Here is a 115,343-nt window from a genome sequence, read left to right as displayed (position 1 = left end):
AAATTTTTGAACGAAATAATACCTATAGAAATAAAAACTAAAAACGGTACCGCAATTTTGAACGATGATGAGGATATTTATAAAATAATACCCGAAAAAATCGAAAAACTAGCACCTTCCTTTGATAAAAATGGAACTATTACCGCTGCGAATGCCAGCAATCTCAACGATGGAGCCAGTGCCCTTTTGTTAGTATCGGATGAAATAGTTGAGAAATACCAACTTAATCCTTTAGCCCGAATAGTTGGATATGCAGATGCTGCCCAAGCGTCAGAGTGGTTCACCACTTCCCCATCGATAGCTATTCCAAAAGCTTTAGAACAAGCTAAGCTAACACTTGATGCAATTGACTACTTTGAGATTAACGAAGCCTATTCAGCCGTTATTCTTGCTAATCAGAAAATATTAGGATTAGATCCCAATAAGATTAACGTTTATGGTGGTGCAGTTGCTTTAGGACATCCTATAGGTTCATCTGGTTCCCGAATAATAACTACCCTTATATCTGTTTTGAAACAAGAAGGTGGAAAATATGGGGTGGCGGCTATTTGTAACGGGGGTGGCTGTGCTTCGGCGGTTGTAATCGAAAATATCTAAATAATTTTAAATAAAAATTAAACGCAATGAAAACAACAAAAAATACAGTACTTATTACCGGAGGGGGATCGGGAATTGGATTTGAAATGGCCAAATTATTTTCAAAAAATCACAACAAAGTAATCATAATAGGACGTAATGAAGAGCGTCTGAAACAAGCAGTATCGGAGTTAAACAATACCTATTACCTTGTCGCTGACATCACTAATGAATTCGATACTAACGTATTAGTTGAAAAAATAAAAGAAGAATATCCAGATCTGAATTTACTCGTAAATAATGCAGGAAGAGCAATCTTGCACCATTTCGCAACTGAAAATGCTAACGCTTTTGAGAATGCATCTGAAGAAATAGCGACTAATTATCTTTCTGTTATAAGACTAACTGAAAAATTACTACCTGTTTTAAAGAACAAACCTGAATCTGCAATCGTAAATGTTTCATCGGTGGTATCGTATGTAGCAAGTTATATATTACCGACTTATTCGGCAAGTAAGGCCGCATTGCATTCCTACACGCTTTCACTGAGAAATCATTTAAAAAATACTACAGTAAAAATATTTGAAATTATGCCGCCATTGGTGGATACCCCTTTTTCAAAAGAAATTGGAGGTGAAAATGGGATACATCCTGAGATCGTAGCCAATGATTTGCTCTATGGATTGTATGAGAATAAATTTGAAATACACGTAGGCAACACCGCTAATATTTACCAATTGTTTCTCTCATCACCGAACGACGCTTTAGATCTTTTAAATGCTTAATATAAAAACCATAGATTCTCAAGCCTTGAATTTTTTTATTCATCATACAAATAAAATGGTTACAAATTCGCCTTCCCCATTCATAAAGAAAATGATAGCATCAAAACGGAGACTTCAATTGAAATCTGGGATGATGATAAATACAAACTTTTAGCAAAAGGATATACCAACTTACTTAAAAAAAATCGGAAGGCTTTCAAATATGAAAAAAATAATTCTTTTCGCAGTCATAATAGCTATAATAAGCTCATTTATTTTATGTTTTTTACTTATTATTTTTCTTAACTCGGGGTTCACTGCTTGGTTAATGTCTTATGCACTCGCCATACCTTTCCTATTATTAACTGCGCCACAAGTTAAAAAAATATTAAATAAATATTTTTAAAATATTAAAAAAAGTACCCCCAAGGGTATACTATTTACATTTCAACAAATCTATTATTTTACAATCATTTTTCAATAGATTAACTACACAAGGAGTTAATCTATTGAAAAAAAGTACTAAACATGATGCTTTTCTTCCAATTACTTTTTTTAAATATACAGTACCGTATTAATAACTAAACCTACTGCAATAACACTTATCTTTTTCCACTGCATTTTTAAATATCTATGAGCTACCCGTTTTATATTCGCGAATAGGATTTTCGAAAAAGGACTAATTTTATTATTCGCACTCTTTTCTCAGACGCAAAAAAATCGCTCCCCTTCCAATTTTCAACTTACCGCTATTCTATTTTAGCATTAAAAATTTACTTTATATCGTTATTGAATTGCTGCTAAATTTTGACATATCGCTATTAATAAATCAACAAAAACACTTAACTGGCTAAAAATCAGAACATTAAAAATTAGGCATGAATTTCGTTTTAATCAGTCAAATTACAAATCAATAATTGTTTTTAAACTGACTTAATCCTTTTTTTATTGTTTAATATTTTTGCCTATATAAAATGAAAAATCTGTTTACAACGGTATTAATTGCTTTTTTAACTTCAGCACTTTATTCACAGAATTATTCTTCTGCTGAAGTTTTGACCTTGGAAAAGGCTTTTGATCTAGCTGTAAAAAACAGTGTACAGCTTAAAATTGCTTCACAATATACAGAACTCGCACATCAAAAAATCCAAATAAATAAATTATACCAGCTACCTAGTATTTCAACAGGATTAAATTATGGTTATTTGAGTAATTCTGAAGTTTGGAATCCCTCTTTCTCTCGACATACAACAAGAGAATTACCGCACCAGTTTACAGAATTATCTCTAACTGCCGCTGAAGTGGTTTTTAAAGGAGGTGAAATAAATACCAATATTCAGAAAACAAAATTAGAAGAACAGGTCGCGATTTTAAGTCAGGAAAAGAATGTACAAGATATAAAATTCCTCGTTGTGGCAAAATACCTTGACATCTTCAGGCTTATAAATTTAAAACAGGTATATCTCAACAATACTAACCTCTCACAACAGCGTCTGAAGAATATTATAACAATGCAAAAACAAGGTATGCTGACCCAGAATGATGTACTGCGAACCGAACTTATAATTTCTGATTTAGAGTTAGCCACAAGAAAAACAGACAATTCAATAATCATCCTGAATCAACAGCTTAATATGGTGATTGGGTTTCCAGATTCAAAACGACTTATGCCAGATAGTACTTTATTAAAATCTGTAAAATCAATCGAGGGTTTTGATTATTTTAAAGAAAAAGGCTATGAAGAAAATCATGAACTAAAAATTGCCGCAGTCGAGAATATGATAGCCGTAACAAATATAAAACTGCTTGGCACAGATAGGTTTCCAGAAATTAGTCTGTTTGCAAAAAATTACTTGCAGCGCCCTTTTTTAAGTGCCGTTCCTGCTGTAGATATTTATACAAATGTATGGCAGGCAGGTATCAATATTCGTTATAATATTTCATCTATTTATCAATCTACAACAAAAATAGCAGCAGGAAAAATGCAGTGGGAGCTTTCAAAACAAAAAGAAATTCTAACAACGCAAAATATGGAACTTTCAATAAACAACTATTTTATAAAGTATGAGGAAGCCAAAGATGAATTGGCAACTTTAAAAAAGGATTTAAAATCGGCTGAAGAAAATTACCGCATTGTCGAAAAAAAATATTTTAATCAGCTGGCTTTAGTGACAGATATGACCGATGCAACCAATATTAAATTAGAATCGGAAATAAAAGTAGCAAATGCTGAAATAAATGTAGTATACACTTATTATCAGTTATTAAAATCAGCAGGTATACTCTTTTAAACCACTAACTATTATGAGTACTATTAATTCTGAAAAAAGGAAATTAAGCAAAAAATTAAGTATTATTATAATTAATATTTTGCTTGTTATTTGCGGTGTATCTGCAATTGTTTGGGGTATTTCTACCTATTTTGATTTAGACAATGATCTCTACACAAACGATGCACAGATAGAAGAATATATCAATCCAGTCAATACTCGAATTCCCGGCTATGTTAAAGAAGTCCGTTTCAAAGAACACGAACATGTCAAAAAAGGAGATACACTTATCCTGATTGACGACGCCGAATACAAAATACAAACAGAACAAGCTGAAGCTAATTATTTGTCGGCAAAAGCATCGAAAAATGTAACAGCTTCTGCTATAAATACAGTAAAAAGCAATTTAAATGTTGTCGATGCTACTATTAAAGCTGCAGAGGCCAGAATGTGGAATGCGAAACAAAATTACCGTCGATATGAAAACCTCCTAAAAGAGGGAGCGGCAACACAACAGCAATTTGATCAAATTAAATCAGAATACAATTCATTAGCATCCCAGACTAAAGCATTAATTCAACAAAGACAGACGACTATCCTTTCCACAGAGGAAACTTCTAAAAAAGTTTATATCAATGAAGCAGAAATTAAGCGCGCAAATGCCGCACTTTCAATGGCTAAACTCAACCAGTCCTATACTGTTATTACTGCTCCTTATGATGGTGTCACCGGCAGAAGAACTATTCAAGAGGGACAACTGGTACAAGGGGGACAAACCTTATTGTCTTTGGTAAGAAACGACAATAAATGGGTCGTCGCTAATTATAAAGAAACCCAAATAGCGAAATTATATATTGGACAAAAAATGAAATTAAAAGTAGACGGTATAACGCAAAATGAATTTTTAGGCAAAATTACTGCGATATCTCAAGCTACCGGGGCAAAGTATTCTGCAATTCCTGTAGATAATTCAACCGGCAATTTTATAAAAGTGCAACAACGAATCCCTGTTAAAATTGAATTTACAAATAATAAAAACACTAAAATAGCTGTAGAACAATTGAGAGCAGGAATGAATGTCGAAGTTTGGATTGCTCATTAAAAATATTCTAAAAACTCTTTCATATGGAATTAAATGACTTGTTTTATAAATGGGTACCGGTCTATGTAAGATTGCCTATGCTATTCTTGTTGCTTTTTGTCATTTTAGTAGGCAATGGTGTTTTTTTAGGCAATACCACTGATATGTTCAGTAGTCTTGGTGAGTATCCTGAGCCCTATATACAGGCTTCCAACGCACTTTACATTGGAATGGGATTGGGACTAATGTTTGAAATGAGACTGAAACAACGCTTTTCAAATAAAGAGTTACTTCTTTACGGCCTGTCCATGATGCTTCTGATGAATATTCTTTGTGCCACAACCGATAACCCTACCTTAACAGTTGTAGCCTGCCTATTTCTTGGGCTTTCAAAAATAGCGGCGCTAGTGGAAGTGTATGTCATTTGGTTATATATCTGGAGTAAAAAACTGGACAGCAGTCGATTTTATCCTTTTGTCTACTGTACAGCACTTTGCGGTTTGTTTTTAATAACTTGGTTTACAACCAAACTTGCTTATAACTATAATTGGCGGTATGCCTACATATGGATTTTGATTCTGATTCTAATATGCTTATTAGTCACGCTGGTGTTAGTAGAAAATCATAAATTAAAAAAGAAAATCCCTTTATATCAAGTGGACTGGATTGGATTGCTATTGCTCACCAGTAGTTTGATGCTCTATGATTATGCCTTAGTCTATGGAAAAGTAGAAAACTGGTTTGACTCTAAAAAAATAATTGCCTCCTTGTTTGCAACAGTACTAACACTTTTACTTTTTGTCAAATTAGAATTGTCCATAAAACGTCCGCTTTTTGATTTAAACCTTTTTAAAATCAACAGTTTTCGTCATGGCCTATTTTATTTTTTATTACTTGGAATATTTGTTCCCTCCACCTTTCAATCTGCCTTTTCAGTTAGCATACTTCATTATGAAATGATCTTAAATACAGCATTAAATCTTTACATGATACCTGGAATTATTGTAGGCTCAGTACTCTGTTATTTTTGGTATTGGAAAAAATACGACGCTGAACTATTGATATTTACAGGTTTTCTTGCCTTTGTTATTTATCATGGCATAATGTATAACAGTTTTTCAGTTGATTTTAATAGCAAGGATTTTATACTTCCTTTATTTATAAAAGGATTTGCCATGGCAATACTTTATATAGCTATCGGTTTGTATGCAACAAATAAGTTAGGAATTGGTGTTACATTAAGTGCCGGAGGTATCATGATATTAATTCGATCTTTTTTAGGAAGTGGTACTTTTTCAGCCATTTACAATTATTTGTTATACGCGGACAGAATTAAGCACTTTAGTTATATCGCCAGTCATACCGAAGCTAATGACTTTCTAATAAAGCAGCAGGGAAATACTTTAGATTTTTATAAAAACCTTCAGGGACAAGCTCTTTTATCGGCATCAAAAGAGATCTCAGGCTATATTATTATAACTGGTATTCTATTATTGATTTTTATATTGACAACCTATATCCATCAAAAAATTAAAAATAAGATTAATGCGTATTAATCTTACCGATCTGGTTCATTTTTCATAATTCTTTTCGCTTTATATCGTATTCCACTTCTTAAAAACCTCGATATTTCGCTAAAAAATAAATTTAAAAAATATTAAAAATACCTGATAATCAACTAATTACAAGTTAGGTGTGATTCTTGTTTCCTTTAATGCAAAATCTAAAAAGATATTTATAATCAACAATAGAAAATAATATAAAGTATTTAAATAACCCGTTTGATTTACTCACAAGCTAAAAATAAAATTTTATTAAATAAGATAACAAACTGCAATCTCAAACAGTGCTCCACTATACTTATGGAAAAGCAAAAAAATAATTTGTGACTTCAAAATATAGTAACTAAAAAGGATAATTGGGCACCATTAAAAAGTAATTATTAACTAATCTATAAAAATCAGAAAAAATGAAAAAGCAAATTAATTTAAGAAAAAGTAAAGGCCCAATAAAACTAACCATTGCTGCCTTTTTACTGTTATTTATGGTGTCAAACACCGTCTTTTCACAAAAACAAGTGAAAAATATAGTATTAGTCCATGGCGCATTTGCAGATGGTTCCGGATGGGAGGGTGTATACACAATACTGAAAAATAAAGGGTACAATATAAGTGTAGTTGCTAATCCAAATACATCACTTTCCGATGACGTTACTGCTACAAACCGCGTGTTGGATCATATTGATGGGCCAGTAATACTTGTTGGGCATTCCTATGGCGGGGCTATAATTACAGAAGCCGGAAATTCAGAAAAGGTAGTCGGGCTAGTATACATTTCAGCTTTTGTGCCGGATTCGGGAGAGTCATTGTTAAAATTACTGCAATCAGGTCCCCCTTCACCTAATTCAGGTATACTTCCTCCGTCAAAAGATGGTTTTGTATGGTACGACAAAACGAAATATCATTCTGGTTTTTGCGCCGATTTAAGTAAAGAAAAAGCTGATTTTATGGCTGATTCCCAAGTTCCTGTTTCAGCATCTGTTTTTGGAAGCACAATCACAAATGCTGCCTGGAAAACTAAACCAAGCTGGTATGTTGTTGCAACCGAAGACCAAACTATCCCTGCAGATGCAGAACGTTTTATGGCAAAAAGAGCCAATGCAAAAGTAACCGAAATTAAGGGAAGTCATGTTGTATTTATCTCACAACCAAAAGCAGTAGCCGCAGTCATTGTATCTGCTGCAAACGGTTCCTTAAAATAAAACCCTTGAAACATAAACTGCTCAAAGGATTTTTTAATATGCAGTAACAATCTTGAAACGAGATAAAGTGTCTACCCCAGATTATCCAATTTATATGGGGTAGACTTTTTCAAAATTTACAGTGAAATTAATATCCAGACTTAACAGAAGCATTCGGATATTTTTAACGCCATCTTACGCTACTATATCGCTTCCTACATAGGAATTCAAGGGCTTTCCTTAAGTCGAATCCGCAAGAATGACCCGTGAATAACGATTTTAACTCCGGCTAAAATTATTGAGGTTTACAATTTTGAAACTTTATCCTGCCAAATTAAACAACAATTAAAAATGAAAACTAAATTAATTTTTTTTAAAACCATAGCAAGTATTGTTATACTCCTTTTTAACTTGAGTATGTTCTCACAAACTCAAAAATCGAACTCGGAAATGAAAACCAAAACGGTGGTATTCATTACTGGAGCATTTGTTGGCAGCAACTGCTGGGATGAATGGAAAACGTATTTTGAAAGCAAAGGATATAAGGTAATTGTTCCTGACTATCCTTATAAAGATGCAGATCCTGCCACTTTGCGCAGCAGAAAACCAAACTCAGCCTTAGCGGGTTTAACACTGGAACAATTAACGGCCTATTATGAAAAAATTGTACGTGAACAACCGGAAAAACCTATTCTGATTGGTCATTCACTTGGGGGACTGCTTACTCAAATACTAGTACACAAAAATATCGCTGCAGCAGGAATTGCAATTCATTCAGCTCCCCCAAAAGGTATATTGCTGTCAAAAAGGTCGTCAATTAAATCCGTCTGGAGTGCACTTTCATTATTTGGAACTTCAAAAGAGACTTATATGATGTCTTTTAAAGATTGGCAATATGCTTTTACAAATGGGATGACTGAATTGGAACAGAAAACTGCCTACGAAAAATATGCAACTCCAGAATCTGTGCACTTAATAAGAGGTGGTTTAACAAATGCCGCAAAAGTCGATTTTAAAAAACACCACGATCCCTTACTGATTGTATCTGGAGATAAAGATCACTTTTTCCCCTCATCAATCAATTACAAAAATTATAAAAAATATAAAAAGAATTCTAATTCGATAACTGATTATAAAGAATTCAAAGGTCGTAATCACAATGTTTTAGGTTTGCCAACCTGGAAAGAAAATGCCGATTATATTTTAAACTGGATGAGTAACTATTAATCATTATGATTTTTTTCTTGTTCCAGTTCAATGTGGAACTTTTAATTCAGCTGCAACTTTGCACTGTAAATTAAATGAAGCCATTAAGCAGCTTTAAAAATAACATTAAAAGAATAAATTATGTCAACAACAAAATGGGTTATCGACCCGACACATTCAGAAATTGGATTTAAAGTAAAACACATGATGTTTACCAACGTATCTGGAAAATTTCAAAAATTTGATGCCGCTATCGAAACTAATGATGATGATTTCGAAAACGCTAAAATTGATTTCAATGGTGACATTGATTCAATAACTACAGGAAATGCAGATAGGGATGCACATTTATTAAGCCCAGATTTTTTTGATGCCGCTCAATTTCCTAAAATCAATTTTATAGCTACTTCTTTAAAAAAAATAAACGAAGGAGAATATGAGCTAATTGGAGATTTAACGCTTCATGGTGTTACAAAATCAGTAAAATTAGATGTAGAGTTTAGTGGATTAATGAAAGATCCATGGGGAAATATAAAAACAGCTTTCACTATCAACGGTAAAATCAACCGTAAAGATTGGGATTTAAACTGGAACTCAGCTTTGGAAACTGGAGGCGTTTTAGTGAGCGAAGAAGTTCGTCTCTATATTGAATTACAATTTATTAAACAATAAATTAGAGCAAGGATTGTCAGTGAAAATGTTGCCGTTAACTCCTTTGTAAATAAAGATAAGAAAAACATTCGTCATGCTTTGTTTATGGACAAAAGTGGTTAAATACGGTGCATTATATGGTATTGGATTGCAATTCCGATGCAGTAATAAATACTGAAATAATTATAAAAGTGGGTAGTATTCATACCCACTTTTTTAAACAAATTTTGCATCATGGAAAAAAACACATTCAATATTCTGTTACTCATTTTATTTTTTCAGTGCCTCTTTTTGCTCAAAATGCCCTGGTGATTACTTAAATGACGCTAAATCACAAGCGATAGCATGAAATATAGCATAGAAACTTTCAATCCTCTTTATCCGCGCGCGCCTATTTTGAAGCCGTGGGCTTAATTGGTCCTTCTAATTTAATGGATATTCATCTTTCAATAAATATAGAATTCAGATCAAAATTAAGTTTTGCATTAGACTATGATGTTTTCTGGAGAGCCAGTATAAAAGACGGCATATATAACCCAAATCAACGATTAATTTATGCAGGGAAAACAGTTTTAAAAAGTTTATCGGAACGCAATTGAGTAACGAAATAATTTATCAAACATAAAATTCGCTTTTAAATGTGGCGCTGCTTTGTTTAATGCTGGTTCATTTATAAAGGATTCGGTGGCAGAAAAAGACATTTTTTTTGGAAGTACAACAACCCAATATAAATTTGAAAACATACAGATTTAGCAAAACATCAAAATTGATACTGATGACAAAAATAAATATTCTTTATATAAGCCCCAATAAATATAATTCAAATGAAGTACTTGAATTAATAAATGCAAATGAAAGTTGGCATGGATTTGTTGCTAATAATGAGGAAGAGGCAGTATTGCTGTTTTTAGAATTCAATATGGCAATGATTCTTTTTGGCTGTGATGTTAATAAAAAAACAGAAATCAAGTTGTGTCATTATTTTAAAGAAATAAATCCAACTATAATTATTTTAGAACCTTATGGTGGTGGCACAGGATTATTAACACACGAAATTATTTCTGCTTTCAATAAGGACGAAAGTTTATGATTTTTGATGTTTCAGATACAGATTTTTTTTTGCAAACTAATTTTATACTAATTAATAAATAAAATAGACTATGGAAAATAAAATATTAGGTATTCATCACATTACCGCAATTGCCGGAGATGCCAAAGGTAATTTTAATTTTTATTCGAAAATTTTAGGACTGCGATTCATAAAAAAAACAGTCAACTTTGATGACCCGGGAACCTATCATTTTTATTTCGGAGATGAAATTGGAAGTGCGGGAACAATCTTGACTTTTTTCCCGTGGGGAGGAGGAATTCAGCAAGGCAGAAAAGGTTCCGGAATGGCGACTGAAATTGGCTATTCTGTTCCTGCGGGAAGTTTAGATTTTTGGATTAAACGCTTTGAAGAACACAATGTGATTTATAACAAACCTGCTATAAAATTTGGAGAAAAATACCTGACTTTTTTAGATCCAGATGGATTGAAATTGGAATTGATAGAATCAAAAACAACTGATGAGCGAAAAGCTTGGGAAACAGAAGACATAAAAAAAACGGTAGCCACGAAAGGATTTCACAATATTACCTTAACATTGAACGATATTAAAGCTACAGCAACTATTCTCACTGAAGTATTTGGATACAAATTAATCGATCGGGAAGTTAATCGTTACCGTTATGCAACAAATGAAGTGGAGAATGCAGCCATAGTAGATTTAGCGGAACTACCGGAAGAAAAACGAGGTCATGTAGCCAATGGATCTGTACATCATGTAGCTTTCAGAGTTAAAAATGATGAAATCCTAATGCATTTTCGTAAAATAATTGATGCGTTGGGATTAGGCGTAACACCACAAATTGATCGTCAATATTTTCATTCACTCTATTTTCGTGAACCAGGAGGGGTTCTTTTTGAAATCGCAACTGAAAATCCTGGATTTACAATTGATGAAACGATAGAAAATTTAGGTAAAGAATTAAAATTACCACCACAATATGAAACGCGTCGCGAACAAATTGAATCTAGTTTAGTAATAATCAATTAAGTAAAAAAAATGGACTTTCAACCACTACAGTATATTTTTATAGGCACAGGAAATCCTAGTGCAAAGACCCTTTTACTTTTACATGGAACAGGTGGTAATGAACATGACCTATTGCCATTAGCTAAAGATTTTGGTACTGGTTTAAATATTTTAAGTCTTCGGGGTAATGTATTGGAAAATGGACTGCCCCGATTTTTTAAAAGACTGGGGATGGGTGTTTTTGATGAACGAGATTTAGAATTTCGAACAGAAGAAATGATTTACTTTATAAAAGCCCTTGCTGTTAAAGAAGGCATTGATTTGACAAAAATTATTGCATTAGGGTACTCTAACGGTGCAAATATTGCAGGAGCCACTTTAATTCTTCATCCTGATTTTTTTGCTGGCGCTATACTATATCGTCCCATGCAACCTTTTAGATATATTCCAAATTTTAAAAGTAAAAAGAACATCCCATTATTTTTATCTACAGGGAAAAATGATCTAATGGTGAGCATTGGTGAAACAAACGAGTATCTCAAAATATTAAAAAACGGGAACTTTAATATTTCCCATTATGACATAAATACCAGCCATAACTTGAACCAAGAAGATATAGAGCTGTCTGTTGAGTGGTTTAAAAATAATTTTTAAAGCTAAGTAAATTATTTTTGGGGGCAGTCTACATACATAGATCACTATAATTATGATTATTATCGGGTCCCAGCACGACAATATATTATATTACAAAAAAAGGACTATTGAAATTGAAACCTCTTTAGGAGAAAAGAGAATTTTTGAATCTGGAAACGTTTTATTGGTGGAAGATACTTTTGGTAAAGGACATCGAACCCGAAATCTGACGAGAGCCATTAGATCTTCTATTTTTGTTACTCTAAAATAAAACCAATTTTTAGTATCTTTTAAAATAACCAACCGACACTTGGTTAACTTAAACTTTTGTGTAATGGAGTATTCAAATCCTATCATTGAAGGCATATTTCACAAATTTAAACCAATCCTAGGTGAGGATTGCAATCGATACAAGAACCACGTATATCGTGTATTTTTGAATTGTCTTTTAATGGATTCCAATGAAAATAATATAGAAAAATATGCTATCGCAGCTGTATTCCACGATATTGGAATTTGGACTGCTCATACCATTGACTACCTATATCCTTCCATTGAACAGGCTAATCTTTACTTGACAGAATCGGGAAAACAGGAATGGATTGAGGAAATCACACTTATGATTTATTGGCATCACAGAATGAGTCACTATCAAGGAAAACACAAAATAACTGTTGAATATTTTAGGAAAGCCGATTGGATGGATGTGTCTTTAGGATTAATAAATTTTGGTTTTGATCGTCAAAAAATTAAAGCATTCAGAAAAAAATTACCTAACCTGGGTTTTCATCTTTTTCTTCTAAATCCAATTTTTAAAAATTTCTTCAACCATCCTTTCAACCCACTTCCCATGTTTAAAAATTAACTATTTTAAGTTCAATTCTTAATTTAAAATTGATTATTCTTTAAAATATAAGCAACCCTTTCTTATTAAAAACCGCTGTTTTTTATACCCAATTTTTTGATTTTAGAATTCAATGTTGAAGCTGGAATATTTAAAATTTCTGCAGCCCCTCCCAAACCTGAAACTTTTCCTTTACACTTTTTCAAAATGTAGGTGATGTAATCGCGTTCATTATCATGAATTGTTTTTATGGAAAATTCCTGTTGTATTTCCCCCAGTTCATTTTTATTCGAAAAAGGAAGGTGTATTTCTTTAATCATGCTGCTTTCACTCATTAAAATACTACGTTCTATAACATGCTCCAACTCCCTAATATTACCCGGCCAGTCATAGGATAACATTTGTTGAAGTACTTCTTCTGCAAGGACAGGAGCTTTAATTCCTATTTTCTTACTGTATAAATTAATAAAATGAGCAGCCAAAGCTGGAATATCTTCCTTTCGTTCTCTTAAAGAAGGTATATTTATAGGAAAAACATAAAGTCTGTAGTATAAGTCCAGTCGAAATCGTCCCGCAGCCAATTCTTCTTCTAAATTTCTGTTAGTTGCAGCAATAATGCGTACATCAATATTTATTGAGGAACGTCCTCCTACCCTTTCTATTTCCTTTTCCTGTAATACACGTAATAATTTCACCTGAAGATCAATGGGCATTTCACCAATTTCATCTAAAAAGATAGTTCCGCCATCCGCCATTTCAAATTTCCCTATACGCTTGTCCAGTGCTCCCGTAAAAGCACCTTTTTCATGTCCAAAGAGTAGTGATTCTGCTAAGTTATCAGGAATAGCTCCACAATTAATAATAACCAAGGGTTTGTCTCTTCTTGAAGAAAGATTATGGATTCCTTTCACTACTTTTTCTTTTCCGGTTCCGCTTTCTCCCAAAATCAGTACTGAAGTTTCAAAAGGAGCTACTTTCTTTATACAATCAAAAACAGTGATCATCTTTTTGCTGTTTCCAATCATTGATTCAAAATCCTGAGGCGAATTTCCTGAAATATCTAAAATTTCTTTGCTCTCATTAAATACCTTTTTCCTGGCAATATGCATATTATTCACAAACTTTGTTAATATATTCTCAAGTTTGGTCAACAACATGATATGTTCTCTTGTATAGGTATCAAAATGTCTGCTGTAAAATAAAAAATTGAAAACATTACCTTCAATATTCAATGGAATAACTACAAAAGATTTAATTCCGAAAGTATGAACAATCAATCTTTTAATAGCCGAATTTTGGCACATTTTTATAAAAGAATCACCCTCATAAATTTGAGCTATATCATGTTTCAGAGATTTGGATTGCATATCAATCAATTCTTCTTTTTTTATAGCTGTTATTTTTGAAAATCTCTCAATATTAATTATTTCATAACTATCAAAATTTCTTCGAAGAAGTCCAATGGTATTGTATTCATCATTAATAAATCCGCCTTCCATATAATCAAATGGAATATAGGTTTGTAATACCTTTCCTAATTGCAATAAAGCCTGCTCCCATTTTACGGAAGAATACATTATTTCATTAATACTTTTTTGCAAAATACTTTCTTGCAATAGCTGGGTTTCTGCACTATGCTTATGCCTATAACAAGCAATTTCTAAAGTAATTAAAATGTCTTGTTCACGAAATGGTTTTACAATGAAACCGTAGGGTTGCGTCTTTTTGGCATCCTCTAATATCGTTTTACTGGAATTAGCGGACAGGAATATAAAACCAATATGTTTTTCTTTCAATTTTTTTGCTAAATCAATACCTGTTTCATTCCCTTTAAGAAAAATATCCACAAAAACTAAATCAGGAGTATCGTTCGCTATGAATTCAAGCGCCTGCAATACAGACCGTACTATTCCTATAACTTCATAACCTGCTTTTTCAAGGATTAACTGCAAATCATGCGCTTCAATAAATTGATCTTCAACTATTAGTATTTTCATTTTTAATGATTTCTTTTCATCATTAGCGTCCCTTTTCATAAAATTATTTGTTATTGTACATCAAAAAATTAAACCATAAAGGCTATTTCTCGTTGCTTAATTGTTAAAATTGCAATTCAAAAAATCACTCTGAATTACTACTATAAAATTAGTTAATATTTATGTATTAAAAAACAAAGTGCTCTTTTTAAATAAATGAAATTAACAGTACTTTGATCCTATTAATAACTACTAACTTACATCTATTATTTAAAATTTATTTGCCTATTTTTATTTCTATATTTGTAAATATCTAACGTTCGTACCAATAAAATAGAGTAAAACATGAAAGTCTTATGCGTTTTTAGTTTTATTATAACTATCACACTTCAGGGTTTTGGGCAAATCAAATCTTCAGAATATAATTATGACGTTAAAAAAGTCAGATTATTACTTAAAACCACGGGGAATTATATACAAGCTGCCAGCCAAGGAACCATAGATATAGATAGTGCTATGGTTTTGGCTTGCACCGCCAATAAAGTTCCAATATCACTAGCCTACGACGAGGGATATAACGACGGAAGCTATTTACCTGGAAGTAAGCTAGTTGATCAAAACAATATAAATGGTGCACTAAAAGTACTTGCTAATTTAGAGAAGACTGATAGGATCAAGTTATTACTGCAATTAGGCATTCACTATCTCTTTAAACCCTTTGAAAAAAAAGAAGATCTTCAAAAAGCTTTACAGTATATTAAACAAGCCATGCAATTAAGTGATTTGCTTGGTATACCAAAATGGCAACTGCAGAGTAATCTATTGTTGGGAAAGTACTATGCTAAAGCAAATAACCTTGCTGCAAGTAAAAAAACATTTTTACAAGTTGTAACCGAAAGTAAGAAATTAAAGGATAAAAAAGCAATTGCTGATGCTTTAGAGAACGAAGGAACTTATCTGCCCTTCAGTGACTCCGATAAAGAAAAAACACTTTCGCAGGCAGCTATAGTATATAGATCAATTAACGAAAAAGAAAAAGAAGCGGAAGCACTTATGAAATTAATTAATGTTTATTTCATGAATGGCCGTCTTGATATCGCCGAAAAAAAGTGTTTGGAAAGTATCGCTTTTCAAAAAAAAATGGGGTTTAAACATACTCACTATTTTGCAACAACCCTATCTTATATTTACTTAGTAAAAAGAAATAATATTGAAAAAGCATTATTTTATGCGATTAATAGCATCCAAACAATGGAAGCAACCAATGATATGATTTGTGCAGATAATTTTTATTTGCGATTAGGAAATGTTTATGATTTTATGGGTCACTATGATGAAGCCATTCAAACATACAAAAAGAGTATTGATGCAGGTACCAAAAATATTAATAGTGGTAGTTGGTATACCAGTTTTATAACGATTGTTAAGTCACTTTATCAAAATAAAAAGTACAAAGAAGCAATCAATTACATAAAAAAAATAGCTGATAACTACCCTCCAAAAAATCAATTCGATAAATTTAATCTTGCGCTTATAAAAGCGTCAGCTTATCAAAAAATGGGTAATGTTTCAGCAGCTGAAAAATTTTATCTTGAAATGGAAGGCCACTCTAAAAACCTAATCACATCAGAAACAGCTGTAACCATGACATCTGCCTTTTCAGATATGTCATTGTTTTATGCAAATAAAGGAAATGCATATAAAGCAAAATTTTATGCTGACAAAGTATTAAGCATAAACAAGGAGACCAACCAAAACTTTAATTTTCAAGAGCTGGAACTTTCCTTATTCAAAATTGATTCACTCACAGGAAATTACCTTTCTTCAATAGTGCATTATCAAAAATACAATCAAATTAAAGATTCTATATATAATACCGATAAAAATAAACAGATTGAAGAATTAAAAATTCAATATGAAACGTTACAAAAAGAACAAAATATTAAAACATTAAAGGTTCAAACGAAATTACAGCAAAGTAAATTAGACAAATCAAACCTTTTAATAAATTTATCTATTTGGTCAATCATATTACTTCTTATAATTATTAGTTTATTATACAATCGTTACCAATTAAAACAAAGGAACAATGTAAAACTTGAGATAAAAGAAAAAGAGATTGATCAAAAAAATAGTAATCTTCAGCATTTACTTGACGAAAAAGAATGGCTTGTAAAAGAAATTCACCACAGAGTAAAAAATAACCTTCAAATGGTCATCAGTTTATTAAATACCCAATCAGCTTATCTTGATGATGAAATGGCCTTATCTACTATAAAAAGTAGTCAACATAGGATACACGCCATGTCACTAATTCATCAAAAATTATACATGACAGAAAACATTTCAACAATAAACATGCCTATTTACATTAAAGAATTGGTTCAATATTTGAAAGACTCATTCAATTTGAGACAACGAATTAGATTCCAAGTAAACGTCGATAATCTTGAATTGGATGTGGCTCAAGCAGTTCCTTTAGGCTTGATTATAAACGAAGCTGTAGCTAATTGTATAAAATATGCATTCCCAAATAATCAAGATGGAATAATAACCATAACACTTGTTGCCAATGCAATGGATTTTTATTTACTTACAATACAAGATAATGGAATTGGTATTCATATCCAGGACAAAAAAAATAGTAATACATTCGGCATGAGTTTAATCAAAGGGTTAAGCGATGATTTAGATGGTACTTTTTCTATTGAAAATAATAATGGCACTTTGTTAAAATTATCATTTAAAAAAGATCGTTTAAGTAAAAAAAACACTTAAACTGATACTTTATGATGGATTCAAAATATCAATCTAACAGTCTTCATTACTTTCAAAAGCTGGATTAAATTGCTGATGAGGCTCATTTAAAACTGCAGCTTTTATTTTCATCTTATAATTGTTTTAGAAATCTCGCTGTTGGCAAAGATCAAGCAACAACAGATTTCAACATTTCTAATTTTTCATCTGTATATGGAGAATATTTTACATCCGGGTCTGGTGTTACTTCTTTATCAAGTATACTTTTGTAATGTGAAAATGCCCTAAAACCTGCTTCGCCATGATAATTGCCTATACCACTTTCACCAACGCCTCCAAACGGAAGTTCACCGTTCGAAATATGCATCACCGCCTCGTTTATGCATCCTCCTCCGAAAGATACCTCACTAAGTACCTTCTGCTTTATGTTTTCATCCTGAGTAAACAGGTAAAGTGCAAGAGGTTTTGGCCTTTGCTTAATTTCTTTGATCACATCATCCAAATTATCAAACGTTAAAATAGGCAGAACAGGTCCAAATATCTCTTCCTGCATTACTTTATCACTCCAAGTAACATTGGTAAGAATAGTGGGCTCAACAAAGCGTTCAACAATATTGTAGTTACCTCCAATGTAAACTTTTTGCTTATCGATTAATGATGCTACCCGTGAAGTATTTCTTTCATTGATAATGTGCACATAATTGTCATTTTTCAATTTATAATCCATCACTTGCATCTCTTCTGAAACTTTTTGAAGAAATTTTTCTTCAATACTTTTATGAACATATACATAATCTGGCGCTATACAAGTTTGCCCCGAATTCAGGAACTTAGCCCAAAGCATTCTTTTAACAGTGATGTCTAAATTACTGTCCTGCATAAAAATTGTCGGACTTTTACCCCCTAGTTCTAAAATTACCGGCGTTAGATGCTTTGCTGCCGCCTGATAGACTATCTTTCCTACCGATACGCTTCCCGTAAAAAATATAACATCAAATTTTTGCTCCAGTAAAGCAGTAGTTTCAGGTATTGCTCCTTCTACTGCGGTAAAATATTCACTGTCAAAATTCTCATTTATCAGCTTTGTGATTAAACTACTACTATGAACCGTAAGCTCACTAGGTTTAAGAATAACTGTACATCCTGCAGCCAGGGCTCCTACAACAGGGCCTAGAGTAAGCTGATAAGGATAATTCCAAGGGCCTATTACTAGGCTTACTCCTAATGGTTCCGGCATAATATAGCTCTTTGCTGGCGCGTTTAAAAGATTGGTTTCAATAGGCTTGATCTTGGTCCACTCTTCCAAATTCTTGAGAGCGACTTTAATTTCATCGTAAACCACATAGAGTTCTGTCAGAAAAGTTTCAAATTTGCCCTTGCCATAATCCTTGCGTAGCGCCTCATTCAGTAATTCTTCATTGGATTTTATAAGGCTTTCGAGTTTCTTTAATTGTGTAATACGAAAACTGACTGGTTTGGTAGCATTAGTGTTAAAATAATTTAGCTGAAGTTTTACTAGTTCTTCCATAATGTTTGTTTATAAAATAAAAATAATCTTGATTTTTTCAGGTAAAAAGCGACGCTGTCAGGTTACCTTTTTCAACAGGAGGACAAGTACAATGACCCTCCTGTTAAAAGGCATACTATATTTAGGGCATTGGTGTATTCAAAAATTCTTCAGTCGATAACATCGCATGTCCATAATTTGGAAAAGTAGTTTCTACTGTAACCCTAATTTCTTCCCAATTAAATGCTCCAATACCATCTTTAATCAGCGTCACATGGTATCCTAATTCTACACCATATCTGGCTGTTGAATCGATACATGTATTAGCTCTCATACCTGCAAGCACGATTCGCTCTATATTATGCATCTTGAGCAGAAAATCAAGATCAGTATTGGCAAAGCCACTGCCCGTCCAATGGTTCGAGGCTATAAGATCGCCCTTAGCTGCCAAAAGTTCCGGATGAAACTCAGCACCCCAACTATTTTTTTCAAATAAAACAACGTTTTTACTTCCTTGGTGCGAAGGCGAGAGAAATCTCCAATTTAAATAATCTCCTTCCGCCGTGTGATGGTGTGGAGCATAAATAATTTGTATTTTTCGCTCCCTGGCTCCTGCAATTAGCTTCTTAAGATTTTGCACCAAATGAATACCTTCCACTGTTTCTTTCGTTAAAGGATAAAATTTACCTCCTTCAGAAAGAAAATCATTGAAAGGGTCAACCAGTATTAAAGCTGTTTTTGAATAAGTACTTGCATCCATTTTTTTAATTTTTAATTAATTAGTAATTTTAAAGAATAAATTTAGTTTTCCAAAAGTAATTCAACAGTTGTAAGGCATTGAGCACTTTGTTAGTAAGCATTTTTTTTTGCATTTTTAACAGCACAATCAAATCATTTTTGAGTAATCCCTGCAATTTTTGTTTTTAAAATCAAATGGGATTCTGTAATAGTTATCTCATCAGAAGAGTCAGCTAGTTAAAATTCCGATACTCAGTATTTAATAAAATCCAAAATATCTGAATTGATAATTTGTGCATCTGTCGTCGGCATTCCATGACATAAACCTGGATATGTAATCAGTTTTCCATTTTTCAAAAGCGGAATAGCCCTTAGAGCAGTAGTGGAATAAGGAACTATTTGGTCATCTTCGCCATGCAATACAAGTACGGGTATATCAACACTTTTTAAATCTTCGGTAAAATCGGTTTCAGAAAATGCCTTTATACAGTCAAAATGAGCCTTAATACCGCCCATCATTCCCTGACGCCACCAATTATCTTGAATTCCTTTTCTTATATTAGCCCCTTCTCTATTGTACCCGTAAAACGGAAAAGTTATGTCATGGTAAAACTGTTGTCTATTATTGCCCGTGTTAAAACGGATATCATCAAACACTGCTAATGGAACTCCATTTGGATTGTTTTCGTTTTCAATCATATAAGGTGTTACTGCACTTATAAGCACTACTTTTGCTACCCTATTTTTGCCATATTTTGCGACATATCGGATAGCTTCACCGCCGCCGGTTGAATGTCCTATGTGTATGGCGTTTTTTAAGTCTAAGAAAGCTGTAAGTTCTGCAACATCTGCTGCATAAGTATCCATTTCATTTCCTGTATAGGTTTGTGTAGATCTTCCATGTCCGCGTCTGTCATGGGCAATTACTCTAAATCCCTGATCCAAGAAAAACATCATTTGTGCATCCCAATCGTCAGCAGACAATGGCCAACCATGATGAAAAAAAATAGGTTGTCCCGTTCCCCAATCTTTGTAATAAATTTCTGTTCCGTCTTTTACTATAATCTTGTTCATTTTATTTCTTTTAATTGTTTAGTAATGATTTTAAAATTGAATTCGCTATACTATTTGATCGTAAAAACCAATCATTTTTTTTTTATGAACTTGCATCAAAACTGTAATAAAGTTATTTGGCTAAATCACCAAAGTAGCTTGCAGTTTATAGTTTCTCATACCACTCTAAAATATAGTCTGCCACCGTTTCCCATCCTTTTTCTCCACAAATGAAGTGACTTTTGCCCTGAAAAATCTTCAAATCGACATGACTTCTTTTGTCTTTATATTTATGTGCCAAAGTTGTTGTAAGAGATGGTGGGAAAATATTGTCGCTACCACCACCAATAAATAAAATCGGTTCGTGCGGTTTACCAAAATCAATGTTAGAAAAAGAGTTCAATACTAATTCACGACTTACTTTAAAGCTTTCAGGCACTGCAAAATTGTCATAAGCATTCGCTCTTTCTCCTGCTGGCAATGTGTTGAAAAAGCATTTATTATACCACTCGCGACTGCCCATAAAATAATCTTTGGAAGAAAAAAATCCAAATCCAGGCAGTACTGCTTTTAATGTTGCAAAAGGGGGAAATACATTCTTTGGCGGTGCACCGTCTACACTTACCGCTGCTGCTACCTTACCCATTTCCAACAATTTCATTGCTGCCATACCCGCCATTGAATGTCCGATAACTAATGGTTTTTCAGGTAAGCTGTCAATCAGTCGCAAAATGTTGTCAACCACGTCTATGAACCCTGTTTTAGTAAGGGCAGGGTGAACTTGATTTCTTAAATCGACTGGTGTCCCTTCGTGACCCGGGTTATCCGGTGTGTAAACGGTATAACCCTTTTGTTCATAACGGTTTTTCCACTTTGCCCAACTTGCGCTGTTTACAAAGTTTCCGTGTATGAGAATAATGGATTTTGATTTTGTCATAATATTAAATATTTAATGAGTAATTGGGGTTTATAATTAGTGCACACAACTTCTAAATTAGTGGCAATACGTGATCAAAGTAACTTGTATCAGATTCAAAATATAATTTTCCAATTGTCCTTAGCATAATGATTTACAAAGGCGGCAATTACAAATACGATTGTTTTTGAATTTATAGTTTTCATTTACTTTTTTTTAAATTAATGTTTTAGATTTCTACTATAGCATAACAATTGTCATATTCAAAATTCCTACAGTGTTTGTCAAAAATATATTTGTCTTCATTCCTATGTCTTTTATATCTATTGATCGTATTTAATTTTTTGAATAAAATTATCAATATAACTGACTACCATATCGGGGTATTGATGATGAGGACCATGACCGGTTTGAGGAATAATTATAAGCTGTGTGGTTGGCAATTTTTGATTCAATTCAAACCAGTTTTCCGGTGGAAAACATATTTCATGATGAGCAGAGATTACCAATATAGGAATTTTTGTAGTCATCAATTTTTGTCTTGCACCATACGGATCCTTTTCATAATCGTCATGACACTTACCATAAAACTCCCATAATTCTGGTTTTACTTTAGGATCTTTATCCTTTCTTTGGGCTATTCGTTCATGACTTTTTATTGCCGCCTCTCTACTTATTTTTGATGTGGGATCAAAAAACAAGATTGTCTCATGTTCCACTGTATAATCAGGTATATAAGCTGTATTTAAGAATATTTCTTCTAAAGGATAATTAACTTTTCCAGGTGGTTTTGTTCCTATAAGAATAGCATGCGAAACCCTTTCCGGAAATTCCGTTGTCACAATCTGTGCTACCCAGCCTCCCAATGACCATCCCCCAACAATAAACTTTTTAATTTTTAAGGCATCGGCTAAATCCGTTACATCCTTGGCAAAACCTAAAATATCACTGTGTGGATGACCTGTTGAGGATGCCAATCCTTTATAATTAAAAGTTATCACTTTATACTTCTTCGCCAGTGCATCCAAAAAAGCAGGATCCCAATCATCAAGATTAGCCCTGAAGCGACTGCAAAGAATTAACGGATCCCCTGTGCCTACAGAACGATAGGCTATTTTATGGTCTCCAACTTCTGCAAATTGCGTTTTAGACTCACTGGCGCTTAGATCAACTGCGCCTGCACTTAAAGAACTGAATAGTAATAATAAATTGCGATTTTTCATGATAGATCATTTTTAAATAAAACATTATTGGAGTTAAGAATACTGCTTATTGGGATAAGGTCATTATTAATTTATACCTAAAACATTTAAACTAGCAGATGAAAAAATGGCTGTGACCTTTTCGATTGTATTAAAAATTACATCATTTAGTCGGATTCATCATTGCCAATGCTTTTTCTGGTGATGAAAGATAAAGTTGATAAAAATCTGCCGTTTGACCAACATGTACTTCATATACATTATTTTGAAATGCGTCCAAAACATTTTCAGCTACTATTGTTGGACTTATTCCCGTACTTCCTCCAATGTCTGCCGAAAAACTAGTATTGACTAAAGGGGGCATTACTTCAAAAACTTTGATTGAAGTAGATTTTTCTAAGGTAATCCGTAAAACCTGTGTATAAGAATGTAAAGCCGCTTTACTTACTGAATAACTTGGTACACTAATTCCTGGCGAAAAAGCAGTTATAGAAGAAACGTTTACAAAAGCGGCTTCTTTTTGTTTTCTCAAAAGCGGTAATAATTTCTCCGTCAATCTTACAATCGAAAGATAATTCGTCAAAATTTCTTCACTAGCTTTTTGAAAAGCATTTGTATTTTCATCTGTTAATTTATAATAATGGGCCAATCCCGCATTGTTAATTACAATATTCAAGTCAGGAAAATCCTCGTTCAGTTTTTTGATTAAATTACTAACATCGTTCTCGTTGTTAATGTCTGAAACCAATGGAGTCGTATTTTCAATTTTTGCGGCAGCAAGGTTTAGTTTCTCTGCATTTCGACCAGTAATGATGACTTTATTATTCTTTGAAAATAATTTTGCCATTTCGAATCCAATTCCGGAACCTCCTCCTGTAATAAGGATCGTGTTGTTAGTAGTTTTCATAGTAATTTATTTTTGATGGAAAATTTAAATATTTAATGCTCCTTGTCCAGATGCAATAAGATAAGCTTCTTTCAAAGCCTCAGAATAAGTCGGGTGTGCATACGAAATTCGAAACATATCTTCATCAGTCACTTCATATTCCATCCCAATTACACCTTGAGCAATCATATCGGCAGCTCTAGGACCCATAATGTGAATCCCTAAAATTTCACCGTACTTAGGTTCTGAAATTACTTTTACAAAACCATCTTTTTCCATCGCAGCTCTCGCTTTAGCATTGGCGGAAAAAGGAAATTTGCCAACACGGTATTCTTTATTCTCGCTTTTCAATTCTTCTTCTGTATATCCAACCGAGGCTACTTCGGGCCAGGTATATACCACTCCAGGAATTAATTTATAATTGATATGAGGTTTTTGTCCATTAATTGTTTCTACAACAAAAACACCTTCCTCTTCTGCTTTATGAGCCAACATAGCGCCAACAATCACATCTCCAATAGCATAGATATTGTTTTCTTTAGTTTGCAATTTATCGTTGGTCACTATTCTTCCTTTATCATCCAATTCTATTGCTGTATTTTCCAATCCTAATTCTTTAGTGTAGGGGCTTCTTCCAACTGCGACCAAACAGTAATCAGCAGTAATTTCCTGAACAGCATTTGATTGATCTAAATAATGGACTGTTACATTCTTACCATTATTAACTGTCGATTGCACCTTATGGTTGAGCAGAATTTTTATCTCGTTTTTAGAAAATATTTTTTTGAGCTCCTTACCTAATTCTTTATCCATAGTTGGAATCAAACTGTCCGCATATTCAATAATGGTGACTTTTACTCCAATACGAGCATAAATAGAAGCCATTTCAACTCCAATTACGCCACCGCCGATTACAATAATACTTTGCGGTTTTTCAGTTAGTGAAAGTGCTTCAGTTGATGTAATGATTCTTTTTTTATCAATTACAACTCCAGGAATAGTAGCGGGTTTTGAGCCCGTAGCTATTATAAAATAAGTAGCACTAATAGTCGTTTTCTCGCCATTTTTCGTAACCTGAATTTCTTTATCGTTTAAAAAGGAGGCTGTTCCTTCAATAACATGAATTTTATTTTTGTCCATCAGGTAATTCAGTCCGGAAATATTCTGTTGCACTACTTCATTTTTGCGCTTCATTAATTGTGTAAAATCTAATCGAAGTCCGTCTACTTCAATTCCAAAACTCTTGAATTTAGTTGTTGCTGTATGAAAATGTTCGGTACTGTCTAATAATGCTTTAGAAGGAATACAACCAACATTTGTACATGTTCCTCCTAAAGTGTTATATTTTTCAACAAGAGCCGTTTTATAACCTAATTGCGCCGCTCTCACTGCAGCAATATATCCGCCGGGGCCGGAACCAATAACTACTATGTCAAAATTTATTTCCATTTTTAGAATTTTTAATATTTATTAATTCTTTATGACAAAAAATACAATAAATTGCAGGTGTATTTTCTCATCGTAAAATCAAAAAAATAGCTCTTTATAATAATTACTTACCTTTTATCATTTTTTTTAAGAAGAACCAAGTACTATACCAAATACATAACTTCTTGTAAAACAATATGTTAAAGATTATAGATAGTGTTATCCATTAGCTATATTTCGCTAATTACTATCGTTGTCGTGATATATAGAAAAACGAATTCGACTTAATGCTATTTAAATAAGCAGAAGTCTATTATTTTTTGATAAAAAAATCACCTATTGATGAACATATGGGAATACGAAATATTACAGAAAGGCTATTATTTCCAAAATGGGTTGTGTCATTATTTAAAGAGTTAGATCTTGTAAAAAAATATAAACGATTATAATCCAAATTGTTAACTGATCTGCTTATTTGAAAAAATCATCCTAAATTTAGAAAGTTCCTCCATAGACCGTACCTGACAACAGTAATCGACCTGTTCGACAGGAAGGTCATCGACTGGGCACTGTCCTCTGTTATCACAGCAAAGAATACCAGTGTCAGTGCTTTCAGAATGACTCTTGTCTACAGGCCAATTATTAATAATTCTCCCCTTATTTTCCACTCCGACCGGGGAATACAATACGCCTGCGGGGAATTTGTCCGAGAAATAGACAACTACAAATCGATTACCCGAAGCATGTCTGGAAAGGGAAACTGCTGGGACAATGCAGTTGCAGAGAGTTTCTTCAAAACATTGAAGACAGAACTGATCTACCACAATCGCTTTCGAAACAAGCACGAAGCTGAGTCCTCAATTTCTGAATACATTGAAAAATTTTACAACACCGATAGAAGGCACGGGCATTTGGACAACCTGAATATTCTTGAATATCGAAAATTGATGAGTCGAAATTGAAAAAGAATGGGTAAAAACCAGAATTTCACCCAAGATAAAACGAGAGTAAAATACAGACGAATTCACTCTAATTTGATTGTGTATTTCAATTGTGCTTTGCTGCGCAATATGTTGTAAAAGACAAATAAAAAGAGAAGATGTAGAAGATAATAAACCAATAATTCTTAAAAATAGTAATTATAACAAATAGTCCTAAAAGATCGAACATCCCTAACTTTTAAAGATGAAAAAACACAAAAATGTTTGTTATTATGAACATAAATACTATTTTTGTTCATAATAATGAACATTTTAAATAATGAACAGAAAGAAACAAACCGTTTTTCCTAAGCACCAAATGACATTAGAACAGATGGGAGAAAACATAAAACTAGCGAGGAAAAGAAGAAAGCTAACAGCTGTCCAAGTAGCAGAAAGAGCAGATATTGTTAGGACTACTTTATATCAAATAGAAAAAGGTAATCCGAGCGTTGCTATTGGTGCTTATTTTAATGTGCTAAGAGTATTAGGACTTCAGGATGATTTTCTAAAACTCGCTGCAGATGATGAGCTGGGAAGAAAACTCCAGGATCTTGAACTCTTAAAATAATAGTGTCATACCGAGCACAGTCAATTAAACTCTAACCATCAAAAAACAAAACCATTCCTAATGTCCACCAACAAAACCGACATATACGTTTACGCACATTGGAAAGAAATGTCTGAACCAAAAATCATTGGTATCCTATCGGCACAACAAGCCAAAGGTAAAAAAACATTCAGCTTTAAATACGATAACGAGTGGCTTAAATCAGAACAAAAATTTATACTCGACCCAGATATTCAATTATACGGTGGTCCACAATACCCAAACCAGAAAGAAAACTTTGGCATATTCCTAGACAGTATGCCCGACACTTGGGGACGTACATTAATGAAACGAAGAGAAGCTCAGTTAGCAAGAGAAAATAATGAAAAACCTAAAACGCTGTACGATATTGATTTTCTTTTAGGAGTATACGATGAAAGCCGTATGGGAGCATTGCGTTTTAAAACAAACCCCGAAGGAGATTTTCTGGACAACAATAAGACAGCTTCTACTCCACCATGGTCATCCATTGGTGAATTGCAAAACGCAGCGGCTAATTTTGAAAATGACGATGATAGTGATGAAGTAAAAAAATGGTTATCCGTTTTAATGGCTCCAGGTTCCTCATTGGGCGGAGCAAGACCAAAAGCCAATGTCTTAGATGCTGATAAAAGTCTTTGGATTGCCAAATTCCCATCTAAAACAGATACAACCGATAAAGCAGCTTGGGAATTCTTAGCTTATCAACTGGCAATCAATGCCGGAATAGAAATGGCTCCCTGTCGTATAGAAAAAATAACGGGAAACTACCACACATTTTTTACAAAACGCTTCGATCGGAAAAATGGTGAAAGAATACACTTTGCATCCGCCATGACAATGACCAGAAATAATGAAGATACTATCCGGGACAATCCAGCAAGTTATTTAGATGTCGCTGAATTCATTAGCAACTACGGAGCAAACATTGAAGCTAATTTACACCAACTATGGCGCAGAATAATCTTCAATATTGCCATTTCCAATACAGACGATCATTTAAGAAACCACGGTTTCATACTAACAAAAGAAGGTTGGATACTTTCACCTGCATATGACCTTAATCCATCTATTGACAAAGACGGTTTAGCTTTAAACATTGATACCAATAATAATGATCTTGATTTTGAATTGGCAAAAAGCGTTGGCGAATATTTCCGTTTAAACAAACAACAAATGGAAACCATTATACAGGAAGTGCTACAGGTAATAAGCAACTGGAAAACGATTGCTAAAGAAATAGGAATTTCAAGAAGTGAGCAGGAATTGATGATAAAAGCATTCCATTTTTAGTAATCGCACCATACAATTCAATAAAGCGTCATAATATTCCTGAATTTTCAAAAGAAAAATTTAGGAATATAGCTAAAAAAGATATTGAAGGTTTTATAAAGGAATCACAGTAAACTTATAGCAACAAAATAAGAACCACAATAAAATAAGTTATTGTGGTTTGAATCCAGTCAAGGTCACCTCAAAATACAATTAAACCAGCTTTTCAATCAAATATATTTTATACATTTGTTTCAACTATTGGATTAATGTGTTCTTAGAAAAGATATTATTACAGATTAACAGAATTCTATATTTCAATTGAAATAATGAATAAAAGTTTGTTTGTTTTTATTTCGTGATGTTTTGTTCAGATTAGTACCTTATTTGTACCTCAAAATCTGTAAACCCCAATAAACACGGGGCTATTAATTTCTGCATCGGAAAGTAAAACACAAAATTGCAACAAAGAAAATAACTCACACAAATACCCTATCAAACCAAAAGCGAAATCAATATTTAAAATTCGATTCTCGTCAATCATCAGGTATTAAAAAAAAGCTTTAACACTGTAAACCAAACATTAACACTTATTTCATTATTATTTTTGTAATTTTGAATTAATCACTTAATTGAAGTTTGAGCTTCCAAAATCCCCAATTTCTTAAGTGAATAAACTTGGTTATCAAAACTCTTTGAACAAGTTTATAAAAATTACAACTCGGAACGAGAATGGATACGTTTCAAAAAAACACCTTGAGGATAATATAAGACTAGAACCAAGTTATGAAGTAAAAATACCTAAACGCCTTTTTATCACTCCATAAAAAGGATACTTATTTTATTATAATTTATAAAATAAAACTATGCGAGTTCCAGTAATCCGAAAAAATATAATATTCACACCTGATTCAAGAAGAGTTGTAGCTCGATATTTTATGAATGGCGATCAGCGAACCCAACAGATGGTGAGCCGCATAATGATGTTGGACGAAAAACAAGTCATAGACACCCTAGAACATACACTTCGGGAATTTGCCAGAAGGCATCGAAATATTTCACGCATATTCTTCACGCATTGCGAAAAAATTAGAGGCATAATTGAAGGGATGCAAATCAATTATGACGGTCTGTCAGAGGAACGAAAAATGCTCATTGGTTCTTACTGTACAATGGAGTATGCTATAGAATCCGCAGCTTTTTTTAACCCTTCTATTGTGGAAGATTTTGATCAATCGGATCTCGAAGAGGGAGACAAACGAGTCATCATTTCTTTCCGAGCTACTGGAGAAGGTCATATCTCATCAATTGTTTTTAGAAGGGGAATATTGGATAAAAATAATGATCTCCATATCATGAAAATTGGCAATAACATTGATAAAGCAGAAATTGTTCACAAATCGTTATACAACAAAGAACGCTTTCTGATGAAATTAGCAGAAATGCATACTTCGGATAAATACTCAACCCGTATTATGCAAGATCTACCTGATGAATTTGAATATGCCGCATTAAAAAATGTGGTAAATAAGGCATTAAGCGATCCAATAATTCGCCAGGAGAGGAGAACTGCACTCGAAGAAGTGATGTGGTTGGCGGATTCATTTTATGATTTACAATTCAAACACGATTCCGATATTACCGAACGTGTTATTTTCCCGATATCAGATTCTGAAAGTCGCGGTATTGAAGATGCTCGTTTTGTGCGCTTTGTGGATGATGATAAATCACAGAAAGTAATAGCTACTTATACAGCTTATAATGGCCATGTCATTCTTCCAAAACTTATTTCTACTGAAGACTTTTATACGTTTCGCGTAATGCCCTTGTATGGAGCCGGTGCGCAAAATAAAAATCTGGCATTATTCCCTAGAAAAATCAAGGGCAAGTATGCAATGCTATCCAGAATTGATGGTGTCAACAATTACCTTATGTATTCCGAAAGAGCTACGCAATGGAATAATCCCGTAATCCTCCAAGAGCCGCGATATACATGGGAGTTTACACAAATTGGAAATTGTGGTTCGCCACTTTGGACCAAAGAAGGCTGGTTGGTAATTACTCATGGTGTAGGTGCCATGAGACGATATTGCATAGGCGCTTCGCTGTTTGATCTTGATGATCCTTCCAAGGAAATTGGAAGACTTAAAGAACCCCTGCTTTCACCACGGGAAGATGAACGCGAAGGATATGTCCCTAATGTAGTCTACTCGTGCGGTTCGATTATTCACAACAACAGCCTTATATTGCCTTATGCCGTATCAGACTATTCGTCTACTTACGGAGTGGTAGATTTGGTAGAATTAATCGAGGCTTTGAAGAAAAGTAAATGATGATTTTCTCTTCGTCAATAACTTTCAATTTTCTATAACCACCCCATTCTGCATTAAAATATAAGAATTATATTGAAAGATTTATTTTAACGAATAAAAAATAGAGAACTTACTAATTAGGACACCATAACTTTGTAAACTCAACTATAATAATAATAATAATAATAATAATAAGATACAATCCTTTTTGTGTTATTATGCTGTCCGAGCAAGCTATTCACTACAAGTCCGCAGGAAGTTGCCCATAAAACATAACCCCGAAACGAGCTTCCTTTGGTCGCTGTTTCGGAGTTTGTTTTATAAAAGGCCTCTTCCTTTGCGTGCTTTTCGTTGCTATCCTTGACAGGGAATTCGTTTCCATAACCAACAAATTACTATACTATCTCAAATACTAAATCAAGAAAAAATAGTACCTTTAATATATGAAAAAGCATCACAATATTATTATAGCTGGAGCCGGTGGAATTGCCGAAGCTGTTGGTTTGTTATTGATGGAATGGAGTGAAGTACCCCCTACTCTTTTTATAGGTGACAGAACCCATTCAAAAGCAAAAAAAGTAGCACATTGGATTCAAGACGGAACAACAAAATCGGGTTTTATTAAGGACTTCCACCTTGCCGAAAATGGCTTAACGGATGAAATGACCGCAATTTTGCGCCAAGGAGATATCATCCTCGACTGCTTACCGGGTAGCCAAGCACCAAGAATCGCCCAGTTTGCCAAAGATTTTAATCTACATTACGCCAACCTTACAGAATATGTTTCAGAAACCGAACAAATAATGGCTTTGGCAAAAGATGCCAAAACTGGTTTTATACTTCAAACTGGTCTCGCTCCCGGCTACATCGACTTGCTGGCCAATGGGCTTTTTCAACAGTTTTGTACTGACTTTGAAATAGATCAAGTAGATAAACTGGAAATGAAAGTTGGCGCTCTGACCAATCATGCAGTTGCTCCGCATTATTACGGATTTACTTGGAGTCCGGTGGGAGTGGCTACAGAATATTTGAAAGAAACCATAGTCTTAAGGGATTTTAAAAAAACTACACTACCATCATTATCAGAAAGAGCAACTATCATTATTGATGGCATTGCTTATGAAGACGATCTAACCTCTGGTGGTGCAGCGGATTTGCCTGATGCGTTATTAGGAAAGGTGCGTTCACTTGACTACAAAACCTTGCGACATCCAGGTCATTATGCTTGGATTCAAGAGCAACTTAGTAATTTAGGAAACACATCTGACGCAATTAAAAGCCTTCAAGAAAAAATGGAAGCTATAATTCCTCATATTGAAGATGACAAAATTGTTTTGTATGCAGCGGTAGAAGGCAAAGATGCAGCTGGAATGTTGCGTAGAAAAGAGATTGCAAAATGTATACTTCCGCAAAAAGTAGGAAAACATCAATTGAGAGCCATCCAAACCACTACAGCAGCACCATTAGTACAAGCAGCCCAATTATTGCTCGAAACCCCTCATAGCGGAGTTGTCTTACAAAGCCAAATTGATCCAAAACAATTTTTAAACGGAAATTATATCGTACGAGTTTACGGCAAAGTGTAAACTCAGTTACCAAATTCAATGATATATCTTCATTACACAATTAGTTAATGAAGATGTATCGTTTGGGCATCTTTAAATTGTCTGTGAGATTACAATTAAAACTATCGCTACCAAAGCTAAAAAAAGACCTGCAAAATTCATTTTAGTCAATTTTTCCTTAAAAATTATAATCCCAAAAAGGCTTCCAATAATGATTACACCCATATTCATTCCTGCAAAAACAGTTGACGGATTTTGAACAAATGCTTGATGTGCTTTTAGATAGAAAAGAATATTTCCAAAGTTGAAAATACCAACCAAACCGCCAAAAAGAATATTTCTGATATTTAATGATACTTTACTGAATGCTACTTCATAAATAACAGCCCCAACCATGATTAGCAGCGCGATTCCAAAAACAACAAATAATGAAGTAGTGTATGGTAAACTTGTATAAAGGGCAATTTGTTTAAAAAGAATATCTATAACTCCAAAGCCCAGCAAAACAACTGCTGGGTAGATCCATTTATTTTCGGTGTTTTGAGAAGGCTTAGCGAGAATGAGTAATAGTGCCGGAAGTCCTACCACAAGCGCAGCAATTTTTAACATATTAAAATCCTCTTTGAAGAGTAGCCAGGCCGCCAAAATAGGGATAAACAACGAAAGTCGTTGAGCAGCATCCGTTTTTACGATACCCATGTGTTTTATAGATGCAGCCAGAAAAAGAAATATAGATGGCAACAAAATACCAATAACTATATAAATACCCCAAGGTGCCGAAATTCCTACATCATTAAATTCTGGACTAAAGAACAAATAACAAAGAATGAGAGCAAATACATAATTCGAAGCTACAATTTGAGTATTACTTACATTATACTTGCGTGAAAATTTAAATAGTACACCAACAGTTACACTGCATATAATACTTAGAAGAAGAAATAACATAGACAATATTTTTGTTGCAAAACTACTATTTTATGTTTCTATATTGTCTTTTTATTAAAGCAAAGAAAAGCTTTAAAAATAATCCTATTTGTAAACTAAAAAATATGGATTAAAAGAAATGCAATCTCTAGATTTATAAAATCTTCACAAGGTTCCAATAGCTATTTCTTTACTTTTGCAGAAAGCATAAATATTAAAATTATGGAAAAGGATTATTCTGTTGCGATATATCCTTCCGAGGCTATTATTTCATTGGTTAAATCTATGAAAGAACAATTGGCCAAGGAAGTAGGGTGGTTTCACAGTAAAAATTCTATTGGACATATTACCATTTGTGAATTTAAGGCCACTGATAAACAAATTGAAATTATTAAAAATCAGCTGAATCGATTGTGTGACACTTTACATCCAGTTGAAGTATGTTTAAATGAATTCAGCTCCTATCCAAATGGCGCCTTTTTTATTTCGCCCAATAACGATTCTAAAAGTATTTTGAAACCCATAATGAAACGAATTCAGGAATCACTTCATATTCAAAATATGAAAAAAAGTAACGATCCACATCTATCCATTGCGCGAAGATTAACTCTGGAAAATCTTGAAAGAGCTAAAACTTTATTTACTGTAATAGACATCCATTTTTTGTGTGACAGTATTGTTTTGCGAAAATTTGATGACACTATAAAACAGTTTTTCGTAACCGATACCTATAAATTCAACAGCAATCCACAACCAGAGTGTATACAGGGAACACTTTTTTAGGATTTAATCACTCTTCAACCATCCCGTAATGCTCATTCTGGTATTTTGGGTAACCAAAACTTCATGAACTAATTCATCACTCTTGAAGAAAACGGTTTTCCCTTGAGTGGGCGAAATTTTCTGATTGTTATTCAATTGATGAATGAGCAATTCGCCACCATCACTTTCTTTCCAATTACTGTTTAAATAACTGATCATGGAGTATTTTCGACTGGGATTATTCTTGAACTGATCCAAATGTTTTAAATAAAAATCACCCGATTCATACAGCGAATAATGAAATTCATAACCTGTTATTCCTGCATAACAACTTTGATTCAGATAAAGAATAAATGCTTCAATTTGAGCAAAAAATTCATTTTCGAATGCATTGTTGTGTTTTTTATCTAACCAATAAATAGAATCGCTACGAATCGCGCCATCATAAGAAAGTTTCTCAGAATTCCCGATTCCTGCAGCCATCAATAGGCTGTCCTGATTCAAAGTAAGTAGGTTTTGTTTTAAATTGTTAGCCAAAGTGGCACTTAAAAAATGTTCGGATATACCTACCTTATTTTCAATATAAGTAGCAATCAAAGCCTCAAAGCTATTTTCCATGTCTGTTTTCATTGACTGCATAGACTGCCAACGGGACAAGGTAGACTAATAAAAACCGTTAGAGACTGATTATGAAATAAATAAAATTATTAATTCATAATTCCTCCTTTTTATTGTAATAACCAATAAGAAAAAAGGGTTCAGAAATGAATCTAAACCCTTTTTGTTATTTATAGTTTACTGATAAAACTTCCGTAAATATCCTTGAACTGATACCCCTCAGAGAAGCGGTCTTTGCTCAGTTTTTTGTATTCTACCAATCCCCAAAGAATAAATTCTTTCATGAAGAATTTATCTTCTTTTTCCAGTTGCGGTTGGTATTTCTTGATTAAAACTTCAAGCGGGACAATACTTCCTAAGATTCTTTCATATTCTTCATCAGAACAATCGTCCAATAATTCAAAACCACTTTCGGCAAAAAACCATTCGATGATATCAGTATAAGGCGTTTTCTCGTCTAGCTTTTCCAGTTTTTCAATTTTTGGAAAATAGGCTGGGAAAAAAGTATGAATCGCATCACCTAATAAATGCTGTGCCACAACGGCCGCTCCCTCCTGCTCTCCTTCATAAACTAATTCCACTTTTCCGGTAATGGCAGGAATGATTCCCATAAAATCAGACAGACGCAAAGTCGTTTTATCATCTCCCGATTTCAATGCTCTTCTTTCTGCTGTACTCAATAAATTCTCTAAAGCAGTAATACTTAATCTGGCACTCACACCACTTTTATTATCAATATATTCGCTATCTCTTGCTTCAAAACTGATTTGTTCCAATAAATCCCTCGCCAACGAAGGCACATAAACCATATCGCTTTGCGCTGCATCCAGTTTTGCTTCCTGTTCTGTAATGGTTCGAGCAATTTTAATAGTTTCTGGGTAATGCGTCAAGATTTGGGAACCAATTCTGTCTTTTAATGGCGTTACAATACTGCCACGATTGGTATAATCCTCGGGATTTGCGGTGAAAACAAATTGCATGTCGAGTGGCATTCGCAACTTAAAACCACGAATCTGAATATCCCCTTCTTGTAGAATATTAAACAGCGCTACTTGAATTCGAGCCTGTAAATCGGGTAATTCGTTGATGACGAAAATACAACGATTCGCTCTTGGAATCATCCCAAAATGTATTACCCGATCATCTGCATAAGACAGTTTTAAATTGGCTGCTTTTATTGGATCTACATCTCCTATTAAATCAGCAACAGTAACATCTGGCGTGGCTAGTTTTTCGAAAAAACGGTCGCTTCTGTGTAGCCATGAAATTGGAGTTTCATCTCCCTTGATTTCAATTATATCTTTGGCAAAACGAGAAATTGGATGCAAAGGATCGTCATTAATTTCTGAACCAGTCACAAACGGAATGTATTCATCGAGTAATTCGATCATTTTGCGTGCCAGTCTCGTTTTGGCTTGACCACGAAGACCCAATAAATTGATATTGTGACGCGATAAAATAGCGCGTTCTAATTCTGGAATTACGGTGTTTTCAAAACCGTGAACGCCTTCAAATGTTGGCTTTCCTGACTTTATTTTTTCTCTGAGATTAGAACGTAATTCATCTTTAATACTTTTGCTTTCGTAACCTGATTTTTTTAGTTCTCCGAGTGTTTTTATATTATTCATTTATTATTTTTTATTGATATTACAATTGACCTTTATTTTATTCTTTTTTTACGATTGGTTTCATAATCTTCAAAAATCATTTCTCCAAGTCCTTTTAATCCGGTGTAAAATGCTTTTCCTTGATTAGCTTCGGTAAACCGATTTACAAATTGCTGCAAATACGGATCATTGGCAATCATAAAAGTGGTTATTGGAATGTGTAATTTTCGAGCCTGTTGTGCCTGATTGTAGCATTTATCAACAATATATTCGTCGAGTCCATTACTGTTCATATAATAAGAACCGTCTTTTTCGCGAACACAACTTGGTTTTCCATCGGTTATCATGAAAATTTGTTTGTTGGTATTTCGTTTTCGACGCAGAATATCCATGGCGAGTTGTAAACCTGCCACCGTATTGGTATGGAATGGTCCGACTTTCAAATACGGCAAATCTCGAATTGCGATTGTCCATGCATCATTTCCAAAAACTAAAATATCTAAAGTATCTTTTGGGTAACGTGTCGTAATTAACTCTGCCAGAGCCATTGCTACTTTTTTAGCAGGCGTAATTCGGTCTTCACCATATAAAATCATACTGTGGCTGATATCAATCATCAAAACCGTACTCATTTGGGATTTGTACTGCGTTTCTTCAACAACTAAATCATTTTCGGTCAGCATAAAATCGGCTACTCCATTATTGATTTGGGCGTTACGCAAGCTTTCTGTCAAAGAGATTCGTTCCAGTCCGTCACCAAAATGAAACTCCCGAAATTCACCAGTATGCTCATCTCCGTTTCCGGAATGCTTGGTTTTATGATTGCCACTTCCCGATCGTTTTAAGTTTCCGAAAATGTTATCTAAAGCCTGTTGTCGAATGGCGCGTTCTGTTTTGGCAGTAATTCCAATTCCTGAAGTTCCATCGTCTTTGAGTTCATCGCGGATGTAGCCTTTTTTCTTTAAATCTTCAATAAAATCATCAATGGTATAGTGTTCATCGGTGAGTTTATATTCTTTGTCTAATTCTCGCAACCAGTCGATTGCTTCATCAAAATCTCCCGAAGTGTGTACGATTAATTCTTTGAAAATACCAAAGAGCTTATCAAACGGAGACTGAAATGGGGCTTCGTATTGCTTGAAATAAAATCCTTTTTTATTATCATTTTTCATAGACTTTAAAATTACATCTTTTTGAAATGTAGTCTAGAGAAACGTTTATTAATTTTTAGTTAAAACCATTGAAACCATAAATAAGGAAGTGCTTAATCCAAAAAAGCTAATTAAAAAATTTCCCGTCGACATAAAACCAACTCCCATTTTCGAGTTTGAAAGTAGATAGTTCGTGATGAATTTGTTTTTGAAGTTTACTATCCAAAAAATAAGCTTTGAATTCTACTGTATTGGCTGTAGTGTTTATAATTTCTAATTGGAGCCACTGATTGCTGGTTGCCCACTTTAGAATTTCAGTTTTAGAATAGTATTTTCTCTCAGAAACATGTGTTGTTGCCAATAAATAATTAACTTCATGTGTTGCATAAGCTGAATACCTAGAACGCATTAGGGATTCAGCAGTTGAGGTTTTTTGAATTCCTTTTATAATTGGCTCACAACATTCCTGAAAGTTTTTTTGAGAGCCACAATAACATGTTTTTTCAATCATTTTTTATAAAGGACTTTTAAAGTGTACCGGTTGCTTGTCCGTCAAGCGCAATTATTTTTTGATGCAATTGATTCAATAATACCTGATACTTACTAATTTCAATTAAATCTTCATCTTCTTCTGCAAAGTCAAGTAATTCGTCTAATTCCTCGCTAACTTCAACTAATTTATTGTTAGCCTCTTTGGCATTTTTATTGGCAATCAAATCAATTATTTCTTGAACACCATTTTTCAAATCTGAAAATTTATTGTTTTCCATTTTTAATTATTTTCTGAAGACTTATCTTCATTGAACTTCTTTACAATTTGTTTTAATTTTTCCTTGCGTAGCATTTCAGCTTGTTTTGCTTTATCTTGTGCTTTGTGCAGTTTATCGTTGTGTTTTTTTATGTTTCTTTCGTTATTTCTGCTCATTGTCTTTTCCTTGTTAATTATTAAATCAATTATTTGATTTAAAACCAGATGCAAAGTTCGGGTTATTTATTGAAATTCAAATTGTTTTTAATTTGATAATTTCCGTTTTTTAATAGGAATCATTTTTTAAATAGTATTTTCAATTCTTCGAGTATTCCATTATAAATTGAAATTTAATACAATTGAACATACTATTTTTTACAATTAATAGTTTTTATCTCAAATATGATATTCCAATAAGTGCGATTTATCATAAAAAAGCACTATAACGTATTAAAAATTAAGAATATGACTATAATTAAGAAAACATTATGCTCTTATTCTATTTTTTTATACATTTATTTTCTAAATAACTCAACTTCGTCAATCTTCCAAATAGCATAAATGGATCATAACAAACACCCTAAATTTATCAGTTGGTTCTTAAATAGACCTAAGACTACAGGGTTACTTACATTTCTATTTCTAAGCTATATTGCTTGTTTTATAGTCTCACAACAGTATAAACTTATAAAAGAAGATGAGCAACGAGAAATGAATACCATCCTTCATGTTGTTAATCAAAATATAGAACAATCGCTTAAAAACTGTTATACAACTACCTTAACATTAGCACTAACAATTAATGACAAAGGAGTTCCTGAAAATTTTGATTACGTAGGAGCAAAATTGATGGAATCAAACAATAGTATTAGCGCTGTTCAATTAGTTCCTAAAGGAGTGATAAAATATATTTATCCTATGAAAGGGAATGAAGCAGCTATGAATTTAAATATTTTACAAGCTCCTTATCTAAAAGAAGCTTTAAAATCTATTGAAAATCAAAAAATGTATTTTGCTGGTCCGCTAAAATTAAAACAAGGTGGGATGGGAATTGTAGGTAGATTTCCCGTTTTTAGAAATAATAAATTTTGGGGATTTTCTGCTGTTATTATTAAATTAGATACTTTTTTAAAATCTTCCGGAATTAATAATGTTGACGATTCAAAATATTATTTTCAATTTTCAAAGAAAAACACTGCTAACCAAAAAGAAGTTTTTTATTTGCCCAATCAAAGTGATTTTTCTAAAAAATATAATATCTCTACCTGTATTCCCGATGGTGACTGGAAATTATACTTAATATCTAAGCATCAAAATTATCTTTATTATCAAATTTTAATTCCAGCAATTATAGGATTTATTTTGGCAGCACTTTTTGGTTTTTTGATTTACACTCTTTTAAAAATACCCGAAGAACTTCAGTCTTTAGTAAGTACCCAAGCCACAAAACTTTTGAATTCTGAGATAAAATTTGAAGCTATTTTTGATCAGGCAGCTGTGGGAATCGCCTATATAGATTCCTATTCTGGCAATTTTATTGAGATTAACAAACAATATTGCAATTTATTAGGATATTCACATCAGGAAATGAAAGTGAAAAATTTTCAATCTATTACATACCCGGATGATTTAGAAGAAGATTTAATGAATTTAGAAAAACTAAGGAAGGGACAAATTAGATCTTACTCTCTGGAAAAGAGATATTTAACAAAATCCGGGAATATAATATGGATAAATCTTACTGTTTCACCACTTTGGAAAATAAATGAAAAGGTAACCTCCCACATCGCAATTGTTGAAGACATTTCGTTAAAAAAAGAGACAGAAGAACTAATTAAAAAAACAGAAACACGATTTAAAAGTTTATTTGATGACTCACCCCTACCTTTAAGAGAAGAAGATTTTTCGGAAATTAAAAAATACCTTCAAGAGTTAGATCTAATTAATGAAAAAGCAGAAATCGTTTCTAACTACTTTTATAGTAACCCAGACGTAGTTACTAAATGTAATTCATTAGTTAAATTAATTAATATCAACAATGCCTGCCTTAAACTGCATAAAGTCAAAACCAAAGAAGAATTAATCAATAACAAATCTAATCTACTTGATTTCAGATCTACAGATGATTTCATCAAACATTTAATTGCAATTACTCAAGGTAAAAAACAATTTATTATAGACTCCAGAATAAAAAACACCGAAGGAGAATATCGAGATGTTAATTTAAGATGGAATGTAATTCGAGGTTATAGAAAAACATTCGAACGAATTATTGTTTCTACAAAGGATATCACAGAACGCCTAGCTACCGAAAAAATTATACTTGATACAAAACAAAGAGTTGAGTCTCTTATTAATACAATTGACGGAATTGTATGGGAATGTGACATTGAAACCTTTTCTTTTTCTTTTATCAGTAAAAAAGTAGAAAAAATACTAGGATATAGTCCAGAAGAATGGTTAGCAAGTAAAACTTTTTGGGCTGACCATATTCATCCCGAAGATAAAGAATGGACCTTAAACTATTGTATAACACAAAGCAGCCAAAATTTAAATCATGATTTTGAATATCGAATGATTGCTAAAAATGGAGCTGTTGTATGGTTAAGAGATATTGTAAACGTTATTTTTGAAGATGGTAAAGCAGTAAGTTTAAGGGGTATCATGATTGATATTACTAAAACTAAAGAAGCCGAAAAAGATTTAAATAATTCCTTCAATTTAGTTACGGAACAAAATAAAAGACTTCTTAATTTTTCTTACATCGTTTCCCATAATTTAAGGTCACATACCAGTAATATTGCATCCATAATGAGTTTAATTGAATCTTCTGAATCAGAGGATGAAAAAAACCAAATGATACAATTATTAAAATCAGTTTCAAGTTCTCTAAATGAAACTATGCTTCACCTGAATGAAGTAATAAATATAAGAACAAATATTGGTTTAGTTTCTGAATCCCTAAATTTAAAAGAATACATTCATAATGTACAAAAAGTACTTTCAGATCAAATCACATCAAATGAAGTTTCCATTTCAACTATAATGCCAGAGGATATTATGGTAAATTATAATCCTGCATATCTTGAAAGCGTCCTTTATAATATCATCTCTAATTCCATTCGTTATAAACATCCTGGAAGAAAACCTCAAATAATAATAAAATGGTTTATGGAAGATAAAATGAATGTGCTTCAAATATCAGATAATGGTGTTGGAATTGATCTTGTAAGGAATGCAGATAAGATTTTTGGGATGTATAAAACATTTACCAACAATGCAGATTCAAAAGGAATTGGTTTATTTATTACAAAAAATCAAATTGATGCCATGGGAGGAAATATAACCGTTGAAAGCGAACCTAATATAGGAACAACATTTAAAATTTATATTCAATGACAAAAAAAGTAATATGGGTAGTAGATGATGATGCTATTTACCAAATTATAGTTAATAAAATTATTCAAAGATCTGAGATGTTTTCAACCGCTTTTTCATTTAAAAACGGAAAAGAAGCTATCGACACCTTGCATAATACAATAAAAAACAAAGGAATATACCCTGATATTATTCTATTGGACATTAATATGCCTATTATGGATGGATGGGAATTCATGGAAGAAATGGAATTGATAAAATTCCAAATAAACAAAAAAATAAATATTTATATTGTAAGCTCTTCTATAGCTGTTGAAGATAAAAACAAAACGAAAACATATCCTGATATTTTGGGTTATTTATCGAAACCCATAACAACTGATGACTTAATATTAGTGGCAGCAAATGATTAAGCTATTTCTCTTTTAATTTCTTCTAAAGATTTATTAGTAAAAATCAGTTCATTTATAATTTGTTGACGCAAAAAATCCAAGTCATCGTACTCAAAATATTTAGCCCATGAAGTCAAGGTAAGTAAATTTCGAATTTGCTTGATTCTTTTAGTAGTTTCAAAACTAGTCCGAAGGATTGCCTTATTATCATAATTCGGATTGTTTTTATGTTGATAGTTAACCGTATTTTTCACATAATTTGCTTCTAAATAATACAATTTCTCAACTGCATTATCTGGATAAAAATTAGTCCAAAGAGCAAAACCTAATTTAATTTTAGACTCGGTTTCAGGTTCCAAAGGCTCTAATCTCCATTTACTATTAGCTAATCTACCCCAATGATTAGACAAACGATACATTCCTAATGTTGTATAATAATAACTACTTCCAGACTTGCTTTGGTATTGAACAGATAATCCTTTCAACGAATCTAATGGCTCCTCATGAAATACACAAAAAGTGTTTTTGAATGAATTAGGATTAGGGCGAAATATTTTTTGCATGAAACAAAGGTAATCAGAAAGTCTAAAATAGAACAAGACAAACAATAATTGATTAACTTTGCCAACTAGAATTATTTTAAATAAATTGATTATGACCAAAGCTTCTGAAGAAAGAATGTTACAAAAAGGTGTTTACACCGGAATTATGGAAAAAGATGAAAACAATAACTTTTTTTGTGGTGAATATCTTTTAGATTATAAAATGGCTCAAAAACATGCTGTTGGTGATTGGATTACCATTAAAAGCATAATAGAAAATCCAAGCGATATTAGTTATAATAAATATCCAAAAAAGTCAAAAAACTTTGACAAAGCAAACAATAAGCCACAACAATAACCTCTTAATGTGTTGTTTAAACTGATATAAAATCAAAAAAAGCAATCCTTTTTTTGATTTTTTTTTAGTCCTAAACTAAAAATTTAAAAAAAAGTGTACCTTTGCAAAAAATTTGTCGATTTTGAAATCAAATCATATTGATTTTATAGTAAAAGACAAGTAGTTACCTTATTTATGAAAAAAATAGTTGAATACCGCAAACTACTAAATGTAGAAAAAACTGCTGAGCTTAAAGATTTAAAAACGATTTATCGTAATGCGATGAAAGAAGCGCATCCTGACAAATTTCAAGGAAATGATGAAGGATTAAAAGCTGCAGAAGAAAATAGTAAAAAAATTATTGAAGCTTATCACTTTTTGGTAAGTATCAATCCTGAAACTATAAAACAAAATTTACCGGAATACACTGAAACTATTTCAACTTCCACTATCACGGATTATAAATTTGTTGAAGGTAGATTGATTATCAATTTTTCAAATGGAAGCGTTTATGAATACATTAGTGTTCCTAAAGCAACTTATGTAAAAATGGTAAATGCTGATTCTCCTGGGAGATTTGCTAAAAGACATATCCTTAACTCTTTTACATGGAGAAAAACGCTTAATCAAGACTAGTTTTTTTCAATAAAAATGCATGAGCATCCTATAACTGGGATGCTTTTTTATTTTAAAACAGTTTATTTATATTATAAAAATGTAAAAAAATAAGCTTGCTTAATATACTTATATTTAATAATTTAGCGCTTCTTAGTAATTATAAACCTACAAAGTAAAAATTATGAATGACCCTTGCCAATTATTTAAATCCCAACATAAAAAAGCAAAAGAAACTCTAGATATCCTGGAACAAGAAAAACATCAAATAGAATTAAATCTTGAATCGAATCCAATATCTTCTGATTTAAACAAAAAATTGAGGAAAATCAATTTAGATATTAAGATTACTATAAATGAATTAGAACATGCCGATTATAGTATTGAAAAATGTGAAATTAAACACATAAATCCTAAAAAAATAATCCTTAAGCATGATTAAATCTACCTTATAATTTTTATTCTGCTTAGTCTAGACTTTTAATTATGTTGACTTCCAATTCCTGAACTTTAATTTTATTATTAATAAAGATATTAACAATCAACAAATTATATATTTTATTATTTAGAAATAATAATTTAAAAAAGTTTCAAATTAAGTTTAGTACAGTAATTCAAATTATTTTATTTTTAATGATCGGAAATACTTATTAAGAATAAAAAATTATAACAAAAATTTAGGTAGTAAAATTATATATAATTTATAATTTTAAATACTTTTGCAGACTTAACTTAATTAACTAATAATGAAAAAAATAATTTTATTCCTTTCGGCTGTTGTAATGCTGACTTCTTGTACCAAAGATAAATACACCATTTCTGGAACTGCAACTGGATTTGAAAATGGAAAAACAGTAATTCTAGAAACACCAAATGAAAATGGTAGTGGTTTAACTGCAATTGATACCGTAAAAATTGAAAATGGTAAATTTGAAATTAAAGGAAAAGCTGTAGAACCTTCTTTTCACACAATACAAGTAGAAGGAGTTCAAGGAAAAATACCTTTTATTTTAGAAAATGGAGATATTACCATAGTTGTAAACAAAGACAGCATACAAAAATCTAAAGTATCTGGAACTTACAATAATGATGAATATGTTGCTTTCAATGAAGAAATCACTAAAGTTCAAAAGAAATTAATGGATTTTCAGACGAAAAACATGCAAGCAATGAATACTGCTCAACAAACTAAAGATACAGCCGTAATCAATGGATTGATGAAAGAATTTGGTAAAATTCAAGAAGAAGTAGGTACAGCTTCTAAAGCTAAATATGTAGCTTATGCTGAAACACATCCAAAATCATTCATTTCTGCTTTAATAATTCAAGGAATGCTTAATGATCCAAGTGCTGATACTAAAAAATCAGAAAAAATGTACAATAGCTTAGAAGAGTCATTAAAAAACACAAAACCAGGTAAAGCCATAAAAACTAAACTTGCGGAAATGAAATCTCCTTCTGTAGGTGCTGCTGCCCCTACTGCTCCATCAGCTGCTCCTGCTGTTGAAACTAAATGAAGAGCAGATTTTTCTGGACCTAATCCTGATGGAAAAGTAATTTCCCTGAAAGAATGTTTAGGAAAAGTTACAATAGTTGATTTTTGGGCATCTTGGTGTGGACCATGTCGCAAAGAAAATCCAAATGTTGTTGCTATATATAAAGAATTACATTCTAAAGGACTTAACATCGTTGGTGTTTCTTTAGATAAAGATGCTAAGGCTTGGAAAGAAGCTATTGCAAAAGATAAATTAACTTGGAATCATATTTCCAATTTAAAATTTTGGGATGAGCCTATAGCTGCTCAATATAAAGTTCAATCTATTCCTGCTACTTTTATTCTTGATGCTTCAGGAAATGTAGTAGCACAAGATTTAAGAGGAGACGAATTAAGAGCAAAAATTATAGCGCTTTTGGCAAAATAACTTCCTTAAATTGAATAAAACAAAAAATCTCCCTAGTGGAGATTTTTTTATTTTATTCAATACCAATACTTTAAAAATAATACTAAAATTAAGTGTAAATATAGTTTGGAAACTTCAAAACAGTTTATATATTTGCACCCGGTTAGCACAATAAGCAATGCTTATTGAGTCTTGGGGAGATACTCAAGCGGCCAACGAGGGCAGACTGTAAATCTGCTGTGTAAACTTCGCAGGTTCGAATCCTGCTCTCCCCACTAAAACTCTTCAAGCAATTGAAGAGTTTTTTTTTAGTAAATACTAGTAAATGAAATTCGGTTAAGAGTAGACTTAATATTATTTCAAAAAAAAGTCCCGTCTCATTTTTAGAATGACACGGGACTTTTCAATTTATGATTTTTACTACTATTTCTATTCTAAAATAAAACTCACACTAACATTAGCAGTAATATTAATTTCACCAACAGCAAGCGTTTCTCTTGGAGCCTGAGCATCGCTCATTTCCATTTTCATAGCAGCATATCGAATAGGTTGTGGATAATAGGTTTGAGAATTATCAGAGATAGTCATCGCACGCCCCACTTTTTGACCTAAAACAGAAACATAGTCCTCTGCTTTTAGTTTAGCTTCTTTCATAGCTAATTTTCTTGCCTCTGATTGATATTGTGCCAATTTTGAAGATTGAAAGGTAACATTATCAATTCTATTAATTCCCTCGTCTACTAATCCTTCCATCAATTCGTCATATTTTGATAAATCTTTCAATAATATTTCGATAGTTTGTGTAGCATTATAATTGTGTTTCTTTTTTTCATAGTCATATTCTGGATTTAGAGAAACACGTTGGGTATTATAATCCGCAGGAGCCAAGTTCATTTTTTTTATAAATTTCAAAACGGCTTCAATCTTTTGATCATTTTGTTTTTTAACGTCTTTTGCATTATTCCCTTTTGTTTCAATAGTAGCTAATATTGCCGCTTGATCCGGAACAACCTTTACTTTCCCTTCTCCATTTACACTTATTTGTGGAACTTGCTTAACTTCTTGCGCATATGACATAGACATGAACATGATAGATAGAATTAGTACAGCTTTTTTCATCTTAATTTTATTTTAATTGTTTTTTGTTGTAATTCTCTTTCAAAAGTTGTGCCATTATAGTTTCCCCATTTTTTCCATCACAAAAAGAACAACTATAGGGATAGCCAGTAATATGACCATTAAAGTGTGATCTACGAACAATTGGGGTTCTTTTATAAGTGTAATCAAATATCCGCCTACAGCACCTCCAAAATGGGCCGTATGACCGATGTTATCATTCTTAGCTTTCATACCGTAGATAGAATACAATAAATATAAAATTCCAAAAAGATAAGCAGGAATTGGAATAATGAAAAATATTCCTAACATCATATCGGGTTGTAATAATATTGCTGAATATAAAACTCCCGTTACTGCCCCTGAAGCGCCAACTGCTCTATAACTATAATCGTTTTTATGAAAAAGCATGGTTAACAAGCTCCCAAAAACTAAACTCCCAAAATAAACTAACACAAACGAGATACTACCTAAATATTCGATAACAACTGGTGCAAAAAAATAAAGTGTCAGCATATTAAAAATCAAATGTGGCAAATCTGCGTGAAGAAAACCAGACGATACCATTCTTATTTGTTCGCCTGAGCGAATACTTCCTACATGAAATTCGTATTTTCTAAAAAAGGAAAGATCATTAAATCCCTTGTAACTAATTAAAATATTTACAACAATTATTGCAATTAAAATGACATTCATAAAGTTTGTTTATTGTGAATCGTAAATATAGTCATTCTCAAATAGCCATACAGTTACTAATCAAAATTTATACGGATGTTCATTTTTGCATTATATTTGCAAAAAAAATTACTGCATGCAATTTCTTATTTTTATTATAGCGTATCCTTTTCTTTGGATTGTTTCTATTCTTCCTTTTCGAATTTTCTATTTATTATCTGATGCTATTTATTTTTTAGTTTATTACATCATTGGCTACCGAAAAAAGACAGTAAGAGCAAATCTAGCGATGGCACTACCTCATCTTAGCGATGAAGAACGTCTTATTATAGAGAAAAAATCCTATCAACATTTATGTGATATGTTTTTGGAAATGATTAAAACCATGACCATTTCATCTGAAGAAATGAACAAGAGATTTACAATAACAAATCTCGAAGTAATTAAAGAATATGAAAAGAAAGGAAAAAGCATAATGCTTTTGGCTTCTCATTATGCGAGCTGGGAATGGTTGATTACTCTTAACCAAAAAATAACATACCAAGGTGTAGGCGTTTACAAAAAAATAAATAATAAATACTTTGACAAACTCATTAGAGATATTCGATCAAAATACAATACACAATTAGTTGTCACCAATAAAACTATTCCATTGATTGCACAAAACCAAAGAGAAAATATTCTTTCTGTATATGGTTTAGCCAGTGATCAATCCCCAAAAGCCGATAGAATATTTCATTGGGACTCTTTCATGGGTATTGAAGTTCCCGTTCACACAGGGGCCGAAATGTTAGCCAAGAAATATGATTTGAATGTAGTTTTTGCAAAAGTAAAAAAAATAAAAAGAGGCTATTATCAAGCAACATTGATTCCTATTACTGATGATCCTAAATCAATTCCGGATTTTGGGATTACTCATACTTTTATTCAAGAAGTCGAAAAGCAAATCCTTGAAGCTCCTGAATATTATTTTTGGACACATAAAAGATGGAAACACAGAAGGTAGTGGTCAGTCGCAATTTTCAGTTTTCAGTTAAAAAAAATAAAAAATCACTTATTCTGCAATAATAGATTTGTTGCAGAATAAATGATTTTTTATTTACTGACTCTTTAGTTCCTTATAAAGAAAACCAATTTTTTACCAATTCATCTTCTAAAGACTGTGCTTGTTTGTGTACAAACTCATTTGTAGTTGAATTGTAATTATAGTCTAAAGCCCAAATTTTATGGTTTTCAGCCAATGCTTTAACTCCATTACAAACAAATTCAATTTCGGCATTAGTGGTTGTAGGATGAATCGACATTCTAATCCAACCCGGTTTTCTAATTAAATCACCCAAGGTAATTTCATCAATGAGTTTATGGGAAGTTTCCTGATCTACGTGCAATAGGAAATGACCATAAGTCCCCGCGCAACTACAACCGCCACGAGTTTGAATTCCGAATTTATCATTCAATAATTTCACTCCCAAATTAAAGTGCAAATCTTCTACAAAGAAGGAGATTACTCCTAACCTATCTCGATGCTGACCGGCAAGAATTTTAATATTTGATATATTTCCAAGAGATTCAAAAACAAAATCAACGATTTCATGTTCTCTTTTCAAAATGTTTTCAATTCCCATTTTCTCCTTTAACTGAATAGCCAAAGCCGTTTTTATTACCTGAAGAAATCCTGGGGTTCCACCATCTTCCCTATCTTCAATATTATCAATATATTTGTGTTCACCCCAAGGGTTAGTCCAACTTACCGTTCCTCCGCCTGGACAATCCGGAACTAAATTTTGATATAATTTTTTATTAAAAACCAAAACACCCGAAGTTCCCGGTCCTCCAAGAAATTTATGAGGTGAAAAGAAAATTGCATCCAAATAACTTTCTGGATCTTCAGGATGCATGTCTATTTTTACATAAGGCCCTGAACAGGCAAAATCGACAAAACAAAGTCCGTTGTGTTGATGCATTAACTTTGCGGCTTCATGATAAGGTGTCCTAATTCCTGTAACATTCGAACAAGACGTGATTGAAGCAATTTTAAAACTTCTCTCTTTGTATTTTTCTAATAAAACTTCGAGATTTTTTATACTAAATAATCCATCTTCAGTGGATGGAATTACTTCAACATCAGCAATAGTTTCTAACCAAGACGTTTGATTGGAATGGTGTTCCATGTGCGAAATAAAAACAACAGGTCTCTTTTCGACAGGAATAGTAATAAAATCCTTCAAATTTTCTGGTACTTTCAAACCCAAAATACGTTGAAACTTATTGACAACACCTGTCATTCCCGTTCCGTCAGTGATTAAAACATCATCATTATTAGCATGCACATGATGTTTTATAATATGTCTAGCCTGATGATAGGCTTTGGTCATAGCAGTTCCCGAAACTGTAGTTTCAGTATGGGTATTGGCTACAAAAGGACCAAACTCATTCATCAATTTCTCTTCAATGGGACGATACAAACGACCACTCGCTGTCCAATCCGTATAGATAATTTGTTTTTGTCCGTAAGGTGATTCAAACTCTTGATTAATTCCAATTATATTCTCACGAAACTGTTGGAAATAAAGTTCTAACTGAGTTGGCTTTTCGATAGTGATCATCATTATTTAATTTGAATCAAAGATATTATTATTTTATTGAATTTATAATTTGAAGGTTTGTTATTTCTGAGTTTAGGCTATTTTTTAAAGATTTCAGAATAATTTTTATTGTCAATGAGGTTTCCCGTAAAGTAATAATAAACAAAGGAAATACTTTTGTAAAAGAAATAGAAATCAATACAATATTCATCAATAAATACCACAAAAATCATGAATGATAACAGTGTATTAGAAGAAAAATTACATCATTTATCAGAGGACGAATTAACTCAATATATTCATAACAATGTAGACTCATTAACGACACCAACTTTCAGTGCTTTAAAAAAAGAAATTGCTATAAGAAAGGATTTACCCAATGAAGTTAAAATGTTGATTGGAAATATTCAAGATTTAAGAAATCAAAATTTTATCAATGAGATATTCCCTTACCTCTATTCTAAAAACAAGAAAATAAAAACTGTTGAAGAGCTGATTGCCGATTTGAAAAAAAATGAAATTTGCGAACCCGATATTGATTCATTATTAAACCAGTTACCTGAAATTATTGAAAATAATACTACCCAATCAAATCCTGAAAATTCATTAAAAATATTTGGACTATTATTTTGTATCATTATCACTATAATATCCTTTAATCTTTTTGAAACATCTGGTGTGGTTATTTACATAATTACTGCTCTTACCGTACTTTACATCATTTTTAATGGAAATAATTATTCCCGTATCAATAAATTAAAAATTAACATCGAATTCTATTTAGAGAAAATGAAACACATTCCTAAAACAGAATCCGAACTATAAAATAACAGCCAGTTTTTATCTAATTAATTTTAACAAAAAACAAACAAAACCCTTTCGAAGTATTTCACTCTGAAAGGGTTCTTGATTTAAAATAGCAGATTTACAATTGATATTTTTAAGTTTATTGTTTTTAAGTCTATAAATCAAAACCTACTGAAAATTGCCAAACTCTGTTTTTTGCTTTCCCGTCATCATATAAATCTCCTAAACCTAAATGGTAACGTACACCTAAACTTACTCCAGAATCCGTTTTAAAACCTCCTCCAAAATTAACTCCCCAATCAAAACTATTAGGATCGTACTGTTGTGAACTGCTAAAAAGACCATCATATTCTTCTTTATGCGAAACAGCTAATCCTATTTGTGGTCCTGCTTCTAAAAAGAAGTTTTGAGAAGGATAGGCTTTCAGCATTAGCGGTAAATTGATATAATTGAGTTTTTGGGTAAAAGTCCCACTGCTATTTGTAATTACATATCCTTGTTGAGAATACAACAATTCAGGTTGGATAGAAAAGCTTTCACTTATAAACTCCTCTCCATAAATACCTACGTGAAAGCTATGACGTTGTTCTGTTTCTCCATCTCCATCAAAACTTACCGCAGCTAAATTATATCCTCCTTTTATACCGGCATTCGATTTATGCATTGTTTTCATTTGTGCGTTTATTGAGAATACAATTCCCAAAAATAAAGCTATTGTCAAATTCTGCTTTTTCATAAATTTTCTAATTTTTCATTAAATTATTTTCCTCCATTGGCACGAAGATCTGCAAGACATTGTGCATCCAGTTGTGGAGCTGAACCACCAGAAACCATATTAGCAATACCATGGCCAGTTTCGGAAGACCAATACATCAAGCAACTTTCTACATTACAATGTTTTGGATGTGAAGTATCTTCATGGTTACTTTGTAAAGGTGCTCCTAAATTAGTAAGCCCTAAAATATGTCCAAACTCATGGCTAATTACTGTAGTTTCTAATAAACTTCTATTAGGCTCAAATGGACTGTCGCTCAAACCTTGAACTGTTTGCTCATAAATAACTAAAGAAGTATTTCTATAAGCTGTACCTAAAATAACGGATGTACTGGTATCATTAATGGATTTCCCATCTGTAAAAAACAACCAAACTGCAATTTGATTTGATGTATTGAATTTTGTTCGGTTAGCATCTTCAATTGCTACAATTTCCTTGTCGGTAAAAGTTGCTTTACCAGTTGAAGGAATAGCCCTTTTTACAATACTTATTCCGTTTGGTTTATAAGTTCTGGCATTAAGAAAAGACACAAAATTATTAATCGCAGTTGTTGATGGTTCAAAGCCCTGAACATAAACTACTTCTACAACCATGCTGGCAAACTTTTTATCCGATAATAAATCATTCGAAGAACTTCCGGTTGTTTGTTTATTAGTAACAGGATTTATAGTTTCACTCGCATCAAGAGCATCATCTTTTGAACAAGACACAAATAGTACTAAACCGATTGTTAGAATTACAATTACTTTTTTCATTATTCTCTTTTGTATTATATGATTATTTTTAAAGAACAGCTACATTAAGTTCAGAAGCTGTTCTTTAAAAAAGTTCCAACTGAAATATAGCCTATATTTGTTTTAATACTAATGTTACTGCTGCATTAGTAGTACTTTGCAATGATATTGTTGTAGCAGTAAAACTTGTTACTTTCCAATTATTATTCAATAAAGCAAACGTAGCATTTCCTGAAAAATTTAGTTTTAGGAAAACATCTAATTCTGAACTTACCGCATAAGTGCCACTCACAGTTGTACCCAATAGATTTATGGCAGTTACTGATAAATTATTTGCGTAATCTACCGTGAAATCTTTATAATTTGTTGCCGAGTTAACTCCTGCACTAATAAATGAATCTACTTTAAACTTTCCATTAACTAAAATCGTTTCTAATTTTTTTGAATTTTCAACTGCTGCTTTCATCGTTGCTTCTGTCTTTAGAGATGCAGTAATAGCTGATTGCAATTCAGCATCACTTGAAACAGTTGATTTCGTTCCATCAGCAATTGTCACTGAAATTGGATAGTTTACTGAAAATAATTCCGTACTGCTTACATTAGACATATACGTATATAATTGTTGTTCGGATGTGATGACAACACTTCCAGTTTGTTGTAAACTTAAATTATACGTTAAAATTGTAATTGGGAAGCTAATATTTACAGAAGAAATAGCATCTTGACCAGAAGCTTCCGCAGATGTACATGCATTAAGAATAGTATTATACTCAGTTTGATTATTAACGGTGGCCTCTGTATAATTACTTAATCTAACTCTTAAAGGAAATTGAAATACAACTGTATCTTGGTCATTATTAGATTGTCCAAAAATAGAAATAACTTGTTGATAGTCTAATTGACTTAAAATAGAAACCTGAACACCATTTATTTTAGCGGTAGCTGGCAATAAAATAGAAGAACATGATGCTCCATCCAAGAAATCATCAAAAGAACCATCGTACATCGAAGTACGTTTTAGATTACTTGTTGTAGTTGAATTAGCCGAATTTGTATTTGGATTTTCTCCTTGTACGTCATTAATTTCACTTTGACATGATGTAAAACCTAAGATAGCCATCAATGCAATTCCTGTAACAATTTTTAATTTTTTCATAATTTTCAAATTTAATGTATTTTTATATTTACAAGCGATGTTTTTTAGCGCCTTTCTATTAGTAAGACAACTACGCTTATTTTTACCCTACCAAAATTTTAAAAAAAATATAAAATTTTATAAATTTTTTTATAAAACATTGACAATAAGTGAATTAAATTTTTAATATTTTTAATAAAAAAGCAATAATAATTAAGGCAACTGCTTTTTGAAAAAATAATTTACATTTACAACCTACAAAAAATGAATTAATACTCAATGAGCGACGAAAACAGTACACTTTGTGACGAAAATCACTTTAGGGATTTTTACCTAAAGCACGTGCAATCTGCAAATAATTTTGCGTATTACAAATGTGGTGATGATGAAACTGCATTAGATTTAGCGCAAGATGCGTTTGCCAAAATTTGGGAGAATTGTTCTAAAATTGACTTTAGTAAAGTCAAAACGTACTTGTTTACCAGCATTAATAATTTATTTCTAAATAACATAAAGCATCAAAAAGTGGTATTGAGGTACGCCAAAGATGCGCCTAATTTAGATACTAATAATCAAAGTCCCGAATATTTATTCGAAGAAGAAGAATTCAAACTTAAACTCACAAAAGCTATTGCATCATTAAGTGAAGCACAGCGCGAAGTATTTTTACTGAATCGAATAGACGGGAAAAAGTACAGAGAAATAGCTGAGTTACTCGATATTTCTCAAAAAACCGTAGAAAAAAGAATGTCTGGTGCACTACAACTATTAAGAGCCCAAATAGAAAATATATAATTAGTCATTTAGCTGTAGGGTAATTTAAACCTTAGTTGTCTTATAAACATAGAGATATAAAATGAAAAATGAAAAAGAGATATTAAAATGGTTGAATAATGAGCTTTCAAGCCAAGAAATTGAAGATTTAAAACAATCTGAAGATTTTGATACACTTGAAAAGATTGCTCATTATGCATCACAATTGGAAGCTCCAAAAGTAGATGCCCACGCTGCTTTGGAAGCTTTTAAGGATCGAAACCATTCTAAAAAGAAAACAAAAGTTAGAACTTTAAATTTCAAAACATTCTATAGAGTAGCCGCTGTTCTTGTTATTATGTTAACCTCTGCTTATTTTTTGTTTTTTAATAACACAAAATCTTTCGAAACTCAAATAGCACAAACCAAAACGGTTACGCTACCTGATAATTCTGAAGTGATCTTAAACTCCGCTTCAAAATTGACTTTTAATGAAAAAAAATGGGCGGATAAAAGAGCTTTAACGTTAGAAGGAGAAGCTTATTTTAAGGTACAAAAAGGTCAAACTTTTAGTGTAAATACAAAGGTTGGAGTAGTAAAAGTTTTAGGCACACATTTTAATGTAAAAGAACGCAAAAACTATTTTGAAGTAAATTGCTATGAAGGATTAGTAAGTGTGACTTACAATAATAAAACCGTTAAATTGCCTCCTGGTAAAACATTCCGAGTTATAAATGGCTCTATTGAAAATGTTGAAGATTTTAATGCCCAAAATCCTTCGTGGATTCAACAAGAATCAAGTTTTAATAAGATTCCATTAAATCAGGTTATTGCAGAATTGGAGCGTCAATACGATATGAAAATTAAAGCGGAAGGTGTGGATACTTCAAAACTGTTTACGGGAAGTTTTACACATACTGACAAAAAAATAGCACTTCAAGCAGTTACCATTCCGCTAAAATTAAGTTACAGGATTGAAGGCAAAACCGTTATATTTTACAATTATGATGTTAAATAAATGGCTGGTTTATCTGCTACTTTGCATTGGAAGTATTTGTTATGGACAAAATACAGCTAAAAAAACAGCTCTAACTGAGGTTATTGTTTCCATCGAAAAACAATTTGATGTTAAGTTTTCGTATGCTGTTGAAGATATAGCCGCTATTGCAATTGAAAAACCGAATCCTTCATTTACATTACAAGAAACAATAGCGTATCTAAACTCGAAAACACTTTTAAATTTCAAAGCTTTAGACAATCGATATGTTACCATTTCGGTGATAAACAAAACAATATCCATTTGTGGCATTGTTTTATCTAACGAAAAAAAATCTCCTCTTATTGGTGCTTCAGTAGTTGTAAATGACATTGGAAGAAGTGTAATTACAAATGAAAATGGTAAATTTAATTTACCGAATATTCCAATAAATGCAACACTAACTATTTCCTATTTAGGTTTTGAATCTAGACAATTGACAGCAAAGGAGTTGTTTTCAGCACAAAATAATTGCAAAGAAATTATTCTTTCCACAAAAAGTGAAGAATTGAATCAGGTTTTGATAAATGTCTATTTAACGCCCGGATTACAAAAATATTTAGATGGAAGCACTGTTTTAAACACTAAAAAATTTGGTATTCTTCCCGGACAAATAGAACCCGACATTTTGCAATCCATTCAAGTACTTCCCGGGGTTGAAAGTACGAATGAAAGTATTGCCAATATTAATGTGCGTGGCGGAACTAACGATCAAAATTTAGTACTTTGGGATAATATCAAAATGTATCATTCCGGTCATTTCTTTGGATTAATATCTGCTTACAACCCGAATCTTACCAATAAAGTAATCGTTAGTAAAAACGGAACAAGTGCTGAATACAGCGATGGCGTTTCCAGTACTATAAATATGCAAACCAAAGACGATGTTACAACTGTATTTTCTGGTGGCGGAGGAATTAATTTAATAAGTGCTGATGCCTTTTTAGAAATTCCAATAACTAAAAAATTAGAGTTACATATTTCAGGACGTCGTTCCATTACCGATTTGTTTAAATCTCCAACGTATACTAAATATTTTGAACGAAGTTTTCAAGACACTGAAATCAATACGGATAGTAACCAAAAGGATACTTCTTCTGATTTTTACTTCTATGATTACACGGCTAAATTACTTTTTGATTTAAATGAAAAACATCAATTTAGAGCCAACATTATTGGTATCAATAACGCTTTGGATTATTCGGAACGCCGTATTACAAACTCAAACGAAACCGAATCTAAAGCTAGTAATTTATCCCAGAAAAATATTGGCTATGGAGGAAACTGGAAAGGACAATGGAGTCAAAAATTAAGCACAAACCTAATTACTTACTTTTCCAGATACAATATTGACGCTACCGATTACAGAGTGGAAACAGACCAGCGTTTAACCGAAGCCAATGAAGTTCTGGAAACAGGAGTGAAATTAAATACCTATTATAAAACAAATGATAACTTAAATTTCTTGTTTGGGTACCAATTCAATGAAACGGGGATGTTAAATCAAACCACCGTTAGTGCTCCGTTTTACTCTAGCACTAAAAAAGATGTTCTGTTGAATCACGCCCTATTTTCTGAGGTGGAATACAATAAAAACAATACCTATTTGAGAATTGGATTGCGTTTGAATTATTTTCAAAAATTTGAAAAGCTTTTGGTCGAGCCAAGAATAAACATCAGACAGAAATTATCAAATCAATTTGCTTTAAAATTAGAAGGGGAATTCAAAAATCAATCTACTACTCAAATCGTAGATTTTGAAGATGATTTCTTAGGTGTAGAAAAAAGACGTTGGGTTTTAGTAACAGACAAAGACATACCGATTGCGACGAGTAAACAAGGTTCTTTTGGTGTGGAATTCAATCAAAACAAACTGAATATTGAGGCTACGGGTTTTTATAAAATTGTTGACGGCATTACTGCTTCCAATCAAGGTTTTTATAACAGTTTTCAGTTTAATAATGCGAATGGAAGTTACTCTGCAAAAGGTTTGGAATTTTTAGCCAATAAAACAGCTTATCAATATAGCGTTTGGGTAAGTTACACTTTTAGTAAAAACGACTATCAATTTGATACTTTTACACCATCAACTTTCCCTAATAATGTAGATATAAGGCATTCTGTATCTTTAGGTTTCTATTACAATATATTTAAAAATCTAAAAATAGCAGTTGGCGGTATTTGGAGAAATGGTCAGCCTTATACAAAACCAATTGAAGGTAAAGAAACCATCCAAAAGGGAAATACTACAATGGTAAATTATGATTCTCCAAATAGTGAAAATCTAGCTGATTTCATGCGTTTAGACGCTTCCTTAAATTATAATTTCTACCTGTCTCAATTTATTAAAGCTTCGTTTACTGTGGGTGTAATTAATGCTACCAATCAAGATAATGTTATCAATAGGTATTATAAAGTCAATCCAAATGACTCTAATGATGCTGTTCAAGTAAATAACAAATCATTAGGCTTAACGCCAAATATAAGTTTTAGAGTGAATTTTTAATTCCATTTTATACCGTATAATAAAACATAAAACCCTTTCGAAGTACTCACTCTGAAAGGGTTTTATTATATTAAGAACTATTTTATATTCCAGCTATTGCTTTTATCTCATCAATGATTCGTAATGCCAAAGTATCTGCTTTTTCTTGTGAAGCCGCTTCGGTATAAATACGAATAATTGGCTCCGTATTCGATTTTCTAAGATGAACCCAGTTTTCGGCAAAATCAATTTTTACACCATCAATAGTGGTAATATCTTCATTTTTGTATTTTTCTGTCATGGCAACAAGAATCGCATCAACATCAATTTGTGGTGTCAATTCAATCTTGTTTTTGCTCATATAATATTCAGGATATGAAGCACGCAAAGCAGAAACTGTCATTTTTTTGTTAGCCAAATGCGTTAAAAAAAGTGCCACTCCCACCAAACTATCACGACCGTAATGCAGTTCTGGATAAATGATTCCCCCGTTTCCTTCACCACCTATTACAGCATTGTTCTTCTTCATTAGCTCCACTACATTCACTTCACCTACGGCACTCGCTTCGTAACTTCCGTTATGCAAGTTAGTCACATCACGCAATGCACGGGAAGACGACATATTCGAAACGGTGTTTCCTGGTGTTTTACTCAATACATAATCGGCGCAAGCCACCAAAGTGTATTCTTCGCCAAACATTTCACCGTCTTCACAAATAAATGCCAAACGATCAACATCAGGATCAACCACGATTCCTAAATCAGCTTTTTCTTTTACTACCAATTCTGAAATATCAGTCAAATGTTCTTTTAAGGGTTCAGGATTATGAGGAAAATGACCATTCGGTTCACAATATAATTTAACTACTTCAACACCCATTAATTCCAATAATCTAGGAATAATAATTCCTCCCGAAGAATTTACACCATCAACTACCACTTTAAATTTAGCTGCTTTTACTGCATCAATATCTACTAAAGGCAAATTCAATACTTCATCAATATGAATATCCATATAAGCATCGTTAATCATAATAGCGCCTAAATCGTCCACATCCGAAAAATCGAAAGCTTCCGCATCAGCAATTTCAAGAATTTTTAGCCCTTCTTCACCATTCAGGAATTCTCCTTTCTCGTTCAATAATTTTAATGCGTTCCATTGTTTTGGATTGTGAGAAGCAGTAAGAATAATTCCACCTTCCGCTTTTTCTAACGGAACAGCCACTTCAACGGTTGGCGTTGTCGAAAGACCTAAATCAATCACGTCAATTCCTAAACCAATTAAAGTATTTACCACCAAATTGTGAATCATAGGTCCCGAAATACGGGCGTCACGACCTACAACAACAGTTATTTTTTCTTTTCCTATATATTTTTTCAACCAAGTTCCGTACGCCGAAGCAAATTTAACCGCATCAACCGGCGTAAGATTATCCCCCACTTTACCTCCTATTGTCCCACGAATTCCTGATATTGATTTTATTAAAGTCATATTTCTATTTTTATGAATTTTTGGATATTAATTTTTAAATTGCTCACAAATATAATAATTGACGGTTTACAAAAGTCATTTATAATTCATAAATTAGGCGAATGAATTTCCTAGCCCACATCTATCTTTCCGGTGACAATGATTTAATCAAAATTGGTAATTTCATGGCTGATGGTATCCGTGGAAAACATTTTGAAAGTTATCCATTAGAAATTCAAAAAGGAATCATTTTGCACCGTGCCATTGACACTTTTACCGATGCACATCCCATTTTTAGACAAAGCACCAAAAAACTGCATGAAAAATACCATCATTATGCGGGTGTAATTGTTGATGTTTTTTATGATCATTTTTTGGCTAAAAACTGGAACACTTATTCTGATGAGAAATTAGAAGAATTTGTAGATCGATTTTATCAATCTTTACAGGATAATACTGCTCTTCTTTCCGAAAGGACTAAAGGAATGATGCCTTATATGATAAAACAGAATTGGTTAGTCAGTTATCAAACTATTGAAGGAATTAATCAAATTTTGACGCAAATGGATTATCGTACTAAAAACGAATCTAAAATGAGATTTGCCACAAATGAACTTTCAGAATTTTATTCGGAATTTGAAGCCGAGTTTACCGATTTTTTTAAAGAATTAATACTATTTTCGAATGATAAAATAATGACCTTATGAAAAAAATAATCTTTCTGCTTGCTTTTGCTGTTTTAGGATGCAAATCGAATGAAAAAACTGTTGAACCAACTGGTTTAGTGACTTCAAAAGCCATGGTAGTTTCGGCGCGTGAAGAAGCTTCGCAAATTGGAGTTGAAATCATGAAAAAAGGTGGAAACGCTTTTGACGCTATGGTAGCAACTGAACTTGCTTTGGCAGTTTCACATCCTCAGGCAGGAAATATTGGCGGTGGTGGATTTATGGTTTTTAGAAAAGCCAATGGCGAAACAGGAGCTATAGATTATAGAGAAAAAGCACCTTTGGCTGCAACTAAAGACATGTTTCTTGATGAAAAAGAAAATGTAATAGCAGGCAAAAGTAGAGAAACAGCTTTGGCTTCTGGAATTCCAGGTACGATTGCAGGAATATTCGAAGTACACAAAAAATATGGTTCATTACCCATAAGTGAAATCCTGAAACCTGTAATTGCCTTGGCAGAAAGAGGTGTTATAATCACAAAATTTCAAGCCGAAAGTTTATCGTATTATAGAGATTCATTTGTAAAAAGTAACGGTCCAAACAGTTTATTTTCGAAAAAATACAAGGAAAATGATACCATAAAATATCCAGCATTGGCAGCCACATTAAGACGAATTGCTGTAAATGGTCGTGATGAATTTTACAATGGAGAAACAGCTCAAAAACTAGTTTCTTTTCTTGATAAAAAAGGCGGCAATGTAACTATGGAAGATTTGAAAAAATACCAAGCTAAATGGAGAACTCCAATTACATTTCAATATAAAAATTTAAAAATAACCTCTATGTCTCCCCCTAGCAGTGGCGGAATTTGTTTGAATCAAATCATGAAAATGATTGAGCCTTTCAACCTCTCACAAATGGGGCACAACAGCGTAAAAACGATTCAAGTAATTACAGAAGCAGAACGAAGAGCGTATGCCGACAGGAATTATTTCTTGGGAGATCCTGATTTTGTAAAACTTCCAATGAAAGAATTAGTCGACCCAACTTATTTAAAGAGCAGAATGAGTGATTTTTCATTCGACAAAGCATCAAAATCCTCCGATATTGCAAATGGGGAAATCAAAGGGTATGAAAGCAAACAAACTACTCATTATTCTATTGTCGATGCAGCCGGAAATGCCGTTTCAGCAACGACTACTTTAAATGATAATTATGGTTCTAAAATATATTGTGATGAATTGGGTTTCTTTTTGAATAATCAAATGGATGATTTCAGTGCTAAACCGGGAGTTCCAAATTTATACGGATTGACTGGAACTGAAGCCAACAGCATCGCTCCCGAGAAAAGAATGTTAAGTTCCATGTCACCAACAATTGTTGAGAAAGACGGTAAACTTTTCATGGTTGTAGGAACTCCGGGAGGTTCCACCATTATCACTTCCGTTTTACAGACCATATTGAATGTCTATGAATTTGGCTTAAGCATGCAGGATGCTGTAAATGCACCCCGTTTCCATCATCAATGGTTGCCTGATGAAATTACTTTTGAACCTAATTCCTTCGATAAAGAATTACTGAATAATTTAAAGAAAAAAGGATATATCATCAATGAAAAAAACAAAGAAATCATTGGCGAAGTTGATGCCGTTTTAGTATTACCAAATGGAAAATTGGAAGGTGGCGCAGATAAAAGAGGTGATAACAAAGCTGTTGGGTTTTAAATTTAAATATTTGAATGAAAAAAATTATTATTCTATTGAGTGTCTTTTCTATTGGTTGTAAAACCCAAAATGTTATAGTTCAACCAACAGGACTTGTTGCTGATAAAGCAATGGTGGTATCGGCTCGTGAAGAAGCTTCAAAAATTGGAGTTGAAATCATGAAAAAAGGCGGTAATGCTTTTGATGCGATGGTTGCAACTGAACTGGCTCTTGCCGTATCCTATCCTTATGCAGGAAATATTGGAGGTGGCGGTTTTATGGTCTATCGAAAAGCCAATGGTGAAACCGGAACTTTGGATTATCGCGAAAAAGCTCCATTGGCAGCTACAAAAGACATGTTTCTTGATGAAAAAGGAAATGTTATTAAAGGAAAAAGTACAACTACAGCACTTGCTATTGGAATACCCGGAACTATTGCAGGGGTTTTTGAAGTACATAGAAAATTAGGATCCTTGCCTATCGAAGAAATATTGAAACCCGTAATTGAATTAGCAGAACGTGGAGTTATTGTGACCAATAAACAAGAAAAACGTCTCAGCGAATACCGAAATGAGTTAATCAAAATAAACGGAGTAAATTCTCTGCTGTCGACTGTTTTTAAAGAAAATGATACCATTAAATATCCCGCTCTGGCAGCCACATTAAAGCGGATTTCAAAAAATGGCAGAGATGAATTTTACAAAGGAGAAACTGCAAAAATATTAGTGCAATACCTTCAGGAAAAAGGAGCTATAATCACTATGGAAGATTTGGCTAAATATGAAGCCAAATGGAGAACACCACTCACTTTTGATTATAAAGATTTAAAAATTATTTCAATGCCTCCTCCTAGTAGCGGCGGAATATGTTTGGCTCAAATATTTAAAATGATTGCTCCATATGATTTGGCAAAAATGGGACATAATTCATCCGAATCTATTCAAGTTATTGTAGAAGCCGAAAGAAGAGCTTATGCCGACCGAAGTTATTTTCTAGGCGATCCTGATTTTGTAAAAATCCCACTTAAGGGATTAATGAATGATGACTATTTACAACAAAGAATGGCTAGTTTTAATTTTGATAAAGCCACTCTTTCATCAGATATAAAGGAAGGAAATGTAAATTATAATGAAAGTACTGAAACTACACATTATTCTATTGTGGATCAATTTGGTAACGCTATTGCAGCTACAACAACGCTAAATGCGGGTTACGGTTCTAAATATTACTGTGATGCATTGGGCTTTTTTCTAAACAACGAAATGGATGATTTCAGTGCCAAACCAGGTGAACCGAATATGTTTGGATTAGTAGGAAATGAAGCCAACAGTATTGCGCCACAAAAACGAATGTTGAGTTCTATGACTCCCACAATTGTAGAGAAAAACGGAAAATTATTTATGGTGGTTGGTTCTCCCGGAGGTTCAACGATTATCACATCAGTATTGCAAACGATTTTGAATGTTTACGAGTATAGTTTGAGCATGCAGGAAGCGGTAAATGCGCCACGTTTTCACCATCAATGGCTACCAGATTTAATCACTTTTGAGCCCAATACTTTCGACACTAAAACCTTTGATATTTTAAAATCAAAAGGATATAAAATCAATGAAAAAACGACGCCAGTAATAGGAAAAGTTGATGCTATTTTGGTTTTACCAAATAAAAAACTAGAAGGTGGCGCTGATTATAGAGGAGATGATACAGCGGTAGGGTTTTAGGTTATCGACTATGTTAAGCATTTTAATTGATATTGTTATTGAATTTTGCCATTGAAATTTACTATTTATGAACTTTATACTTGCATTAGAAAACGCTTTTAAAGAAAATGAGAATTCGGAAAATGCTTTTGCGATGGCAAAATACATGAAGAATAATTTTTCGTTTTTTGGAATAAAAACAGAGGAACGAAGACACCTTTTCAAAGCAATTTGGAAAGAAAACAAACAAGAAGTTGCTGCAAACGCAAGAGCAATTGCAGTAGCATTATATTCAAAACAAGAACGGGAATTTCATTATTGTGCGATTGAAATTTTAATAAAAGAGCTCAAAGGAAATTATAAAAAAGAAGACATTCAACTGATTGAAAAACTGATACTAAATAACTCTTGGTGGGACAGCGTTGATACGATTGCAAAGTACATTTTAGGAGAATATCTATTGGAATTCCCATTGGAAACCAAAAATGTAATTGAACGATTTTCAAAGTCAGAGAACATGTGGTTGAACCGAAGTGCTATTTTATTTCAATTGAATTACAAACAAAAAACGAATGCTGATTTTTTATTCTCCGAATGCTTAAAACAAGCTCATTCTAAAGAATTTTTTATTCAAAAAGCAATTGGCTGGGCATTACGGGAATATGCGAAAACAAATCCCGAAGTAGTGAAGAAGTTTGTTCTGGAAGCTAATTTAAAACCATTAAGTACAAAAGAAGCATTAAAAAATATTTGTTACCCTTAAAATAGTAGTAGTTTTGCACCCCCTTTAAAAAATTATAATGTTCAAAAAATATTTATCAAAATTAGAAACCATAATAGCTTTTGCGCAATCCATGTTAACGCCAAAGCAGTTTATATTTTTATCTTCAGTATTAGTTGGTATTTCTGCTGCTTTTGCGGTAATCGTTTTAAAAACTTTTGCGCACTGGGTATTTTCATTTGCTACTTATGTCAGTGGAATTTTAAAATTGGGGTTCATCAATAGTATTTTGCCAATCATTGGTATTCTACTTACTGTTTTTGTTGTCAAAAGAGTTTTAGGAGGAACCATTCAAAAAGGAACTTCTCAAATTTTATATGCTGTTGCTAAAAAAGCGAGTATTATTCCAAAAAAACAAATGTATGCCCAAATCGTAACCAGTTCCCTAACGGTTGGTTTAGGAGGTTCAGCAGGATTAGAAAGTCCTATTGTAATTACTGGTGCTGCTTTTGGATCCAATTATGCTCAAAAATATAAATTAAGCTATAAAGACCGGACGCTTCTTATTGGTTGTGGCGTAGCCGCTGGTATTGCTGCCGCATTTAATGCTCCTATTGCCGGAGTTTTGTTTGCCATTGAAGTTCTGTTGGTCGATGTAAGTATTTCAGCATTTACTCCCATCATGATTGCAGCAGCAACTGGTGCTTTAGTCTCTGTTATAGCTTTAGACGAAACCATTTTATTATCTTTTAGACAACAACAAACTTTTGACTATCATAACATTCCTTTCTATGTTGTTTTAGGATTACTAACCGGATTTATTTCTGTTTATTACTCCAGAAATTTTGAGAGAGTAGAACATTTTTTTCACCGACTTAAATTTTCCCCTTATAAAAAAGCATTCTTTGGGGCTTCTGTTTTGGCAATTCTAATTTTTATTTTCCCTACACTTTTTGGAGAAGGTTATGAAAGTATTAAAACACTATCTGAGAATGATCCCGGGCAATTATTGGAAAATACGCTCTTTGAGGGATTTAGAAATAACAGCTGGGCGCTTTTGGCTTTTGTTGGCGTTACGATGATGATGAAAGTTTTTGCTACAGGAATTACGCTAGGTTGTGGTGGTAATGGAGGTAACTTCGCTCCTTCCCTATTTTTAGGCTCTTATGTCGGTTTTTTCTTTTCTAAATTTCTAAATCTTACCGGATTGACAAAACTACCAATCAGTAATTTTACTATGGTGGGAATGGCCGGAATATTAAGTGGATTATTTCATGCGCCACTAACGGCAATTTTCTTAATTGCCGAAATTACAGGAGGATATAATTTAATGATTCCTTTAATGATTGTTGCTTCTATTAGTTTTGCCATTTCAAAACGATTTGAAAAACATTCGATGGATGTGAAAAATTTAGCCAAAAAAGGACATGCTTTCACCAGCAATAAAGACACTAATGTACTCTCTACATTAGACACTAACGCGATCATTCAAACGGATTATTTAACCGTTTCTCCTGATGAAAATCTAGAAAAATTAGTTGATTTAATTTCACATTCCAATCAAGTTATTTTTGCTGTCGTTGATAAAGAACTAAAAATGGTAGGAATCGTACATTTTAATACCATCAGAGAAATTATATTCAATCCTTATCGGGTAAAATATACTTTGATAAAAGAAGTTATGATTCCGCCAATAGAAACAATAGCACCGGAGGATACTATGGAAACTGTTATGGATAAATTTGAAAAAGCGAAAGTTGTTTTTCTACCGGTAATCAAAGAGGGTAAATATTATGGTTTTATTTCCAAATCTATTGCTCTTGAGGCGTATAGAGCTAAACTAAAATCAATGACGATAGAATAAATTATAATACTTCTTTTAACATAAACTTCTAAACTGTTCTATCGAAAGAATAAATCAAAATGGTAACTTTGCTTTTTTGCAAAAATTATGTTAGACAAAGACAATACCATTGAAGTTCAAGGCGCTCGCGTCCACAATCTTAAAAATATAGATATTTCCATTCCTCGTGAAAAACTGGTCGTAATTACTGGTCTTTCCGGTTCTGGGAAATCCTCCTTAGCTTTCGATACTATTTATGCCGAAGGGCAACGGCGTTATGTAGAAACTTTTTCTGCTTATGCGCGTCAATTTCTAGGTGGATTGGAACGTCCCGATGTGGATAAAATTGATGGACTTTCCCCTGTAATTGCCATTGAACAAAAAACGACCAGTAAAAGTCCACGTTCCACAGTGGGAACTATCACTGAAATTTATGATTTCCTGCGTTTGCTTTATGCCCGTGGTGCCGATGCATACAGTTACAATACCGGCGAAAAAATGGTAAGTTATAATGATGAACAAATCAAAGATTTGATTATTCAGGATTTTAAAGGAAAACGAATCAATATTTTAGCTCCTGTTATTCGCGCTCGAAAAGGACATTATGCCGAGCTTTTCCAACAAATTGCCAAGCAAGGTTTCCTTAAAGTTCGTGTAAATGGTGATATCCTGGATATTACTTTAGGAATGAAATTAGACCGTTATAAAACACATGACATAGAAATCGTTGTCGACCGAATGGTGATTGATGATACTCCAGAAAATGAAAAACGTTTGACTGAAAGCATCAACACGGCGATGCATCACGGGGAGAATGTATTGATGGTTTTAGATCAAGATTCTAATGAAGTTCGTTTTTTTAGCAGAAATCTGATGTGTCCAAGTACTGGAATTTCATACCAAAATCCGGAACCGAATTTATTCTCTTTCAATTCCCCAAAAGGGGCTTGTGATCATTGCAACGGCTTAGGAACAGTAAACGAAATCAATACCAAAAAGATTATTCCAAACCCGAAATTATCCATAAAAAATGGCGGTTTTGCTCCTTTAGGAGAATATAAATCCTCATGGATTTTTAAGCAATTAGAAATTATAGGAGAAAAATATGGTTTCAAATTGACGGATGCCATAGAAACAATTCCAGAGGAAGCAATGGAAATGATTTTGAATGGCGGAAAAGAAAAGTTCACCATCAATTCTAAAGATTTAGGCGTTGCACGAGAATACAAAATTGATTTTGAAGGGATTTCGCATTTCATAAAAAACCAACATGACGAAAGTGGTTCTACAACTATAAAACGTTGGGCGAAGGAGTTTATGGACGAAATAAAATGTCCCGTTTGCGAAGGTTCCCGTTTGAAAAAAGAAGCGATGTTCTTTAAAATCAATGAAAAAAATATTACCGAATTGTGTGATATGGATATTTCAGATTTGACAGCTTGGTTTCTTGATTTAGAAAACCATTTATCTGATAAACAAAAAATTATTGCTACTGAAGTAATCAAAGAGATTAAGGACCGATTGAACTTTTTGATGAATGTAGGTTTGGACTATTTGGCTTTAAGCCGAAGTTCAAAATCACTTTCTGGTGGTGAAGCACAACGAATCCGTTTGGCAACACAAATTGGTTCGCAATTGGTTGGTGTTTTGTATATTCTGGATGAGCCAAGTATTGGTTTACACCAAAGAGACAATGACAAATTGATTCATTCTCTCGAACAATTACGCGATATTGGAAACTCCGTAATTGTGGTGGAACATGATAAGGATATGATTGAACGTGCCGATTATGTGATTGATATTGGACCAAAAGCAGGAAAATATGGTGGAGAAATAATCAGCAAAGGAACACCAGCTGAAATCTTGAAACATCATACCATAACGGCGATGTACATGAATGGTGAAATGAAAATTGAAGTTCCAGCAAAACGTCGGGAAGGAAATGGAAAATTTCTAAAACTGACCGGGGCAACAGGAAATAACTTGAAAAATGTTTCGATAGAATTGCCTTTGGGTAAAATGATTTGTGTAACCGGAGTTTCGGGAAGCGGAAAATCAACTTTGATAAATGAGACGCTCTACCCTATTTTGAACGCGTATTATTTCAACGGCGTAAAAAAGCCACAGCCCTATAAAAAAATTGAAGGATTGGAACATATCGATAAAGTCATTGATATAGACCAAAGTCCGATTGGCAGAACGCCAAGAAGTAATCCGGCAACATATACTGAAGTTTTTACCGAAATCAGGAACCTGTTTACGATGACCTCCGAAAGTATGATTCGGGGATATAAAGCAGGGAGATTTAGTTTTAATGTCAAAGGCGGGCGTTGTGAAACCTGTGAAGGTTCTGGTGTGCGAACGATTGAGATGAACTTTTTACCCGATGTGTATGTAGAATGTGAAACTTGCCAAGGGAAACGTTTTAACAGGGAAACATTGGAGATTCGATTCAAAGGAAAATCCATTTCGGATGTGTTGAATATGACGGTGGATGAAGCGGTTCCGTTTTTTGAAATGATTCCGAAGATTTATAGAAAAGTAAAAACAATTCAGGACGTTGGTTTGGGCTATATAACGCTTGGGCAACAAAGCACCACGCTTTCAGGCGGTGAAGCGCAACGTATCAAACTGGCTGGAGAATTATCTAAAAAAGATACTGGAAACACGTTTTATATTTTGGACGAACCTACAACCGGATTGCATTTTGAAGACATCAGAGTATTGATGGAAGTAATAAATAAACTGGTGGACAAAGGGAATACGATATTGATTATCGAGCACAATATGGATGTGATTAAACTAGCCGATTATATTATTGATATTGGTCCTGAAGGAGGAAAAGGCGGAGGACAACTTATTGCCAAAGGAACGCCTGAAGAAATTATAAAAATTAAGAAGAGTTATACGGCGCAGTTTTTGAAAAAAGAGTTGGCTTAAATTCCCTTCCTCTGGAGGGGTGCCCGAAGGGCGGGGTGGTTTTTATTTATTTTCACTACAATTGACATTTTTTTGTAAATTGAATCCTAAAAACCACCCCGCCATAAATGGCACCCCTCCTCTGGAGGGGAATAGAAACAAGGATTATGGAAAATGACAAGGAAATAACGGCTTATATAAACACACAGCCTATTTATAGAAATTTCATCGAAAACTTACCCTACAACATAAAACTAAAAGCTAGATCCCGAGCATTACGTAAAGCAGGTGTGCTATCAGAAGTGATTTTTTGGTTGCAAGTGCACAAAGGAATATTCTGGAAAATAGATTTTGACAGACAAAGAATTATAGGTAATTATATCGTAGATTTTTATGTAAAAACTCTAGGATTGGTAATCGAAATTGATGGATCAAGCCATGACAACAAAGAAGAATACGACCGAAAAAGAGAAGATTATCTCCTTTCATTAGGATTAAAGGTTTATAAAATTTCGGATTTAAGGGTAAAACATGATTTGAGTAATGTGATGACGGAATTAGAGAAATATATTGTTGTAGAATTTGGAAATAAAGCGACTAATATCTGAAAATTTCTACAATAAAACCACCCCGCCCTCCGGGCACCCCTCCAAAAGAGGGGAAAAGCAGACATAATAATTGTAGCTAAAGGAACACCTGAAGAAATTATAAAAATTAAGAAGAGTTATAGAGCGTAGTTTTTGAAAAAAGAGGTACTTTAGTATTTGGGAGCACTAGCCCAGATTGAAACGGCATCCTTTTCCTTGCTGCTGCCAGCAAGGAAAAGATAAAGCGTATAGCTGGAAATAGCTTCAAAAAAACAAGATTTAAAATAGAGAATATGAGATTAGAAGATTTTGACAATGACGAGGATAAAGTAATCCAAGACAGACTGAAAAGAAAAACTTGGAACGAAATAAGAACCAATGACAGTTGGGCAATTTTTAAAATTATGGCCGAATTTGTGAATGGTTATGAAAGCATGGGTCGCATAGGTCCGTGTGTGACTATTTTTGGTTCAGCCAGGACAAAACCGGAAGATAAATATTATTTACTAGCTGAAAAAATTGCTTACAAAATCAGTAAAGCCGGTTATGGCGTGATTACTGGTGGTGGTCCGGGAATTATGGAAGCGGGAAATAAAGGGGCGCATCTTGGTGGGGGAACCTCGGTGGGATTGAATATAGTATTGCCCTTTGAACAACATTATAATCCTTATATTGATGGAGATAAGAACCTAAATTTTGATTATTTCTTTGTTCGAAAAGTGATGTTTGTAAAATATTCCCAAGGTTTTGTTGTGATGCCGGGAGGTTTTGGAACTATGGATGAATTATTTGAAGCAATAACTTTAATTCAGACGAAAAAGATTGCAAAATTTCCAATAATATTGGTTGGCACCAGCTTTTGGGCTGGATTGATTGATTGGATAAAAACGGTTTTAATAGAAAAAGAACATACGGTAAGTGCCGAAGATATGAATTTATTTAAAATTGTCGATACTGAAGATGAAGTAGTTGATGTCTTGGATAAATTCTATAAAAAATACGATTTAACTCCTAATTTTTAATTGAAAAGCTGTCTAAACAACAGCTTTTTTTATGTTAATTTGTTAGTTTTCTTACTATTTTTATTTAAAAAAAAGTATATTTATTTTTTTAATAAATTTAGCCCCAGAAGTTGAAATCATTCTATAAAATTGCCGTTTATACCCTTGTTTTATTGGCATCAGTAAAACAATACGCGCAACATCATTCTAAAATGATTGTTGAGTTGAATTCAGCAAACAAAACATTGAATATTCAGCAAGAAATCACTTTTTTCAATCAATCGAATGACACATTAACTTCAATTGTGTTGAATGATTGGAACAATGCGTATTCTGATAAAAATACTCCTCTGGCGAAACGTTTTTCGGATGAATTTTACAGAGGTTTTCATTTGGCTAAAGAAGAAGAACGAGGAAGTACGAATAATTTAACCATTATTGATGCAAATCTATTATTCGCTTCATGGGAAAGAACAGAGAAAAATCCAGATTATATTGAAGTTAAATTAAGGCAAAAACTACTTCCAAATCAAAAGACTACTTTACATCTCACTTATATCACGAAAATACCAAGCGATAAATTCACTAAATACGGGTTTAATGATAAAGGCGAAATGAATCTTAAAAACTGGTTTCTTACTCCTGCTCGTTATGAAAACCATAATTTTATCCGAAACAGCAACAACAATTTAGATGATATTGCCAATGCGGTTTCTAGTTATGATATTACTTTGAAAATACCTGTAGGTTTAGAAGTTACTTCTGATTTAAACAGTAGTTTGCCAAATAAGACCGGGGATTTTTTAAACTATAAATTGTTTGGAAACAACCGAACTGATTTTAGTCTTTTTGTAGAACCAAAAACCAGTTTCATCAGCTTCAAAAAGAATAACAATGAAGTACTGACTAATTTGAAAGAAAATAAAATAAGTGATATACAAAAAGCAATTATTGTTGATCGTGTTATGGATTATGTAAATACGCTTGTTGGGAAATATCCACATGAAAAAATAATAGTTTCTCAAACTGATTATGAGAGAAATCCTTTTTATGGATTGAACCAATTGCCTTCTTTTTTAAGTCCATTCACAGATGAATTTATATTCGAGATTAAATTTTTGAAAACCTATTTGAATTCCTATTTAAAGACTAGTTTGCGTTTAGATCCAAGGAAAGACAACTGGATTTATGATGGAATTCAGGTTTATACCATGATGAAATATATTGATGAAAATCATCCTAACACGAAGATGTTTGGAAGTGTTTCTAAGCTTCGATTATTAAAAAGCTACAACTTAACCAACTTAAGTTTTAATGAGCAATACAGCTATTTTTATATGCTTATGGCTCGAAAAAACTTAGATCAGCCACTTGGAGATCCAAAAAATAGTTTGATAAAATTCAACGAACAAATTGCCAGTAAATACCGTGCCGGATTGAGTTTTAGATATCTGGATGATTATCTGGAACATGATGAAGTAAACAATAGCATTCGTCAATTCTACATTGAAAATAAGGAAAAACAAGTTTCGAGAACTGATTTTGAAAGGATCTTAAAATCCAATGCTGATAAAGATATTAACTGGTTTTTTAAAACCATAATTGGTTCCCGTGAAATCATTGATTACAAATTTACTGATGTCTCAAAAACCAAAGACAGTATTACTTTTTCAGTAAAAAACAAAACCAATGTTTCAGTTCCTGTTCCTATTTATGGAGTAAAAAAGGGAGAAATCGTTTTTAAAAAATGGCTTGATGCCAATGAAACGGACAGTACTTTTACCATTGAAAGAAAAAATGCAGATAAAATCGTTTTAAATTACAATAATGAAGTTCCAGAATACAATTTAAGAAACAATTGGAAATCATTGAAAGGTTTTTATCCCACCAATCGACCTATAAAATTTAATTTTATGAAGGATTTAGAAGATCCGTATTACAATCAAATTTTATATGTACCCACACTAACGTATAATTTATATGACGGCTTTTCACCGGGATTGCGATTACATAACAAAACTATTTTAGACAAACCTTTTATATTCGATATCAATCCGGCTTATTCTTCAAAAACAAATAATCTGACCGGTTCAGCAGCATTGGTCGTAAATCAAAATTACAGAAACAGCACACTTTACAACGTAAGATATTCGGTTTCTGGTTCTTATTTTCATTATGCTCCGGATGCCGCTTACCTGAAGATAAATCCATCGGTACAATTACGAATTAGAGAAGAGAACTTTAGAGACAATAGAAAACAGCTAATACTATTTCGCCAAGTATTAGTAAATAGAGAAAAAAGTGCTTTAGTGATTGACAATTCAACGGAGAATTACTCCGTTTTTGACGCAAAATACATCAACACAAGAACTGAAGTAACCAATCATTTTAACTTTACCTCAGATTTACAACTATCAAGTAAATTTGGAAAAGTTGCCACTGAATTTGAATATCGAAAATTATTTGAAAACAACTTTCAAATAAATTTACGCCTTTATGCCGGTAGTTTTCTATATAATAGAACCGCTTCAGACTTTTTTAGTTTTGCATTAGACAGACCTACTGATTATCTCTTTGATTACAACTATTATGGACGATCTGAAAACAGTGGTTTTTTTAGTCAACAATTCATATTGGCTGAAGGTGGCTTTAAATCAAAACTAAACACTCCTTTTGCTAATCAATGGATTACTACTTTGAACGGAAGTTTCAATATTTGGAATTGGATGGAAGTATATGGCGACATTGGTCTTATTAAAAACAGAAAACAAAATGAGAAATTCGTATACGATAGTGGAATTCGTCTGAATCTGGTAACGGACTATTTCGAATTGTATTTTCCAATTTATTCAAATAATGGATGGGAAATTGGACAAAATAATTACAACGAAAAAATTCGATTTGTGGTTACATTCTCTCCCAAAACATTAATCAATCTTTTTAATCGAAAATGGTTCTAATTAAAGATAAAAATCACTATTTATTACATTATTCATTAAAAAATAGATTTTTAGATACAGATAATTAAAAAATACATATGCTAATTAGAAATTGACTACTAATAATTAAATTATATTTTTTTTAATGAATTATGAAAATAGCTAGTTTTTAATTAAATTTGCAGCACAAAGTTATACTTTTCAATTATGATAAAAGAAAAAAATAATACTACCCTGACATTTGAAGATTTCAAAACTGAAGTATTAAGTGACTACAAAATAGCTACTATAAGCAGAGAATGCAGCCTGCTAGGACGTAAAGAAGTATTGACTGGAAAGGCTAAATTTGGAATATTTGGGGATGGTAAAGAAGTGCCCCAGTTAGCTATGGCAAAAGCGTTCAAGAATGGAGATTTCCGTTCTGGATACTATCGCGACCAAACTTTTATGATGGCAATAGGCGAATTAACCATGCAACAGTTTTTTGCCGGTTTATATGGCCATACAGATATTGAACAAGAACCGATGTCAGCAGGAAGACAAATGGGAGGCCATTTTACAACACATAGTTTGAATGAAGACGGATCATGGAAAGATTTAACTAAACAAAAAAATTCAAGCGCAGATATTTCTCCTACTGCAGCGCAAATGCCACGATTACTAGGATTAGCGCAAGCATCAAAAATATACCGACAAGTTTCAGGAATTACCAACGCAGCAAATTTTTCTGTAGAGGGTAATGAAATAGCCTGGGGAACAATAGGAAATGCAAGTACATCAGAAGGACTATTTTTTGAGACTATAAATGCAGCCGGTGTTTTACAAGTACCTATGGTTATGAGTGTTTGGGATGATGAATATGGCATTTCAGTACATGCAAGATATCAAACCACTAAAGAAAGTATTTCTGAAATATTAAAAGGATACCAACGAGAGAATAATACCAACGGTTTTGAAATATTAAAAGTAAAAGGTTGGGATTATGCCGAATTAATTGCTACTTATGAAAAAGCGGCAAGTATAGCTCGTGAAAAACACATTCCAGTATTAATTCATGTAAACGAATTAACGCAACCTCAAGGACATTCCAGTTCAGGATCTCATGAGAGATATAAAGACTCGAATCGATTGGCATGGGAAAAAGATTTTGATTGTCTTCGCCAAATGAAACTGTGGATGATTGCCATCAATGTTGCTTCTCCAGAAGAAATTGAAGCAATTGATTCACAAGCTAAGAAAGACGTTTTTGAAGCTAAAAAAGCAGCTTGGAATGCTTTCATTGAACCTATAATTGAAGAACAAAAAGAGCTTGTTTCTTTATTACAAAAAATAGCAGAAACAAGTAAAAACAAAGAAAGAATACTAAAACTGATTACGGATTTAAACAGTATAAAATCACCTTTGAAAAAAGAGATTCTGGTAACTGCCCGAAAAGTGTTGCGTTTAGCAATGAACGAAAAAGGTAAAGAGGAATTGTCTCTTTGGATCACTTCGTATACCAATAAAACCCAACAAAAATTCAGTAGCAACTTATTTTCTGAAACAGATTTAAATGTATTCTCAGCAGAAAAAGTTTTACCTGAATATTCTGAAAATGCAAAAGAAGATACGGACGGTCGCATGATTTTACGTGATAACTTTGATGCTATTTTCACAAAATATCCTGAAACACTAATTTTTGGTGAAGATGCCGGAAATATTGGTGATGTAAACCAAGGTTTAGAAGGAATGCAGGAAAAATATGGAGAACTTCGTGTAGCCGATGTCGGAATTCGTGAAGCAACAATTATTGGTCAAGGTATTGGAATGGCTTTAAGAGGCTTACGCCCTATTGCCGAAATTCAATATTTAGATTATTTATTGTATGCTATTCAAATCATGAGTGACGATTTAGCAACATTAAGATACCGCACCGTAGGAAAACAAAAAGCACCACTTATCATACGAACACGTGGTCATCGATTAGAAGGAATCTGGCATTCTGGTTCGCCTATGGGAATGATAATAAATGCTATAAGAGGAATTCACGTTTTGGTTCCAAGAAATATGACACAAGCTGCCGGTTTTTATAACAGTTTATTGGAATGTGATGAACCTGCTTTAGTGATTGAATGTTTAAATGGTTACCGATTAAAAGAAAAAATGCCTTTAAATTACGGCGAATTTAAAACACCAATTGGCGTTGTTGAAACGTTGAAAGAAGGAACTGACATTACCTTAGTTTCTTATGGATCAACCTTAAGATTAGTACAACAAGCCGCAAAAGAGCTTCTTGAAGTAGGCATTGATTGCGAGGTAATCGATTTACAATCATTATTACCATTTGATATTAATCAAGATGTGGTAAAAAGCATAGCCAAAACGAATCGTCTTTTAGTAATCGACGAAGATGTTCCTGGAGGTGCTTCGGCATATATTTTACAACAAATTATAGAACAACAAGATGCCTATACTTATTTAGACAGCAAACCGCAAACATTAACTGCAAAAGCGCACCGACCAGCTTATGGCACAGATGGTGACTATTTCTCTAAACCATCTGCAGAAGATATATTCGAAAAAGTATATGGAATGATGAATGAGGTAAATCCTTCGAAGTTCCCAAGTTTGTATTAAAACATAATTATTTATAAATCGAAATCCCAACTTGAAGTTGGGATTTTTTTTGAATCTTAATCAATCGTTTGTTTATAAAAAATTAAAATACTAAATTGGTAATCAATTCATTAGTCAATAACCATAATAAAAAAATAAGATGAAAAAGATAACACTAATTTTAGGAGCACTTTCGATTATGACGATTGTTTCCTGCAAGAAAAAAGACGACAATCCTATTGCGCCACAAGTGGAAACATCTAGCGCATCTACACCATCCACTCCAGCAGTTTCAGGAGAAGCGAAAGATAGTACTTCTATAAAAGTAGGTACTGATGGTGTAAATGTTAGTACCAAAGATGGAACAACTAAAACGAGTGTTACTGTTTCGGGTGGTGAAGCAAAAATTGAGATCAAAAAATAATACTCGATTATTCTCTTAATTAAAAGTTATAATGCCAACATAAATTATTTATGTTGGCATTTTTTATTTTAAATTTAAACTTTATTAAAAATAATAGAAAATGAACACTTTGGAAACTCTTTTGAAAAGCATACAAAATGTCAAAGTAATAGATGAGTCCATTGATTATAAAAAATATATCTCTTTAGATTTATCAACTTTTAATCCTGAATTATTAAAATTGGATATTGGTAATGCTATTGATTTCGAAAGATATATCGAAAATTATTTAACAACAAGCGGAGCAAAAGTCGCATTTGGAGGTTATAATGAAGAGCGTAATTTATACAAACGAAGCGCTGTTTTTAATGATACTAAATCCGAAGAGCGAAATATTCATATTGGATTAGATTTATGGATAAAAGCTGGAACTCCTGTATTAGCAGCAGTTGATGGAACTATTCATAGTTTTAATTATAATGCAGGTTTGGGAGATTATGGTCCAACCATTATTTTAGAACACAAAATAGAAAATAAAAATTTTTATACTTTGTACGGCCATCTTTCATTAGAAAGTATTACTAAAATTGAAATTGGAGATATTGTTAAAAAAGGACAACAAATAGCAACTTTGGGGAATTCACCAATTAATGGAGATTATGCACCTCACTTACATTTTCAGATTATAAAAAATATCGGAGCTAATTTTGGCGATTATCCTGGAGTTTGCAGCAAAAATGATCTGGATTATTATTTAGAAAATTGTCCTGATCCTAACTTATTATTAAAAATTACATAAATTATGAAAAAAATAATTCTCATTCTAGGCATTGTTTTACTAGTTGGTTGTAAATCTAAAACCGTTGTTACTGCACCTAAACCTGAGGAAGTAAAATTAGTCAAACTAACATTTTCTGAAGTGAGTGAATCTCAAAAAGACAAAGCTTATGAATTAGGAAAAAGGGTTTTAATGACCTGTAACACTTCTAAGTTTAAACCTTTTAACGAAAGTGAAGCAACAGCTTCGGTAATTAAAAATACAACCGAAGAACGCTTGACAAAAACATGTACCAGATTCCGTCAATATTATGGTACTTTTAAAGACCTTCAGCTAGTTGAAATCTATAAGAACAATAGTGATCTAACTACTATTTTTCGTTATAAAGCATTATATACAAAGAAAGTTGCCAACAAAGAACTTCGGGTTTCAATGAATCAAGAAAACAAAGTTTCGGCTATTAAATCACTCGATTGGATAGATCCTTTTCAATATAAATAATTTCAATTAATAGCCCTGAATTCATGAATCAAAAAGTCCTGCTTATTTTATTAATTACGTTTACGTTTTCTGCTACCAGTCAGGAAACATTGAGTTTTAAAGGTTCTAAATTGTATCACGCTACGAATTCTTGGGATTTTATTTGTGAAAATTATGCCTTGACAGGAATTACAGCTATACAAATTGCAAAAACAGAAAATGGCGGCATCCTAAAATTAGCCGTTGCAACTACAAACCCCACATTTAATATTTCAGGAGTAGTCTATGTTTATTTAACTGATAATACCATCATAATATGTTCTGATAAAGGGATTAGGGAAAATATAGAAAATAACATTGTATCGTATTACACCTTTTCTCCTTTAGAAATGAATAAAATGAAAACTACCGATATTCAATCGATTCGTTTTAACATTAAAGGAAATGCCAGTAAATTTAGCAGTCAAATAGGCAATTTTACTGCTGTTAATCGAAAAACATACTTTTCGACAGCTTCCGATAAAACCAAAAAAAATTACAATACAGCTACACAAATAACAACTTTGTATCAATAGCAGTTCAATAACAGAAAATAACTGACTAAAGTATTTTGTCTTTAAACGATTCATTACTTTGATGAATCTGTGGGCTGTAATCTATTTAAAATTATTCGCGGATTATTGGATCCTAAACCTCACAATTATTTTATTAAAATTCGAATGATGCGTCTTTGTCGGCGTTTATTCGTAAATTTAAAAAAATTAAAATAGCCAATGGGTTCATTTTATTCAAAAACAGAGCCCTTTTTAATTACTCATTTTCCTACCGAAGGCTACATTATTAAAAATAAATTGAAATTAATAATGTGTGAATTATGCAACTTTTTTTTAAAGTTATGTAAGTGTTTTTAGTACTGTTTATCCGATTTTTACATAATCTGTTAAAAAAAATAATTTGAAACTATATATCAAATACATGGTTAGTAATCGCTGTAAAATGGCGGTAAAAGAGGAATTGAAAAAACTTGGACTACATTTCATTGTTGTTGATTTAGGCGAAGTTGAAATCATGGAAGCTATTTCTATGGATCAACGTGAAAAACTTAAATCAGCGCTCTTGAATTCTGGGCTAGAATTAATGGATGATAAGAAAGCCATGCTCATTGAGAAAATAAAAAATGTGATTATTGAAATGGTCCACCATTCTACTGAAAACATAAAAGTGAACTTTTCTGATTATCTAAGTGAAAAACTAAATCATGATTATACGTATTTGTCTAACTTGTTTTCGGAAGTACAAGGAACTACAATTGAGCAATTTATAATTTCTCACAAAACGGAACGAATAAAGGAACTAATTATTTATGGTGAATTAAACATTACTGAAATTGCTTGGAAAATGAACTATAGCAGTGTAGCGCATCTTTCTAGTCAGTTTAAAAAAGTTACTGGTTTATCCCCTTCGCATTTCAAACAATTGAAGGATAAAAGAAGAAATCCAATTGAAGACATTGGAAATTCTAATGATATAAATAATTAAAATGGGCACAACAAACAAACACGAGTCTCAATTTACCCGGAGTTTAATTGAAGCTAGTTTAGATCCATTTGTTACTATTAGTGTTGACGGAAAGATTACTGATGTAAACGAAGCATCAATAAAAATTACAGGGATTTCTAGGGAAAATTTAATTGGAACTGATTTTTCCGATTATTTTACCGAACAAGAAAAAGCAAAACAAGGATATCAACAAGTTTTTGAGAAAAGTTTTGTTGCTGATTATCCACTAACGATAAAACATAAAAACGGAAAATTAACGGATGTGTTATACAATGCTTCCGTTTATAAAGATGATAAAGGAAATGTTCTTGGGGTTTTTGCGGCTGCGAGAGATGTTACAGCCCAAAAATTACTTTCAAAATATTCTTTAAGCTTAATCGAAGCAAGTCTTGATCCACTAGTTACCATAAATACTGAAGGTAAGATTACTGATATGAATGAAGCATTAGTGAACATTACCGGTATGACGCGTAAAGAACTCACTAAATCAGATTTCTTTGATTATTTTACTGAGAAACAAAAAGCTCGAGAAGTTTATCAGGAAGTGTTTGAGAAAGGCTCAGTGACTGACTCGCCACTGACCCTTAGGCATAAAGAAGGAAAATTGACCGATGTTTTATTTAATGGATCCGTTTATAAAGACGACAGCGGAAATGTACTTGGCGTTGTTGTTGTTGCAAGAGATATAGCAGAGCAAAAATGGGCATTAGATTTAAGAATTGCTAATCAAGAATTGGCGCATCAAAATGATGAAAAAGAAAAAAGAGCCAATGAATTGATTATTGCAAACAAAGAGTTAGCCTTTCAAAATGATGAAAAAGAAAAAAGAGCAGCCGAATTAGTAATTGCTAATGAAGAACTAGCTTTTCAAAACAATGAAAAAGAAAAAAGGGCAGCTGAATTAGTAATTGCAAATAAAGAACTTGCTTTACAATATAAAGTAAAAGAAAAACGAGCAGCTGAATTAATAATAGCTAATAAAGAGCTTCTTTTTCAAAATGAAGAGAAAGAAAAACGAGCAGCTGAATTAGTTATAGCCAACAAAGAGCTTCTGTTTCAAAACGATGAGAAAGAAAAACGGGCGAACGAATTAATCATTGCTAATGAAGAACTTCTATTTCAAAATAATGAAAAAGTAAAACGTGAAATTTTAAATAAACAGCTTGAAGAATTAAGCTATACTGCAAAATTAGCTTCGCAATATTCTCTTAGTTTGATTGAAGCAAGTCTTGATCCATTGGTTACAATAAATACCAAAGGAAAAATTACCGATATGAATGAAGCATTGGTAAACATTACAGGTATGACAAGAGAAGAACTTACTGATTCTGATTTCTTTGATTATTTTACCGAACAACAAAAAGCTAGAGAAGTATATCAGGAAGTATTTGAAAAAGGTTCTGTTGCTGATTCACCTCTAACACTTTGCCACAAAGACGGTAAATTAACGGATGTATTGTTTAACGGCTCAGTTTATAAGGATGATAAAGGAAATGTGCTTGGCGTTGTAATTGTTGCAAGAGATGTAACGGATCAGAAAAGGATTGCGAATGAGCTGATTGAAGCAAGAATTTTTGCTGAGTTAGCAACGGAAATTGCTGAAGAAGCCAAGAGAAATGCCGAAAGTGCTACTATCATTGCAGAAAATGCAGTAAAGGCAAAACAGCAATTTTTGTCAAATATGAGTCATGAAATTCGTACGCCGATGAATGCCATTATCGGATTTACAAAAGTGGTGTTAAAAACAGATTTGACAGCTAAACAAAAAGAATATTTGGATGCTATTAAAATGAGTGGCGATGCATTAATTGTTCTCATCAATGACATACTTGATTTAGCAAAGGTAGATGCAGGTAAGATGACTTTTGAGAAAATACCTTTCAAAATGAAAGACTCAATATTAGCTATGCTACATTTATTTGAAACAAAAATTCAAGAAAAAAATTTAAAACTAGTAAAAGAATATGATAGTCGAATTCCTAAAGTTTTAGTTGGAGACCCAATTCGTTTGCACCAAATTATTCTAAACTTAGTCAGTAATGCCGTAAAGTTTACAACTATGGGGAAAATTACTGTCAGCGTTCATTTGTTACATGAAGATGATGATAAAGTAATTATTGAATTTGCTGTAACTGATACAGGGATTGGTATACCTAAAGAGAAAATAGGAAAAATATTTGAAAATTTTCAACAAGCCTCTAGCGGAACCTCCAGATTGTATGGAGGAACAGGATTAGGTCTTGCCATAGTAAAACAATTAGTAGAACCGCAAGGAGGTAGTATTCGTGTGAAAAGCATCGTTAATGAAGGTTCTACATTTAGCTTTACTTTAAGCTTTCAAAAAACAAATGCTGATGCCGAATTAGAAACTGAGCTGATGGAATTAGATACTGAAATAAAAAATATAAAAGTATTAGTTGTTGAAGATATAGCACTCAATCAATTACTAATGAAAACGTTATTGGATGATTTTGGATTTGGTTTAGATATTGCCGAAAATGGTAAAATAGCGATAGAAAAACTTAAAGAAAAAGATTATGATATCATTCTGATGGATTTACAAATGCCCGAAATGAATGGATTTGAAGCCACAGAATACATTCGTAATACGATGAATTCTAAAATTCCTATTATTGCTTTAACTGCTGATGTAACAACTGTTGATTTGGCTAAATGCAAAGCAGTTGGAATGAATGATTATCTTGCAAAACCCGTTGATGAAAAGCTGTTGTATAGTAAAATAGTTGGTATATTAAAGAAACCTAAACTGGAAAAACTAACTACAAAACTTAATGAGAATTTAAAAGACAATTTCAATGAAAGTGAGGATATAAAGAAAAAAATAAGATGTATTGATTTAGTTTATTTAAATCAGCGGACTAAATCTAACCCCAAATTAATGATGGAAATGATCTCGCTGTACTTAATACAAACACCACCATTAATTGAGACTATTAAACAAAGTTTAGCAGACCAAAATTGGTCTTTATTAGGTGCAGCAGTACATAAAATGATCCCCTCTTTTTCAATAATGGGGATTAGCCCTGCTTTTGAAAACATAGCAAAAAAAATTCAGGAATTTGCAAGCGCACAAGAAAAAGAAGAAGGAATAAATGACTTAGTACTTCAACTAGAAAAAATTTGTTTGCAGGCCTGTTGTGAATTAGAAGAAGAACTTAATGTAATTAAAAATAAATAATAGTGAAAAACGAAAACAAAATAAAAATTTTTCTGGTAGATGATGATGCATTGTTTTTAAAATCTTTAGAAATTGAGTTTCTGGAAAATGCAGATTTTATAATTGAAACCTATTCTACAGGAGAACTGTGTGTGGAAAATTTATCTCATAATCCTGATGTAATAATATTGGATTACCAACTTGATGGTATCGTACAAGATGCCATGAACGGGCTTGAAACTTTAGACAAAATTAAAGCTTTCAATGTGCAAACTCCAGTTGTAATGTTGTCTTCGCAGGATAAAATTGAAGTGGCTATAAACTGTATGCATCATAAGGCATTTGATTATGTTGTGAAAAGTGAAACAGCATTTGTACGCTTACAAAAAATTATCTCTACCATTTTTAAATATCAAAAAATGGAAAAAGAATTAAGTTGGTATATGGATCGCATGTAACCTGTTTTTTACTATAATTCTCCATAAGTTTCATCGCTCGTTAGATTAATCAGTTCTAATTTGGTAGAAAAAAACCAAATTTATTTTACAAAAATGCAGTATAAAGACACCTCGGATCTGGAAATTTCATTGTTATTGGAAGCTATTTATAGAAAATATGGCTATGATTTCAGGCAGTATTCTCAAGCTCATATCAGGCGCAGAATCATGAACAGAATGTCATTTTCGGGCTTTGAAGATATTTCTCAAATGCAATCTAAGGTTTTGAAAGATGAAACATTTGCTTCTGAGCTGCTACAGGATTTATCGATAACAGTAACCGAAATGTTTCGTGACCCAGCCTTTTATAGATCATTACGAGAAAAAGTTATCCCAATTTTAAAAACATATCCCTTTATAAAAATATGGCATGCTGGCTGTGCAACTGGAGAAGAAGCATATTCGATGGCTATCCTTTTGCAAGAAGAAGGATTGTATGACAGGACTACTATTTATGCAACTGATTTTAACCAGATGGCTTTGAACCGTGCAAAAGATGGGATTTTTTCGAACAAAATGATAAAAGAATACACTACAAATTATCAATTGTCAGGAGGAAAAGAATCATTTTCCAGTTATTATACGTCCAATTATGATAACGTCATTATGAATCAATCATTAAAAAAAAATATTGTTTGGGCCAATCATAATTTGGTTACAGATAGTGTATTTGCTGAAGTACACTTAATATTATGTCGAAATGTGCTGATTTATTTTGATAAAAATTTACAAAACAAAGTCCAGACTCTTTTTTATAATAGCATCATTAATGGAGGCATTTTATGTTTGGGATCCAAAGAAAGTTTACGATTTACTGATCTGCATGAACAATATATAGAGTTGGATACAAAACAACGAATATTTAAAAAGAAATATTAAATGCAGTATGAAGCAATAGTAATAGGGGTTTCTTCTGGTGGCATGAACGCTTTGAAAATTATATTTTCAGCTTTACCCGTAGATTTCAATACACCCATTATTATAGTGCAGCATTTAGGTGCCCATTCAGATAGTCTATGGATAAAACTTTTAAATGAAAAAAGTCCACTTGATATAAAAGAAGTGGATGAAAAAGAAAAAATTGAAAAAGGCAAAATTTATATTGCTCCACCTAATTATCACTTGCTGATTGAAAAAGATAAAACCTTTTCCTTTACCATAGACGAGCGTGTAAATTTTGCAAGACCTTCAATTGATGTATTATTTGAATCGGCAGCTGAAGCCTATAAAAACAAATTAATTGGGATCGTACTTACAGGCTCTAATCATGACGGGACCGGAGGTATAAAACGAATAAAAGAATTAGGTGGTCTAGCCATCATTCAAGACCCGAAAACTGCAGAATCACCTTATATGCCAAAGTCTGCAATTGCTGCTATTGAATCTGATTATATTTTATCATTAGAGAACATAGTTGAGTTACTGATAAAAATTGATAAACAAAAAGAATAATTTCGATAACCTTTACAAATATTATAGAATGGAAATGACCCTTGGTAGAAAAATAGTAATCGGATTCATTGCTTGTGCTTTAGTCCTTTTAGGAGTTGCAATTTTCTCTTTTAAAAACAGTGAAAAATTTGTCGCTTCAAATGCCTTGGTAAATAATTCCAATCAGGTATTATATGAATTCGAACAAATACTGATGTCTTCTGTTAATGCAGAAACTGGTGTACGGGGTTATGTCATTACAGGCGATGTTGATTTTCTGAAACCTTTTACATCAGCCAATACAAAAGCAATCGAGCAATTGGATAAAATAAAGGAATTAACAAAAGACAATCCCAATCAGCAAAAACACATTGAGGAACTTACAAAAGAGCTCAAAATGCGTTTTGATAATTTAAATAAATGCATAGCTATTCGCAAAACGGATTTTAAAAAAGCAATCGAATTTGTTGCTTCAGGCGAAGGAAAACAATTGCAAGATGAAATAAGAAGAACAATTGATAAAGCACAGGAATCTGAAGAAACTTTACTTGCCGAAAGAATACAAATCAGTGAAGATGATGCCAGTAAGTTTAATATTGTTTTTGCTGTTTTATTGTTAATCATTGTTATGATTCTTATCGTTGTTTACACTATAGTTACTGAAAATTTAAAAGCTCTTAAAAGCTCCGAATCTGAAACTGCTAATAAAAACTGGCTACTTACAGGTAACTCCGAACTTAATGAAAAATTAATAGGAGATCAAAGTATAGCACAGTTAGCGAACAATACTATCAGTTTTTTATGTACTTATCTGAACGCAAATATAGGAGCTGTGTATCTCTTTAATGAAAAAGAAAACATCCTGACACTCAACGGTAAATTTGCCTTTTCAGCTGCAAAAGACACTAATGAAAAATTCAAATTAAATGAGGGGTTAATTGGTCAAGCCGCTTGGGAACAAAAACAAATTTATTTAAGCGATATATCCGAAGATCAAATACGAATCACTTCATCCGTTTTGAATGCAAAACCAAAAAATTTGCTCATTACCCCTTTTTTACTTGAAGGTAAAACGATAGGCGTAATAGAAATAGGTAAGCTTACTGATTTCAATGAAACTGAGAAGGAATTCATTAATGTTTCTATGAACAGTATAGCTATCAGCGTTAATACTGTTCAACAAGCTGAAGAAAAAGAAAAAAGGGCTGCAGAATTAGCCATTGCTAACAAAGAACTCGCCTATCAAAATGATGAAAAAGAAAAAAGGGCTGCAGAGCTAGGAATTGCTAACAAAGAACTCGCCTATCAAAATGATGAAAAAGAAAAAAGAGCGGCAGAGTTAGGAATTGCGAACAAAGAACTAGCCTACCAAAATGATGAGAAAGAGAAAAGGGCTTCAGAGTTAGGAATTGCGAACAAGGAACTCGCTTATCAAAATGATGAAAAAGAGAAAAGAGCGGCAGAGTTAGGAATTGCAAACAAAGAACTTGCCTATCAAAACGAAGAGAAAGAAAAAAGGGCAGCTGAGTTAGGAATTGCTAACAAAGAACTCGCTTATCAAAATGAAGAGAAAGAAAAAAGAGCTGTAGAGTTAAGTTTTGCTAACAAAGAACTTTCCACTCAAGCTGAAGAACTTCAAATACAGCAAGAAGAGCTCAGACAATTGAATGAAGAATTAGAACAACAGGCGCAAAATCTAAAACAACAGCAAGAGGAATTGCAAATGACCAATGAAGAATTGGAAGAGCAGACTCAATCATTAGAAGAAAAAAACAAGGAAGTTGAAGCTTCAAAAAATGATATAGAACAAAAAACAAAACAACTGGAAATTAGCAGCAAGTATAAATCAGAATTTCTTGCAAACATGTCCCATGAGTTAAGAACGCCGCTTAATAGTTTGTTAATCCTCTCAAAAGATTTATCAGAAAACAGAAAGAAAAATCTGGATGACGTTCAGGTTGAAAGTGCTGAGATAATCTATAAAAGTGGTCATGACCTTCTTGTATTAATTAATGAAGTTTTAGACCTCTCCAAGATTGAAGCAGGGAAAATGTCTATAAATGTTGAAAAAATAGCATTGAAAAATTTTACAGATAATCTACTTCGCGATTTTAAACATCAGGCGCAACAAAAAGGGTTAGAACTTGTTTGCAAATTGGCGACAGCTTTACCTGAATTTATCCACACCGATTCACAACGTTTGAATCAGATATTGAAAAACCTAATATCTAATGCTATAAAATTTACCGAAAAAGGAAGTGTAACGATACGTATTGACCCAAATACGGAAACTACTTTGAACATTTCTGTTACTGACACAGGGATTGGAATCTCAGAAGACAAGCAAACTGCCATATTTGAAGCTTTTCAGCAAGCCGAAGGCGGTACTTCCAGAAAGTATGGCGGTACGGGATTAGGACTTTCCATTTCACGAGAACTTGCTAAATTATTAGAAAGCGAAATAAAAGTAAGCAGTACTATAGACGAAGGATCAACTTTTTCACTCATAATTCCGCTTGAAATATTCCCTGAAAAAGAAACTTTCAGTACAATTAAATTGAAACCTGTTTTGTATGCACCACGCACAAAAAATGAAACTGAATATTTAAATTATGATACCATAAAAGATGACAGAGATACAATAAGCGCAGATGATAAGGTAGTACTCATTATTGAAGATGATCGAAATTTTGCAGCTATACTTTTGAATCAAGCCAACAAAAAAGGATTCAAATGTTTGTCGGCAGCAACTGGAGAAGATGGTCTATTGCTTGCTTCAAAATACAAACCCCAAGCAATCATTCTCGATATGGGTTTACCGGGAATCAAAGGACAGCAAGTATTGCATGAATTAAAAGCAAATCCATCAGTAAGACATATTCCTGTACATATTATTTCGGCAAATGACCGTTCACTGGAACCAATCAGAGAAGGTGCTGTAGAATACCTGATGAAACCAATCACTAAAAATGAATTGGAAGAAGCCTTCAACCGAATTGAAAATTTTGTGAATAGAAAAATAAAAAATCTGTTGATTATTGAAGATAATGAAAATTCAAGAAAAGCAATGAAAATACTTATTGGTAATAGTGATATACATTGTTTTGAAGCTGCAACCGGCAAAGAAGCTTTAGCATTCTATCAAGAGAATCATATTGATTGTATCATACTGGATATTGGTTTACCTGACATAAGTGGCTTTGACCTTATCAATAAACTAGAGGATATAAAAGACCATAAAATGCCTCCTATTATTGTTTACACTGGAAAAGAACTTACAAAAGAAGAAAATAATCTACTCCAAAAATATGCGGAGAGCATTATTATAAAAGGCATCAAATCAGAAGAACGATTGCTGGATGAAACAGCGCTGTTCCTTCACCGTACCATCAGTAATTTACCAAAATCGAAACAAATAATTATTAATAGTTTGCATGATAAAGAAGCTATATTTCATTCAAAAAAAATATTATTGGTAGATGACGATATGCGTAATGTTTTTGCATTGTCCAAAATATTGCAAGAACGAGGAATGGAAGTCATAAAATCCGAAAACGGAAAAAATGCATTGGAGATGCTGAATGTGCATAGTGACATTGAAATGGTATTAATGGATATTATGATGCCTGAAATGGATGGTTACGAAGCAATGAAACGAATACGATCTCAGATAAAATTTAGAAACTTACCTGTAATTGCGCTTACCGCAAAAGCCATGAAAGACGACAAACAAAAATGTATTGATGCTGGCGCTAACGACTACATCACAAAACCTATTGATGTAGAACGTTTACTGTCGTTAATGCGTGTATGGTTAAGTAAATAATAAAACGTAATTGCGAAAGTGGTATATCCACTATTCATTATAATTAAACTTTTTTTGTTGGTATTCCAACATTCAAACTTTTATTTTACAATTGAAAATGAAAATAAATAGCCCTGTTAAAATTTTATTGGTCGATGATCTTCCTGAAAATTTGTTTGCCTTAGAAGTAATCCTTTCTAACGAAAATTATTTGTGTGTAAAAGCAAATTCCGGTAATGAAGCATTAAAAATTCTGCTTCACCAACAAGATTTTGCCATCATATTAATAGACGTACAAATGCCGATGATGGATGGATTTGAAACCGTAGAATTAATTCGTCAAATAGAACAACTTAAACATGTTCCGATTATTTTTCTAACGGCAAGCATGGATAATTCCTCACAAATTTATAAAGGGTATCAGGCTGGTGCAGTCGATTATATGATAAAACCCCTTTTACCAGAAATATTAAAAGCAAAAGTGGCTGTTTTTGTGGATTTGTATAAAAAAAACCAAGAATTATTAATTCAAGCTGAACAACTAAAAAAGCTTAACACCGATCTTAAGGCCCAAAAATTACTTTCAAAATACTCTCTTAGTCTTATTGAAGCAAGCCATGACCCTTTATTTGCGATTAGCCCCGAAGGAAAAATAACGGATATGAATAATGCATCAGTAAAAGTAACCGGAATATCACGTGAAAAACTAATTGGGACTGATTTTTTTGATTATTTCACTGAACCACAAAAAGCAGGTGAAGTATATCAAAAAGTATTCGAAAAAGGATTCGTTGCCGATTCTCCATTAATACTTCGTCATAAAAACGGCAAGTTAACAGAAGTATTATTCAACGGATCAGTATATAAAGATGATAAAGAAAATGTGCTTGGAGTTGTTATTGTCGCCAGAGATGTTACGGATCAAAAAAGAATTGAAAAAGAATTGATTGAAGCCAAGGTTTTTGCTGAATTAGCCACAACAATTGCTGAAGAAGCTAAAATAAATGCTGAAAGTGCCACCATTACAGCTAAAAATGCGGTAAAGGCTAAACAGCAATTCTTGTCTAATATGAGCCATGAAATTCGTACACCAATGAATGCCATTATTGGATTTACAAAAGTGGTATTAAAAACGGATTTGTCAACTAAACAAAAGGAATATTTAAACGCCATTAAAATAAGTGGTGACACATTAATCGTTCTTATAAACGACATACTCGATTTAGCAAAAGTAGATGCTGGTAAAATGACATTTGAGAAAACACCTTTCAAAATGGAATACACCATTTCAGCTATGCTTCATTTATTTGAAGCAAAAATTCAAGAAAAAAATTTAAAATTAGTCAAAATATATGATCCTAAAATACCTACAATCCTATTAGGAGATTCGGTTCGTTTGCATCAAGTTATTTTAAATCTGGTAAGTAATGCAGTGAAATTTACAACCAAAGGAAAAATTACGGTAAGTGTTAATTTATTACATGAAAATAATGATAACGTAATTCTTGAGTTTGCGGTAACAGATACAGGAATTGGCATTTCTGAGGAAAAAATAGGAACAATATTTGAAAATTTTCAACAGGCAACCAGCGGAACTTCAAGATTGTATGGCGGAACTGGACTAGGTCTTGCCATTGTAAAACAATTAATTGAGCCTCAAGGCGGTAGTATTCGTGTAAAAAGCATAATTAATGAAGGATCAACATTTAGCTTTACATTATCTTTTGAAAAAACAAATACCGATACAGTATTAGAGAATGAAATGTTGGAGTTAGATTCAGAAATAAATAATATAAAAGTTTTAGTGGTTGAAGATATTGCACTCAATCAATTACTAATGAAAACACTTTTAGAAGATTTTGGATTTGCTAATGACATTGCTGAAAATGGTAAAATAGCTATTGAAAAACTTAAAGAAAAAGATTACGATATCATTTTGATGGATTTGCAAATGCCAGAAATGAATGGATTTGAAGCTACAGAATACATTAGAAATACCATGAATTCTACAATTCCCATAATTGCGTTAAGCGCTGATGTGACAACTGTTGACGCAGATAAATGCAAAGCATTGGGAATGAATGATTATATGGCTAAACCAATTGATGAAAGGCTGTTGCATAGTAAAATAATTGGTATCTTAAACAAACCTAAACGTGCTAAAGTCAATACAATTTTTGAAAATGAAGAAAAACCAAAGAAAAAATTAAGATATATCGATCTTACTTATTTAAATCAGAGAACAAAATCAAATCCAAAATTAATGATGGAAATGATTTCACTCTATTTAGCACAAACTCCTCCTATAATAGATACAATTAAACAAAGTTTTGCTGACCAAAATTGGTCTTTATTAGGAGCTGCAGCTCATAAAATGATTCCGTCTTTTTCAATAATGGGAATCAGTCCCGATTTTGAAAACTTAGCAAAAAAAATTCAAGAACTTACAATGGCCCAAGAAAAATCAAACGAAATACATGATTTAGTGCTACAACTTGAACAAGTTTGCTTACAAGCTTGTATCGAATTAGAAGAAGAACTCGAAATAATTAAAAATTCATAAAACATATTTTCTTACTTTTAAACAAATATTTGTAATACAATTCTAATTATAAGGTCTCGTGAAGTTATGGATGTAACAAAAAAATTATAGTCAATCCTTTAACTATAAAATTAAAAATACCCATTTAATATATTATGAAATCAGCTAAAAAATCCACTTCAAATAAATTGACACCAGAAAAAGAAGGTCTAAAAAACTCTTTTACTGTGGTAGCCATCGGTGCATCAGCCGGAGGACTCGAAGCTTTTAGCCTTTTATTAAAAAAATTACCCATTGATACCGGTATGGCGTATATTTATGCCCAACACCTAAGTCCTGACCATAAAAGTTTACTGACTTCCATCCTTTCTAAGATTACAAAAATGAAAGTCCAGGAAATTGATAACATGGAAAAAATGGAACCCAATAATGTTTATGTAATTCCTCCCAATAAAGTAATTGAAGTAATTGACGGACACATTCGATTGCTTCCCCGTATTAAAAATAACATTCCTAATCTCACCATTGATCTTCTCTTTTCCTCTCTTGCTGAAACCCATAAAGAAAATGTTATTGGTGTAGTACTTTCAGGTTATGCCAGCGATGGAATGATTGGGCTCAAAGCCATTAAAGATGCTGGAGGAATAACCTTTGCCCAAGATGAAACTGCCCAAGCCAGCAGTATGCCAAATTCAGCTATTTCGTCAGGTGTAGTAGATTTTATTTTATCACCTGAGGAAATAGCCCTCGAATTAGTTCGTATCAGCAAAAATGGTTTTCATATAAATAATGGCAAAGAAAATGATAACCAAATCACTGTCAAAAATAACAATTACGATATAAATACGATTTTTGAACTACTACTCAAAGAAACTGGTGTTGACTTTAGCCATTATAAAATTGCCACTATTAAAAGACGGATAAACCATAAAATGCAACAGTATGGAATAAAAACAATACAGGAATATGTAAAGCTTTTACTCGAAAAAAACAATGAAATTGAAATTCTTTATACTGACTTGTTAATTAATGTGACCAGTTTTTTTAGAGAAACAGAAACTTTCAACTTTCTAAAAAATAATCTTTTATCTAAACTTTTAAATAGTAAATCCACCGAAGAAACATTACGAATATGGGTTCCAGCTTGTTCAACAGGACAAGAGGCCTATTCTATTGCAATGATTATTTCTGAATTGCTGAGTGGTAAAACGAATAAAATCCCAGTCCAGATTTTTGCAACTGATCTAAGTGAAGAGGCAATCAGAGAAGCTCGTAATGGAGAATATTCTAAAAGCGATGTAGAATCTATCCCTCAAAAGTATTTGTCGCGTTTTTTTACTAAAGAAGGTGACAATTATCGCATTATTAAAGAACTTCGGGAAATGTGCATATTTGCACCTCACAATATTTTACGTGATCCTCCTTTTTCGCGAATGGATTTTGTCAGTTGTTGTAATCTTCTTATTTATTTTGATTCAGCCGCACAGAAAAAAGTCTTTGCATCCCTACATTTTGCATTGAATGATGGTGGCTATTTAATGCTTGGTAAAGCCGAAAGTATTGGGACCTCCTCGCTCCTTTTCACGCTTATAAATAATAAATTTAAAATTTATTCTCGAAAAAATAATTTGGGAGTAAGAAAAATACTTGAATTAACTCCTCGTTTTGCACGTACAAATATGTCCAGTAAAAAACCAAATTCCACTACAAAAAATGTAAGCGTAAATCAAGAAAGTATAGAAAATGCTATTGATTCAACACTTCTTTCCAGTTATATGCCTGCTTGTGCAGTAGTCAACAAAGACATGGAAATTCTCCAATTTAGAGGTCCGGTTTCCTCCTACCTAGAACACACATCCGGTAAAGCCAGTCTTAATATTTTAAAAATGGCCCGACCAGAATTTGCTTTTGAACTCCGTAATGCAATTAATAAAGTAATAGAAACAAAGCAAGCAGTATACAAATCTGGTATTGAAATAAAAATTGAATCTGTTTTACGATTGATGTCTTTTGAAGTTTGTCCTCTTAAAATTGAGTGGGAAGAACCTCTGTTGCTCATTGTTTTTAAACCTCAAGAACAAGTAGAAAAATATATTGAATCAGATGTAGATGGAAAAAATAATGCAACAATCAAAGATTTAAAAATAAAAAAACTAACTGAGGAACTGAATACTACACGTTCTGAAATGATAACTATCATTGAAACGCAAGAAACTATTTATGAAGAATTACAGGCCGCAAATGAAGAAATAGTTTCGTCTAATGAAGAATTTCAAACCTTGAATGAAGAATTGGAAACCTCAAAAGAAGAAATTGAAGCCACTAATGAAGAGCTTATTTCGACTAACCAAGAGTTACAAATGCGCCATGATTTATTAATAGAATCACATGAATATTCAGAAGCAATTATTGCTACCATTCATGAACCAATGCTTATTCTAAATAAAAATTTTCATGTAATATCAGCTAATAAATCTTTCTATAAAAAATTTCTGGTTGATAAAGAGGAAACAGAAGGGAAGTTATTATTTGATTTAGGAAATGAACAATGGAATATTACAAAACTTCGTCAGGTTCTAAATGAAATAATTTCCAAGAATAGTAGTTTCGAAAATTTTGAAGTGACGCATACTTTTTCTGGAATTGGAGAAAAAATAATGTTGCTTAATGCTCATTTGATTATCCAAAAAACAAATAGCGAACAATTAATCCTGCTTGCAATTGAAGATATTACGGATCGCTCTCGTTATTATCTCAAAGAAAAATACTCCCTTAGTCTTATAGAAGCGAGCCTTGATCCATTGACAACGATTAGCAATGAGGGCAAAATCACTGATATGAACCAGGCAACTGTAACTATTACTGGTGTATCCCGTGAAAAATTAAAAGGATCCGATTTCTTTGGATATTTTACTGAACCCGAAAAAGCTCGCGCTGTTTATCAGGAAGTATTTGCCAAAGGTTTTATTACTAATTCACCGCTTAAACTACGCCACAAAACTGGTAAACTGACAGATGTATTATTAAACGGATCCGTTTACAAAGATGATCGGGGAAATGTTTTGGGAGTGGTTATTGTTGCCCGAGATGTAACCGATCAAAAAAGAATTGAAAACGAATTAATAGAAGCAAAAGTATTTGCAGAGTTAGCCACTCTAATGGCAGAAGAGGCCAAAAGTAAAGCAGAAGAAGCCACACGAAATGCAGAAGATGCAATGAAAGCTAAACAACAATTTTTGTCGAATATGAGCCATGAAATTAGGACTCCTATGAATGCAATTATTGGATTTACCAGAGTGATATTAAAAACAGAGTTATCAACTAAGCAAAAAGAATATTTAAATGCAATTAAATTGAGTGGTGACACCTTAATTGCGTTGATTAACGACATACTTGATTTAGCAAAAGTGGATGCTGGTAAAATGATTTTTGAAAAAAAACCTTTCAAAATGGCAGTTTCCATAGCTTCAATGCTTCAATTATTTGAAACAAAAATTCAAGAAAAAAATTTAAAGTTAGTTACAAATTATGACAAAAAAATACCAGATGTACTTTTAGGAGACTCTATTCGATTACATCAGATTATTTTAAATTTAGTAAGTAATGCTGTGAAATTTACTTCTCAAGGCAAAATTATGGTAAGTGTCCATTTATTGTTTGAAGATGAAGAAAAAGTAATTATAGAATTTGCAATTACTGATAGTGGAATTGGTATTGCAGAAGATAGTATAGATTTAATATTTGAAAATTTTCAACAAGCCACTAACGGAGCTTCCAGTCTCTATGGAGGAACAGGTTTAGGACTAGCTATAGTCAAGCAATTGGTGAAATCACAAGGTGGAAGTATTCGCGTTAAAAGTAAAATTAATGAAGGTTCAACTTTTAGTTTTACATTACCTTTCCAAAAAACAAAAATTCATGCTGAATTAGAAAGTGATTTAGAGGCTTTAGATACTGACATCACTAATCTAAAAGTATTGGTTGTAGAAGATATGCCACTCAATCAACTATTAATGAAAACAATATTGGATGATTTTGGATTTGAACGTGATATTGCTGAAAACGGAAAAATTGCCATCGAAATGCTACAAACCAAATCCTATGATATCATTTTAATGGACTTACAAATGCCAATAATGAATGGATTTGAAGCTACAAAATTCGTTCGTAACACTATGAATTTAAACATCCCAATTATTGCTTTGACTGCTGATGTAACAACAGTAGATTTGGAAAAATGTAAAGCTGTAGGAATGAATGATTATATAGCTAAACCTATTGATGAAAAATTATTATTCAATAAAATTATTGAGCTAACAAAAAAAGCATAACAATAAATAGTGTTTGACGGATATAACAGTGCCCATTTTATACAAACCAGAGTACTATTAATCCTCATTTTTCAATACCCTAAAATACGACTTTCGATTATAAATAATCCATTTCTTTTTTTAACAAGAGTTTAATGCTATAACTTTTGTTAGTAATCTTATAACATATTTAAATACCAAGGGTTCATCTTTGTTTTGTGATAAATAAGTCACTAATCAAACAAACAAAAAGATGAAATTTAAAAATGCATTACCTACTCTAGCCATACTACTTGTAGTTTTTATGTCTAGTTGCAATAACGAAATGGATGAGGATTTAACCACCAATATGTCTGCAGTTGGAAAATCAGATAATTCGACTTCTGAAATAAATGCTGTTAATGAGACATATAATATAGAAACAAAAATTGGTTCATTGGCTGTAGTAAATCTTGGTATTGCAGGAGATTTTGCGATTCTATCAAAAACAGGAATTACAGATGTGTACAAATCAGCCATTACAGGTGATATTGGTTCAAGCCCAATAACTGGTGCTGCCATATTAGTTAGATGTACAGAAGTAGTAGGAACAATATACACAGTTGATGCTGCAGGTCCTCTTCCATGTAGTGTAACTAACGCTACTAGATTAACAACAGCAATTGGTGATATGCAAACCGCATATACTGACGCAGCTGGAAGAACTAATCCTGATTTTCTGAATTTAGGTGCTGGAAATATTGGTGGAAAAACACTTACACCGGGTTTATATAAATGGACAACTGCGCTTAATATTCCAACTGATATAACTATTTCCGGCAGTCCAACTGATGTTTTTATTTTTCAAGTAGCAGGAACTCTTAAATTGAGTTCTGCTGTTAGAATGACATTAACAGGAGGGGTACAAGCCAAAAATATTTTCTGGGTAGTTTCTGATGCTGTTACCTGTGGGACCACCAGTCATTTTGAAGGAAACATATTAGGAATGACAGGTATTAATTTACAGACTGAGGCAACAATAAACGGAAGATTGTTAGCACAAACAGCGGTAACGCTTCAAATGAATGCCGTTACACAACCACAATAAATTAAAAAAATTAATTTTCTAAGAGGCTGCCCGTGTGGACAGCCTCTTTTTTTTATTGGATAAAACAACATGGTAATGACAATGTGTGAATAATGTAAGTCTTTTGCAAAATCATATAACTTCTATACTATACAATCATCTTACTTTTGATTAGGTTTTTAAATCGCTTAATATGTGTTCTTTAGTTTCTTAATTTTAATTCTTAAAAAAACACTTGTCTAAATTATCAACGTGTATTTAAAGTTAATGAGATTCAAAAACAATAAGTAAACAAAAAATCAAACATTAAACTTAATAAATTTCTAAAACTAAAAATTATGAATCTAAAAAGAATCTTTGGAGCATTACTTACTGCTCTTGGAATAGGTGGTCTTATTTATACAGCTGTATTATTTTCTGGTACATCTGGTGAAATGAGAGATATTAAATCACTAATCATTTATGGTGTCCTTGGTATTATATTCTTCGTTTCTGGAATTAGTTTAGTTCGTACAACAAAAGACGAATCATAAATTTTTCTTAGCATTACGTTTAAAATATTAATCTAAAATATTTTAAAAAACTGTGTTGAAAAAATATATTAGAATCAAAATATGCGTGAATAACACAACTATTTATAAAAATTATATAACATATTTTTTACTAAACATCCCCAACTTAGTGTTCTAAATATCAGGCATCTAAAAAAGAATTAAAAGAGGATTGATAGTGAAATTAAATTTAAAAATAATGTTATGAAAAAGCTCATTTTTATTACCATTTTAGCTGGATTTGCATTGTTTTTTAGTGCTTGCTCTGCAGGTTATGTTTCTGAAGAACCTTCTTATATAGAAGTGAATAGATCACCACGCCCAAGCAGTGATTATATTTGGATTGATGGTGGCTGGGTATGGAGAAATAATAGCCGAAACTATCAACAAAGAGATGGTTATTGGACCAAACAAAATAATGGCCGTGGTCACAAAAAAGGGCATTGGCAAAAATCGCAACGTGGATATCGTTGGGAAGAAAGCAGAAGATAGAATAACTCTTTAATTAAAGAGGTTGTTAAAAAAGAATTTGATCACAAATCAATAATGCAACAGGATAAGTTTATAGCTGTTTTTATTAAAAAATCAGAATAATATAAACTTTGTGAATGACAGCGATTTATTTGTGATAAAAAACAAAATCTTTTTTTAGCAACCTTTTTTTATGCAAACATGTGAAAGTTATAAGTCATACTATAAATTGTGTAAGACATCAAAAAGGATTAAGTCTCAACTTTACAGTATTAGAAAATACAACATAAAAAATTAAAAATGAAAAGTACAACCACCCCAACTGATAAAAAAAAAACGCTAAAAGAAGGTAAAGGAAATTCAAAAAAAGCAATCCCGGAAATAAAAGAAGATTGTCGCAATGTTTTTGTAGAAGAACTAAAAGAAATTTACTTTTCTGAAAAAGCATTAATAATTTCCATTCCCATAATGATTAAAAATGCAACTACTGAGGAATTAGTAAATACTCTCAAAGTACACCTGCAATTTACGCAAGAACATATAAAACGCCTAGAAATATTTTTTACTTCGATAGGTGAAGCTAGCATTATATTAAAATACGAGGCAATGTATGGATTAATTAAGCCTTAGAAATCAAATATTGATAATTAAAAACAACAAAAAATGCCAATAAAAACTATTAATCAATTCTAAATAAGCTAATTACATAAATTAGAAATACAGGAACCTATATACCAGAAACTCATTCCCATTAGCAGTCTTTCAGGTCTTTTTTAGCATTAATTCCAATAAAAAACAATCATTAAATTCAGTTAGGTAACAGCTCTTCTGATTTGCCAGATTGGCGAAACGACATCAAGAACATAGAGGTTTTCCAATCTTCCGTCTATGACCAACGAATAGGTACACGAGCTTGATAACCGTTAATCAGAATGTTTTAAAAGAATGTTATCTAACTTAATTTTGCAAATAATTGAATTAATAGACCTTAATGTTAATTCTAATAAAAAGTAATAAATCGAAATTTTATAATTGAATACTTCAGAAATCTCGTTTGAAATCATTTTGCTGACCAGAAGTATGCTGAGGCAAGGCTTCATCGTTAGTAATTATCAAAGCGAGTTTTCTGAAGGTATTAAAACTACAATCGACTTATTAAATGAAACACTCCATTTATTTTTGCAAATAATTAAAAAACAACTCGTTAAATATAATTATCTTTATATCAACAATCTAAGAGCATAAAAAACATGAAAACACACGAATTATTCAAAACAAAAAAAGTGGGTTCCATCGAATTAAAAAATAGCATTGTTATGGCACCTATGACCCGATGTAGAGCAATTGACAATGTTCCTAATGAACTTATGAAGGAATATTATACGCAACGTTCCAGTGCAGGATTAATTATAACTGAAGGAACATCGCCATCGCCCAACGGTCTTGGATATGCCAGAATTCCAGGAATATTTAGTGAGCTTCAAGTAGTGGGCTGGAAAACAATAACAACTGCAGTACATAAAAACGGTGGAAAAATAATTGTTCAATTAATGCACTCCGGAAGAATTAGTCATCCGCTTAATATGCATAAAGATGCTCACATCCTTGCCCCTTCCCAAGTAAAAGCGGCTGGACAAATGTGGACTGACTTGAAAGGATTACAGGATTTTGTTGTTCCAAAAGAAATGACACTACAAGAAATTCTTCATGCCCGAACAGAATATGTAGCGGCCGCAGAAAATGCTTTATTTGCAGGATTTGATGGTGTAGAATTACATTCGGCAAATGGTTATTTATTAGAAGAATTCCTTTCGCCAATAAGCAACATTAGAACTGATAATTATGGCGGAAATATTGAAAACCGATGTCGGTTTGTACTCGAAGTAGTTACTGCTGTTGCAAATGCCATTGGAAAAGAAAAAACGGGTATTCGTTTATCACCATACGGAGTAGCCAGCGATATGCCACATTATCCTGAAATTGAAGCTACTTACGATTATTTATCTAAGGAACTTAATAAACTGGACATTGCTTATATTCATCTTGTAGATCACTCTGCTATGGGAGCACCGCCAGTTCCTTTGGAAATTAAAAAATTGATTCGTCATAATTTTAAAAACACCTTGATTCTTTGTGGTGGCTTTGATCAAGAAACTGCCGAAGCAACAATTGAAAGCGGACTTACAGACCTCGTAGCTTTTGGTCGTCCGTTTATTAATAATCCTGATCTAGTGGAACGATTTAAAAACAATTGGCCTTTATCACAAGACCTCAATATGGATTTATTTTATACTGCTGATGAGAAAGGATATACTGATTATCCCGTTTATAAAGCTTTACAAAAGAGTTAGTTTAGCCTCGAGCATTCAAAAAAAATAAAATTTAAAATGAAAGATATAGCTCAATTGTTGAATTTATTAGGTGATGAAAAAGACTCTTTACTAAATCATGTTTGTAAAACAATTTTGAAAGATCAAATTCATGTCCCTACTCCTTTCCATATTGATACTCATTTTCTGCAAAGCAATCGAAATGGGCAAACCATTCGAAGTTTGACACAGTTATATCAACATGGCCGACTTGGTGACACTGGTTATATTTCTATTTTACCTGTAGATCAAGGAATTGAGCATACTGCAGGAAGTTCCTTTTCTCCAAACCCTATTTATTTCGATCCAGAAAACATTGTGAAACTAGCTCTGGAAGCGGGTTGTAATGCCGTAGCATCTACTATGGGTGGACTGGCAATGTTATCCAGAAAATATGCACATAAAATTCCGTTTGTGGTAAAACTCAATCACAACGAACTAATGACCTATCCCAATAAATACGATCAAATTATGTTTGGGAGTGTACGAGACGCCTGGAATATGGGTGCTATAGCGGTTGGTGCCACTGTTTACTTTGGCTCTGCCGAATCGGACAGGCAAATCATAGAAATCGCAAAGGCTTTTGAAGAAGCGCATAATTTAGGAATGGTTACAATTCTTTGGTGTTATTCCAGAAATGATGGTTTTATAAAAGATGGCATCGATTATAATACGGCTGCTGATATAACCGGTCAAGCCAATTATTTAGGTGTTTCTATACAGGCGGATATAATCAAACAAAAGCTACCAACGAATAACGGTGGTTTTACAGCTATAAAATTTGCCAAAACTAATCCAGATATGTACACCAAATTAGCCAGCGACCATCCCATCGATTTGTGTCGTTATCAAGTGATGAATTGCTATTCAGGACGTATTAGCATGATTAATTCAGGTGGAGAATCAAAAGGTGAAACCGATTTGGCAGAAGCCATAAAAACTGCCGTTATAAACAAACGTGCCGGTGGAGCTGGAATGATTATGGGGCGAAAAGCTTTTCAGCGACCCTTTAGTGATGGCGTAAACCTTATCAATGCCGTACAGGAAATTTATCTGGCAAAAGAAGTTTCCATAGCTTAATCTTTTATTTATAAATATTCCACGCTCTTAATCTTTAGAGTAGCATCTATATCGTAAAGTCTGGGCGTAGCAGTAGGAATATTTATTTTGACTATTGCTGTCGGACCGATATTTTCTAAATACATCATTAGTGCCCTAAGGCTATTCCCATGAGCCACTATCAAAATATTTTTGCGGGATTTTAGCTTTGGCTCTATTTCTTGTTTATAATACGGTACGATTCTATTGTAAGTATCTTCTAAACTTTCGCCATCAGGAGGACGAACTTCATAACTTCTTCTCCATATTTCCAACTGATTTTCTCCGTATTTTTTTGCTACTTCCGCTTTATTAAGGCCTTGTAAACTCCCATACATTCTTTCGTTTAAAGCTTCATTCTTAATAACAGGAATTTGGGTTTGTTGCATTTCTTCTAAGATAATTCTCAAAGACTCCTCTGCTTTTTTCAGTACTGAAGTGTAAGCGTAAGAAAACTTCAACCCTTTTAACTTGATTCCTGCACGCTTTGCTTCTTCTTCTCCCCAAGAAGTCAATGGTACATCCAGATTTCCTGTAAAACGATTCTCTAAATTATAGATGGATTGGCCATGCCGAATAAGCATTAATAAAGCCATATTTTGTTATTTACTATTTCATTTGTATACCTGACCCTAATAATATTTAGAAAAAATCCTTTCAAATAACTCAAAAATAGCATAAAAAATAATGCTTTTTTATATCCTACTAATATCGGTATAATAACTGTAAAAAACCAAAACTCTATTTTTTATTAAACTAAAAAAAACAAGCTTCCCAAAATATAAAATACTGATTATAAATACTATATAAACATATAAATCGGAATCGTATAATTTATTTTTGTAAATTTATAATGCTATTTGATAGGAATATAATTCTATTTTAAATGAATCCTATTTTAAATGTAACAGAATAAATCGGTAGCATAGTAACGAAATAGAAACGCTCCAAAATGAATACGCTCGACACAAAGAAATATTTATTTTCAAAAGGAATCGATTCCTATTTAGAAGGCGTTCACAAAGGCTATCAATTTACCATTCGTTTTTTTAAAGAAGCTTTTATACTTCCTTTTCATTGGCGTGAAATTATTAATCAGTGTTTCGAGATTGGATTAAAATCACTTTCCTTAATAACACTGACCGGTTTTATTGTAGGTGTTGTTTTTACAAAACAATCACGGCCTTCATTGGAAACTTTTGGGGCAGTTTCCTGGTTGCCTTCATTAATTGGGATTGCCATTGTAAGAGCTTTAGGCCCATTGGTAACTGCACTTATTTGTGCCGGAAAAGTGGGTTCCAGTATTAGTGCCGAATTAGGTTCCATGAAAGTTACGGAGCAAATTGAAGCGATGGAAGTATCAGCAATTAATCCTTTTAAATACTTAGTGGTTACGCGGGTAATTGCAACAACAATTTCCATCCCCATACTGGCATTATATTGCAGCTTTATAGGACTATTGGGTTCCTATTACAATGTTCATAATGAAGAGATGACAAGTTTAGAAATTTTTTATAAAAATGCTTTTTCAAATATTTCTTTTCTGGATATTTTTTCATCAGTAACCAAATCTATTGTTTATGGATTTACAATAGGAATTATAGGTTGTTACAAAGGATTTTTTGCTACACAAGGAACCCGTGGTGTTGGTAAAGCAACCAATCAAGCGGTAATACTTGCCATATTTCTTATCTTTTTTGAAGAGGTTGTCATTGTACAAGTTGTGAATTGGATTCGATATTTTTAAACATGGAAAAAGACAAAATACAACATAGTATCAATAAAGAAGAATCGGTTATAACAATCAATGGATTATATAAATCCTTTGGTGAATTGGACGTTTTAAAAGGCATTGACTTAAGTATTTATAGAGGCGAAAATATTGCAGTTCTGGGTAAATCCGGCTCTGGTAAATCCGTATTAATAAAAATTATTGCGGGTTTATTAAAACCTGACAAAGGAGAAGTAACCGTTTTAGGGAAAAAAGTTACGGAATTAAATGGAAAAGAATTAGATGAATTGCGGCTACGCATTGGATTTTCATTTCAAAGCAGTGCTTTATATGACAGTATGGATGTCTATCAAAATCTGGCTTTTCCATTGACTATGAATGTAAAACACCTCACTAGAAAACAAGTGGATCTTGCTGTAGAAGAAGCACTGGATGCAGTAGGTTTAAAAGATAAAATAAATGAACTTCCTGCAGACCTTTCCGGAGGACAGCGCAAGAGAATAGGCATAGCCCGTACTTTGATTTTAAAGCCCGAAATAATGTTATACGATGAACCTACATCAGGTTTAGATCCGATTACATGTGCCGAAATTAATACGCTTATTATTGAAGTGCAACAGCAATACAAAACAAGCTCCGTTATTATCACACATGATTTAACATGTGCAAAAAATACCTGCGACCGTATAGCCATGTTGATTGATGGAACGTTTTCGAAAGTAGGGACATTTGAAGACGTTTTAAATGCAAATGATGACCAAGTCAAAAAGTTTTTTGCTTATAATTTTATACAATAAACCATGAATGAATCACCAAATAAACGCGCTGTAATTGTAGGCCTTTTTATTTTTTTAGGATTGGTATTTCTAATCGTTGGAATTTTAATGGTTGGTAATTTACATGAAACCTTCAAAAAGAAAATGGAACTGGTTTCTTTCTTTGATAATGTAAATGGACTTCAAAAAGGCGATAATGTTTGGTTTTCTGGTGTAAAAATAGGAACGGTAGGCACTATAAATATCGATAGTAAAACACATGTTTTAGTAAGCTTAGAAGTGGAGAAAAAAGCACAAGATTACATTCGTAAAGATGCCAAGGTTAAAATAAGTACAGACGGACTCATAGGAAACAAAGTGATTGTTATTTATGGTGGCACTACAAAGTTCAATGCGGTCAAAGAAGGAGATACTTTAGCTGTTGAAAATTCATTTTCAACAGAGAATATTTTGAATACTTTACAGAAGAATAATGAAAATCTACTGGCAATCACAACTGATTTTAAAACAATCAGCAAAAAGTTAACTACGAGCGAAGGAACTGTTGGAAAATTATTGAACGACAACACCTTGTACAACAATGTAAATTCAGTGACAGTATCACTTAATGATGCTTCCGCAAAAGCTAAACAACTAATCAGTTCCCTGAATGATTTTAGTTCAAAACTAAATAACAAAGGAACTCTTGCCAATGAATTAGTAACCGATACAATCGTTTATACTTCTATAAAAAAATCGGTTCTACAATTGCATCAAATGACTGAAACTGCTAATTTATTCGTAAACAATCTCAAAGAAGCCGGCGATAATCCCAATACAACTATTGGCGTTTTGTTTCACGATGAAGAATCAGGCGCTAATTTGAAAAAAACCATTAAAAATTTAGAAAGCAGTTCCGAAAAACTTGATGAAGATCTGGAGGCAGTCCAACATAATTTTTTATTAAAAGGCTATTTTAAAAAGAAAAATAAGGAAGCTAAAAAAAATGCTGAGAAAAATAAAATGTGAGAATCATGTAAATTCTTTAAAAAGTTATATAACATTTTCGCTTCCCTTGCTTCCCATCTTTGTACTATGAATTTTTCAGTATTCATGTCTTGTGAATTTTATAGAATAAAGACAAGAATTCAGAAAAAATCATCACTAAAAAAACACTGTTTTTAACTTAAATAAAATTGGAAAAACATGAAACCACAAATTGGAATTACAGAAGAGCATTTAAAAAAAAGTATCGCGATTCTTTCTTCAATATTAGCAAATGAAATGACATTATATATCAAATTAAGAAAATTTCATTGGAACGTATCAGGCGAAAGTTTTATGGAACTTCATAAATTATTTGAAGGTCAATACAGACAATTAGAAGAATCAATAGATGAAATTGCGGAACGTATCAGTAAATTAGGTGGGAAAACTATTGGAACAATGAAAGAGTTTTCAGACTTAACGGTACTTAAAGAATCACCTCATCAGTATCCTGCACAAAAAGATATGCTGAAAGAATTATTAGCCGATCATGAAACAGTTATTGTTCATTTACGAAAAGATGTTGACCTAAGTGCTCAAGAAAATAAAGATGCGGGAACTGCTGATTTCCTAACCGGTCTAATGGAATCACACGAAACAATGTCCTGGACTTTAAGAAGATATTTAGACTAATTTAAATTAAAAAATTAATACAAAATAAAATGGAAAATTCAGAAAACGAAGCTTACTTAGGCTCTAATAGTTATTGCAAAGTTGGTAAAATTACCGCAAAGAAATATTTTGAAGAAGAACAATCAATAACAGAAACTGAGTTTGAGAAATTAGACGAAAACTTATCTTGTATAATGATTTAGCCATTTACACAAATAAAAATTTATATTTTTTTAAAGTATAAATTAGAATTATTAAAAAGCCTTTTTTATTAATCTCTACTTAGAGTGGTTAATAAAAAAGGTTTTTTAATAGTTGCATTTTTGAAACAAAACTACAACAATCCAAATGTGAGAAAGATGCAACTTATTCATAAAGTTCTATAACATTAAAGCTTTTCATGTTAATCATCTTTGCATTAATTAATCATAACAATAAATTAAAATGAAAAAAATCCTACTGATTTGTACTTGCTTAGCATTTACATTACTATCAAAAGCACAAACAGAAGACAAAAAATGGAATATCGGTCTTCATAGCGGAGTAACGCAATACCAAGGCGATCTTGGTAATAATTTTTATAAAACGGATAAAGCGTTTTATGGTTTTGGAGGTTTATCTGTATCTAGATATTTAGGTCGCCATTTCGATTTAAATTTTTTAGCTTCAAAAGGAACAATAGGTTACAATAGTACTGCAGGGAGTTTCAAAAGCGATTTCAATGCTGTAGCTTTAAATGTTAGATTTAATTTTACTGGACCGGAGTCAGTGGTGAGACCATATGTATTTGCAGGAGTTGGTGCAATGCTATTTGACAAAGATGTCAACTTTGATCAAGACAGAATAGATTATGCATTACCTACAGCAGGTGGTGGATTAAATTTCAGATTGAGTCCAGTAATCATGCTTAATTTACAGGAAACCTTCAGTTATTCTAATAAGGACAGAAGAGATGGTGTAATTGCCGGCAAAAAAGATGCTTACTTGTCTCACATGGCTGGTTTGACTTTCAATTTTGGAGACAAAAAAGATGCTGATAACGATGGTGTTTCAGATCGTAATGATACCTGTCCTAACACTCCGGCAGGAGTAGCTGTTGATGCAAACGGATGTCCTTTGGATAAAGACAAAGATGGCGTAGCTGATTATTTAGACGCCTGTCCAGATGTTGCGGGTACTGCATTATTAAATGGCTGTCCTGATTCTGATAATGATGGTGTAGCTGATATCAACGATAAATGTCCTGATACTAAAATGGGAACCAAAGTTGATGCAACGGGTTGTCCAATGGATAATGATAAAGATGGAGTAACAAATGATTTAGACCGTTGTCCAGATGTTGCGGGTCCATTGAGTTTAAATGGTTGCCCTGATTCTGATGGCGATGGTGTAGCTGATATGGATGACCGTTGTCCTACTGTTAAAGGAACTATGGAAAATAAAGGATGTCCTGAAATTACAAAACAAGATGTACAACGAATCACCTATTTAGGAAGTAAAATATTCTTCGAAAATAATAGTGAAAAATTAAAAGTTGCTTCTTTAGTACAATTGGATGAATTAGTAACCTTAATTAATAAATATCAAGCTTCTAACTTGGTTATTGAAGGACATGCAGACAGTAATGGTAGTGATGCTTTCAATTTAGAATTATCTCAAAAACGTACGGAATCCGTTAAAAAATATTTAATGGAAAAAGGTATTGCTGGCTCTAGATTGACAGCAGTAGGATATGGTGAAAGCAAACCAATTGCCAGCAACAAAACTGCTTTAGGTCGTGCAAAAAACAGACGAGTAGAGTTGAAAATGAACTACTAAAGACAATAAGATTAGGTTGGGTTTTTTTGGTTAGGTAAGGGCTGTTGGTGACAACAGCCCTTTTTTTGTTTATCAAAAAACCTTTAAACAACTAAATAAAAAACATGTGAATTATATAATTTTATCCTAAAGTTATATAATGTTTTTCAGGACTAAATAGCTGAAATTTAACTTATTGAAAATCATAAATTACAATTAGTTACTAAATAGCACCTCCTCTATTAACTATTAAAGAAAATATTATGAAAACTACGAAAAAATTAGGCATTTGGATGGATCATTCTATAGCACATTTAATGGAATTTACATCTAAACATTTTGAAATAGAAACGATTGAATCAAAATTAACTAATGAAGTAAAAAATCAAAGTCCAGTAAAAAGTGAAAAGACAATGTACAACAAAGAAAAAGGGTTACTTCAAGATTATTACAAAAAACTGGGGGAAGCCATTAAAAATTACAAACGAGTAATTCTGTTTGGGCCTACTGATGCAAAGATTGAATTATTTGACTTATTAAGTGAAGATGAACGCTTTTTGAAAATTAAAATTGAAATTAAAAATACAGATAAAATGACTGAAAATCAACAACATAATTTTGTAAAGAACCATTTTTCAAAAGCATAATCATTTTTACTAATCATTTTTAAATAATAGAATAATGCAAACAAGAACTATCGGAATCGGAATGGTAATAATTGGAGTACTATTGATGTTGTATAATAGTTTCAACTACGTAACTACAGAAAAAGTAGTAGATATAGGTCCAATACAAATAAACAAAGAAGTAAACCATCCAATAGTATGGTCGCCTATAGTTGGGATAGTATTAGCTGCAGGAGGTATTGTTTTAATAGTTAGTAAAAACAAGCAACTTGCCTAATAATTACTCTACTAAAAACTGTGAATATTACAATTTAAATATAAATTTCTATAACAAATTTTGTTTCGATAGTGCGCAACTTTGTAACTAATAATCTAATCCTATTAAACTGATAGTCATTAATTTAAATTACAAAAAAATGAACACAGATAAATCAATCGAGGTATTTAATACACTCATCGAAATTAATGACGACAGAATAGAAGGTTATAGAATTGCTTCAAAAGCAACAGAAAAAAATAGTTTAAAAAAACTATTTTTGGAGTTTCAACAAACTAGTCTGAAATGTAAATCAGAACTTATAAAAGAAATTAAAAAATTAGGAGGAATCCCAAGAGAGACGATTAAAATCAACAACCTGTTTTTTAAATTTTGGATTAATCTTAAAGCCGCTCTTATTTGTAAAGACAGTAAGGATGTAATTAATCATTGTGAATCACACGAACATATTACTGGACTATATTATAGAAATGCATTACTGTTTAAGGTGGAGAATTTGAGTCTTGAGCAACAAATTATGCTACAAAAACACTATTCATTGATAAATATCGACAACTCAAAAATAATTAACTTAAGAAAAAGGTTATTTGAAAATAAGTGTTTTTATTAAAACAATGAATAACTATTCTATAAAAGTAATTCATCACACCGTTATTTACCTACTTACTACATTAGTTTTTTATAGCAATTTAAAATATTAAATTTTGATTTTCATCCCCAAGAAAATCAAAACCCTATAGAATACACTAACCTCATCCAATCTATTAATCTCAATAAAAATATTCTATTTTGATTCTATATTTAAAAAATACATTTAACGATGTTGGCAAAGTAACGCTATTCACAAAACGTTTTTTTAGCGAAGTCTTTACACCTCCATATGAAATGAGAACCTTTGTTAAGCAATGTTATTCCATTGGATATAAATCGTTACCATTAGTTACTATAACAGGTTTTATAATGGGATTAGTTCTTACGCTTCAGTCAAGACCAACTTTAGCAAAATTTGGTGCTGAATCTTGGTTGCCTGGAATGGTCGCCCTATCCTTGATAAGAGAAATTGCACCTGTAATTACAGCATTGATTTGTGCCGGAAAAGTTTCATCCGGTATTGGAGCAGAGTTGGGTTCGATGAAAGTAACTGAACAAATTGATGCTATGGAGGTTGCAGCTATTAATCCTTTCAAATATTTAGTAGTAACACGGATATTAGCCACTACGCTTATGATACCGGTTTTAGTGATTTATGCCGATGGTATTGGAATTTTTGGTGGATATATAGGCGTAAATATGCATAATGATGTTAATATGATAAGGTATACTTCACAAGTTTTTGAATCATTGACTTTTTTAGATATTATACCAGCCACAATTAAAACTTTTTTCTTTGGGTTTTTCATAGGAATGATAGGATGTTATAAGGGTTTTACCGCAGCTAATGGGACCGAAAGTGTGGGTAAAGCAGCAAACTCAGCAGTAGTTACAGCTTCACTTACCATATTTATTATAGATATGCTTGCAGTACAATTAACTGATTTATTCTTCTAAAATGATACAGGAAAAAACAACCATAGATGCAAATAAAACTACTATTAAAAATGCTCCCATAATAGAAATAAAGGATTTATATAAAGCCTTTGGAAATAACGAAGTATTAAAGGGTGTTAATCTCTCTGTAAATAAAGGAGAAAATTTAGTCGTATTAGGAAAGTCAGGATCCGGTAAATCGATAACCATAAAATGCATCGTTGGATTAGTAACGGCGGATAAAGGCGAGATTAATGTATTTGATACTGATATTACCAAAATAGATGCTAAAGAACTGAATGAAATTAGAGTTAGAATTGGATTTCTATTTCAAAATGCAGCGCTATACGACTCCATGAGCGTCAGAGAGAATCTTAGTTTTACATTAAGACGACATGTGGCCGGTTTATCAAAAGAGGAGTTACAAACTGAAATTTCAGAAGTATTAGAAAACGTGGGTTTAGCAGATGCTATTGATAAAATGCCTTCAGAATTATCCGGCGGTATGCGAAAAAGAGTTGGACTTGCAAGAACACTTATTTTAAAGCCTGAAATAATACTGTATGATGAACCTACTACTGGTTTAGATACTATTACTTCTAGAGAAATAAGTGAATTGATATTAGACCTTCAGAAAAAAAATAAGACAAGTTCTATAATTATCACCCATGATATGGCTTGCGCAAAACATACTGGAGACCGAGTGATAATTTTAAAAGATGGGGTAATTCATGCTGAAGGCAGTTATGAATCTCTAGAAGAAAGTGATGATGAATGGGTTCGTTCCTTTTTCATTTAAAAAAGAAAATTAAAAAATAAATTAAAAACTATGAATAAAGAATCTGGGTTCCAATGGAAATTGGGAATGTTTGTGATAATTGGATTAGTGCTTTTTGTGGCTACTATATATTTTGTTGGAAAACAGAAAAATATATTTGGTTCAACATTTCATTTAAAATCAAACTTTAAATCCGTAAGTGGTCTTGAAGTAGGTAATAATGTACGTTTTTCAGGTATTAATATTGGTACTGTAAGTGATATCGAATTAGTTACCGACTCCTCTGTAGTAGTGAGTATTTCGATAAAAGATGAGGTTCAACAATTTATTAAAACAGATGCAATAGCCAGCATTGGTTCAGATGGGTTAATGGGAGACAAAGTATTAACCATATCACCAGGAACTAATTCGAATAAATCAGTAAAAGACAATGATGTAATTGCCTCAAGAAAGCCTATTGACATGGAAGATGTTATGAGTAGTGTAAAAAAAAGTGTGGATAATGCAGGAATTATTACTGCCCAATTAGCTCAATTTACTTACAACATGAACAATGGAAAAGGTACTTTATCAAAATTAATGACCGATCAAGAATTTGCTACTAGTTTAAAAAATACTCTTGCCAACTTAGAAAGCAGTTCAAATGAATTTTCCAGTTTCACTACTAAAATGAATAACGGAAAAGGCGCTTTAGCAAAACTGGTCAGTGATGAAAAAATGGGAAAACTGGTTGACTCAACCTTAACCAATGTAAAAACAGGAACAAAAGGACTTAACGAAGTTATTGAGGCCGCTAAACATAATTTTTTATTAAGGGGTTATTTTAACAAACAGAAAAAAGCGGAAGAAAAAAAACAACAAGAATTAGATGAGCAGCAAGAATTAGAAATGAAAAAAGATTTAAAATTTGTTGAAGACAATAATGCGAAAAAATAAATTTAACACTAAAACACTTAGATTTAAAGCCCTTAAAGTGAGAATAATACAAATTTAAAATAAAGTTCTATAACACTTCGTTCTAAAGGTGACAGTACCTTTACATAGTAATCAAAATATTTTTATAATTAAAAAAAAAATGAAAATGAAAAAAATTAATGTTATTCTGTCTTTCATTCTACTTGGATTTTTATTGAATTCATGTAACAATGACAATACAACAGGTAGTTATCCGTACGCAGTGCGAATGACTGATGCACCAGGTCCATATGATGAAGTAAATGTAGATATACTGGGTGTAGAAGTAACTGGTGATGCCGGACAAACGGTGACGCTAAATGTGCGAAAAGGGATTTATAACCTACTTGATTTTTCTAATGGAGTAAGTACGCTAATTGCCACCGATTCATTGGAAATTTCCAAAGTCGAGCAAATAAGACTTATACTAGGAACTGAAAACACGGTAAAAATTAACAACGTAAGTTATCCTTTAAGCACCCCTAGCGCTGATCAAACCGGGTTAAAACTACAGGTTCACCAAACGCTTGAACAAGGTATATTGTATAGTGTCCTTCTTGATTTTGATGCTAATAAATCTATTGTTAGTACTGGTAATGGAGCCTATAAATTGAAACCGGTAATTAGAACAGTTGAAGCAGCAATAAGTGGCTCAATAAAAGGAAAAGTTACTCCTGCAGGCAGTTTAGCTGTAGTTACGGCTGTTGATGTTCTTACCAATTTATCCTATTCAACAAATGTAAATGCAAGTGGAGAATTTTTAGTTATGGGACTTCCTTCAGGGACGTATAATGTAACTATTACTCCTGTATTGCCTTTAGCTCCAGTGACCAAAAGCACTATTGTAGTGACAACCGGTAATACAACTGATCTAGGAACTGTAATTCTTCTATAAAAGAATATCGTTTTCTAGAATATACAATTTTATAATAAAAACTAAACTATTAGAAGCATGCTTTTATTGAGCGATACTTCTAATAGTTTAATTTTTTTAGCATTCGAAAAAAAAAGTTTAAATCAACCAAAAAATAATATCATGGAAACCGAAAAAGAGCTTAACGATGCTATTCTAAAAATTACTTTGAAAATACGAAATGAATATCCTGAACTACTGAAATATTTAGTAGAAATGCCCGTAACAATTCCTAATACAAATAGTCCAGAAATTAATATTAAAATATTGAAAGATTATTGTGAATCATTGAATTCATTATTAAAGGAATATACTCCAAATCATTCTGAAACAGCAAATAAATAAACCTGTAATTATTTTATGACAAAGATATACAGCAATTTGGAGCAACTTTTTGAAAAACTTGCTTCAACAGTAACAACAATACTTGGTAATCCTATTACATTTATTGTCGCCTTATGTTTCGTACTTTGGTGGTGGATTAATAATTTATTTACAACAAGGGATGTACATCAAATTATTGGAGATATTATTTTTGGAGTTACCTTTTTAAGTTTATTTATTATCCAAAAATCATTTAACCGATTTTCGGCTTCCTTACATTTAAAAGTAAACGAATTAGTTTCATCTCATGAAACTGCCAGTAATGCTGTACTGAACGCTGATGTAAAAACAGAAAGAGAAATAACGGAACTTTCAAAAGAATACAACGAATTAGCTGAAAAAATAAAAGAACTGGATGCAGAAATATAATTTGTTATTAAAAAACGAATAAATTATTTATCGATTTCTGTCACTTATTGCCCTTATTTCATTCATTTTAAAAGTATTTTTATTATTGTAAATGTGTGAATAATACAAGTCTTACCCTAAATTCTATAAACCTTCTCGGTAGCAATTACTAGACCTTTGTACTGTTATGAATATTGTTTTATAACTTAAATAAAATAAACATGAATAGTACAGAACTAAAGGGGAATTGGGAAGAGCAAAAAGGGAAATTAAAACAAAAATTTGCCGCTTTAACTGATAATGATTTACTTTTTAAAGAAGGTATGAAAGACGAAATGATTGGGAAGCTTCAAATAAAATTAAGTAAAACCAAAGAAGAATTACTTAAAATTATTGAAAACCTGTAAATAATTGTATTTACAAGATATCCTATTTACAACTATTTCTCTTAAATTAATTACCTGATTAATACCATAAAATAATTCAAACTAGCATAACTAGATTGTTCTAGTTTGAATTATAAAATGGTAAAAATAAAAAGCCTCTCTACTGTTCAAAAAAAAACATATGAAAATAAGAAAAACAATTTATACACTTGCTCTAACAACATTTATAGCAGGATCCGTATTAGTAGGATGTCAGACTTCAACTAAAAAAGAAGAAATAGCCAAAGATAAAGTAGCCGATGCTCGAGAAGATGTACAAGATGCTAAAGAAGAATTGATGAACGCCAGAAAAGAGGCAACTGCCGAGGAGTGGAAAGCATTCAAAAATCAAACAAATATTGCAATCAATGAAAATGAAATACGAATCACTGATTTGAAAGCAAAAATGGAAAAAACCGGAAACTCTATTGATGCTTTGTACGCAAAAAAAGTGGAGGAACTGGAACAAAAAAATAAGGATATCAAATTTAAAGTTGGAACCTATAAAAACGATAAAGCCAGCGATTGGGAATCATTTAAACGAGAATACAATCATGACATGAACGAACTGGGTCAAGCATTAAAAGACATGACAGTTGACAATAAAAAATAACAATACAATAGATTTTAAAAGGCGAGTTTTTTAGCTCGCCTTTTTTATTTCAATTCTTTTTTCTCCTGCTAAAAAACTTTATATAGCTCATAATCATTACTAAAATGTGTGAATAATATAAGTTTTATGGAAAGTATTGTAACACTTTTCCCCTCTTTCGGGATGACCTTTGTAAAACATCAGATCTACTATAAATTAAATTTAAAGAAAACAAAAATCAAAAAATCAAAAATATTAATTTGCGCTTCATTTGTACTAACGGTTATGACTTTTACGGGAGTTAAGGCACAACAAAACGAACCTAAATTTGGTATTAAAGGTGGGGTTAATTTCTCCAACCTCTATACTGATAATGTTGATGATAATAATGTATTGACTGGTTTTAACGTAGGTTTATTTGCTAAATTACCCGTTTCCAATTTTATTTCAATTCAACCAGAAATATCTTACACCGGAAAAGGAGCGGAACTTGTTTACAACAACGCATTAGTAAGCGGAACTGCACAGTTTAAATTAGATTATATTGAAGTACCTCTTTTATTAGTGGTAAATGTTACAAAGAATTTCAATATTAATGCGGGACCTTATGCTGCTTACTTAATTAGTGGAAAAACTACAAACAAATCTAGTAACGGGAATTATAACTTCCAAGACAATATTAACACCGATGATTTCAACAGATTTGATGCAGGTCTTGCAGGAGGTGTTGGTCTTGATTTAGAACCTGTAAGTTTTGGAGTTCGCTACAATTATGGATTAACCAAAATTGGGAAAGATAATTCAAGTAGTAATTTCACTTCTCCAGATGCTAAAAACAGTGTCTTGAGTTTTTACGCTGCTTTTTCTTTTTAATCAAAAAAATAATAAAATAAATTTTATATTAAGTTAAAACGCATCCTATTTTATTTCATAAAATATTATAAAACAACATATTACGATTTGTTTTATTTTTAACTTTACTAACAACATTTTAAATACTAATCATTAAAAAATAGAAATCATGAGCAATCTTCTTTACACATTAGCAGTAATATTAATCATTTTTTGGGCAATTGGATTCTTTGCATACAGTGCCGGTTCAATTATACATGTTTTACTTGTTATTGCTATAATCGCAATATTATTAAGACTTATTCAAGGGCGAAGATTATAATTAAGAATAGAAATAAATCATTAAAAAATAAATCATTAAAAAATAAATTATGAAAACAGATAAATTAGTATTAGGCGTATTAGGTGGCCTTGCAGCAGGTGCATTAATGGGTATATTATTTGCTCCAGAAAAAGGAAAGAAAACAAGAAAAAGAATCTTAAGTAAAGGCAATGATTATGCTGATGACTTAAAAGATAAATATGAAACCCTATTAGGTACTATTACCAAAAAATATGAAGGTATCTGGTTAGAAGGTCAAGATCTGCTTTCAGATGGAAAAGAGAAATTAGAAAAAACTAAAAAGGAAATTCAAAAATTAGAAATCTAATTCTAAGTAGTGTATTCATTAAAATATCAAACTATTAATTCGATTAAAATTAAGTTATGGACAACTACGCAACAACAATAGAAACGCTTTTTGAAAAAGCAGAGAATTATACAAGAACAACAGCCGAATTGGTAAAGCTTAATGCAATTGACAAATCAGCAGATGTATTATCCTCTCTACTTTCCAGATTAACTGTTGCTATTGTTGTTGCAATGTTTGTTCTGCTAACTAATATTGGACTTTCTTTATGGATAGGTGAATTAATGGGAAAACCATATTTGGGTTTCTTTATCATAGGAAGTGCTTATTTCCTAGTTTCAGTTATACTATACGCTTTTAAGGATCAATGGATTAAAACTCCTATAAGTAATTTCATTATCACTAAAATGCTTAAAAAAAAATAGTATGAAAAAAATTAACGAAGCAGATAAGCTTAATGAAACTATTGTATTGTTAGAAAATAAACAAGCTCTAGAATTACGCTCTTTAAAACAACAGTTTGAGCTAACGTATGAAAGTTTAAAGCCTTTAAATATAATTAAAAGTGTTTTTAGCGAAATGACCACTTCATCTGATATAAAAGGAAATCTAATTAGTAATGCTATTGGAATGTCAACAGGTTATTTAACTAAAAAAGTTTTGTTAGGATCAACTCATAATCCAATAAAAAGAATATTAGGAACATTATTGCAATTTGTAATTACGAATGTGGTAACAAAACATTCGGATAACATAAAATTATAACTTCAGAACTGTTACTCATCAATTTTTGAAGAACTATCTTTTATAAGTAAAATAAAGAATGCGTTTATAGCAATGTAAAATTTTAACGGATTTGAATTGAAATAAAATGGATAAAAGGATAAAAAAGGAAGAATTAATAATAACTAATCAACAACTTGTTTTTCAAAATGAAGAAAAAGAAAAACGAGCTGCGGAACTTGTTATTGCTAATGCTGAACTTGCTTATCAAAATGAAGAAAAAGAGAAACGAGCTGCGGAATTAGTTATTGCTAATGCGGAGCTTGCTTATCAAAATAAAGAAAAAGAAAAAAGAGCTGCTGAATTAATTATCGCTAATGCGGAGCTTGCTTATCAAAATAAAGAAAAAGAAAAAAGAGCTGCTGAATTAATTATTGCGAATAAAGAACTGCTTTTTCAAAATGAAGAAAAAGAAAAAAGAGCTGCTGAATTAGTTATTGCCAATAAAGAACTGCTTTTTCAAAACGAAGAGAAAGAAAAAAGAGCTGCTGAATTAGTTATTGCCAATAAAGAACTGCTTTTTCAA

At 32.4% G+C, this 115,343-nt stretch carries 104 protein-coding genes, 1 tRNA gene and 3 pseudogenes (1 of these 108 running past the window's edge); 84 read left to right on the top strand and 24 right to left on the bottom strand.

The genetic code is table 11. The features are described from left to right. The 13 genes and pseudogenes from ACM55H_RS15500 to ACM55H_RS15440 all read left to right on the top strand — a co-directional run. Positions 1-597 carry the 3' portion of an acetyl-CoA C-acyltransferase gene (locus ACM55H_RS15500; protein WP_416837380.1) on the top strand. The gene continues 576 nt to the left of window position 1, outside the view, so only the last 597 of its 1,173 coding nucleotides appear in the window; its start codon lies beyond the left edge, outside the window; its stop codon occupies positions 595-597. Positions 598-623: 26 nt separating this feature from the next. Continuing rightward, on the top strand, positions 624-1,361 hold the full coding sequence (locus ACM55H_RS15495; RefSeq protein WP_416837379.1) for an SDR family oxidoreductase: 738 nt from the start codon (positions 624-626) through the stop codon (positions 1,359-1,361). A gap of 953 nt (positions 1,362-2,314) precedes the next feature. After that, positions 2,315-3,631, top strand: coding sequence for a TolC family protein (locus tag ACM55H_RS15490; RefSeq protein ID WP_416837378.1), 1,317 nt, complete (start codon positions 2,315-2,317; stop codon positions 3,629-3,631). Positions 3,632-3,644: 13 nt separating this feature from the next. Further along, on the top strand, positions 3,645-4,712 hold the full coding sequence (locus ACM55H_RS15485) for an HlyD family secretion protein (RefSeq protein ID WP_416837377.1): 1,068 nt from the start codon (positions 3,645-3,647) through the stop codon (positions 4,710-4,712). A 23-nt stretch (positions 4,713-4,735) separates the two neighbouring features. Beyond that, complete coding sequence (locus ACM55H_RS15480; RefSeq protein WP_416837376.1) at positions 4,736-6,247, top strand: MFS transporter; 1,512 nt, start codon at positions 4,736-4,738, stop codon at positions 6,245-6,247. A 413-nt stretch (positions 6,248-6,660) separates the two neighbouring features. Further along, a complete protein-coding gene (locus ACM55H_RS15475) occupies positions 6,661-7,452 on the top strand; it encodes an alpha/beta hydrolase (RefSeq protein ID WP_416837375.1) in 792 nt (263 codons plus the stop codon). A 429-nt stretch (positions 7,453-7,881) separates the two neighbouring features. Next, positions 7,882-8,658, top strand: a complete 777-nt coding sequence (locus ACM55H_RS15470) for an alpha/beta hydrolase (RefSeq protein WP_416837374.1) — start codon at positions 7,882-7,884, stop codon at positions 8,656-8,658. Positions 8,659-8,778: 120 nt separating this feature from the next. Then, complete coding sequence (locus tag ACM55H_RS15465) at positions 8,779-9,309, top strand: YceI family protein (RefSeq protein WP_416837373.1); 531 nt, start codon at positions 8,779-8,781, stop codon at positions 9,307-9,309. A 374-nt stretch (positions 9,310-9,683) separates the two neighbouring features. Beyond that, positions 9,684-9,887, top strand: a pseudogene (locus ACM55H_RS15460) (alginate export family protein); the annotation flags it as partial. A 176-nt stretch (positions 9,888-10,063) separates the two neighbouring features. Beyond that, entirely contained in the window at positions 10,064-10,378 is a 315-nt protein-coding gene (locus ACM55H_RS15455) for a hypothetical protein (protein WP_416837372.1), read from the top strand. A 70-nt stretch (positions 10,379-10,448) separates the two neighbouring features. Continuing rightward, on the top strand, positions 10,449-11,387 hold the full coding sequence (locus tag ACM55H_RS15450) for a ring-cleaving dioxygenase (RefSeq protein ID WP_416837371.1): 939 nt from the start codon (positions 10,449-10,451) through the stop codon (positions 11,385-11,387). A gap of 9 nt (positions 11,388-11,396) precedes the next feature. Beyond that, the gene (locus ACM55H_RS15445; protein WP_416837370.1) at positions 11,397-12,020 is read left to right on the top strand and encodes an alpha/beta hydrolase; all 624 of its coding nucleotides are present in this window, start codon (positions 11,397-11,399) and stop codon (positions 12,018-12,020) included. A gap of 313 nt (positions 12,021-12,333) precedes the next feature. Beyond that, complete coding sequence (locus tag ACM55H_RS15440; protein WP_416837369.1) at positions 12,334-12,864, top strand: HD domain-containing protein; 531 nt, start codon at positions 12,334-12,336, stop codon at positions 12,862-12,864. 65 nt (positions 12,865-12,929) lie between these two features. Here the strand turns inward: ACM55H_RS15440 and ACM55H_RS15435 are convergent, their stop codons facing one another. Beyond that, complete coding sequence (locus tag ACM55H_RS15435) at positions 12,930-14,840, bottom strand: sigma 54-interacting transcriptional regulator (protein ID WP_416837368.1); 1,911 nt, start codon at positions 14,838-14,840, stop codon at positions 12,930-12,932. A gap of 324 nt (positions 14,841-15,164) precedes the next feature. Here ACM55H_RS15435 and ACM55H_RS15430 point away from each other — a divergent pair, with 324 nt between their 5' ends. Next, entirely contained in the window at positions 15,165-17,597 is a 2,433-nt protein-coding gene (locus ACM55H_RS15430; protein ID WP_416837367.1) for a tetratricopeptide repeat-containing sensor histidine kinase, read from the top strand. Between the two features lie 148 nt (positions 17,598-17,745). Here ACM55H_RS15430 and ACM55H_RS15425 read toward each other — a convergent pair whose 3' ends face one another. From ACM55H_RS15425 to lpdA, 7 genes are all read right to left on the bottom strand, one after another. Next, the gene (locus tag ACM55H_RS15425; RefSeq protein WP_416837366.1) at positions 17,746-19,104 is read right to left on the bottom strand and encodes an aldehyde dehydrogenase; all 1,359 of its coding nucleotides are present in this window, start codon (positions 19,102-19,104) and stop codon (positions 17,746-17,748) included. A gap of 121 nt (positions 19,105-19,225) precedes the next feature. Then, positions 19,226-19,843, bottom strand: a complete 618-nt coding sequence (locus ACM55H_RS15420) for a cysteine hydrolase family protein (protein ID WP_416837365.1) — start codon at positions 19,841-19,843, stop codon at positions 19,226-19,228. Between the two features lie 230 nt (positions 19,844-20,073). Next, the gene (locus tag ACM55H_RS15415; RefSeq protein ID WP_416837364.1) at positions 20,074-20,895 is read right to left on the bottom strand and encodes an alpha/beta fold hydrolase; all 822 of its coding nucleotides are present in this window, start codon (positions 20,893-20,895) and stop codon (positions 20,074-20,076) included. A 145-nt stretch (positions 20,896-21,040) separates the two neighbouring features. Further along, positions 21,041-21,811, bottom strand: coding sequence for an alpha/beta hydrolase (locus ACM55H_RS15410; protein WP_416837363.1), 771 nt, complete (start codon positions 21,809-21,811; stop codon positions 21,041-21,043). Positions 21,812-22,113: 302 nt separating this feature from the next. Next, positions 22,114-23,013, bottom strand: coding sequence for an alpha/beta fold hydrolase (locus ACM55H_RS15405; protein WP_416837362.1), 900 nt, complete (start codon positions 23,011-23,013; stop codon positions 22,114-22,116). 142 nt (positions 23,014-23,155) lie between these two features. Beyond that, a complete protein-coding gene (locus tag ACM55H_RS15400; RefSeq protein WP_416837361.1) occupies positions 23,156-23,899 on the bottom strand; it encodes an SDR family oxidoreductase in 744 nt (247 codons plus the stop codon). Between the two features lie 24 nt (positions 23,900-23,923). Beyond that, positions 23,924-25,327 carry a dihydrolipoyl dehydrogenase gene (gene lpdA, locus ACM55H_RS15395; RefSeq protein ID WP_416837360.1) on the bottom strand — a complete coding sequence of 468 codons (1,404 nt, stop codon included), beginning with the start codon at positions 25,325-25,327 and terminating at the stop codon, positions 23,924-23,926. A gap of 596 nt (positions 25,328-25,923) precedes the next feature. Here lpdA and ACM55H_RS15390 point away from each other — a divergent pair. From ACM55H_RS15390 to ACM55H_RS15370, 5 genes are all read left to right on the top strand, one after another. Further along, positions 25,924-26,268, top strand: a complete 345-nt coding sequence (locus tag ACM55H_RS15390; protein WP_465245468.1) for a transposase — start codon at positions 25,924-25,926, stop codon at positions 26,266-26,268. Positions 26,269-26,566: 298 nt separating this feature from the next. Next, entirely contained in the window at positions 26,567-26,857 is a 291-nt protein-coding gene (locus tag ACM55H_RS15385; protein WP_111410209.1) for a helix-turn-helix domain-containing protein, read from the top strand. Between the two features lie 60 nt (positions 26,858-26,917). Continuing rightward, on the top strand, positions 26,918-28,168 hold the full coding sequence (locus ACM55H_RS15380) for a type II toxin-antitoxin system HipA family toxin (RefSeq protein WP_416837359.1): 1,251 nt from the start codon (positions 26,918-26,920) through the stop codon (positions 28,166-28,168). A gap of 845 nt (positions 28,169-29,013) precedes the next feature. Then, on the top strand, positions 29,014-30,480 hold the full coding sequence (locus tag ACM55H_RS15375) for a glycoside hydrolase family 130 protein (protein WP_416837358.1): 1,467 nt from the start codon (positions 29,014-29,016) through the stop codon (positions 30,478-30,480). A 422-nt stretch (positions 30,481-30,902) separates the two neighbouring features. Further along, on the top strand, positions 30,903-32,045 hold the full coding sequence (locus ACM55H_RS15370; RefSeq protein WP_416837357.1) for a saccharopine dehydrogenase family protein: 1,143 nt from the start codon (positions 30,903-30,905) through the stop codon (positions 32,043-32,045). 72 nt (positions 32,046-32,117) lie between these two features. Here ACM55H_RS15370 and ACM55H_RS15365 read toward each other — a convergent pair whose 3' ends face one another. Beyond that, positions 32,118-32,972 carry an EamA family transporter gene (locus ACM55H_RS15365; protein WP_416837356.1) on the bottom strand — a complete coding sequence of 285 codons (855 nt, stop codon included), beginning with the start codon at positions 32,970-32,972 and terminating at the stop codon, positions 32,118-32,120. A gap of 201 nt (positions 32,973-33,173) precedes the next feature. Here ACM55H_RS15365 and ACM55H_RS15360 point away from each other — a divergent pair, with 201 nt between their 5' ends. Beyond that, the gene (locus ACM55H_RS15360) at positions 33,174-33,734 is read left to right on the top strand and encodes a 2'-5' RNA ligase family protein (RefSeq protein ID WP_416837355.1); all 561 of its coding nucleotides are present in this window, start codon (positions 33,174-33,176) and stop codon (positions 33,732-33,734) included. Between the two features lie 3 nt (positions 33,735-33,737). Here the strand turns inward: ACM55H_RS15360 and ACM55H_RS15355 are convergent, their stop codons facing one another. The 6 genes from ACM55H_RS15355 to ACM55H_RS15330 all read right to left on the bottom strand — a co-directional run bounded on the left by ACM55H_RS15355 (position 33,738) and on the right by ACM55H_RS15330 (position 38,014). Continuing rightward, positions 33,738-34,331, bottom strand: coding sequence for a 2OG-Fe(II) oxygenase (locus ACM55H_RS15355; protein WP_416837354.1), 594 nt, complete (start codon positions 34,329-34,331; stop codon positions 33,738-33,740). Positions 34,332-34,501: 170 nt separating this feature from the next. Further along, a complete protein-coding gene (locus tag ACM55H_RS15350; RefSeq protein WP_416837353.1) occupies positions 34,502-35,959 on the bottom strand; it encodes an AAA family ATPase in 1,458 nt (485 codons plus the stop codon). 32 nt (positions 35,960-35,991) lie between these two features. After that, on the bottom strand, positions 35,992-37,110 hold the full coding sequence (locus ACM55H_RS15345; RefSeq protein ID WP_416837352.1) for a vWA domain-containing protein: 1,119 nt from the start codon (positions 37,108-37,110) through the stop codon (positions 35,992-35,994). Between the two features lie 106 nt (positions 37,111-37,216). Continuing rightward, positions 37,217-37,600 carry a YchJ family protein gene (locus ACM55H_RS15340; protein ID WP_416837351.1) on the bottom strand — a complete coding sequence of 128 codons (384 nt, stop codon included), beginning with the start codon at positions 37,598-37,600 and terminating at the stop codon, positions 37,217-37,219. 16 nt (positions 37,601-37,616) lie between these two features. Next, positions 37,617-37,859 carry a hypothetical protein gene (locus tag ACM55H_RS15335; protein WP_416837350.1) on the bottom strand — a complete coding sequence of 81 codons (243 nt, stop codon included), beginning with the start codon at positions 37,857-37,859 and terminating at the stop codon, positions 37,617-37,619. Positions 37,860-37,861: 2 nt separating this feature from the next. Continuing rightward, the gene (locus ACM55H_RS15330; protein WP_416837349.1) at positions 37,862-38,014 is read right to left on the bottom strand and encodes a hypothetical protein; all 153 of its coding nucleotides are present in this window, start codon (positions 38,012-38,014) and stop codon (positions 37,862-37,864) included. Between the two features lie 384 nt (positions 38,015-38,398). Here ACM55H_RS15330 and ACM55H_RS15325 point away from each other — a divergent pair, with 384 nt between their 5' ends. Both ACM55H_RS15325 and ACM55H_RS15320 read left to right on the top strand, forming a co-directional pair. Further along, the gene (locus ACM55H_RS15325) at positions 38,399-41,236 is read left to right on the top strand and encodes a PAS domain S-box protein (RefSeq protein ID WP_416837348.1); all 2,838 of its coding nucleotides are present in this window, start codon (positions 38,399-38,401) and stop codon (positions 41,234-41,236) included. After that, complete coding sequence (locus ACM55H_RS15320; RefSeq protein WP_416837347.1) at positions 41,233-41,628, top strand: response regulator; 396 nt, start codon at positions 41,233-41,235, stop codon at positions 41,626-41,628. Before ACM55H_RS15325 ends, ACM55H_RS15320 begins: the two co-directional genes overlap by 4 nt. Here ACM55H_RS15320 and ACM55H_RS15315 read toward each other — a convergent pair. Continuing rightward, positions 41,625-42,170, bottom strand: coding sequence for a hypothetical protein (locus ACM55H_RS15315; RefSeq protein WP_416837346.1), 546 nt, complete (start codon positions 42,168-42,170; stop codon positions 41,625-41,627). The two genes, ACM55H_RS15320 and ACM55H_RS15315, sit on opposite strands and share 4 nt — an antisense overlap. A 91-nt stretch (positions 42,171-42,261) precedes the next feature. Between ACM55H_RS15315 and ACM55H_RS15310 the strand changes: the two genes are divergently transcribed. The 6 genes and pseudogenes from ACM55H_RS15310 to ACM55H_RS15285 all read left to right on the top strand — a co-directional run bounded on the left by ACM55H_RS15310 (position 42,262) and on the right by ACM55H_RS15285 (position 45,277). Continuing rightward, complete coding sequence (locus tag ACM55H_RS15310) at positions 42,262-42,507, top strand: hypothetical protein (RefSeq protein WP_416837345.1); 246 nt, start codon at positions 42,262-42,264, stop codon at positions 42,505-42,507. A 174-nt stretch (positions 42,508-42,681) separates the two neighbouring features. Beyond that, a complete protein-coding gene (locus tag ACM55H_RS15305; protein WP_039107412.1) occupies positions 42,682-43,122 on the top strand; it encodes a KTSC domain-containing protein in 441 nt (146 codons plus the stop codon). A 163-nt stretch (positions 43,123-43,285) separates the two neighbouring features. Further along, positions 43,286-43,543 (top strand): hypothetical protein, encoded by a 258-nt coding sequence (locus tag ACM55H_RS15300; protein ID WP_416837344.1) that lies wholly within the window; start codon positions 43,286-43,288, stop codon positions 43,541-43,543. 304 nt (positions 43,544-43,847) lie between these two features. Beyond that, positions 43,848-44,618 carry a DUF4369 domain-containing protein gene (locus tag ACM55H_RS15295; protein ID WP_416837343.1) on the top strand — a complete coding sequence of 257 codons (771 nt, stop codon included), beginning with the start codon at positions 43,848-43,850 and terminating at the stop codon, positions 44,616-44,618. Between the two features lie 18 nt (positions 44,619-44,636). Continuing rightward, positions 44,637-45,023 (top strand): annotated as a pseudogene (locus tag ACM55H_RS15290) (TlpA family protein disulfide reductase); the annotation flags it as partial. Between the two features lie 173 nt (positions 45,024-45,196). Continuing rightward, a tRNA-Tyr gene (locus ACM55H_RS15285) sits at positions 45,197-45,277 on the top strand. 154 nt (positions 45,278-45,431) lie between these two features. Here the strand turns inward: ACM55H_RS15285 and ACM55H_RS15280 are convergent. Together ACM55H_RS15280 and ACM55H_RS15275 are read right to left on the bottom strand one after the other, a co-directional pair. Beyond that, entirely contained in the window at positions 45,432-46,121 is a 690-nt protein-coding gene (locus tag ACM55H_RS15280) for an SIMPL domain-containing protein (RefSeq protein ID WP_416837342.1), read from the bottom strand. Positions 46,122-46,175: 54 nt separating this feature from the next. Beyond that, on the bottom strand, positions 46,176-46,814 hold the full coding sequence (locus ACM55H_RS15275) for a rhomboid family intramembrane serine protease (protein ID WP_416837341.1): 639 nt from the start codon (positions 46,812-46,814) through the stop codon (positions 46,176-46,178). Positions 46,815-46,929: 115 nt separating this feature from the next. On the opposite strand from ACM55H_RS15275, the gene ACM55H_RS15270 reads away from it, so the two are divergent. Beyond that, complete coding sequence (locus tag ACM55H_RS15270; protein ID WP_416837340.1) at positions 46,930-47,799, top strand: lysophospholipid acyltransferase family protein; 870 nt, start codon at positions 46,930-46,932, stop codon at positions 47,797-47,799. 112 nt (positions 47,800-47,911) lie between these two features. On the opposite strand, the gene ACM55H_RS15265 is transcribed toward ACM55H_RS15270, so the two are convergent. Then, entirely contained in the window at positions 47,912-49,399 is a 1,488-nt protein-coding gene (locus ACM55H_RS15265; RefSeq protein ID WP_416837408.1) for an aminotransferase class V-fold PLP-dependent enzyme, read from the bottom strand. Positions 49,400-49,609: 210 nt separating this feature from the next. Between ACM55H_RS15265 and ACM55H_RS15260 the strand changes: the two genes are divergently transcribed. Beyond that, positions 49,610-50,203 (top strand): hypothetical protein, encoded by a 594-nt coding sequence (locus ACM55H_RS15260; protein WP_416837339.1) that lies wholly within the window; start codon positions 49,610-49,612, stop codon positions 50,201-50,203. A 136-nt stretch (positions 50,204-50,339) separates the two neighbouring features. Here the strand turns inward: ACM55H_RS15260 and ACM55H_RS15255 are convergent, their stop codons facing one another. From ACM55H_RS15255 to ACM55H_RS15245, 3 genes are all read right to left on the bottom strand, one after another. Beyond that, positions 50,340-50,921, bottom strand: a complete 582-nt coding sequence (locus tag ACM55H_RS15255) for a porin family protein (RefSeq protein ID WP_416837338.1) — start codon at positions 50,919-50,921, stop codon at positions 50,340-50,342. A 23-nt stretch (positions 50,922-50,944) separates the two neighbouring features. Further along, entirely contained in the window at positions 50,945-51,715 is a 771-nt protein-coding gene (locus ACM55H_RS15250) for a membrane metalloprotease (protein ID WP_416837337.1), read from the bottom strand. A 91-nt stretch (positions 51,716-51,806) separates the two neighbouring features. Further along, on the bottom strand, positions 51,807-52,850 hold the full coding sequence (locus tag ACM55H_RS15245) for a hypothetical protein (protein ID WP_416837336.1): 1,044 nt from the start codon (positions 52,848-52,850) through the stop codon (positions 51,807-51,809). Between the two features lie 258 nt (positions 52,851-53,108). Here ACM55H_RS15245 and ACM55H_RS15240 point away from each other — a divergent pair, with 258 nt between their 5' ends. The 3 genes from ACM55H_RS15240 to ACM55H_RS15230 all read left to right on the top strand — a co-directional run bounded on the left by ACM55H_RS15240 (position 53,109) and on the right by ACM55H_RS15230 (position 57,124). Continuing rightward, a complete protein-coding gene (locus ACM55H_RS15240; RefSeq protein WP_416837335.1) occupies positions 53,109-53,624 on the top strand; it encodes an RNA polymerase sigma factor in 516 nt (171 codons plus the stop codon). A 61-nt stretch (positions 53,625-53,685) separates the two neighbouring features. After that, positions 53,686-54,600: a FecR family protein gene (locus tag ACM55H_RS15235; protein WP_416837334.1), complete on the top strand. Its 915-nt coding sequence runs from the start codon at positions 53,686-53,688 to the stop codon at positions 54,598-54,600. Next, a complete protein-coding gene (locus ACM55H_RS15230; RefSeq protein WP_416837333.1) occupies positions 54,587-57,124 on the top strand; it encodes a TonB-dependent receptor in 2,538 nt (845 codons plus the stop codon). The genes ACM55H_RS15235 and ACM55H_RS15230 overlap by 14 nt, the downstream gene beginning before the upstream one ends. Before the next feature lie 82 nt (positions 57,125-57,206). Here the strand turns inward: ACM55H_RS15230 and glmM are convergent, their stop codons facing one another. Then, positions 57,207-58,595, bottom strand: a complete 1,389-nt coding sequence (glmM, locus tag ACM55H_RS15225; RefSeq protein ID WP_416837332.1) for a phosphoglucosamine mutase — start codon at positions 58,593-58,595, stop codon at positions 57,207-57,209. A gap of 101 nt (positions 58,596-58,696) precedes the next feature. On the opposite strand from glmM, the gene ACM55H_RS15220 reads away from it, so the two are divergent. The 28 genes from ACM55H_RS15220 (at position 58,697) to ACM55H_RS15085 (ending at position 99,768) form a co-directional block, all read left to right on the top strand. After that, a complete protein-coding gene (locus tag ACM55H_RS15220) occupies positions 58,697-59,281 on the top strand; it encodes an acyl carrier protein phosphodiesterase (protein ID WP_416837331.1) in 585 nt (194 codons plus the stop codon). Then, positions 59,278-60,963, top strand: a complete 1,686-nt coding sequence (gene ggt, locus ACM55H_RS15215; RefSeq protein ID WP_416837330.1) for a gamma-glutamyltransferase — start codon at positions 59,278-59,280, stop codon at positions 60,961-60,963. Before ACM55H_RS15220 ends, ggt (ACM55H_RS15215) begins: the two co-directional genes overlap by 4 nt. Positions 60,964-60,977: 14 nt before the next feature. Beyond that, the gene (gene ggt / locus ACM55H_RS15210; RefSeq protein WP_416837329.1) at positions 60,978-62,663 is read left to right on the top strand and encodes a gamma-glutamyltransferase; all 1,686 of its coding nucleotides are present in this window, start codon (positions 60,978-60,980) and stop codon (positions 62,661-62,663) included. A 67-nt stretch (positions 62,664-62,730) separates the two neighbouring features. Continuing rightward, entirely contained in the window at positions 62,731-63,405 is a 675-nt protein-coding gene (locus tag ACM55H_RS15205; protein ID WP_416837328.1) for a DNA alkylation repair protein, read from the top strand. Between the two features lie 37 nt (positions 63,406-63,442). After that, positions 63,443-65,227: a chloride channel protein gene (locus tag ACM55H_RS15200; RefSeq protein WP_416837327.1), complete on the top strand. Its 1,785-nt coding sequence runs from the start codon at positions 63,443-63,445 to the stop codon at positions 65,225-65,227. Positions 65,228-65,314: 87 nt separating this feature from the next. Continuing rightward, entirely contained in the window at positions 65,315-68,146 is a 2,832-nt protein-coding gene (gene uvrA, locus ACM55H_RS15195; RefSeq protein WP_416837326.1) for an excinuclease ABC subunit UvrA, read from the top strand. 107 nt (positions 68,147-68,253) lie between these two features. Beyond that, on the top strand, positions 68,254-68,733 hold the full coding sequence (locus ACM55H_RS15190; protein ID WP_416837325.1) for an endonuclease domain-containing protein: 480 nt from the start codon (positions 68,254-68,256) through the stop codon (positions 68,731-68,733). A 272-nt stretch (positions 68,734-69,005) separates the two neighbouring features. Further along, positions 69,006-69,734 carry an LOG family protein gene (locus ACM55H_RS15185; RefSeq protein WP_416837324.1) on the top strand — a complete coding sequence of 243 codons (729 nt, stop codon included), beginning with the start codon at positions 69,006-69,008 and terminating at the stop codon, positions 69,732-69,734. 191 nt (positions 69,735-69,925) lie between these two features. Further along, positions 69,926-72,673, top strand: a complete 2,748-nt coding sequence (locus ACM55H_RS15180) for a gluzincin family metallopeptidase (protein ID WP_416837407.1) — start codon at positions 69,926-69,928, stop codon at positions 72,671-72,673. 186 nt (positions 72,674-72,859) lie between these two features. Next, on the top strand, positions 72,860-75,268 hold the full coding sequence (locus ACM55H_RS15175) for an alpha-ketoacid dehydrogenase subunit alpha/beta (protein ID WP_416837323.1): 2,409 nt from the start codon (positions 72,860-72,862) through the stop codon (positions 75,266-75,268). Between the two features lie 139 nt (positions 75,269-75,407). Beyond that, positions 75,408-75,671 (top strand): hypothetical protein, encoded by a 264-nt coding sequence (locus ACM55H_RS15170; protein ID WP_416837322.1) that lies wholly within the window; start codon positions 75,408-75,410, stop codon positions 75,669-75,671. Between the two features lie 100 nt (positions 75,672-75,771). Then, positions 75,772-76,449, top strand: coding sequence for a peptidoglycan DD-metalloendopeptidase family protein (locus ACM55H_RS15165; RefSeq protein WP_416837321.1), 678 nt, complete (start codon positions 75,772-75,774; stop codon positions 76,447-76,449). Positions 76,450-76,452: 3 nt separating this feature from the next. Further along, positions 76,453-76,929 (top strand): hypothetical protein, encoded by a 477-nt coding sequence (locus tag ACM55H_RS15160; protein WP_416837320.1) that lies wholly within the window; start codon positions 76,453-76,455, stop codon positions 76,927-76,929. A 23-nt stretch (positions 76,930-76,952) separates the two neighbouring features. Continuing rightward, a complete protein-coding gene (locus ACM55H_RS15155; RefSeq protein ID WP_416837319.1) occupies positions 76,953-77,483 on the top strand; it encodes a hypothetical protein in 531 nt (176 codons plus the stop codon). A 400-nt stretch (positions 77,484-77,883) separates the two neighbouring features. After that, positions 77,884-78,447 carry a helix-turn-helix domain-containing protein gene (locus tag ACM55H_RS15150; protein ID WP_416837406.1) on the top strand — a complete coding sequence of 188 codons (564 nt, stop codon included), beginning with the start codon at positions 77,884-77,886 and terminating at the stop codon, positions 78,445-78,447. A gap of 1 nt (position 78,448) precedes the next feature. Further along, on the top strand, positions 78,449-81,667 hold the full coding sequence (locus ACM55H_RS15145) for a PAS domain S-box protein (protein WP_416837318.1): 3,219 nt from the start codon (positions 78,449-78,451) through the stop codon (positions 81,665-81,667). Between the two features lie 2 nt (positions 81,668-81,669). Next, on the top strand, positions 81,670-82,104 hold the full coding sequence (locus ACM55H_RS15140) for a response regulator (protein ID WP_416837317.1): 435 nt from the start codon (positions 81,670-81,672) through the stop codon (positions 82,102-82,104). A gap of 93 nt (positions 82,105-82,197) precedes the next feature. After that, entirely contained in the window at positions 82,198-83,022 is an 825-nt protein-coding gene (locus ACM55H_RS15135; RefSeq protein ID WP_416837316.1) for a CheR family methyltransferase, read from the top strand. After that, the gene (locus ACM55H_RS15130; RefSeq protein WP_416837315.1) at positions 83,023-83,595 is read left to right on the top strand and encodes a chemotaxis protein CheB; all 573 of its coding nucleotides are present in this window, start codon (positions 83,023-83,025) and stop codon (positions 83,593-83,595) included. 28 nt (positions 83,596-83,623) lie between these two features. Then, positions 83,624-87,400 carry a response regulator gene (locus ACM55H_RS15125; RefSeq protein ID WP_416837314.1) on the top strand — a complete coding sequence of 1,259 codons (3,777 nt, stop codon included), beginning with the start codon at positions 83,624-83,626 and terminating at the stop codon, positions 87,398-87,400. 97 nt (positions 87,401-87,497) lie between these two features. Next, complete coding sequence (locus ACM55H_RS15120) at positions 87,498-89,942, top strand: response regulator (RefSeq protein ID WP_416837313.1); 2,445 nt, start codon at positions 87,498-87,500, stop codon at positions 89,940-89,942. Between the two features lie 134 nt (positions 89,943-90,076). Continuing rightward, positions 90,077-94,252 carry a CheR family methyltransferase gene (locus tag ACM55H_RS15115; protein ID WP_416837312.1) on the top strand — a complete coding sequence of 1,392 codons (4,176 nt, stop codon included), beginning with the start codon at positions 90,077-90,079 and terminating at the stop codon, positions 94,250-94,252. Positions 94,253-94,484: 232 nt separating this feature from the next. Beyond that, positions 94,485-95,318: an ice-binding protein gene (locus ACM55H_RS15110; protein WP_416837311.1), complete on the top strand. Its 834-nt coding sequence runs from the start codon at positions 94,485-94,487 to the stop codon at positions 95,316-95,318. A gap of 317 nt (positions 95,319-95,635) precedes the next feature. Then, positions 95,636-95,830 (top strand): hypothetical protein, encoded by a 195-nt coding sequence (locus tag ACM55H_RS15105; RefSeq protein WP_416837310.1) that lies wholly within the window; start codon positions 95,636-95,638, stop codon positions 95,828-95,830. 222 nt (positions 95,831-96,052) lie between these two features. Next, on the top strand, positions 96,053-96,340 hold the full coding sequence (locus tag ACM55H_RS15100; RefSeq protein WP_416837309.1) for a hypothetical protein: 288 nt from the start codon (positions 96,053-96,055) through the stop codon (positions 96,338-96,340). A 279-nt stretch (positions 96,341-96,619) separates the two neighbouring features. Beyond that, positions 96,620-96,949, top strand: a complete 330-nt coding sequence (locus ACM55H_RS15095) for a DUF892 family protein (protein ID WP_416837308.1) — start codon at positions 96,620-96,622, stop codon at positions 96,947-96,949. 620 nt (positions 96,950-97,569) lie between these two features. Then, positions 97,570-98,670: an alkene reductase gene (locus ACM55H_RS15090; RefSeq protein ID WP_416837307.1), complete on the top strand. Its 1,101-nt coding sequence runs from the start codon at positions 97,570-97,572 to the stop codon at positions 98,668-98,670. Between the two features lie 36 nt (positions 98,671-98,706). Further along, on the top strand, positions 98,707-99,768 hold the full coding sequence (locus tag ACM55H_RS15085; RefSeq protein ID WP_416837306.1) for a class I fructose-bisphosphate aldolase: 1,062 nt from the start codon (positions 98,707-98,709) through the stop codon (positions 99,766-99,768). An 8-nt stretch (positions 99,769-99,776) separates the two neighbouring features. On the opposite strand, the gene ACM55H_RS15080 is transcribed toward ACM55H_RS15085, so the two are convergent. After that, a complete protein-coding gene (locus ACM55H_RS15080; RefSeq protein ID WP_416837305.1) occupies positions 99,777-100,370 on the bottom strand; it encodes a 2,3-bisphosphoglycerate-dependent phosphoglycerate mutase in 594 nt (197 codons plus the stop codon). Positions 100,371-100,738: 368 nt separating this feature from the next. Between ACM55H_RS15080 and ACM55H_RS15075 the strand changes: the two genes are divergently transcribed. The 23 genes and pseudogenes from ACM55H_RS15075 to ACM55H_RS14965 all read left to right on the top strand — a co-directional run. Continuing rightward, positions 100,739-101,533: an MlaE family ABC transporter permease gene (locus ACM55H_RS15075; protein ID WP_416837304.1), complete on the top strand. Its 795-nt coding sequence runs from the start codon at positions 100,739-100,741 to the stop codon at positions 101,531-101,533. Positions 101,534-101,535: 2 nt separating this feature from the next. Next, the gene (locus tag ACM55H_RS15070) at positions 101,536-102,315 is read left to right on the top strand and encodes an ABC transporter ATP-binding protein (protein WP_416837303.1); all 780 of its coding nucleotides are present in this window, start codon (positions 101,536-101,538) and stop codon (positions 102,313-102,315) included. Positions 102,316-102,318: 3 nt separating this feature from the next. Then, entirely contained in the window at positions 102,319-103,302 is a 984-nt protein-coding gene (locus ACM55H_RS15065; RefSeq protein WP_416837302.1) for an MlaD family protein, read from the top strand. Positions 103,303-103,479: 177 nt separating this feature from the next. Next, complete coding sequence (locus ACM55H_RS15060) at positions 103,480-103,953, top strand: Dps family protein (protein WP_416837301.1); 474 nt, start codon at positions 103,480-103,482, stop codon at positions 103,951-103,953. Between the two features lie 29 nt (positions 103,954-103,982). Then, complete coding sequence (locus ACM55H_RS15055) at positions 103,983-104,135, top strand: hypothetical protein (protein WP_416837300.1); 153 nt, start codon at positions 103,983-103,985, stop codon at positions 104,133-104,135. A gap of 241 nt (positions 104,136-104,376) precedes the next feature. Beyond that, the gene (locus ACM55H_RS15050) at positions 104,377-105,750 is read left to right on the top strand and encodes an OmpA family protein (RefSeq protein ID WP_416837299.1); all 1,374 of its coding nucleotides are present in this window, start codon (positions 104,377-104,379) and stop codon (positions 105,748-105,750) included. Between the two features lie 242 nt (positions 105,751-105,992). Next, the gene (locus ACM55H_RS15045) at positions 105,993-106,376 is read left to right on the top strand and encodes a hypothetical protein (RefSeq protein ID WP_416837298.1); all 384 of its coding nucleotides are present in this window, start codon (positions 105,993-105,995) and stop codon (positions 106,374-106,376) included. 34 nt (positions 106,377-106,410) lie between these two features. Next, on the top strand, positions 106,411-106,632 hold the full coding sequence (locus tag ACM55H_RS15040) for a YidH family protein (protein WP_416837297.1): 222 nt from the start codon (positions 106,411-106,413) through the stop codon (positions 106,630-106,632). 139 nt (positions 106,633-106,771) lie between these two features. Beyond that, the gene (locus ACM55H_RS15035; protein WP_416837296.1) at positions 106,772-107,242 is read left to right on the top strand and encodes a PA2169 family four-helix-bundle protein; all 471 of its coding nucleotides are present in this window, start codon (positions 106,772-106,774) and stop codon (positions 107,240-107,242) included. A gap of 179 nt (positions 107,243-107,421) precedes the next feature. Continuing rightward, positions 107,422-108,180 (top strand): MlaE family ABC transporter permease, encoded by a 759-nt coding sequence (locus ACM55H_RS15030; RefSeq protein WP_416837295.1) that lies wholly within the window; start codon positions 107,422-107,424, stop codon positions 108,178-108,180. A 1-nt stretch (position 108,181) separates the two neighbouring features. After that, on the top strand, positions 108,182-108,958 hold the full coding sequence (locus ACM55H_RS15025) for an ABC transporter ATP-binding protein (protein ID WP_416837294.1): 777 nt from the start codon (positions 108,182-108,184) through the stop codon (positions 108,956-108,958). 30 nt (positions 108,959-108,988) lie between these two features. After that, positions 108,989-109,873 carry an MlaD family protein gene (locus ACM55H_RS15020; protein WP_416837293.1) on the top strand — a complete coding sequence of 295 codons (885 nt, stop codon included), beginning with the start codon at positions 108,989-108,991 and terminating at the stop codon, positions 109,871-109,873. Between the two features lie 145 nt (positions 109,874-110,018). After that, entirely contained in the window at positions 110,019-110,786 is a 768-nt protein-coding gene (locus ACM55H_RS15015) for a DUF4382 domain-containing protein (protein WP_416837291.1), read from the top strand. Positions 110,787-110,927: 141 nt separating this feature from the next. Then, a complete protein-coding gene (locus tag ACM55H_RS15010; protein WP_416837290.1) occupies positions 110,928-111,149 on the top strand; it encodes a hypothetical protein in 222 nt (73 codons plus the stop codon). A 15-nt stretch (positions 111,150-111,164) separates the two neighbouring features. Further along, entirely contained in the window at positions 111,165-111,557 is a 393-nt protein-coding gene (locus ACM55H_RS15005) for a low affinity iron permease family protein (protein WP_416837289.1), read from the top strand. A gap of 200 nt (positions 111,558-111,757) precedes the next feature. Further along, the gene (locus tag ACM55H_RS15000; protein WP_416837288.1) at positions 111,758-111,943 is read left to right on the top strand and encodes a CsbD family protein; all 186 of its coding nucleotides are present in this window, start codon (positions 111,758-111,760) and stop codon (positions 111,941-111,943) included. A gap of 160 nt (positions 111,944-112,103) precedes the next feature. Further along, positions 112,104-112,574 (top strand): sll1863 family stress response protein, encoded by a 471-nt coding sequence (locus ACM55H_RS14995; RefSeq protein ID WP_416837287.1) that lies wholly within the window; start codon positions 112,104-112,106, stop codon positions 112,572-112,574. Between the two features lie 126 nt (positions 112,575-112,700). Beyond that, positions 112,701-113,426: a porin family protein gene (locus ACM55H_RS14990; RefSeq protein WP_416837286.1), complete on the top strand. Its 726-nt coding sequence runs from the start codon at positions 112,701-112,703 to the stop codon at positions 113,424-113,426. A gap of 148 nt (positions 113,427-113,574) precedes the next feature. Further along, positions 113,575-113,727, top strand: a complete 153-nt coding sequence (locus ACM55H_RS14985) for a lmo0937 family membrane protein (RefSeq protein ID WP_156129387.1) — start codon at positions 113,575-113,577, stop codon at positions 113,725-113,727. Between the two features lie 49 nt (positions 113,728-113,776). Next, complete coding sequence (locus ACM55H_RS14980) at positions 113,777-114,055, top strand: YtxH domain-containing protein (RefSeq protein ID WP_039107325.1); 279 nt, start codon at positions 113,777-113,779, stop codon at positions 114,053-114,055. Positions 114,056-114,111: 56 nt separating this feature from the next. Beyond that, positions 114,112-114,459 (top strand): hypothetical protein, encoded by a 348-nt coding sequence (locus tag ACM55H_RS14975; protein ID WP_416837285.1) that lies wholly within the window; start codon positions 114,112-114,114, stop codon positions 114,457-114,459. Between the two features lies 1 nt (position 114,460). Next, on the top strand, positions 114,461-114,799 hold the full coding sequence (locus tag ACM55H_RS14970) for a hypothetical protein (protein WP_416837284.1): 339 nt from the start codon (positions 114,461-114,463) through the stop codon (positions 114,797-114,799). A 106-nt stretch (positions 114,800-114,905) separates the two neighbouring features. Continuing rightward, a pseudogene (locus ACM55H_RS14965) lies at positions 114,906-115,343 on the top strand (sensor histidine kinase); the annotation flags it as partial.

Source organism: Flavobacterium cryoconiti (genome assembly GCF_048158645.1).
GTDB classification, from domain to species: domain Bacteria; phylum Bacteroidota; class Bacteroidia; order Flavobacteriales; family Flavobacteriaceae; genus Flavobacterium; species Flavobacterium cryoconiti.
This window is presented reverse-complemented; position numbering and strand designations above follow the sequence as displayed.

Excerpts from the sequence above, each read along its gene's own strand:
- ACM55H_RS15245 (WP_416837336.1), bottom strand. The coding sequence starts at position 52,850 with ATGAAAAAATTAAAAATTGTTACAGGAATTGCATTGATGGCTATCTTA.
- ACM55H_RS15315 (WP_416837346.1), bottom strand. The coding sequence starts at position 42,170 with ATGCAAAAAATATTTCGCCCTAATCCTAATTCATTCAAAAACACTTTT.
- ACM55H_RS15250 (WP_416837337.1), bottom strand. The coding sequence starts at position 51,715 with ATGAAAAAAGTAATTGTAATTCTAACAATCGGTTTAGTACTATTTGTG.
- ACM55H_RS15010 (WP_416837290.1), top strand. The coding sequence starts at position 110,928 with ATGGAAACCGAAAAAGAGCTTAACGATGCTATTCTAAAAATTACTTTG.
- ACM55H_RS15295 (WP_416837343.1), top strand. The coding sequence starts at position 43,848 with ATGAAAAAAATAATTTTATTCCTTTCGGCTGTTGTAATGCTGACTTCT.
- ACM55H_RS14995 (WP_416837287.1), top strand. The coding sequence starts at position 112,104 with ATGAAAATAAGAAAAACAATTTATACACTTGCTCTAACAACATTTATA.
- ACM55H_RS15115 (WP_416837312.1), top strand. The coding sequence starts at position 90,077 with ATGAAATCAGCTAAAAAATCCACTTCAAATAAATTGACACCAGAAAAA.
- ACM55H_RS15455 (WP_416837372.1), top strand. The coding sequence starts at position 10,064 with ATGACAAAAATAAATATTCTTTATATAAGCCCCAATAAATATAATTCA.
- ACM55H_RS15370 (WP_416837357.1), top strand. The coding sequence starts at position 30,903 with ATGAAAAAGCATCACAATATTATTATAGCTGGAGCCGGTGGAATTGCC.
- ACM55H_RS15125 (WP_416837314.1), top strand. The coding sequence starts at position 83,624 with ATGGAAATGACCCTTGGTAGAAAAATAGTAATCGGATTCATTGCTTGT.
- ACM55H_RS15015 (WP_416837291.1), top strand. The coding sequence starts at position 110,019 with ATGAAAAAAATTAATGTTATTCTGTCTTTCATTCTACTTGGATTTTTA.
- ACM55H_RS15305 (WP_039107412.1), top strand. The coding sequence starts at position 42,682 with ATGAAAAAAATAGTTGAATACCGCAAACTACTAAATGTAGAAAAAACT.
- ACM55H_RS15055 (WP_416837300.1), top strand. The coding sequence starts at position 103,983 with ATGGAAAATTCAGAAAACGAAGCTTACTTAGGCTCTAATAGTTATTGC.
- ACM55H_RS15185 (WP_416837324.1), top strand. The coding sequence starts at position 69,006 with ATGAGATTAGAAGATTTTGACAATGACGAGGATAAAGTAATCCAAGAC.
- ACM55H_RS15355 (WP_416837354.1), bottom strand. The coding sequence starts at position 34,331 with ATGGAAAATAGCTTTGAGGCTTTGATTGCTACTTATATTGAAAATAAG.
- ACM55H_RS15270 (WP_416837340.1), top strand. The coding sequence starts at position 46,930 with ATGCAATTTCTTATTTTTATTATAGCGTATCCTTTTCTTTGGATTGTT.
- ACM55H_RS15095 (WP_416837308.1), top strand. The coding sequence starts at position 96,620 with ATGAAAAGTACAACCACCCCAACTGATAAAAAAAAAACGCTAAAAGAA.
- ACM55H_RS15445 (WP_416837370.1), top strand. The coding sequence starts at position 11,397 with ATGGACTTTCAACCACTACAGTATATTTTTATAGGCACAGGAAATCCT.
- ACM55H_RS15260 (WP_416837339.1), top strand. The coding sequence starts at position 49,610 with ATGAATGATAACAGTGTATTAGAAGAAAAATTACATCATTTATCAGAG.
- ACM55H_RS15000 (WP_416837288.1), top strand. The coding sequence starts at position 111,758 with ATGAATAGTACAGAACTAAAGGGGAATTGGGAAGAGCAAAAAGGGAAA.
- ACM55H_RS15340 (WP_416837351.1), bottom strand. The coding sequence starts at position 37,600 with ATGATTGAAAAAACATGTTATTGTGGCTCTCAAAAAAACTTTCAGGAA.
- ACM55H_RS15380 (WP_416837359.1), top strand. The coding sequence starts at position 26,918 with ATGTCCACCAACAAAACCGACATATACGTTTACGCACATTGGAAAGAA.
- ACM55H_RS15155 (WP_416837319.1), top strand. The coding sequence starts at position 76,953 with ATGAATCAAAAAGTCCTGCTTATTTTATTAATTACGTTTACGTTTTCT.
- ACM55H_RS15135 (WP_416837316.1), top strand. The coding sequence starts at position 82,198 with ATGCAGTATAAAGACACCTCGGATCTGGAAATTTCATTGTTATTGGAA.
- ACM55H_RS15425 (WP_416837366.1), bottom strand. The coding sequence starts at position 19,104 with ATGGAAGAACTAGTAAAACTTCAGCTAAATTATTTTAACACTAATGCT.
- ACM55H_RS15165 (WP_416837321.1), top strand. The coding sequence starts at position 75,772 with ATGAACACTTTGGAAACTCTTTTGAAAAGCATACAAAATGTCAAAGTA.
- ACM55H_RS15345 (WP_416837352.1), bottom strand. The coding sequence starts at position 37,110 with ATGAAAAATGATAATAAAAAAGGATTTTATTTCAAGCAATACGAAGCC.
- ggt (WP_416837330.1), top strand. The coding sequence starts at position 59,278 with ATGAAAAAAATAATCTTTCTGCTTGCTTTTGCTGTTTTAGGATGCAAA.
- ACM55H_RS15025 (WP_416837294.1), top strand. The coding sequence starts at position 108,182 with ATGATACAGGAAAAAACAACCATAGATGCAAATAAAACTACTATTAAA.
- ACM55H_RS15390 (WP_465245468.1), top strand. The coding sequence starts at position 25,924 with ATGACTCTTGTCTACAGGCCAATTATTAATAATTCTCCCCTTATTTTC.
- ACM55H_RS15060 (WP_416837301.1), top strand. The coding sequence starts at position 103,480 with ATGAAACCACAAATTGGAATTACAGAAGAGCATTTAAAAAAAAGTATC.
- ACM55H_RS15170 (WP_416837322.1), top strand. The coding sequence starts at position 75,408 with ATGAAAAAGATAACACTAATTTTAGGAGCACTTTCGATTATGACGATT.
- ACM55H_RS15265 (WP_416837408.1), bottom strand. The coding sequence starts at position 49,399 with ATGATCACTATCGAAAAGCCAACTCAGTTAGAACTTTATTTCCAACAG.
- ACM55H_RS14970 (WP_416837284.1), top strand. The coding sequence starts at position 114,461 with ATGAAAAAAATTAACGAAGCAGATAAGCTTAATGAAACTATTGTATTG.
- ACM55H_RS14980 (WP_039107325.1), top strand. The coding sequence starts at position 113,777 with ATGAAAACAGATAAATTAGTATTAGGCGTATTAGGTGGCCTTGCAGCA.
- ACM55H_RS15035 (WP_416837296.1), top strand. The coding sequence starts at position 106,772 with ATGAACACAGATAAATCAATCGAGGTATTTAATACACTCATCGAAATT.
- ACM55H_RS15230 (WP_416837333.1), top strand. The coding sequence starts at position 54,587 with ATGATGTTAAATAAATGGCTGGTTTATCTGCTACTTTGCATTGGAAGT.
- ACM55H_RS15050 (WP_416837299.1), top strand. The coding sequence starts at position 104,377 with ATGAAAAAAATCCTACTGATTTGTACTTGCTTAGCATTTACATTACTA.
- ACM55H_RS15450 (WP_416837371.1), top strand. The coding sequence starts at position 10,449 with ATGGAAAATAAAATATTAGGTATTCATCACATTACCGCAATTGCCGGA.
- ACM55H_RS15480 (WP_416837376.1), top strand. The coding sequence starts at position 4,736 with ATGGAATTAAATGACTTGTTTTATAAATGGGTACCGGTCTATGTAAGA.
- ACM55H_RS15420 (WP_416837365.1), bottom strand. The coding sequence starts at position 19,843 with ATGGATGCAAGTACTTATTCAAAAACAGCTTTAATACTGGTTGACCCT.
- ACM55H_RS15150 (WP_416837406.1), top strand. The coding sequence starts at position 77,884 with ATGGTTAGTAATCGCTGTAAAATGGCGGTAAAAGAGGAATTGAAAAAA.
- ACM55H_RS15090 (WP_416837307.1), top strand. The coding sequence starts at position 97,570 with ATGAAAACACACGAATTATTCAAAACAAAAAAAGTGGGTTCCATCGAA.
- ACM55H_RS15400 (WP_416837361.1), bottom strand. The coding sequence starts at position 23,899 with ATGAAAACTACTAACAACACGATCCTTATTACAGGAGGAGGTTCCGGA.
- ACM55H_RS15130 (WP_416837315.1), top strand. The coding sequence starts at position 83,023 with ATGCAGTATGAAGCAATAGTAATAGGGGTTTCTTCTGGTGGCATGAAC.
- ACM55H_RS15220 (WP_416837331.1), top strand. The coding sequence starts at position 58,697 with ATGAATTTCCTAGCCCACATCTATCTTTCCGGTGACAATGATTTAATC.
- ACM55H_RS15005 (WP_416837289.1), top strand. The coding sequence starts at position 111,165 with ATGACAAAGATATACAGCAATTTGGAGCAACTTTTTGAAAAACTTGCT.
- ACM55H_RS15145 (WP_416837318.1), top strand. The coding sequence starts at position 78,449 with ATGGGCACAACAAACAAACACGAGTCTCAATTTACCCGGAGTTTAATT.
- ACM55H_RS15045 (WP_416837298.1), top strand. The coding sequence starts at position 105,993 with ATGAAAACTACGAAAAAATTAGGCATTTGGATGGATCATTCTATAGCA.
- ACM55H_RS15180 (WP_416837407.1), top strand. The coding sequence starts at position 69,926 with ATGATTGTTGAGTTGAATTCAGCAAACAAAACATTGAATATTCAGCAA.
- ACM55H_RS15330 (WP_416837349.1), bottom strand. The coding sequence starts at position 38,014 with ATGAGCAGAAATAACGAAAGAAACATAAAAAAACACAACGATAAACTG.
- ACM55H_RS15280 (WP_416837342.1), bottom strand. The coding sequence starts at position 46,121 with ATGAAAAAAGCTGTACTAATTCTATCTATCATGTTCATGTCTATGTCA.
- ACM55H_RS15100 (WP_416837309.1), top strand. The coding sequence starts at position 96,053 with ATGAAAAAGCTCATTTTTATTACCATTTTAGCTGGATTTGCATTGTTT.
- ACM55H_RS15465 (WP_416837373.1), top strand. The coding sequence starts at position 8,779 with ATGTCAACAACAAAATGGGTTATCGACCCGACACATTCAGAAATTGGA.
- ACM55H_RS15085 (WP_416837306.1), top strand. The coding sequence starts at position 98,707 with ATGAAAGATATAGCTCAATTGTTGAATTTATTAGGTGATGAAAAAGAC.
- lpdA (WP_416837360.1), bottom strand. The coding sequence starts at position 25,327 with ATGGAAATAAATTTTGACATAGTAGTTATTGGTTCCGGCCCCGGCGGA.
- ACM55H_RS15335 (WP_416837350.1), bottom strand. The coding sequence starts at position 37,859 with ATGGAAAACAATAAATTTTCAGATTTGAAAAATGGTGTTCAAGAAATA.
- ACM55H_RS15485 (WP_416837377.1), top strand. The coding sequence starts at position 3,645 with ATGAGTACTATTAATTCTGAAAAAAGGAAATTAAGCAAAAAATTAAGT.
- ACM55H_RS15435 (WP_416837368.1), bottom strand. The coding sequence starts at position 14,840 with ATGAAAATACTAATAGTTGAAGATCAATTTATTGAAGCGCATGATTTG.
- ACM55H_RS15440 (WP_416837369.1), top strand. The coding sequence starts at position 12,334 with ATGGAGTATTCAAATCCTATCATTGAAGGCATATTTCACAAATTTAAA.
- ACM55H_RS15365 (WP_416837356.1), bottom strand. The coding sequence starts at position 32,972 with ATGTTATTTCTTCTTCTAAGTATTATATGCAGTGTAACTGTTGGTGTA.
- ACM55H_RS14985 (WP_156129387.1), top strand. The coding sequence starts at position 113,575 with ATGAGCAATCTTCTTTACACATTAGCAGTAATATTAATCATTTTTTGG.
- ACM55H_RS15470 (WP_416837374.1), top strand. The coding sequence starts at position 7,882 with ATGAAAACCAAAACGGTGGTATTCATTACTGGAGCATTTGTTGGCAGC.
- ACM55H_RS15160 (WP_416837320.1), top strand. The coding sequence starts at position 76,453 with ATGAAAAAAATAATTCTCATTCTAGGCATTGTTTTACTAGTTGGTTGT.
- ACM55H_RS14990 (WP_416837286.1), top strand. The coding sequence starts at position 112,701 with ATGGAAAGTATTGTAACACTTTTCCCCTCTTTCGGGATGACCTTTGTA.
- ACM55H_RS15205 (WP_416837328.1), top strand. The coding sequence starts at position 62,731 with ATGAACTTTATACTTGCATTAGAAAACGCTTTTAAAGAAAATGAGAAT.
- ACM55H_RS15200 (WP_416837327.1), top strand. The coding sequence starts at position 63,443 with ATGTTCAAAAAATATTTATCAAAATTAGAAACCATAATAGCTTTTGCG.
- ACM55H_RS15110 (WP_416837311.1), top strand. The coding sequence starts at position 94,485 with ATGAAATTTAAAAATGCATTACCTACTCTAGCCATACTACTTGTAGTT.
- ACM55H_RS15300 (WP_416837344.1), top strand. The coding sequence starts at position 43,286 with ATGAATGACCCTTGCCAATTATTTAAATCCCAACATAAAAAAGCAAAA.
- ACM55H_RS15375 (WP_416837358.1), top strand. The coding sequence starts at position 29,014 with ATGCGAGTTCCAGTAATCCGAAAAAATATAATATTCACACCTGATTCA.
- ACM55H_RS15020 (WP_416837293.1), top strand. The coding sequence starts at position 108,989 with ATGAATAAAGAATCTGGGTTCCAATGGAAATTGGGAATGTTTGTGATA.
- ACM55H_RS15235 (WP_416837334.1), top strand. The coding sequence starts at position 53,686 with ATGAAAAATGAAAAAGAGATATTAAAATGGTTGAATAATGAGCTTTCA.
- ACM55H_RS14975 (WP_416837285.1), top strand. The coding sequence starts at position 114,112 with ATGGACAACTACGCAACAACAATAGAAACGCTTTTTGAAAAAGCAGAG.
- ACM55H_RS15065 (WP_416837302.1), top strand. The coding sequence starts at position 102,319 with ATGAATGAATCACCAAATAAACGCGCTGTAATTGTAGGCCTTTTTATT.
- ACM55H_RS15070 (WP_416837303.1), top strand. The coding sequence starts at position 101,536 with ATGGAAAAAGACAAAATACAACATAGTATCAATAAAGAAGAATCGGTT.
- ACM55H_RS15175 (WP_416837323.1), top strand. The coding sequence starts at position 72,860 with ATGATAAAAGAAAAAAATAATACTACCCTGACATTTGAAGATTTCAAA.
- ACM55H_RS15320 (WP_416837347.1), top strand. The coding sequence starts at position 41,233 with ATGACAAAAAAAGTAATATGGGTAGTAGATGATGATGCTATTTACCAA.
- glmM (WP_416837332.1), bottom strand. The coding sequence starts at position 58,595 with ATGACTTTAATAAAATCAATATCAGGAATTCGTGGGACAATAGGAGGT.
- ggt (WP_416837329.1), top strand. The coding sequence starts at position 60,978 with ATGAAAAAAATTATTATTCTATTGAGTGTCTTTTCTATTGGTTGTAAA.
- ACM55H_RS15490 (WP_416837378.1), top strand. The coding sequence starts at position 2,315 with ATGAAAAATCTGTTTACAACGGTATTAATTGCTTTTTTAACTTCAGCA.
- ACM55H_RS15405 (WP_416837362.1), bottom strand. The coding sequence starts at position 23,013 with ATGAAAAATCGCAATTTATTATTACTATTCAGTTCTTTAAGTGCAGGC.
- ACM55H_RS15040 (WP_416837297.1), top strand. The coding sequence starts at position 106,411 with ATGCAAACAAGAACTATCGGAATCGGAATGGTAATAATTGGAGTACTA.
- ACM55H_RS15255 (WP_416837338.1), bottom strand. The coding sequence starts at position 50,921 with ATGAAAAAGCAGAATTTGACAATAGCTTTATTTTTGGGAATTGTATTC.
- ACM55H_RS15495 (WP_416837379.1), top strand. The coding sequence starts at position 624 with ATGAAAACAACAAAAAATACAGTACTTATTACCGGAGGGGGATCGGGA.
- ACM55H_RS15325 (WP_416837348.1), top strand. The coding sequence starts at position 38,399 with ATGGATCATAACAAACACCCTAAATTTATCAGTTGGTTCTTAAATAGA.
- uvrA (WP_416837326.1), top strand. The coding sequence starts at position 65,315 with ATGTTAGACAAAGACAATACCATTGAAGTTCAAGGCGCTCGCGTCCAC.
- ACM55H_RS15075 (WP_416837304.1), top strand. The coding sequence starts at position 100,739 with ATGAATACGCTCGACACAAAGAAATATTTATTTTCAAAAGGAATCGAT.
- ACM55H_RS15240 (WP_416837335.1), top strand. The coding sequence starts at position 53,109 with ATGAGCGACGAAAACAGTACACTTTGTGACGAAAATCACTTTAGGGAT.
- ACM55H_RS15415 (WP_416837364.1), bottom strand. The coding sequence starts at position 20,895 with ATGAACAAGATTATAGTAAAAGACGGAACAGAAATTTATTACAAAGAT.
- ACM55H_RS15275 (WP_416837341.1), bottom strand. The coding sequence starts at position 46,814 with ATGAATGTCATTTTAATTGCAATAATTGTTGTAAATATTTTAATTAGT.
- ACM55H_RS15310 (WP_416837345.1), top strand. The coding sequence starts at position 42,262 with ATGACCAAAGCTTCTGAAGAAAGAATGTTACAAAAAGGTGTTTACACC.
- ACM55H_RS15350 (WP_416837353.1), bottom strand. The coding sequence starts at position 35,959 with ATGAATAATATAAAAACACTCGGAGAACTAAAAAAATCAGGTTACGAA.
- ACM55H_RS15360 (WP_416837355.1), top strand. The coding sequence starts at position 33,174 with ATGGAAAAGGATTATTCTGTTGCGATATATCCTTCCGAGGCTATTATT.
- ACM55H_RS15410 (WP_416837363.1), bottom strand. The coding sequence starts at position 21,811 with ATGACAAAATCAAAATCCATTATTCTCATACACGGAAACTTTGTAAAC.
- ACM55H_RS15430 (WP_416837367.1), top strand. The coding sequence starts at position 15,165 with ATGAAAGTCTTATGCGTTTTTAGTTTTATTATAACTATCACACTTCAG.
- ACM55H_RS15120 (WP_416837313.1), top strand. The coding sequence starts at position 87,498 with ATGAAAATAAATAGCCCTGTTAAAATTTTATTGGTCGATGATCTTCCT.
- ACM55H_RS15475 (WP_416837375.1), top strand. The coding sequence starts at position 6,661 with ATGAAAAAGCAAATTAATTTAAGAAAAAGTAAAGGCCCAATAAAACTA.
- ACM55H_RS15105 (WP_416837310.1), top strand. The coding sequence starts at position 95,636 with ATGAATCTAAAAAGAATCTTTGGAGCATTACTTACTGCTCTTGGAATA.
- ACM55H_RS15190 (WP_416837325.1), top strand. The coding sequence starts at position 68,254 with ATGGCACCCCTCCTCTGGAGGGGAATAGAAACAAGGATTATGGAAAAT.
- ACM55H_RS15080 (WP_416837305.1), bottom strand. The coding sequence starts at position 100,370 with ATGCTTATTCGGCATGGCCAATCCATCTATAATTTAGAGAATCGTTTT.
- ACM55H_RS15385 (WP_111410209.1), top strand. The coding sequence starts at position 26,567 with ATGAACAGAAAGAAACAAACCGTTTTTCCTAAGCACCAAATGACATTA.